Source organism: Streptosporangium sp. NPDC049078 (assembly GCF_040648855.1).
Lineage (GTDB): Bacteria > Actinomycetota > Actinomycetes > Streptosporangiales > Streptosporangiaceae > Streptosporangium.
Map to the genome: position 1 here is coordinate 1 of NZ_JBEZEL010000022.1, position 113,443 is coordinate 113,443.

Here is a 113,443-nt window from a genome sequence, read left to right on the forward strand (position 1 = left end):
ACGACATCGCCCGCGACCTCACCGTCTGGTTGGCCGCCCGCCACTTCCCCGGACGGCCAACCAGGCACATCACCGACTTCTAAAACACGCCCTAGGTGAGCGTGTGCCGTCTGACCACGATTGTGTCCTCAATAATCCTGTTCGTCCCCTCAACGCGACGTGCCGCTCTTGGAAGACTCCCCACCGAAATGCAGTCCGTCATCGAAAGCATGTGACGTAGACAAGTAGTGGCTCGTGGGACGGCATGGCGCAACGACCATGGACAGATGGTCAAGAAGGAAGCAGCACTGCTCCGCCGCGCCTCAGCGGAAACGATCCGACGACTCCTGGCCCGGTTTTGGGGACTGCCGAAACCCCAGGTCAGCTTTACTTTCCTGACTGCTGGGTGATCCACTGCCCGGGTGGACCTTGACCAGTTCTTTGCATTCGGACCCGAGGTACCGTTCACCGCGAATCGGGTGTTCACCGACCGGGAGGAGTACATCCGGGCGTTTCAGCAGCGGATCGCCGCCCATCTGGCCGAGGAATGGCCCGTCGAGAGGCTGATGGATTTCCAGCGGCCCGCCCGGAACGTGATGGGGCTGAGCGGGGAGGGCGGCATCGGGAAGTCCACGCTGATCCGTCACCTCGCCGATCTCGCCCAGAGCGGCGAGTTCGACGGGCTGCCGGATGACCGCTCGGTCGCCGTCATCGACTTCGCGGACCTGTCGAGCCAGAGCTTCGAGACGGTGCTGCTCCGAGTGCGTGCCGCGCTGGGACGTCTGGGCAGGTCGTGGCCCGCCTTCGACATCGCGCTCTCGGCGTACTGGGAGCGCAAGCATCCCGGTGAGTCCCTGGTCCGCTTTCTGGGAAAGTCCTCCTCGGTCGGTGCCGTCTCCGATTCACTGCGCCTTTCCGAGCAGGTCGCGTCAAGCGTCGACGGCCTGTTCGCGGGGCTCGGTGTCGTCACGACCGCCTACCGGGTGCTCGATCTGGTCGGCACATCCGCGCGGCAGTCGATCACCCTGCGGCGGCTCAGGCGTGATCTCCCGGCGTTCGGCCCGATCCTTCAGGAGGAGAACCCGGACCGGATGCTCGGCTACCTGCCGATCCTATTGAGCGCGGACCTGGAGCGGATCCGTCAGAAGAGCCCGGTCCTGGCTCTCTGCGTACTCGACACGTTCGAGAACGTCCAGGTCCTGCCGCCCGAGCGGGGCGGGTTGGAAGATCTGGTCGTCCGGATGGCCTACCTGTTGCCCAACGTGTTCTTCACGGTCGGGAGCAGACGCCCGCTGCGCTGGGATGACCCGGTACGCGGCGTCGGGCTGACCTACGGCGGGGCGCGACGATGGCCGGGGCTGGCCGACCTCACCGACCAGTTCCCGGTCGACGGCTTCGAGTCCTCGGACGCCGACCTGTTCCTCCGGGAGCGGTTGCTCGTCGACGACGAGCCGGCCATGGGTGCCGAAGTACGCGAGCGGATCGTGGCCGGTTCCGGAGGGTCGCCGCTCTATCTGGAGCTGTCGACGGGCCTGTTCGAACAGCACCTGGCCCGAGGAGATACCCCGGACCCGAAGGTGTTCGGCGAGCCCTTTCCCGAGTTGGTCCTGCGGATGATGCGTGACCTGTCGCCCGAGGATCGGGACCTACTCCGGGCCGCGGCGCTGCTGGAGGCGTTCGACGACCGACTGCTGGCCGCGATCCTGCCCGAGGCGCGCGGCAGGCGGATCGAGGATTTCATCGCCCGGCGGTTCGTACGGCACGATCCGACCGTGTGGCCGCCCTGCCGCCTGCACGAGAACCTGCGTCGCGGGATCACCGGCTGCGACGCGCACACTCCGGATGGATGGACCGCCCGAGAGCGGCGAGACCGGGCCTCGCAGGCGTTGGCGTATCTGACGGACTTCACGCTGTCGATCTGGGGTGACGACCCGCCGGACGAGCTGACCCCGGCCGATCACAGCCGCCGTACCGTCGCGGCCTTTCTTCTCGCCCTGTACGGCGCCGCCGAGCATGAGGTCCTGCCACCGGGGCTGGGGCAGATGGCCTACACCATGCGCTATCTGGGGCACTGGCAGGTGCTGACGTCACTGCCCAGGTTCAGCGCGTTTCCGCAGCTGGCCGCGCTCGCAGAGGTGGCCAGGTTGACGGCCCAGGCGGACCAGGAGGCGACGGAGCGCCACACGGCCATGAAAGCGGCAGTCGAGAACGCTGGCGCGAGTCCGTACGCCGACTACTTCCACTTCGAACTCGGCAGCCTGGCCCAGTTCACCGGTGACCTGACCGGCTCCGACCGCCATCTCGGCATGGTCGTCGACCAGCTGTCGCCGCTCGGTGTCGCCGCCCGGTTTGACCTTGCGGGCAACGCCTTTCGGCGCAGTCGTTACCCGGAGGTCGTACGGCAGATCGAGAGAAGGTCGGCCGGGACAAGGCTGGAACGGATCGGCACCGGTGACCTGATGGGTCATGTGTACCTGCACAACGCCAGGTTCCAGGAAGCGGCGGAGCTGTTCGCACAGGTCCTGGCCGAGGCACGGCAGGCGGACGCGCCGCTCTGGGCGGCGCGGGCCGCACGCCACCAGGCTCTCGCCTCCATGTGGTTCGATCCGGAGCTGACCCTCCGGACGGTTCCGGAGGCGCGTGAGCTCAACCAGTCGGTCGGGGAGGTCGTGGGGCTGGCCCAGTGCGACATGGCGGAGTCGATGGCCCACGCCATGCGAGGAGAGTGGGCCGTCGCCACCCGCCTGCTCGGCGAGGCTCACCGGACCTTCGAGGCCGTCGGCGCCTCCGCCGAGTTGCTGCCCATCGACGTGGTCGAGGTCCTGCAGCTCATCGCACGGGGCGAGAATGAGCAGGCCCTGGCCATCACCGTCCGCCTCGCGGAGGCGGCCGGAACCGAGGAGGCTTTCCTGCCCGTGTGGTCGGCGGTCACCGCACTCTGGACCGGGCAGCCGGAGCTGCACGACTTCACCCGTACGAGATGGTTGGATCTTCCTGAGACGACACGGGAGCGGTGGGTACAACCGCTCCATCGGCTGCGAGCGGGAGGCGGGTCATGAAGGTCTGCGGCCCGCTCGATGTCGGTGACAAACGAGGACTCATCCCAACTGGCCACGTTCCGGACGCCGAGATCGCCAAGGCACGTGACGTGGCGCTCAAGAGTGCGGCGTTCGACGGTGTGGCCGAGCCGTACGAGCCGGGGGCCACGGTGGTCTACGGTCGTCGAACGGCCGTCAAGGTCCAGCACCGCCTGCACGAACGCCTTGGCACCGCCCTGCGGATGGAGTCGATGCGTAAGACCGCGGGGATCAGGGTTCCGGCCCTGCTGGACGCGGGCACCGTGCGGACCGCGTCCGGACCACGATGGTGGCTCGTGCTGGAAAGGATCGGCGGCTCACCCGGCGAACATCCGACTCCCGCCCAACAGCGCGGCCTGGGCGAGCAACTTCGCCGCTGGCACGGCGCCACGGACCAGGGCGGCCTGCGCCTGGACGAACCCGGCGCTCTCGGGGTGATGCTCGGCTCCGCACGCCACCTCGCAACCCGCGATTACCCAGCCATCTCAGACCTGTTCGACCAGGCGTGCGCGGGACAGTCAATGACGGCCATCCACGGAGACGCCGCCGTGGGGCACAACGTCCTCTTCGAGGGCGACGATCTGCTCGCCGTCCTCGACCCGGGTGCGGTCGAGATCGGGCCTCCCATGCTCGATCTCGCCTGGTGCCTCGCCGTCGACCTGCCACGTGGCGCTCATCCGCGATGGCTGCTGGAAGGGTACGGCACCGACGCGGTCGAGCAGGAGGCACTTGATGCCCTGCTGCCGCTCATGATCCTGCGCAGGTTGATCGACACCCAGGCGGAGGGAAGCGCCGAGGACTCCCGATGGCTCGCGGCCTGGCTGGCCACGAACGCCCCTGACCTCGCGCCTCTGGCCTCGCCGGAATCATCGCGGTGAAGCAGGTCGGGCCGGCGGCCCGTGCGAGTACGCCATCCTGATCAGGCGCACCGAAGGGATGGCGATATGAGCGAGGCGACCACCGGCATGCTGCACCATGTCGAGCTCTGGGTGCCCGACCTGCCCCGGGCCGTCGCCGGTTGGGGGTGGCTGCTGGGCGAGCTGGGTTACACCCTCTTCCAGGATTGGGCCGACGGGCGCAGCTGGCGGCTCGGCTCCACCTATCTGGTCCTTGAGCGGTCGCCCGCTCTCAGCGCGGACGAACACGACCGGTGCCGTCCCGGCCTGAACCATCTCGCCTTCCACGTCGAGAGCCGGGCCATGGTCGACGTCCTGGCCGAGCGGGCACCGCGGCACGGCTGGACGCTGCTGTTCCCGGACCGCCATCCCCATGCCGGCGGCGAGCAGCACTATGCCGCCTATCTGGAGGACGCCGACGGATTCGAGGTCGAACTCGTCGCCCTCGAAACATCACGCCAGGACTGACATCGCGCAGTCAGCCGAGCTTGAGCAGCAGTTCGGTGAGTTCGACCGGCATGGTGATCATGCAGTCGTGGCCCGTCTCCAGTTCCCACACCTGCGCCGGGCTGCCGTTGGCCTGTATCGCAGGGATGGCCCGCCGCTCTATGCCCTTCGGCACGCCGGCGACGCAGTGGATGTGCGTCCGCGGAATCATGCGCACGGCCGGGTCGTCCAGCCGGACCGGTTGCAGGAGACAGAGCACCGACTGATCCGACAACATCGTCCGCAGCCACGCCACGTCCGCGGGGTCGGTGACCCCGAACAGGCCCAGGGGTGGTGGCCACTCGGGCATCGGCGGGATCCGCCAGCCGGCCTCGGACTCCGCGGCGCGGTCGATGAGGGCCTGGGTCACGGGCTGCACGTCCACCGCGCTCTCGCCGTTCTCCGGGACCATCGCGTCGAGATAGACCAGGTGGGCGATCCGGTCCGGGATTCGGTTGGCGGCGGAGGAGATGACCAGCCCGGCGTAGCTGTGGCCCACCAGGATCACGTCGGTGAGGTCCTCCTCGGTGATCAGTCTGACGATGTCGTCGACGTGCGTGTCCAGCCCTACCTCGGGGCCGAGCAGATGCGCCTTGTCGCCGTGGCCGGTCAGTGACGGCGCGACCACCCGATGCCCGGCCGATGCCAGCAACGGGACCACCCGTTCCCAGCATTGCCCGCTGTGCCAGGCCCCGTGTACCAGCAAATACGTTGACATGGTGTTGCTCCTCGCTCCGGAAAGGGGCCGTCGGCTGATTTCGCCGGTGTTCGTCGTCTTGGAAGCGAGGTTTCCGCTCACCCGCTGACGGAGCCAGAGTCCCCGCGATCCTGGGGGTGACAGGGCCAGGAACGCACGACGGCGCGCGGATTACAGTGGCGGCATGGGCGACGACCTCAATCTCCTCGGCGATTACGTACGCGCTCGCCGAGAGCTCGTCACTCCCGAACAGGCCGGCATCCCCTCCCAGGGGGTACGGCGTGTGCCGGGCCTGCGCCGGGAGGAGGTCGCGATGCTCGCCGGTATCAGCGCCGACTACTACCTGCGCCTGGAGCAGGGCCGCGACCGCAATCCCTCCTCGCAGGTCCTTGAGTCCCTCGCCCGCGTGCTGCTGCTCGACGACAACGCGACGTCCTACCTGCTCCGTCTCGGGGCGGGAAAACCCCGGCGAAGGCGGCGGCCCCGGAAGGAGACCGTCCCTCCGGGCGTCGCCAAGCTCGTCGTCACGCTTCCGCTTCCCGCGTACGTGGAGGGCCGCTATTTCGACGTCCTCGCCGCCAACGCACTGGCGACCACTCTGTCGCCGCGACTCGTGGCGGGGGGCAACCGCCTGCGGGACGTGTTCCTCGACCCCGCCGAACAGGCCCTCTACCCGGACTGGGAGGACACCGCGCAGGGCATGGTCGCCGGCTTTCGCGGGTCCGTCGGCACCGACATCGACGACCCCCGATTCATCGAGCTCGTCGGCGAGCTCTCCCTCGCCAGTCCTCGCTTCAGCAGGCTCTGGGCCCGCCACGATGTGAACACGTGCGAGGGCACCCCCAAGCACATCGACCACCCCCAGGTCGGTGGCCTGTGGCTGAACCGGGAGAGACTGGGTGTCAGCGGCGCGACAGGCCAGACGCTCGTCGTCCTCCACCCGGACCCCGGCACCGACAGTGCCGACAAACTGGCGCTCCTCGCGTCCGTCACGCGGACGTGACCCCGCTCATGCTCAGCCGCCGACGAGGCGGCGATCACTCGTGTCGATACTGTCCGGCCTGATCCGGGAAACAGCGAGTCAACGCGTCCAGCGGGTGATGGCGCTCACGGCGTGCAGCCAGGACCTCGTCACGTGCGTGACAGAACGACCGGCCGTGTCCAGAGCCGGCGAAGGCTTCGGCGTTCGGTGAGCTGATCTCCGACGCCCGGTTGTGGGAACGTGAAAACCCACGTCACAGGACCGGTGAGATCGGTCCTGGGCGGGTTCAGCCGATGGAGATCAAGCCCGGAAACGGTCCGCGTGCTCGTCCACCCACTGCGTGTACGTACGTGCGGGACGGCCACCAGCTCCACCTCGGATGGTCTTAGGTCCAAGGTCCCAGGCCATGCCGGACCGGACGTCCGATGCCGTCGGCCACGGCGAGCGGCATAGTCGTCCCGAAGACAGCGCGGCACACGCGAGGGAGGGGAGGGGCGATGATCGGACCGGACGGGCCGAGCGCGGGGGCCGCCCATCCCAGTGCCCTCAGGGGGTGTGCCAACAAATGTCCGCCGGTCGCGGTGCAGCCATGACAGGCCACCGGACCACATACGGACGAAAGGCACACCCATGTCCACAACCCAGTCCCCGGCGCGCAGTCGACGGCCGGGATGGAGCCTCGCGCTGCTCGCGCTCGGGCACCTGATCATCAGTCTCGACTTCACCATCATCTACGTCGCTCTCCCCGACATCGCCGCCGATGTCGGCTTCACCCCGCACACCCTGCAGTGGGTGGTCACCGCGTATGTCGTCCTGTACGGAGGCTTCCTGCTGCTCGGCGGTCGGCTGTCCGACCTGGTGGGACGCCGGCGGATGTTCGTGCTCGGCATGGCGCTGTACGGGGTGGCCTCCGTGCTGGGCGGCCTGGCCACGGCGCCGGCGGTGCTGCTCACCGCACGCGCTTTGCAGGGTCTCGCCGGTGCGGTGCTCTTCCCGGCGGTGCTCGCCCTGGTCAACACCACCTTCGCCGAGGGCAGGGAGCGCAACCGCGCACTGACGGTCTGGGCGATGGCGGGCGCCGGTGGGCTCACGGCGGGCGCGCTCGCGGGCGGGGTGCTAACCCAGGCCCTGGGCTGGCAGGCCGTGTTCTACGTCAACGTCCCGCTCGCCGCCGCGGGGGCCGTCGCCGCCTTCGCCCTGCTGCCTCCCGACGGCCGCGTCACCTCGGGGAGCGTCGACGTGCTCGGAACGCTCACCGGTACGGCGGGCATCACGCTGCTGATCTTCGCGGTCGCGCACGGCTCGGAGGTCGGCTGGACGCGGGCCGAGGTGGTCGCCTCGGCCGTTCTCGCGGTGGTCCTGCTCGCCGCGTTCCTGCGTGTCCAGGCTCGGGGGCGGACGCCGCTGATGCCGCTGCGGCTGTTTCGCAACCGCGCGTTCAGCGGGGCGGTCGTGGTCATCCTCGTCTTCGGGCTGACGATGCAGGCCGTGCCGTACTTCCTCACCCTGTATTTCCAGGATGTCCTTGGCTTCAGCGCGCTGGAGACCGGGCTCGCGTTCCTCGGGCCGACCCTCTCGATCACGGCGGGAAACTTCCTCAGTGAGCGGCTCGTCCATCGTTTCGGCACCCGGAGCACGCTGATCACCGGCATCGTCGTCAACGCCGTGGGCGCCGCGTTCCTCGCCCCCGGCATGCACACGGACGGATCCTTCCTCACCGTCCTGGCCGGGATCGTCGTCATCGGTCTGGGCATGGGCATCACCTACGAGGCAATGTGGATCGGCGCGGGCACCGGCGTCTCGGCGGACGAGCAGGGGCTCGCCTCCGGGGTGGCCTCCACCGCGCTGCAGGTGGGAACCGCCGCGGGTCTGGCGGTCCTGGTGGCGGTCGCCAACCACGGCATCGAAGGGCTGTCCGGGCAGGCGTTGCGCGTCGCCTCCGCCGAGGGGATGCGCGTCGCCGTCTACGTCCTGGGCGCCGTCATGCTGACGGCCGTCCTCGCCGCCCTCAGGCTCCCCGGTCCGCGTGCCCGGGACGCCGCCGCGTCCCAGTCCGTCACCGACTCGGACACCGCCGACCTGCACCCCACCGGCTGACACCGGCTGAGCCCGGCTGACAGGTCCGCGGTGCGTCCTGGAGGCCGTGACGACTCGAGTCGCCCACCCTCTCTCCAGGAAAACCATCGACCGACCTGGGTGATCGCCCCGGTCGGTCGGTGGCACGCTCGTCGACGGCGCCCCTGCTCGGGTAGGCCTGCCGCCGTGTCCGATTCGTTCAAGACGACATTCCTACCGCTCGGGCATGCTGATCATATGGAACAAAAAGTACATTTCATTACTTTGTCGACACGCGATCTCGATGCCGCCCGCGCGTTCTACCGCGAAGGTCTGGGCTGGACGCCGCTGCTGGACGTACCGGAGGAGATCATCTTCTTTCAGGTGGCCCCCGGGATGGTCTTGGGACTGTTCGACGCGGAGAAGTTCGTCGAGGACATGCAGGGCACGGCGGTCGACGGCAAGCTGGGGGGCTTCACCCTGTCGGTCAACGTGCCGACCCCCGCCGACGTCGACGCCACCGTGCGGCGGGCCGTCGAGGTGGGTGGCACGCTCGTGAAGTCTCCCCAGACCGCGAACTTCGGCGGCTACCACGGCCATGTCGCCGACCCCAACGGAGTGATCTGGGAGATCTGCTACAACCCCGGCTGGCGGCTCGATGAAACCGGCCAGGTTCACCTTGGCCTGGTGGAGACGGGATAACCGCACTGTCCGGGCAGCCGCCCCCCTGCCTCACCTTGTTGTTCACCGCTCCTCAGGGGCACTCCCCCCAGCACGGGCCGGGATCGACGGGTGCGGTGGGGCGGTGGCGCTTCTCCTCGTCGGCATGCGTCCGGTTGACGCCGTGGAGTGCGGCGTCCGGCTTCTCCGGTGTGTTGCAACGTCACGCCGCTGCATCGTCGCCGCTGAGAGGGTGCCAGTAATGATCGCGGTCGGCTGTCGGTAATCACGATTCAGCACTGAGATGGGCCATGATTCATGCCGCCGGTACTGGACGGCGGCGAATATATCGATGTGAGCCGACGCCCCATTCGCTGGTGGAATTCAGCCGCTCTGCTGGCCATCGTCGCGCTGGTCACCACAGTGGTCTCGGTATGGCGAGCGCTGAAACCGGACGACCCGGTCAATCCGGCTGATCTGGCCGCGGTCGCGATCGCCGCATCGGTGGCCACGGCCGCCGTCGTGGCATGGGCCAAGCGCCGCAACACCAGCGCCAACAGACCCGCCGATGTGACGAAAGCCGCCGATGTGCTGGCCGACCTGGTGCGCAGGCAATGGCAGGACGAGGCCCGTAACCGGCTGCTTGATGACCCCGCACCCATTCCGATCCGCTGGCAGCTCACCGCCAACGAGACGGTGATGAGCATCCCTCGGCTGATCAGCACCGCGACCGAGTTCACCTTCGCCGGCCGCAGCGACGACATCGCCGCCCTCGCGAGTGACTTTCGTGCCCTGACCCGGCGGCGGCTGGTCATCACCGGCGGCGCGGGCATGGGCAAGACCACCCTGGCGATCCAGCTGCTGCTGCAACTGCTGTCCACCCGCGCGACCGATCAGGCCTGCGCCGACGAGAGAGAGATCGTGCCGGTGCCGGTGCTGCTGCCGGTCTCCGGCTGGGACCCCGGCGCCCATCCCCGGCTGCAGGACTGGCTCACCGTCCGGCTGGTCCAGGACTACCCGGCACTGGTCGCTCCCGAGCTCGGTGCCGGCGCCGCCGCCGCGCTCGTCTCCGGCGGTCACATCCTGCCCGTCCTGGACGGCCTGGACGAAATCCCCGCACCCGCCCGCGCCCAGGTGATCGCCGCGCTCAACGCCTCGCTGACCACTCGCGACCAGTTAATCCTCACCAGCCGCCGCGCCGAGTTCACCACCGCCATCCACGAGGTCGGCCGCCCGCTCACCGCAGCGGCGATCATCGTCCCTCAATCCCTCCCCTCACACACCGCCGCCGACTACCTGGCCTCCTGCCTCCCCGCCTCCCCGGCCCAGGGCTGGAGACAGACCCTGACCGCACTGCGCTCCCGCACCGTCCCCGGCCTGACCCAGCTCGCCGCCACCCCGCTGGGCCTGTGGCTGATCCGCACCGTCTACGTCACCCCCGGCACCGACCCCGCCCCCCTGACCGGCCCGCTCGGAGCCGACGCCAGCGCGCTACGCACTCACCTGCTGGACCACGTCATCCCCGCTGTCATCGCCGCCCGCCCGCCCAGCACCGACCCCGCCGACCACTTCCGTCCCCGCCACCTGCTCGACCCCGACACCACCCGACGCTTCCTGACCTACCTGGCCCACGTCTTCCCTCCGGCCACCCGCGACATCACCTGGTGGCACATCGCCCGCACCACACCCCACATCCGTTCAACAGTCGGGATCGCGCTCGGCCTCGCACTCGGAATCGGGTTCGGGATCGTGTTCGGGATCATCGGGACCATGTTCGGGATCTCGTACGAGACCGCGTCCCGGATCGCGGCCAGGAGCGTGTTCGGTCTCGTGCTCGGGATCGCGCTCGGAATCACGTTCGGGCTCACGAGCGGGCTTGTGCGCGCCAAGCCCTGGGTCAACGAAAGGCCCGGCTACGCAGACCCGCACCTGCGCGGACGAACCTCTCTTCTCTTCCGCTCCATGAAAGACGCCCTCACGTTCGGGCTCACGATCAGGCTCACGATTGGGATCATGTCCGGGCTGACGCTCTCGTTCGTACCGTCGACGCTCAATGTCGATCTCGATTCCGGGGTCTTTTTACGTCCCGGCCGAGTCAATTTTTTCGATCTCAATTTTGAATTCATATTCGGGTTCGGGTTTCTAGTCTGGCTAGGGATCACGCTGGCATCCGGGCTGATCACATGGGCGGAACAACCCACACTCGCATCGACCAGCACGCCCCGCTCCAGTTGGCGAGCCGACAGAGCGCTTACCCTTCTGCGATTGGTCGTGGCCGTGCTCGCGTGCGGGCTCGTATTCGGGCCCTTGGTCGGGCTCGATATCGCGACCGAGATCAGGACCGGGATCTCGACCGAGCTCTGGGACTGGGTCTGGGAACAGCTCACGACCCTGCTCATGATCTGGCTCGCGTTGGGGCTCACGCTCGGGCTCGGGGCCGGGACCGTGATGGGCAAGCATCATGCGTGGCTGGTCTGCACCATCGCGGTGACCCGGTTAGCCCTCCAACGCCGGCTTCCCTGGCGGATTATGGATTTTCTCGATGACGCTCACCGCCTGGGACTGCTGCGTGCGGTCGGTCCGGTCTATCAGTTTCGCCATGCGGCCCTGCACGACCATCTCGCCACTACCGCCCCTTCTGGTGAAGCCTCGTAATCACTGATTCGTCTCGCCCTCTTCGCGTCCCCTTCGGCCCGGTACCGCTGTCAGAGGGACGGCCAGTTGCGCAGGGCCGCGTCGGCCGCCTTTGGAACACGGCGATGATCCGATGTTGTCCCCCGATCTCGCCTGGCCGACATGAGCCCTGGTCGGCAGCGGGTGCTGGAGCTCCTCGTCGAGGATGGCCGACGAGAGCCGGAGAAGTGGGGGCGGTGACGCTCTGCGTGAGCGGACCGGTCACGTGTCCCAGGTGACCGGGAGGCTCTTCACCCCGTAGATGTCGGCGGTCTCCGGGCGTAGGGCGATCTCCTCGGCCGGTACGGCCAGGCGCAGGGTGGGGAAGCGGGCGAGCAGGGCGGGGAAGGCGACCCGCAGCTCGACGCGGGCGAGTTGCTGGCCCAGGCACTGGTGGATGCCGTGGCCGAAGGCCAGATGCCCGCCGTCCTGCCTGCGCAGGTCGAGCCGGTGAGGGTCGGCGAAGCGCTCGGGGTCACGGTTGGCGGTGTTGTACGACAGGATCATCATCGAGCCGGCCTTGATGGTGTGGCCGTCCAGCTCGACGTCCTCCAGCGCGACCCTGAAGAACTGCTTGGCGACGCTCAGATATCTCAGCAGCTCCTCCACGGCCCGGTCGACGAGCGCGGGGTCGGCGCGCAGGGCGGCGAGCTGCTGCGGGTTCTGCAGCAGCGCGAAGGTGCCCAGCGCGAGCATGTTGGCGGTGGTGTCGAACCCGGCCGAGAGCAGGATCAGGGCCATGCCCTTGAGCTCCTCGTCGGTCAGGTCGCTGTCGAGCAGGTCGCTGAGCACGTCGTCGGTGGGGTTGGCGCGCTTGGCGGCCACCAGCTCGGCGAGATACTCCTGGGTCGCGGTGTAGGCCGCGATGAGTTCCTCGTCGGCGACCTCCCCGCCGAGGAACTTGTCGATGTTCTCCTGGAAGCGGCCGCGGTCCTCGTACGGCACGCCCAGCAGTTCGCAGATGATGACGGAGGGGATGGGCTTGGCGAACGCGGTCACCAGGTCGGCCGTCGGCCCGGCCGCCTCCATCGCGTCCAGGTGCTCGGCGGTGACCTGCTCGACGCGCTCGGTGAGCTGCCGCATCCGCCGGACGGTGAACTTTCCCACCAGCGGTTTGCGATAGCGGCCGTGCTGTGGCTCGTCCATCAGCAGGAACTCGCCGGGCGGTGCCGGAGGGACCTCGATGTCGCCGAAGTCGACCAGCGGGTGGTGGCGCATGAGCTCTCTGCGTGAGCTGAAGCGAGGGTCGGCCAGGACCGCTCTGACCAGGTCGTAGCCGGTGACCAGCCAGCCGGCGTGTCCGTCGGGGAAGGTGTAGCGGCTGATCGGGCCGTGCTCGCGGGCGTCGAGCAGTTCCTTGGGCGGGTCGAAGGGGCAGCCGGGCGTGCGTGTGTTCGGCAGCGTGGTGACGATGTGTTCCATGGTCGTTCCTCTTCTCGGCGTGGGGGTTACTCGCGATGGCGCCGCGTGTTCTTCGCGGCTCGAAGTCGCTGTCGACTTCGGGAGGCGCATGAGCCGAACCGGGTGTCCGCGAGTCGAGGTGCGGCTTGGCGGGTGGACTCGCGGTCGAACGGCTTCTTCGACCAGGCGGGGCTCAGCGGCTCTTCGACCGGACGCGGTTCAGCGGGTGGACTCGCGGTTGAAGAGCCTCTTCGACCAGAGGTAGCCGCCGAGGCCGATGACGAGGCACCAGCCGACCGCGATGGCGGCGCTGTTTCCGATCGGGGTGCCCATCAGCAGGCCGCGCAGGGTCTCGATGAGCGGTGTGAACGGCTGGTACTCGGCGAACCAGCGCAGCACGGTCGGCATCGAGTCGGTCGGGACGAACCCGCTGCCCAGGAACGGGAGCAGCACCAGCGGCAGGCCGACGTTGCTGGAGGACTCGACGGTCTTGCTGGCCAGGCCGAGCGCGACCGCCAGCCAGATGAAGGCGAAGGCCATCATCACCAGGACCCCGGCGAGGGCGAGCCAGTCGCCGGGGCCCGCCGACGGCCGGAAGCCGATGAGCAGCGCGACGCCGAGCACCGCCGCGATGCTGAGCATCGTCTGGATGAGGCTGCCGATGACGTGTCCGGTCAGGACGGACACGCGGGCGATCGCCATGGTGCGGAACCGGTCGACGATGCCCTCGGTCATGTCCATCGCGATCGAGATCGTGGTGCCCTGGATCGCGGCGGTGATCGTCATCAGGATGATCGCGGGGGTGACGTAGTTGACGTATTCGGCGCGTCCGCCGGTGACTCCGCCGATCCCGGCGCCGAGCGTGCCGCCGAAGACGTAGACGAACAGCAGCAGGAAGACGATCGGCATGCCGATGAGCTGCAGTGTCATGGACGGGTAGCGCACCATGCGTCTGAGGTTGCGGCGGAGCATCGTCGCCGAGTCGGTCAGGGCGTGCGACATGGTGCTCATCGGGAGGCCACCTTCTCCTTGTTGCCGGTGAGAGCGAGGAAGACGTCGTCGAGGTCGGGGGTGTGCACGCTCAGCGAGCCGACCTCGACCGCGTCGCGGTCGAGCCGGTCGAGCAGGGCCTTCAGCGATGTGAGGCTGCCGTCGTGCGGTACGCGCAGGACGAGCGTGTCGCTGTCGCGGGACACCTCGCCCACGGCGCGTGCGGCGGATTCGAGGTCGCGTTCGTCGGCGAACCGCAGCAGGACGTGGCCGCCGGGGACGCGCCGCTTGAGCTCGTCCGCGGTGCCCTCGGCGACGATCTTGCCGTGGTCGAGGACCGCGATCCGGTCGGCGAGCTCGTCGGCCTCCTCCAGATACTGGGTGGTGAGGAAGATGGTGACGCCACCGGCCACGAGCTCCCGCACGATCTGCCACATGGCGCGGCGGCTGCGCGGGTCGAGCCCGGTGGTCGGCTCGTCGAGGAAGATCACCTGTGGTGAGCCGACCAGCGTCATCGCGAGGTCGAGCCGTCGCCGCATCCCGCCGGAGTAGGTCGCCGCCGTCTTCTTCGCCGCGTCGGCGAGGTCGAACTGATCGAGCAGCCGCGCGACCCTGCGCCTGCCCGTCTTGCGGTCGAGGTGGTGCAGGTCGGCCATGAGGGCGAGGTTCTCCTCGCCGGTGAGCAGGTTGTCGACCGCGGAGAACTGGCCGGTGACGCCGATCGCGGCGCGCACCGCGTCCGGCTCGGTGGATAAGTCGTGGCCCGCGACGCGCGCGCTGCCTCCGTCCGCCCGGATGAGGGTGGACAAGATCTTGACCGTGGTGGTCTTGCCGGCGCCGTTCGCGCCGAGCAGCGAGAAGACGGTGCCGCGCGGGACGTCCAGGTCGACGCCGTCGAGCACGACGTGGTCGCCGTACGAGCGGCGCAGCCCGGTCGCCGTGATCGCGGAGGGGGACGGCATGTTCATGAGAGACCCTTCTGATGTCTGGTCAGGAGCGACGGACGGTGATGTCGCCGAACGACGTGTGCGCGCGGACCTCGACGGTCTGCTCGGACTCCTCGGGTGCCTCGCCGAGGTCGTCCAGCGAGTTGGACACCCGCCCGTAGGAGGTGTCCAGGTCGAGCCATGCGGCGGTGCCGGAGGCGATGCCGATGTCGAGGTGGCCGGTCGAGGTGTGCAGCGTGACCGTGTCGCGTGCGACCCGGCCGACGCGAATGGCTCCGTTGGAGGTCTTGGCGTCCACCAGCGCGTCGGCCCGGTCGACGGAGATGTCACCGTTGGCCGAGCGCACCCGCAGCTCACCGGTGACGGTGCCGAGGTCGGTGTTGCCGTTGGAGTTCTTGACGACGGCGGCGCCGTCGATCTCGCCGATGCGCACGCGTCCGGTGCCGGTGGAGACCTCGACGTCGCCGGTGACCGCTTCGACGGTGATGTCACCGCCGGAGGTGCTCAGTCGAAGCGGCCCGGTCCGGTCGAGGTGGAAGTGCCCGGCCGACGCCTTGAACCGGCACTCTCCCAGCGTGCCGACGCCGCGCAGGTCTCCCATCGACAGGTCCGCCTGCACGTGTGAGCCGGTGGGGAGCTCGATGAGCAGGTCGACCGATCTGGTCTTCTTGGAGAAGTCGAGCATGCGGGCCTTCGGCCCTCGCACCGTCAAGGTGCCGTTGGCGTATTCGACGCGGGTCTTCTGCGCGGCGTCCACGTCGGACTCGTCGGACGCGTCGCTCGGCCGCACCTCGACGACGGTGTCGGTCCGGTCGCTCGCGATGATCTGGACGTCGCCGATGAAGAGCTCGATCGTGGCGGAGATCGGTTCGGGCGTGGCGAAAATTGGCATGGCTGTCCCCTCGGAGTGAGTCAGAAGAACATTTCCGCTGGTCGGAAGTGTGTGGAGAAAGTGGCTCTGGATGTCGGGGTGGGCCGGTGAGCCCGGCCGGTGAAACGCCGTACGCCGCGTTCGCCGCGTCGGTCGGGTGGGCCGGTGAGCCCGGCCCGTGGGACGCCGCGCGACGCGTCGGTCGGCTGGGTCAGCGAGCCCAGCCGGTGGAACGCTGCGCGCCGCGTTTGCCGCGTCGGTCGGAGTCGTGGTCGCGCTCCGAGGCACGCAGCGCGGTCGAGGCGGCCCGCACCAGCCAGGCGTTGAGCGAACGGCCCTCCTTGGCGGCCGCCTCCTCGATCGCGGCCTTGAGCTGCTCGGGGAGGCGGACGTTGATCCGTGTCACCGGCCCGTCCTCGAAGCTCGCCGCGGCGTCGTCGGCCGACGGCGCGCTCAGAGCCGGGGTGTCGGCGGCGAGATGCTCCATCTGCCGAACCGCCACGACGAAGCTCGGGTCACGCCCCCGCAGGTGAACCTGGACCGAACCGGGAGCCAGATCTCGGGTGATCTCGTCGGCGGCCGCCGACAACGCCTCAAGCAGGGTGAGCCGGATCGCCGACTCCATCGAAACGGTCAACCGCTCGATCAGCACACTGGCGTCGCCTTCACCGGTCTCGGCGGCGGTCAGCAACTCGCGACCGAGCGAGGCCACATACGGGGTCAAGTCCATGGCATCACTATGGCACACGGTGATGCCACACACAAGCCATATTGGCTCAGCTTGGCATCACTCTGGCTCAGGCGCCGTTCGGGTGATGCCGACCTCGCAGGCGACGTGGCGTTCGACGGCATCCTCATCACCGCCGATCGCCGCACGGGGAGGCAGACGCTCGTTTCCGCCGTCGGCGGTCCGGCGCCTAAAGGGAAAGAAGACCCTGGTCAGCGGGCTATGTATGTGATCATCGCCGGGTGGTCGACCGGGACGGTGCCGTTGTAGCAGCTGACGTACCGGATGCTCACATACGTCGAGTACGTCTCCCAGGGGTAGTACAGATTGCAGAACTCCGGGCCGTAGCCGAACGCGGTCACCTGGACGTTGTCCGCATATCCGTTGACCCCGCCGAACATCACCTGTTTCCTGGCGACCCCGAAATTGTTGAGCTGCAGGCCCCCGGACTGCGAGTTGTAGCTGACCGGGTACGGCGTCGGCACATAGGGGCCCTGGGTCGTGGGGGCGTTGTCGAAGGTGTAGGCGAAGCGGTACCCCGAAGGTGTCCAGGTGATGGCCCGTTCGCGGTGGTAGGTCAGGCTCCATCCGGTGTTCAGTGATGTGCCGACGGCGTCGTAGCAGCGCACCACGATGCTCTGCGCGGCCGTCGTCGCGCTCCATCCGCCCAGCTTGCAGTGTGCCGGTACGGTCGGCTCGACCGCGGTGACCTGGATGTTCCCAGCCTGGCCCGCCGAGCCGAGTCCCGGCAGGGTGACCCGCCACGTTCCCGGGGCCGTCAGCGGCACGACGGTGTTCACCGCGGTCGGCCCCGAGGAGTTGAAGCCCGTGGCCACGGCGGAGCCGTCCCAGTGCACGTACCCGAACGCCTGGCGCGCGGGCAGGTACTGTTCGCTGGAGCCGAAGGTGACCGAGAACCGCGAGGCGATCGGCCCGACGCCGTACCGGTGACACCGCACCGCCACGATCTCGTCGGCGCCCGACTGCCACCAGCCTTCGACCTGGCACCAGTCGGCTGAGGAGGAGATCGCCGTGACGTGGGCGACTCCCACCGCGGCCATTCCGATCTGCGGGAACCTCACGAACACCTGACCGGGCTCGCCCTGGGTGGCCTCGACCTTGAGCCCTTGCGGCCACGAGCCCGCCTGGTGCAGGGTCTCCACCACCGCACTGCCTCTGACGACGGCGAATCCCCAGCGGGGAGGCTCGGCCGCGGTGGCGGTCACAGTGGCTGCGGCGGTCGCGACGGTCCCGGTGAGCCCGGTCGCGGCGAGAGCCGCGACGCAGAGCGTTCTTACGATCACTGCCCATAGCCGGCGCATGTCATCCCTCGTCCGCATCGGAGTGGTGGTCATGAGCGGGGATGGCGCGGGCGCCCCCAGACTCTTGATAACCCGCCGACCGGGCGGTCGAGAAGGCCCAATTTGACCGCTGAACTTGACTCCTGTTCGACGGTAAAGGTCGAGAGTGGTTCACCTTCTCAGCGCGGGGGGCACAGACCGATGACCACCGACCGCCGTCCCGCCTTCCGAGCCGCGCCTTCCGGGGTAACCCGGCGAGCTTCTCGCCGGGCCACCCCGGTCGGATTACGGGATGCGGGCCGATCGAGCGAGACGATCAGGCGATCAGGTGAATGGTCGAGAGAGACGGGCGGTGACGCCAGTCAGGTTTTCGGCTTCAGCAGGTGGTGCCGCAGCCGCACGTAGCCGTACCCGTCGGACAGGTTGAGCGTCGCCACCTTCGGCGTGACCCAGGAGAAGGTGCCGTCAGAGTCGTGATCCCGGAAGTCGATCTTCACCCAGGTGTGGGTGTCGCCCACCGCGACCACCGTTCCCTCCTCGAAGTGGAGCCGGCCGTTGATGGCCGGCATGTCCACCACCCACCGCTCCGTCTCAAGATCGGGGACGGCGTAGACGGTCTGCTCCGCGATGGAGGGCCCCAGCGGATAGTCCTCGAACAGCCGGCCGTCGGCGACGACATCGGACCACACGACCACGGTGCCGACCTTCAACCCCGCAACGGCCACCACCGGAGGCCGGGAGACGGCGGCCTTCTTCGCCTGGAGGTACTCCTCGTAGCTCGCGGCGGTGAACACCGGGGAGATCTCCCCGGGAATCACGAACTCCTCGCCGGGATGCCTCGGACCGAAGACGAAACGCACGGTGATGGTCTTCTCGTGCACCGTGAACCGGTATTCGATCGGCGAGTGATGACCTTTGTCGTCGCGTTTGTAGGAGTGAGCGCACAGGGCCTTGTAGACGGCGAGGACGCGGGGACCCCAGTTGGCCAGGTCACCGGGGTCGGCCGGGATCACGTACGCCGCTCCCATCTCGATCAGACGGGTGACCAGTTCCTTGATCGCCCCTTCCGTCGAGTCGGCGGAGCACTTGGGCGCCAGACCGGCGACCAGTCCGAAGGAGCACTCCCAGGCGCGCTGGAAATCCTCGATGTGTTCCCGTTCGGAGATGCGAACCTCGGCGGCGTCCTCGGTGGTTATCTCCGCCACCAGGTTGAAGGCGCCCCCCTTCGGCTCAGCGGGCTTCCACACGCAGGGCTTGCCCGACTGGAGATAGCGGACGATGCCGCCGCCCCACCCCTGGGAGGTGCAGGTCGCCATGTCGAACTGGAACGTGCCAACACCGATCCCGAAGGAGTCGTGCTGGGACGGGTCGTACGGCGGACCGCTGACCAGGACCAGGTCGCCGGGTTTCCCCTGCGTGGCCAGGGTGATCGTCCTCGGCGTCCAGTAGTCGCTTATCCCCAGCGCCTTGGGGAATCCGCGCAGCTGGTCGGGTGCCACGACTCGGTAGTTGTGAGGGGGGTGATAGGAGGTGCTCATGCTGGTCAACCTAACCCGCACGGGACTCGCCGACCAGCGCTATTTTCGCTGATTTCCATTTATGGTGCAGAGTTCAATATAAATCGCTTTTTTGATGGTTTCAGCTGTTTTGTAACTGAATCCTTCTCGCCGACGTACCGGGCGAGCGGGCATGACGAAGCCATGACACCCCCATGGGGTGACCGGGAATCTACAGCACCTTCCGTGGTGCGAATACCACGACACCCGGACCAAAGGCTCACTTCCCACTGGATAGCTTTGAAAGAGCGCCGTCAAGGCCCCCGGTCCGATGCCCCCTGAGCACACCCGACGTACGGCATCCCGGTCGGATCGGAAGTCCCGGAAGCTCAACGCCTCGTCCAGCACCAGGAGGTCACGTGAATTCCTTGGAGCTCGAACGCCGTCTGATCGAAGCGATCAACGCTCATGATCTGCACCGATTACTCGACTGCTACAGCCCGGACGCCGTCCTCGTCTCACCGGCGGGCACGCTGGAGGGACACGAGCAGATCGCCTGGTTCTACGAGCAGTACTTCAAGGGGTTTCCCGACTTCAAGAAGACGGTCTGGCTGGAGGTCCCCTGCGAGGATCCCGTGGTCGCGGAATGGACGCTCACCGGCACCCACACGGGGCCCTTCCTCCTGCCCGACGGGCGCGAGGTGGAGGAGACCGGCCGCCGCATCACCGTCCGCGGCGCGTGCATGGCCTACGTCGCCAACGACAAGATCATTACGCAACGGGACTACTTCGACCAGCTGGAGCTGTACAGCCAACTCGGCTTCGGCCTGACCGACCTCGGCCTCCCCGGCACGTAGGTCCTGACCGAAGGCGGGTAGGTCCTGACCGAACCCGGCCTCCCCGGCACGTAGGTCCTGACCGAACCCGGACACAGGTCCCGACCGAACCCGGCACACAGATCAGGCGCCCGCCCCCGGGCCACCCCACCCCCTGCCACAGCTCCTTAGGTTAGGCTCTGCTAACTTCTACAGCGATGCAGTTGCAAGCGCCATGATCGAAGGAGCACCCCGGTGCCGACGTCCCTCCCCAGAACCATGCTCAAACTGGCCACCACGGGTGCTCTCCTCTTCGGTCTGGCCGCGTGCGGCGGCGAGTCCGCGGACACCGGCGATGCCGCCGGCCAGGCGGCCGAGAAGAAGATCACCGTCTACAGCGGGCGCAACGAGGCCCTGGTCAAGCCCCTGCTGGAGAAGTTCACCGCGCAGAGCGGCATCGCCGTCGAGGCCCGCTACGCCAGTACCTCGGCCATGGCCACCCAGCTCCTGGAAGAGGGGGAGAAGTCACCGGCGGACGTCTTCTTCGCCCAGGACGCCGGCGCGCTCGGCGCCGTCGCCAAGAAGGGGATGTTCGCCCCGCTTCCCGCCACCGTGCTCGACAAGGTGCCCGCCACCTACCGCGCCAAGAGCGGGGAGTGGGTCGGCGTCACCGCCCGCTCGCGGGTGCTGGTCTACAACCCCGACCTGGTCCCCGCCGACCAGCTGCCCACCTCGGTGTTCGACCTCACCGCTCCGGAGTGGAAGGGCAAGGTCGGGGTGGCCCCGACCAACGCGTCCTTCCAGTCGTTCGTCACCGCCGTGACCGTGCAGCACGGAGAGGCCAAGGCGAAGGAGTTCCTCGCCGGGCTCAAGGCCAACGAGCCGCAGATCCGGGAGGGCAACGGCCCGATCCTGGAGGAGGTCGACTCCGGCAAGGTCGCCGTCGGCCTGATCAACCACTACTACCTGGGCGAGCTGGCCAAGGAGCGGGGCAAGACGCCCGACGGGCTCGCCGCCAAGCTGCACTTCTTCCCCGACGGGGACAGCGGCGCCCTGGTCAACGTGGCGGGCGTCGGCGTGCTGAAGAAGGCCGCCGGCAACCCCGACGTGCAGACCTTCGTCGACTACCTGCTCGGCGCCGAGGCGCAGAAGTACTTCGCCGAGGAGACCTTCGAGTACCCGGTCCTCGCCGACGCCGCCCCGCCCGCCGGGGTGCCCGCCCTGGACGAGCTGAAGGTCCCCTCGGTCGACCTGAACGACCTCGACCAGCTTGAGGCGACGATCGCGCTCATCAAGGAATCGGGACTGGTCCCCTGAGAACGTCGCCGCTCTCCGTGAGGCGGCCGGGTCGCGGCGGATCCTCGCCGCGGCCCGGCCGTCCCGGCGTCCCGGCAGGAGGTGCGAGGCGGCCCCGTCCGGCCAGGCCCGTGGTGCTGGCGCTGTCGGTGCTCGCCGTCGCGGTCGCCCTCATCCCGCTCGCCTACCTCGCCGTCCGGACCGCCGAGGCGGGCGGCGCCAGGATCGCCGAGGAACTGCTCACCGCGCGGGTCGCGGCGCTGGCGGCGAGCACGCTCGCGCTCGCGGCCGTGGTGACCTTCGCCTGCCTGGTGCTCGGGGTCGGCTCGGCCTTCCTGCTGGTGCGCACCGACCTGCCGGGCCGCCGCGTCTTCGCCGTCCTCGCCGTCCTGCCCCTCGCGGTGCCGACCTACATCGCCGCCTTCGCCTGGGTGTCGGCGGTGGACGGCTTCGAGGGCTTCTGGGCGGCGGCCCTGGTGCTGACGCTCTGCTCCTACCCCTACGTCCTGCTGCCGACCGCCGCGGCCCTCGCCGGTGCCGACCCGGCGCAGGAGGAGGTGTCGCGGTCACTGGGCCACGACGCCTGGCACACCTTCACCCGGGTGACGCTGCGCCAGATCCGCCCCGCGATCGCCGGTGGCGGGCTGCTGGTGGCGCTGTACGTGCTGTCGGACTTCGGCGCGGTCTCGATCCTGCGCGCCGACACCTTCACCCGCGCCATCTTCCTCGCCTTCGACCTCGGCTTCGACCGTACCGGCGCGCTGGTGCTGTCGACCGTACTCGTGGCGCTGACCGTGCTCATCCTGGCCGGGGAGGGCGCGACCCGACGGCGCGGAGCCCGCTATGCCCGGCTGAGCGGCACCCGCCGCCCGCCCGCCAGGGCCGCCCTGGGCGCGGCACGCCTGCCCGCCGCGACCGCGCTGCTCGCCGTCGCGGTCCTCGCGCTCGGCGTCACCGCGTACAGCCTCGCCCGGCGGATGGCCGAGGGCATCTCCCGTCCGGGAACCTGGCCGGAGGTGCTGGCCGCCGCGGGCAACTCCCTCCTGCTCGCGCTGGCGGGGACGGCGCTGACCATGCTGCTCGCCTTGCCGGTCGGGGTGTTGAACGCCCGGGTGCCGGGGCGCCTGTCCGCGACGCTGGAGCGGCTCAGCTACCTCAGCCACGCCCTGCCGGGGGTGGTGATCGGCCTGTCCCTGGTGTTCTTCGGGATCAACGTCGCCTTCCCGCTCTACCAGACGACCTGGCTGCTCGCGCTCGCCTACGCCGCGCTCTTCCTGCCGCTGGGCGTCGCCGCCGTCGCCACCGCGACGGCCCAGGCGCCGCCCGTACTCGAAGAGGTCGCCCGCTCCCTGGGCAAGGGGCCGCTCGCGGTGCTGGGCACGGTGACCCTGCCGCTCACCCTGCCGGGGATCGGCGCCGGCGCGGCGCTCGTCTTTCTCACCTGCATGAAGGAACTGCCCGCGACGCTGCTGCTCCGCCCGACCGGTGTCGACACCCTCGCCACCGAGCTGTGGTCGAACACAGCGGTCGCCGCCTACGCGGGCGCCGCCCCCTACGCGGTGTTGCTCGTGTTGTTGTCATCGGTGCCCACCTGGCTGCTCGCCGCGCGTACCGGGATTCTCAGCAAGGAGGTTCAGCGGTGAGCCGGTTGGAACTGCGCGGGCTCGCCCGGCGCTACGGGTCCGTCGCCGCCCTCGACGGGGTCGACCTCACCGTGCCGAGCGGCACCCTCACCGCCGTCCTCGGCCCCTCCGGCTGCGGCAAGACGACCCTGCTGCGCTGCGTGGCGGGCTTCGAACGCCTCGACGCGGGAGAGATCACCGTCGACGGGCGGGTCGTCGCCGGTCCCGCCGCGCACACGCCGCCCCAGCGGCGCCAGATCGTGATCGTGCCGCAGGAGGGCGCGCTCTTCCCCCACCTGTCGGTGCGCGAGAACGTGGGGTACGGGCTGAGCCGGGCCGAGCGGCGGGGCGACAGGATCGAGGAGGCGCTGAGCCTGGTCGGCCTGGCCGGGTACGGCGATCGGATGCCGCACCAGATGTCCGGAGGACAGCAGCAACGGGTGGCGGTCGCCCGCGCCATGGCGCCGCGCCCCTCCCTCATCCTGCTCGACGAGCCGTTCAGCGCGCTCGACGCCGGGCTCCGCGCCGAGTTGAGGCACGACGTACGGGCCGCGCTGCGCGCGGACCGCGCCACCGGGATCCTGGTCACCCACGACCAGGGCGAGGCGCTGTCGACGGCCGACCAGATCGCGGTGATGCGCGAGGGCGTCATCGTGCAGAGCGGCTCCCCCACCGACGTCTACCACCGGCCCGCCGACGCCTGGGTGGCCGCCTTCGTCGGCGAGGCGATCCTGCTGTCCGCACAGGACGAGCCGGGTCACCACGGTGATCCCGCGGTGTTGCGCACCGCGCTCGGCCCGGTCGTGGTGGCCGAACTCCCCCCGGGAGGCGGGGCGCTCACCGTGCTGGTCCGTCCGGAACAGGTCCGGATCACCACGCCACCGGCACCGCAGGCCGTGATCGCGACCGTGGTCGGCGACGACTTCCACGGCCACGACGCGCTCGTCACCCTGAGCCTGCCCGACGGCACGCACGTCACCGCGCGGGTGACGGCACCGACCGAGCCGATGACCGTCGGCGACAAGGTCGGTGTCCAGGTGGAGGGGGGCGGCCTGGCCTGGCGCGACCGGCCGGGCACCGGGTGACACGGGAGGACGCTCCTTCCCGCCCGGTCTTCCCACGGGGTGAACACGGTCGCACCGGGTGAACACGGTGGCACCGGCCATGGTCACGGTCCTCGTGCGGTCCCGTGAATGGGCGGCGCGCTCATCGACTCGCCGAGGAGGCCGGCTGGGCCGAGGCCGGCCGGGGGCCGCCGGCCACGGCTGCGCCACCAGGCGATGGCGGCCTTCATCTACCGCGTCGGCGTAGGTGTCGGGCCGATCATGTCCGGGTGGGATCACGCCGACGGCGATCAAGCTCACGTGTTCGCACCCCTATGTCTTTCTCATTATCGATAGTGATAATGTTCTGATCGTGAGTACTTCGACAGGGCGCTGGGCCGAGTTGGCGCTCCATCCCGTGCGCATCCGCATCCTGGGCGCCGTGGCCGGCGGCCGTCGCACGGCATCCGATCTGGCGGGCCTGCTGCCCGACGTGCCACAGGCGACGCTGTACCGGCAGATCGCCACGCTGGCCAAGGCGGGTCTTCTGGAGGTGGTGGACGAACGCAAGGTCGGAGGAGCGACGGAGCGGATTTACGCCGTGGCGCAAGGCGGGGTGACCCCCACCGCCGAAGCGCTGGCTTCGACTTCCACCGAAGATCACGCGCGGTATTTCACCGCGTTCATCAGCAGCCTGCTGTCGGAGTTCTCGCGCTACCTCGCCAGGGAGCACGTCGACCTGGCTGCCGACGGCGCCGGCTACCAGCAGCTGGTGCTGCACCTGGATGACGAGGAGTTCATCCGCTTCGCGCAGGGGTTCGCCGAGTTGGTCCAACCCCTGCTCACCAACGAGCCGGGACGAGGCCGCACGGCCCGGTTGCTGGCGACGATTCTCCTCCCTCTGACGAAAGAAGGCTGACACATGGCGACGGTGATCATCAAAGACGGTTCGATCATTATGGAGTTCGGCCCGTGGGAGCGATTCTTCGTCGGCCGCGCCCGGCACACCATTCCCTTGGCAGCGGTACGACAGGCGATCGCCGCGGATCAGCCGCTGCGTGTCCCGCGCGGCGCAAGAAGGGGACTGACCGTGTCAGGCCACACCAAGATCGGCGTGTGGGGCCTCTACGGTGGTCCACGGCAACTGGTGTCGGTCAACCGCCACCTGCCCGGAGTGCACCTGCTGCTGGATCGCGCGAGCTCCGGCGGCGAATTCGACGAGGTCGTCATCTCGGTCCCCGACACCGACCGGCTCGTCGAGGCGATCCGGGCCGTGGCCTCATGAGCGGCATCGAGGTCCGTAACCTGACGAAGAGGTACGGTGCGCTCACCGCCGTCGACGACCTCAGCTTCACCGTCAGACCGGGAGCGGTCACCGCCTTCCTCGGCCCCAACGGGGCCGGCAAGACCACGACCATGCGCATGATGATCGACCATGTCGTGCCCACGTCCGGCAGCGTGACGATCGGTGGACGACGCTACCGCGACATCCCTCGTCCGACCACCGTGGTAGGCGCGGTCTTCGACGCCGCCTCCTTCCATCCGCACCACTCGGCAAGGGACCACCTGCGAATCTACGCCGCGATGGGCGGATACCCCAGTGGCCGGGTCGAGGACCTGCTCAGCCTTCTGGGCCTGGCCGGGGCCGCCGGGCGCAGGACGGGCGGTTTCTCCACCGGCATGCGGCAGCGGCTCAACCTGGCCACCGCTCTGCTGGGCGACCCCCACGTCTTGCTGCTGGACGAGCCGAGCAACGGCCTGGACCCCGAGGGCATCGCGTGGCTGCGGTCCTTCCTGCGCGATCTGGCCGATGAGGGCCGCACCATCCTGGTCTCCAGCCACGTGCTCAGTGAGGTCCAGCAGGTCGTCGACGACGTGGTGGTCATCAGGCAGGGGCGGTTGCTGGCCGCAGGCTCCCTGCGTGAGCTGTCCGATACGACGCAAGCCGTGCTGGTACGCACGCCCGACGCCGCCGAACTGCGGCCGATCCTGTCACGCCAGGCCCACCAGGTGGACGCGACCGGCCCGCAGAACCTGCGCGTCCACGGTCTCGACCCGGCCCAGATCGCCGATCTGGCCGCCGCTCACGGGTTGCGCGTCCACGGCCTGACCACCGAACACCGCAGCCTGGAGGAGATCTTCCTCGACCTGACCGGCGAACGGACGAACGCATGAAGCCCCTCATCCACGCGGAGCTCCGCAGACTGCTCGCCACCCGGATGTGGCTGGGCACCCTACTCGTGGCCGCCCTCCTCGGCGGCGGCCTGATCGGACTGCTTGCCCTCGTCGGACCGGAGAACTTCGACCCCCCGATGCCAGGGCTGCACACCGAAGCCGGAGTGCGAGCCGTTGTCGGCTTCCTCAGCTTCACCGCCTTCATCCCCGCCGCGATCGGCACCCTGGCCGTGACCTCGGAATACCGGCACCGGACCGTCAACTTCACGTTCCTGTTCGCGCCGGAGCGCTGGCGGGTGCTGGCCGCCAAGCTCATCACCTACGGTCTGGCGGGCATGATCTACGGACTCGTCCTGTCGGGCACCGCTGCTGTGGCGTTGTTCGGCGCCGCCGCGGCCCGCGGCATCAGCCTGGGGCTGCCCGCCGGGACCGTCATCGAGCTGCTGGGCCGCCTGGCGGTCGCGATGGTCGCCTACACAGTGCTCGGCGTGGGCATGGGCGCGCTGATTCGCCACCAGATCGCGGCGTTGTGCGTGGTGATCGGCTACCTGTACGGGGCGGAGCTGCTGCTCATCATGATCCCCGGTGTCCGCAACCTGTACCCCTGGCTACCCGGTGGCGCGACCGCGGCACTGACCGACTTCACCGCCGTGGCCGACGCCATGGCCCGGCAACTGTCCAGCGACCCCGTCCAGTTGGTGTCTCCGACGGCCGGGACGTTGATCCTGCTCGGATACACCGCGCTGGCGAGCACGGCCGCGCTGCTCCAGCCGATGCGCCGCGACCTCGCCTGATCGCTCCCAGCCGGCTCCGTCGCCGCCCCGATCTCCGGGAAGCGCAACCATCTTCTTGTCGGCCAGGCACCGGCGCGGCCTGCTCCGGCCGTCTGTCCTGACCCGCCCTCGCGCGGACCGCGATCAGGTCACGCCGAACGCAGGTCGCCGTCGAAGACCTTGTCCAGGAAGTCCTCCAGGTTGACGGTGGTCCTCGCGATCCGCTCCTCCATGGTGAGCGTCTCCTCGAACCGCACGCCGGCCTCCGACCGTTTGATGCCCCGCATGTAGAGGGAGCAGGCGAGGTCGGCGCAGATGTAGGTGCCGACCGTGTTGCCCTGGCGGCCCGCGGCGCCGACCCTGGGCGCGACGAACAGGGCGACCCCGCTGCCGGAGTGGGGGGTCACGCAGATCGAGCACACGGTGCTCTTGGTGAAACCCCTGCGCACATCCTGCGCGACGCGCAGGGTGACGCCGACGAGCTCGCCCTGCCGCTCGACGACCAGGTAACCCCGGTCGGGAGCCCCAGGATCGCGCCAGCCGAGGAAGTCGAGGTCGGCCCAGGGGAGCTCGGGCAGGCCCCTGGGCAGGTTGATCCTGCTCGCCTCCCCCTTGGAACAGTTGACGAAGGCTCTGCGTATCTCTTTCTCGCCGACCGGATTCATCACTCACCTACCGTTACCACGATCATCGGAAAACCTCCCCGCGCCCCGCCTCCGCCGGCGCCGCGCTCGGCGCCTCCACCGGCCCGCGAGCGGTCAGGTCATGCGCGACCAGGACAGGTTAGGCCAGTCCGCCGACCGATCGGACCAGGTCGGACCCGGATGGGCAGGCCGGGGCAGGGCTCGGCCGGGCCGAGGTGCTCTCGGCTCTTCGGGCAGCGGCCAGTGTCTCAGCACGTCCCGGAGGACGTCGAGGGATTTTTCCACGGCTCGGCGGCCGAAAGGCGACGGGAAAGAGACGGTGGCCGGTCCCCGTGGGGGCCGGCCACCGCTTCAGCGGCCCTGACTCGGACGAGGCGTTCCGTTCCCCGAGGGAATCTCATGCCGTTTTCGGCCCTCGCCGAACAGCGGCCGTCAACGCGCTGAGCCCCGGTAAATCCAGCACGGACGAGAACAGCATTCGGCATAGGCTGAGGACCAGGGAACCTGGAAGCTTCCAGGGTGCTGTTAGGGCGGGTGGATGCGAACGATCCTCTTACAGGCCGAAGGCTCTGGCGCCGAACCGGCCGTCATCGAGCTTGCCCCAGGCCACGAGATCGTTTTTGGTCGCGGGACGGCGAGCGTCCCCGTCGACTTTCCGCTGGATCATCCGGAGATCTCCAGGCGGGCCGGGGTCATCCATGCCATGGAGGATTACTGGCTGCTCACCAACCTCAGCCGTAATTCCACCCTGGTCGTGGAGAATCCCGAAGGCGGAGGAGAGTTCCTCAAGGTGGCTCCTCGGCGGGTCGCGGCGCCCGTGCCGTTCGAGTTCGCCCGCGTGGTGCTTCCGGTGGCGGGCGGCGCCTGTTCCTTCCTGGTGTTCGCCTCGCAGCACAGTTTCATCGACCCCGACACACCCGAGAGTCTGACGGTCGGCGAGCCGACGATCTCCAGCTTCTCCCTGGACGAGACGGCGAAATACTTCCTCGTGCTGGTCGCGCTCTGCGAACCGCGCCTTCGCGACTGCGCCTCCTCGGTCATCCCGACGGTGCCGGAGGTGTTGGAGCTGCTGCGCGAGGTGCCCGGCTGCGAGGGGTTGACCCGCGCGGCGGTCAACTTCCACATCGACTATCTGGCGCGTAAGAAACTGCGCGTCAAACCGTCGGCCGGTTCGCGCAAGGCCGACTGGCAACGCGCCGCGCTGGTCTCCGTCGCGCTGCGCTTCGATCTGGTGCGGGAGGAGCACCTGCAGCGACTGAGCCTGTGATCACGGCTGACGCCCGGCGCCCCCTCCCCGCGATCACGGCCGACGCCCCCTCCGCGCGATCGCGGACGCCCCCTCCGCCCGATCACGGCTGACGTCCGACGCCTTTCCACGCGATCACGGCTGACGCCCGCGGCGCCCCTCCACGCGATCACGGCTGGTATTCGGCCCGGTGCTTCCGCACCCGTTCGACGAACGACCGGAACCGTTCGGGAACCCCGTTCTCCTCCCGGATCACCCCGTCGGAGGAGCGGAAGGCCGCGGCTCCCAGGAGGCCTGGATCTCCGGGCACCCCGGCCAGCAGAGGGAGACGTACGCACAGATAGCGGCCGACGGCGGGGATGGTGTCCTCCGGCGACAGGGGCGGGGTGAGAATGACGCCTCGACGGTCGGCGGGCAGGTAGTACTGCAGCACCGACGGCGTCCAGCGCGCGAGGCCGTACTCGTCTTTCTCCACGTCGTGCAGTCGCGCGTCGAAGCCGCTCTCCGTCTTCAGTATCGCGGCGACCAGCGCCGGGCTCAGGCCCGGCTCGTCGCACATGGTGCCGGCTTCGACGATCAGGGCGCGGTACTCCCGGGGGATGTCGGAATCGGCACGCAACCAGCGCCCGAACGGATCGGCCACGGACGCGTCGACCATCCCGGCCCCCGACGCGCCGGCCAGTACCAGAAAGGCCGCGGCCACCATCCCCGCCGACCGGATGCCCGTGCGCCGCGGCGGGGCCTCGGTGGTACCGGCCAGCACCCGCGCCCGGTAGAGCTGGCGGGCCGCACTGGGCCGGAGCCTCGCGTCAGGGGCGAGGCAGTCACTCACCCAGGAACGCCAGGTCTCGGGAAGCGAGACCGGGAGCGTCAGGGGGCGCTCGCCTGCCGCGTACTCGACGGCGGCGACGTAGCGCGCGCGGGCGGTCGGGGCGCTGAAGGGAAGATGGCCGGTGAGCAGCCGGCACGCCATCACGCCCAGCGCCCAGACGTCGGCCGAGAAGCGCACGGCGTGTCCCCGTTCGGTCACGGACTCGCCCCAGCGTTCGGGAGGCACGTGGTCCACCGAGCCCATCGGGGGAAGATAGCCGTGGGTCCCGTCTATCTCGGTGCTCAGGCCGAAGTCGGCGAGACGTATCGAACCGTCGGCCATCATGAGCACGTTGTTGGGCTTGAGATCTCCATGCACCCATTTCTCGGCGTGCATGTACGCTATTCCCTCGCAGATCTCGGCGATCAGCCTCGGCGCGTCGGGAACGGGTTCCCCCGCTCGGATCAGATCGGCGAGCGACCGTTCCGCCAGGTCCATCACCAGAACACACGCGCCGTCGAGATCGGGATTCTCCTGATCGTCGACGACAAGCGTTTCGTGTAATCGAATAAGCCGGGAATGCTGGAGCCTGCTGTGCAGACGTATTTCCCGCTGCGTCATTTCCATGAGATGTTTCAGCTGCCGTCGGGTGACCGTCCCCGTGGGCAGAAACTTCAACGCCGAGGGCGTCGAGTCCTCCCCGTCCCGAACCCCCACATAGACGCTCCCCCAACTCCCCGTGGCGACGGGCCTGCCGACCCGCCATTCACCGACGCGATATCCTCGGGGAACATCGACCGCCCACCCCGCGTTGTCCATCGGTCTCCGCCCCCCTTGATCATCCTTCGATCGGAATCATCTCAGCACGGTTCCTCGAATCGTTCGCCGGAATCATCGGCGCACAGTCCCTCGAATCGTTCATCGGTTTCACGTCGCGTAAATCGATGTTCTTTGTGAGCATCCTCGCCGGACTTTCCGCGGTGATCATAACAGGCGACTCGGGGTCGTTCCCCGTCCTGGATAACAGGCGCACCGGGATCGCCCCCGCCCCGAATGCCGAGCGGCTCGGAATCACCTCCCGCATCGAACGGCGAGCGAACCGAAAACCCCCTCGCGTCACCGGCGTCGAAAGCCGATGATGAACGGGTGCCCGCCACCTCCCCCTCCGCCCCGCGCACCCCAGGCACGACCGCACCGGCCGCCCCCTTCGCCGGGCGGCCCGTCGGCGCGGTCGCACTCGCCGCGTTCGCCGTGCTGCTGGTCGCGAGCCCACGCTACGGCTACCACCGGGACGAGCTGTACTTCCGGATGCTGGGCGAACACCCCGCCCTCGGATACTTCGACACCCCGCCGCTCACCCCGCTGATCGCGCGGGCCTCGGTCGCCGTGTTCGGCGACACCGTGGTCGCCCTGCGCGTCGTTCCCGCCCTGATCGCGTCGCTCACCGTCGTCCTGGTCGCCCTCCTGGCCCGGGAGCTCGGCGGCGACCGCGGGACGCAGATCGTCGCCGCGGCGGGAATCGCCACCACGAGCCTGCTCCTGATCGGCGGGCACTCCCTGCTCACCCTGGGTGTCGATCTTCCGTTCTGGGTCGCGGCGGCGCTGTTCGCCGTACGGGCGCTGCGTGGCGACGGCCGCTGGTGGCTCGCTGTGGGCGCCGTCGCGGGGGTGGCGACGTACAACCGGCAGCTGATCGTGTTGTTCCTGGTCAGCCTGGGGGTGGGGGTCTTGGTGGCGGGGCCGCGCGACGTGCTGCGGGAGCGTGGGCTCTGGCTCGGCGCGCTGCTCGCGCTCGTGATCGCCGCACCCAACCTGGTCTACCAGGCGACCCACGGCTGGCCGCAGCTGGTGATGGCCGGGGCGCTGGAGGCGGACGAGGGCTCGGGCAACCGTCTCGCCTTCCTGCCGCTGCAGTTCCTGCTGCTCGGCCCGCCGCAGGCGGTCCTCCAGGTGGTCGGCGCCGTACGGCTGTGGCGAGAACCCCGCCTGCGCTGCCTCGCCCTCGCCTATCCACTGGCCTGCGCGCTGACGCTCTACTCCGGCGGGCGCCCCGACTACGTGGCGGGCCTGCTCGTGCTGCTCTTCGCGGCGGGGTGCGGCCCGGCCGTCCGGTGGATGTCCTCGGGTGGGGGGCGACGCGTACTGGTCGTCGGCGCGCTCGCGGTCAACGCGGTCACCTCCGTCGTCATCGCGCTGCCGGTGATCCCTCCCTCTGCCCTGGAGGGCACCCCGGTCGCCGGGATCAACGAGGTGGCGCGCGAGTCGATCGGATGGCCGGAGTTCGCCGCGCGGGTCGCGGCGGTGGTCGACGGGCTCACGCCCGAGGAGCGCGCACGGGCCGTGCTCCTCACCGACAACTACGGCGAGGCCGGGGCGCTGGACCGCTACGCCGACCAGTACGGCCTTCCCGAGGTCCACAGCGGGCACAACGAGCTCTACTGGCGCGGCCCGCCGCCCGCGTCCGCCCGGGTCGCCGTGGTGGTGACCGACTCCCCCGGCGGCTACGCCCGCGCGTTCACCGCCTGCGAGGAGCGCGGCAGGATCGACAACGGCGTCGGCCTGTCCAACGAGGAGCAGAACCTGCCCGTCCTCGTCTGCCGTGACCCGCTGCTGCCCTGGCCGCGGCTCTGGCCCCAGATGCGGCACCACAGCTGACCTCCCCCGATGGCGAACCGGCCGTCTTTCCTGTGGCTCGGGTCCTCCAGGTTTCCCGGGGCTCGGGTCCTCCGGATGGGCTTACCTGGCGGGCAGGGTGAGCCCGCGTTCGGCGAGGGCCTCGCGCAGCAGGCGGATCGCCCTGGGGCCCACGCCGTGCAGCCGCAGGAGATCCTTCTCGGTCGTGGCGGCCACCTGGGCGAGCGTCGTGTAACCGGCCGCGGCGAGAGCCCTGCCCGCGGGACGTCCGATGCCGGCGGGGATGTCGGTGGGAACGTCGCCCTGGCCTGGGGTCGTCATGACGTCTCCTCGGGGGAACGGGCGGCCGGTCGCCCGGCGACGCGGGAGAACACCGCGCCGTGGGGACCCGGCATGCCGGGGACCCCGTGCCGTGGAAACCCGCGGCACGGTGGCGCAAGCTTGGCATGCCCCTACGACAAAACCGGTGAGGCGCGTACCGGGCGTCGAGTGATCACGAGCGTTGAACGATCGCGGACATCGGGCGACCTTGGAGAAACCGTTCCCACGGAAACCGGGCGCGTCGGAGCTCCTCGGGGATCCCGGCGTCGGCGGCGAGGTCCGCGCCGGGATTCCGGGTCAGGCAGTGATCATGAAAGCGAGTCCGAGCAGCACTACGACGGGGATCACCCAGACCACGGCCTCGATCGCGAACTCCTTGTACACGGTGAGCTTCTCCCTCTGGACGCTTGGCCCCTTTTAGGCACTGCCTGACATGAAAACGACGATGCGCAGCATATGCGCATCGGGAGATGTCCTCACATCCGGGCCGACCGACCCCCGCGACAAGGCGCGGCAAACCGGGGCACGCCCGTCACCAGGCGTTGTGACCCGGCGAGGGGGAGCGTCACAAGGCGTTGTGACCCGGCGAGAACGCGAAACACCGGCCAACGACCGGTCCGCGGGAATGCCGGACGCCGGTGGTCGTGCTGTCGTGGTCGAGAGATCCGCGATCACCCTGGGAGCCGTCATGACCGTTCGAGAGCTGCGCCTGGTCGTCACCGCCGACGACTACGACGAGGCGTTGCGCTTCTACCGCGACGTGCTCGGCCTGCCCGAGCGGGCCGCGTACTCCTCGCCCGACGGCCGGGTGACGATCCTGGAGGCGGGGCGGGCCACCCTGGAGATCGCCGACCCGTCGCAGGCGGAGTTCATCGACCGGGTCGAGGTGGGACGGAGGGTGGCCGGGCACATCCGGGTGGCGTTCGAGGTGGACGACTCGCCCGCCGTCACCGCCGAGCTGGCCGGGGCCGGCGCCACGGTGATCGCCGAACCCGTCCGGACCCCGTGGAACTCGCTCAACTCCCGCCTTGAGGGGCCGGCCGGGCTCCAGCTCACGCTCTTCACCGAGCTGGGAGAGGCCCCGGGGCCCCAGGAGATCGCCCCTTGATCTTTTCCGGCTCTCAGGCCCCGGTCGTCAGGCCGGCGGCCCGCGGGAGGAACCCCGGACGTGGTCCGGGGTGGTCTCCCGGCCCTGTCACTCGCTCTTGACCGAGGTCTCCTCCGGCGCCGCGTCACGGAGGGAGGTACGGAGCCAGCGGGTGCCGTACGGCTCCAGGGTGAACTTCACCCGGCCGTCGGCGGGCAGATCGAGGGTGCCGTCCACCAGCAGGTCGACCAGCTTGTCGCGGTCGCCGAGACCTTCGAGCACGAGATCCACCTTCGCCTCGCGGTCGGCGAAGTTGTGGACGGCGACCACGGTGCCGCGCTCGGCGTCGGCCCGGTGGGCCAGCACCGCCGTGTCACCGGCGTCCAGGATCTCGTACTTCCCCCAGGCCAGCTCGGGCGACTCCCGGTAGCGCTCGATCAGCAGCATGATCCACTTCAGCAGCGAGTCCGGGTCGCGGCGCTGGTCCTCGACGTTGACGTTGCGCGGGCCGAACTTGCCGGCGGGCGCGGAGACCTTGGTCTTGGGGTTGGGCGAGAAGCCGCCCTTCGCCGACCACTGCATCGGGACCCGGACCGCCATCCGGCCCTCGGCCTTCAGGTTCTCACCGAGGCCGATCTCCTCGCCGTAGAAGAGCACCGGTGTGCCCGGCAGGGAGAACAGCACGCTGTAGGCCAGTTTGATCCGCCGCATGTCGCCGCCGAGCATCGGCGGAACGCGACGGCGCAGGCCCCGGTCGTACAGCTGCATGTTCTTGTCGGGGCCGAAGGCGTCGAAGACCTCGTGCTTCTGCGCCTCGGTGAGCTTGTCCAGGGTCAGCTCGTCGTGGTTGCGGACGAACATCGCCCACTGGGAGTCGTCGGGCGGGTCCGGCCGGTCGCGCAGCGCGTCGGCGAGGGCTTCGGGGTTCTGGCGGGCCATCGACAGATAGAAGCGCTGCATGGCGATGAAGTCGAAGCACATGGTGACCTCGTCGCCGTTCCCCGAGTCGCCGAAGTACTTCAGCAACTCCGGGTAGGGCAGGTTCACCTCGCCCAGCAGGATCGAGGAGCCGTCGCGGCGGTTCATGAAGGCGCGCAGGTCGGCGAGGAACTCGTGCGGGTCGCCGCTGATCTCCTCGATCAGGAACGGCACCGCGTCCACCCGGAAGCCCGACAGGCCGAGCTCCATCCAGAAGCCCACGATGCGCACGATCTCGTCGCGGACCTGCGGGTTCGCCGTGTTCAGGTCGGGCTGGGTCTTGTAGAAGCTGTGGTAGTAGTACTGGCCGGTCTTCTTGTCCAGCTCCCAGAGGCTGTCCTCCTTGTCGGGGAAGACGATCGCCTTGGGATCGACGGGGTCGGGCTCGTCCTGCCAGATGTACCAGTCGCGTTTGGCGGAGTCGCGGCTGGAGCGGGCCTCCTTGAACCAGGGGTGCTCGTCGGAGGTGTGGTTGACCACCAGGTCGGCGATCACCCGCATCCCCCGGTCCCTGGCGGTGCGCATGAACTCCACGAAGTCGCCAAGGGTGCCCAGCCGGGGATCGATCGCGTAGAAGTCGCTGACGTCGTAACCGTCGTCGCGGCTGGGGGTGGCATAGAACGGCATCAACCAGATGCAGGTCACCCCGAGCCGGTCCAGATGGTCGATCTCCTGGGTCAGGCCCCGGAAATCACCGATGCCGTCACCGTTCCCGTCCTTGTAGGTCTCCACGTCCAGGCAGTAGACGACGGCGTTCTTCCACCACAGATCAGCTGTATAGGTGAGGCGCATGCGTCCGCACTACCCTCCCTTGACCTTTTTATGAGACAACGCCGACACTGGGTCGACGTCGATGGGATCGCGGGGCCTCCGACACGTTACGGTGGACGGATGGCCAGGAGGAGATCATGCGACAGCTGAGGCGCGGCGCGCCCTTCGGCTGGCTGTTCGCCCTCCTGCTGCCGATGCTCGTCTCCGGAGGGCTGAGCGGGGGCGGCGCCGCCGTCCTCCTGCGGCACTCCACCGTCGCCCAGGTCTCCGGCGAGCACCAGCGGCCCTCCCGACCGGTCTCCGACGTCGGGCACAGGAACGCCCTCGTCTCCGGTCTCTCCGTCGCGGGGATCGGCCTGCTGGGGGGCGGGGGCGGCCATCCGCTCGCGACCCCGCCGTCCGACCTCCGGCACCTCTCCCTCGCCACCGGCCGGAGCACCCGTCCGGCCCGCGACGACGACACCCGCCCGCTCGCGGCCCTGCTCGTCAGGCCGGGGCGCGCACCGCCCGCCTCCACCGTCGGCTGAACCGTCCCGGAGCCCCTCCGGGCCTTTCGCCGTACCGGGAGAACGCCTTTCCTTCCCCCAAGGGCCGGAAGGCCGCCTTTTCGAAGGTCGTCCTTCCGAAAGGCCGTCGCGCCTGGAAAGCGCTGCTCCCGTACGCGAGACATGCCGACGTCCACGAAAAGGCACCTCCGGCATTCCCGAGGACAATTTCCCAGCCTGTGGAGGCTTCCATGTCGCGTGCCCCGGTGGTACGCGCGGTGGCGGCGTTCGCCGTCATCGCCACCTCGCTGTTCATCGCTTTGACCATGTCGCCGCGCCTCGGTCTCGACCTGCGCGGCGGCACCCAGCTCGTACTGGAGACCCAGGACTCACCGACCGTCAAGGCCGACGCGGCGGCCACCGACCGCACCCTTGAGGTGCTCCGCCGCCGGGCCGACGGCCTGGGCGTCGCGGACGCGCCGCTGGCCCGCTCCGGCGAGCGGCGCATCATCGTGGAACTGCCGGGCGTGCAGGACCCGACCAAGGCCGCCGAGGTCATCGGCAAGACCGCGCAGCTCACCTTCCACCCCGTCATCGCCGTCCCCAACCCCGCCGACGAGACCAAGCCCAAGGACGGCGAGCTGATCCTGCCCGACGAGGACGGCAGCCCGCTGCACGTGGGACCGGCCGCGCTCACCGGTGACGGCGTCAGCGACGCCCAGGCGGGGATCGACGCACAGCAGGGCAGCGGCTGGTTCGTCACCGTCGACTTCCGCGACAACGGACGGGCGGAGTGGGCCGAGCTGACCGGCCAGGCCGCCTGCAACCAGCCGGGCGACCCCAAGCGCAGGGTCGCCATCGTGCTCGACTCCAAGGTGATCGTCTCACCCCAGGTGAACGAGAGCGTGGGCTGCAACGTCGGCCTGGCCGGAGGTTCCACCCAGATCACCGGCACCTTCACCGCGGAGGAGGCCGCGGACCTCGCTCTGCTGATCAAGGGCGGCTCGCTGCCGGTGCCCGTCGAGATCGTCGAGCAGCGGACCGTCGGCCCGACGCTCGGCGCCGCCGCGATCACCGCGAGCGCCCAGGCCGCGGTCATCGGCATCATCCTCACCGCGCTGTTCATCATCGTGATCTACCGGCTGGTGGGCCTCATCGCCGCCTTCGCCCTCGCCTGCTACGCGCTGATCTCGTACGCGGCGCTCGTGGCGCTCGGCGCCACACTCACCCTGCCGGGACTGGCGGGCTTCGTGCTCGCGATCGGCATGGCGGTCGACGCCAACGTGCTGGTCTTCGAGCGGGCCCGGGAGGAGTACGAGGCGGAGCCGGGGCTGCGGGGCTCGCTGGAGAAGGGCTTCCGCAACGCCTGGAGCGCGGTGGCCGACTCCAACATCACCACGCTGCTCGCCGCCGGACTCCTGTTCTTCCTGGCGTCCGGACCGGTACGCGGTTTCGGCGTCACGCTGAGCATCGGCGTGATCGCCTCGCTGATCACCGCGATGGTCATCACCCGCGTCATCGCCCAGTGGGCGGTGTCCCTCCAGGGCGTGGCCGCACGGCCCAGGATGACCGGCCTGTCCAGCATCGGCCGCGTCCGCACCTGGCTGAACACGCACAAGCCTGACCTGATGGGCCGCCGCGCGCTGTATCTCCTGGTCACGTGCGTGCTGGTGGCCGCCTCCGTGGCGGGAGTGGCGGTGCGCGGGATCAACTTCGGCGTGGAGTTCACCGGGGGCAGGCTCGTGGAGTACTCCTCGAGCACCCCGATGACCGCCGACGCCGCCCGCGCGCTCGTCAGTGAGGCCGGGTTCCCCAACGCGGTGGTGCAGACCTCCGGCGACGACATCTCCGTAAGGACCGGGCAGATCAGCCCCGCCGAGGTGGTGCGGATCGAGAACGCGCTGGAGAGCCAGGGCGCGCAGGTCACCAAGGAGCGTGACGAGCTCATCGGGCCGAGCCTCGGGGACGAGCTGCGCCGCAACGCGCTGATCGCGCTGGGGGTCGCGCTCGCCGCGCAGCTCGCCTATCTCGCCTTCCGGTTCCGCTGGACGTTCGGGCTGGCGGCGGTGCTCGCCCTCGCCGCCGACGCGACGATCGTGATCGGCGCGTTCGCGTGGATGGGCAAGCCGGTGGACGGGGTGTTCCTCGCCTCGATGCTCACCGTGATCGGCTACTCGGTCAACGACAAGGTGGTGGTCTTCGACCGGGTCCGCGAACTGTGGGGAGCGCGGCCGAAGGCCTCGTTCGCCGAGGTGACGAACACCTCGATCCTGCAGACGATCCCCCGTACGGTCAACACCGGCCTGGGCGCATTGTTCATCCTGGCCGCGCTCGCGGTGCTCGGCGGTGACTCGCTCACCGACTTCGCGGTGGCGCTGCTGATCGGAATCGTCGTCGGCACGCTCTCCTCCGCGCTGGTCGCGGGGCCGATCGCCATCGAACTGGAGAAGCGCAGCCCCGGCACTCCGCCCTCGCCCAAGCGGAAGGGGCCGGCCCGGCCTCGCGAGGGTTCGGGCGCGGTGGTCTGACAACGGCGATCCGACCGAGGTGATCTGGCCGAGGCCCGGGGACGGACCCGGGAACGGAGGCCAGGCGGCGGTCCGAGCACGGTGCTCGGGCCGCCGCCCTCCTTTTCCCGTTAATCCTACAAATTAAGGGTGAATTCATACACAAAACTATTTCCATCTGCGACTAAAGGCGGAACTCCCCGGCGAGCAGAGGTATCCGGCAGGGGCACAACCCTGTTGCGACACCTATGGCCGTCAAAACGATGCCGGTCACGAAAACGGGGAGAAAGCATGAGTCACGCGGTGAAGATGAGCCCTCAGATGCAGAAGTGCATCGATGCCTGCATGGAGAGCCACAGCCGTTGCGAGCAGACCATGTCCTACTGCCTGAGGCAGGGGGGTCAGCATGCCGACATGGCGATGATGGCCCCGCTCATGGACTGCTCCGACATAACCCGTATGTGCGCGGACATGATGATGCGCCAGTCGCCGATGGCGATGGAGATGGCCGCGATGTGCGCGAAGGTCGCGAGCAAGTGCGCCGAGGCGTGCATGTCCATGAACGGCGACGCGATGCTGAAGGAGTGCGCCAACGCCTGCCGGGCATGCGCCGAGGCGTGCCAGGCCATGGCCGGCGCACGGGCCTGAACCGTCCCGCCCTGCCCTTACCGGGCCGTCCGACATCGACATCCGCATCACCCGCGCGGCCGATGTCCGTACCGGCGCCCATACCTGCGTCCACGCCGCAGGTATGACGCCGTCGGAACGCGGGACGACGTGAGGGGACGCGGTTTCGAAGGGGGCGCCGCCGATCGAATCGGCGGCGCCCCCTTTCCGCGTGAATACTCCGCTTTCCAGCGGAAGACGCGCCTCGAATCCCGCTAGTGTGCTTGGCGTCTGATTTCCCTGCTGCCGAAGGCGGATGCAATCGTGGCGGACGACTACGCGACAACTTTCAAGATCGTTGATGTTGACGGTGACGGCCTCATCTCGATCCCCGAACTGACGAGACTCATGGAGGTGCTCGGCCAGCCGATCACCCCGGAGGCGGCCGCGGCGGCCGTCGCCAGGATCGACCAGGACGGCGACGGCCTCATCTCCCTGGAGGAGTTCGCCGACTACCTCGCCCAGACCCGGCCGAGCTGACCTTCCCCCGATCCGAACACCTCACCGAATCGACCTGAGCACTCGGGCCCGCCCCGGACGCCTCAGGCCGAGTCGGCCCCGGCGTCCCGGAGCCGATCCGGAGCCGATCCGGGCACCGGACCCCGGATCGGCCGACGAACCGGATCCGATCAAGGCCCCCACCCCCGGGCAGGGGCCCCGATCGGATCCGGTCCCGCCGTTTCCACCCCCGCCCTCCCGTCTCACCCCGGCCCTCCCCCCTCGGCCCCGCGCCGGCCTTACCCCCGCCTTCACCGCCGTTCCCGTCGCCGACCTGGTGGCATGTTGACGCGCCATTGACCTGGCAATAACTTTGGGTAGTCATATGAGCGCAAGGCGTAGCGAAGGCTCGGGTTGACGTGTGAACACCGATGTTCCCGAGTGGTTTTCGCACGCCCATCCCTTTCCAGAAGGTGATCTCGCGTCTCACGCGTGAGGTCGTCCGGTCGCCACGATCCGCGCTTCCGCTTGCTTCCCGTCACATCCCGGCCAAAAGCGATCCGGCGGCTCTCGCCTGACCGCCTCAAGAGCCGGCCCTGCCGGGAAGCCTCACAGAGGAAGAGGGCAGAAGCAGTAATGAGGAGCGCATCCAGCGGCAGCGCGGGGAGTGCGCCGCATGACTCGCGTGGGGCCAGGCATCCGGTGACGATCATGGCCGAGCAGATGACCGATCTCTTCCTCGACCTCGGCTATCACGTCGTCGAGGGGCCCGAGGTCGAGGCCGAGTGGTTCGCCTTCGACGCACTCAACATGGACGACGGCCACCCCGCCCGCGCCCCGGAACGCGCCTTCCACATCGAGAACCCCGCGGGCTCCGGCCGGAGGTCGGGCCTCCTGCTGCGTACGCACACCTCACCGGTGCAGGTGAGGGCGATGCTCGGCACGCCCCCGCCCCTCCGGGTGATCTGCACGGGCCGCGTCTTCCGCCCCGAGGCGGCCGACGTCACCCACAGCCCGGTGTTCAACCAGGTCGAGGGCCTCGCCGTCGACGTGGGCCTCACCATGGTCGACCTGAAGAAGACCCTCGACCACTTCGCCGTCTCCATGTTCGGCAGGGGCACGGCGATCCGGCTCCGCGCCCGCCGGTTCGCCTACGCCGACCCGTCGGCCGAGGTGGACGTGGAGTGCGCGGTCTGCCGTGACCTCCCGAAGGAGGACCCGGCGAGGGCGCTCCGGGAAGGGGCCTCCTCGGATCCGTGCGGGACGTGCGGTGGAGAGGGGTGGATCGGGTGGGGCGGGTGCGGCATGGTCCATCCCCGGGTGCTGGCCGCCTGCGGTGTCGATCCGCACAGATACGGCGCCTTCGCCTTCGGCATGGGCATCGAGCGCACGCTGATGCTCCGGCACGGACTGAAGGACATACGCGACGTCGTCGACGGCGACATCCGATTTCCCCTTCAGATGGACGGGTTCGCCCCCGGCAGGTCGCGGCCCATGCTCCTTCCCCTGGACAGGGTCACGAACACGGCGATGACGCGGGCCGTTCCCGCCGCGCGGGCCGTGCCCGACATGGAGATCATTCCGCTGGCGCGCGGCGGTCACCGCGCAGGGAGCACCCGAAGACGGGAGGCCGGTGGAGGGCTGCCCCCGTCACAGGACCTGCGGCGGCGGATCGGGCACGCGCTGGCGAGAGCGGGATACGTCGAGACGCCCGGTTTCCCCTTCGTCTGCGACGCCGCCTGGGACGCCTTCGGCCTGGCACCCGACGATCCGCGCCGCGCCACGCTCACGCTCACGAACCCGATCAGCCCGCACGAGCCGTCGCTGCGCACCACGCTTCTCCCCGGGCTGCTCACGACGCTCGGCCTGAACCTCAAACGGGGAAACCTCGTCCCCGCGCTCTTCGAGCAGGGAGTGGTCTTCGCCCCCCTCACGAGCGACGCCCCTCCGCCCCGCCCCCGCGCGGACCGCCGCCCCACCGGCGCCCAGCTCGACGCGCTGGCGGCCGCGATCCCCGCCCAGCCCAGGCACCTCGCCGCCGCCCTCACCGGCGAGTCGTCGTGGGCCCGCGCGGTCGACGCCGCGCGTACGGCGGCGCACGTCATGGGGGCCGGGCTGGTCACCCGGCCCACCGAGTACGTGCCCTGGCTGCCGGGACGCTGTCTGGAGCTCCTCGTCGGCGAGGCCGTGCTGGGCCATGCGGGCCAGCTGCGCCCCGGTACGGTTCAGGCGCTGGGCCTGCCCCCCGGGACGAGCGCGATGGAGATCGACCTCACCGCCATGGAGCATCTCGCCGATCTCGGGAGAACGTGACGCGGGAAAGGGCCGCGACGCGTCAGGCGGTCTTGAGATAGATCTGGCCGAAGACCTCGGAGAGCTTCTTGAGGTCGGCGGTCACGTCCGTCTCGGGGTTGGCCGGGTTGTAGACGGCGGCGAGGCGGCGCTGGATCGGGGCGAGCTTCTTCAGCTGGTCCCAGGCGGTCAGCCTCTTCACGGTTCCCTGGGCGTCCTGGACGCTCGTCCACACGTTCACCTGCTGGGCGGCGTTGTCCTTGACGGGCGTCGAGAGCCGGGAGACGACCTTCTCCGCGGTCACCTCGCCGACGATCCCGGTCTCCTCGGCGGCGACCTGGGCGAGAACGTCCCACGACCGGGCGCGGACCTGGATCCACTGGTTGAGGTGGGCCTGCTCGGCGTTGATCTTCCAGGCGTCGTAGCCGCCGTACAGCAGGCCGGTGTCCAGGGAGATCTGGTCGACGCGGCCCGCGATCAGGGGAGACTCGATCTTCTCGGGGGTGAGCAGCGGGTACCGCTTGCGCATCTCGGCCTTGCAGGTGTCGTTCGCGCCGCAGGCGAGCTCGGGCACCACCGTGTGGATGCCCAGCCGCTTGCCGGGCGCGGCCTGGCGGAGGGCGTCGGAGGCCGCGGTGACGAACGCGGCGACCTCCTCGTTCGTCGTGAAGGTGGTGTTGTAGCCCAGCTGGGAGGTGAACCGGATGCCCGCGACCTCGGGGCGCGCGGCCAGCGCGCCGATGCGCTTGACGGCGGCGGTGAAGGTCTCGGTGCCGGCCTTCCAGTCGTCGGCCAGTTCGGTGTCGATCCAGACCCTCAGCTGCAGGGCCTTCGCCGCGGTGATCGCCTGGCCTGCGGGGGTGAGCGCCGCGGCCGCGACCGCGGGGTCCTGGACGTTCTTGGCGGTGGAGGCGCCGGTCTGCTCGGCTCTGGAGGGCGTGCCGTCGCCGCCCTCACCGTGTCCGTCGACCGAGCACGGCTGCCCTTCCTCGCACTCGGGAAGGCCGCCCTCTCCGGCCCCTTCGGGGAAGGGGGAGTTCTCGTCGCCCTCGGCACCGCCACCGGGCGGCTCCGGGCAGACCGAGCCGGCGGCCGAGCAGTCGATGAACTTGCCGTCGCTCGGGGTCGCCTCCTTGAGGTTGGCGTTGTCGTCGGCCCCCCAGAACAGCGCGACCCCGAGGGCCTCTTCTGGCTTGGCCAGCCAGTGGCAGACGACGTAGGCCGGGGTGTCGGGTCCCATCGTGTCGTTACAGCTGCGGGGATCGTCCTGCGAGTACGCGGCCGCGGGGGTCATGACACCGACGAGCGCGAGCGTGGCGCCCGTGGCGAGGGCCCGGCGCAGTGTAAGTCGCATGGTCTGAACTCCCCGGCAAACTGGACAAAACGATCGACCCGCACTTTACCCAGATCATGGTGGACCCGACAGCCCCGGTCAGGGAATCATCAGCATTCCGATATATCCCGTCGAACCCATACCAGCCATCACACCGGCCACCCCCCGTCGCACCTGCGTGGACCGATCCCGGTCTCGCGCGGCGGACCGTCCCCGCGAGAGGACCCGGGCATTACGGCTAGCGGGAATGCCCGGAGCCCGGTGGCATGGGGTGCCGAACGGAGGCTGCCAGCGCAGACGACGGGCGACGGACCAGGTAATGATGATGACGTGGGTAACTGTCCAGAGCGGGAGGACTCCCCAGGCCGTCAGGCCGTGGGTGAGAAACTCCACCGCCGTCGACGAAACAGGACTCCTCAACGCATATCGAAACGGACTCTCATGTCGCCGCGTGCCAAGAATCTGAGCAATGGATTCCACGGCCTTCCAGGGGCAGACGAGATCATGAATCTCGCACTGGCGACCGGCAATCTGTTGAACCGGCTGGAAAGCGCCAGAAGCAGAATCGATCACTCGCTGACCCAGCAGCGCCGCTTCGTGTCCGACGCCTCGCACGAGCTTTTCACGCCGATCGCCGGGCTTCGGACACTCCTGGAAGAAGCACGGCTACACCCCGACGAGACGGAGTTGGACGAGCTTCTGGACGACGCGCTGGAGGGCGTCGGCCGACTCCAGACGATCGTCACCGACCTGCTGGTGCTGGCCAAGGTGGGGGCGAACCCTCCCGACTCGTTCGTCAACGTGGATCTGGCGGAAATGGTCCGCGCCGCGGTCTCGCGGCACGAAAAGGGCGTCCCCGTACGGCTGCGGCTCGTCCCCGGCGTGCGGGCGAACGTCGTCGACGTGGAGATCACCCGCCTCCTCACCAATCTCCTGGACAACGCCCAGCGCCATGCCAGGAACGCGGTGCTGATCGAGGTGCGCAAGAACGGCCGGTACGGCGAGCTCGCGGTCGCCGACGACGGTGACGGCATCGCCGCCGCCGACCGTGAAAGGATCTTCGAGCGGTTCACCCGCCTGGACACGGCACGCTGCCGCACCCGGGGAGGCACCGGACTCGGCCTCACGATCGCCCGTGACATCGCCACGGCCCATCGGGGAACCATCGACGTGGAGGACTCCGCCATGGGCGGCGCGCGTTTCGTCCTCCGCCTTCCGCTCGCCGATCACCAGGTGTCCGAACACCTCTGACGCCGGGCCCGATCTCCCTCCGCCCGTCACCGGCGAGCCGCGATCGCCCTTCGGCACCGTCACGAAGACACCGTCACGAAGACACCGTCACGAAGGCGTCGTCACGAAGGCGTCGTCACCACCGGCACCGTCACCGAGAGCGCTGTCCCCTCCCCCTCCTTGCTCACGACCTTCAGCTTGCCGCCGAGCGTCTCGACGCGGTCCCTGAGCCCGATGAGCCCCGACCCCTTGCCGTAGTCGGCTCCCCCGCTTCCGTTGTCGCGGACCGAGAGCCGGATACCCGATCCGTTCATGCCCAGGGTGACGTACACCACGGAGGCGTTCGCGTGCTTCACCACATTGGTGAGCGCCTCCGCCGCCGTGTAGTAGACGGCCGCTTCGACGCGCTCCGGCAGGCGCGGGACGGAGGCGAGTTCGAGATCGACGGGAACGGCGGAGCGGCGCGCGAGCGTCTTCAGCGCGGGCACGAGCCCGCCCTTCGAGAGGATCGCCGGGTGGATACCGCGGGAGAGCTCCTGCAGATCGTTCACGACCCCGGTCAGCCCGTGAACCGTGTGGGAGATCTGCTTCCTCAGCTCCGTCATCGACGGTGGCACGCCCGTCTCCATGGCGCGCAGTTCGAGCCCGAGCGAGACCAGGCGCTGCTGGGCTCCGTCGTGCAGGTCGCGCTCGATGCGGCGGCGGGTCTCGTCGGACGCGGCGACGATTCGGGCGCGGGAGGCGGCGAGATCGGCGCGGGTCTGGGCTTTCATGATGGCCGTACCGACCAGCTCGGCGAAGTCCGTCAGGCGTTCCTCCATCTCCTCGAACTTCGTTTGCGAGGTGCTGGAGAAGATGAGCAGCCCGCCCCACAGGCTCCCGTCGACGATCACCGGAGCACCCATCCCCGCGACGATCCCTCCTGCCTTCGACCACCTCGCGATCGGCCCGTCGCCTGTCACGTAATCGGTCCTTCGTGCCGGACGCCCCGTCCTCAGCATGATGGCCGTGAGGCTCACCTCGTCGAGCGGCCACTCCGAGCCGACGGGCAGCGTCTTCTCCAGGCAGTCCTGCCGGCTCCACGAGCCCACCACCGTCACGTGGCCGGGGTCGTAGCGAGTGATCGCCGCGTGGTCCGCCTCCATGAGGGAGCCGACCTCGGAGGCGACCGCGCTGAACAGCTCCGTCGAGGAGATGCCCTGCGCCGCGAGTGTCGCGACGCGACGCAGCGCCATCTGCTCCTCCGCGATCCGGCGGAGCTTGTCACGGTTCGCCGCCAGGGCGATCCCGGTGTTCTCGCGATCACGGGCCGCCAGCAGCAGCGCCTCCAGGGAGGGCACCATCCGCTCACGCAGGCGCCTTCGTACGGCCTCGGGAAGGCGGGCGGGCAGGAGCAGCGTGCCGGTCCTGACGTCGTTCTCCATGAGCGGCAGCGCCTCTCCCCCCTCCTCCGCGGGCACCGCCCCGAGCCGGATCTCCGCGTTCGGCGCCTCCATGGCCTCCGCCAGCAGACGCGAGGCCGGTGGCAGCGCCGCCCGCAGATTCTCCGCGCGCAACAGGATGTGGGCCAGCCGGGTGGAGAGGTCCGCCTCGCGACGACGTTGCTCCGCCCGGATCCCCAGCGAGCGTGCCAGTGCCGCGATCGCGCTGGTCGCCAGTCCTACGACGATGAAGATCGGGAGCGGTGCCCAGAGCCAGCGTGTCTCGAGCAAGAAGGTCCCCGGGGGCGGAAGGTTGAAGTAGTCGAAGGCTGCGGCGCTGGCGACCACGGTCACCAGCCCCAGTCCCAGCCCCCACTCAAGCGAGATCAGCAGAATGCCGAGAAGATAGATCCCTCCCAGCGAAATTCCCGGAGCCATGCTCTCCAGGAGAAGAGACAGCAGGACTCCCGCCGCGACACTCAGGACGACACAGATGATCCCCACCGAAAGGGGTGGACGCTTTGTGCGCAGCAACAACGACAGCAGCCGTTCCGGCATAGAGACTAAGATACTCGCATGTCAGAGGGGGGTCGACGGCTCCCGTCCGGCCGTATTCCGGCCTGGCGGCGCATAGACGGCCACTCGGAGTGACAAAGGAATAAATCCTTTTATATCGCATGACCATTTCTGTAACAAGAATGCGGCGGGAAGCAGTGGGAAAGGGGGCGAGAGCGGTGGGCGAGGACCGCATAAGAATAGCGCTGGCGGACGACGACGTGCTTTTCCGCGAGGGGATGGCGAGCCTCATGTCGCGGTCGGGCCTGGAGGTCGTCGGCCAGGCCGGGGACGCGGAGGGGATCCTCGCCCTCGTCCGGCTGCACCAACCCGATCTCGTCATTCTCGACATCCGGATGCCTCCGACCCACACCAACGAGGGCCTTGACGCGGCGCGGGTGATCCACGAGGAGTTTCCCGAGACGGGGATCCTCCTGCTGTCGGCACATGTCGAGGTGGAGGAGGCGATGGAGCTTCTCGCGACGGGACATCGGGTCGGCTACCTGCTCAAGAGCCGGGTCACCGGCGTGGAGGACTTCGTGGAGACGCTTGAGCGCATCGCCCAGGGCGGCTCGGTCGTCGATCCGAGCCTCGTGAAGGAGCTCATCAGGTCCCATCGCAGGGACGACCCGCTGGAACTTCTCACGACGCGTGAGATGGAGGTCCTGTCCCTGATGGCCGAGGGGCGCTCCAATTCCGGCATCGCACACAAGCTCTGGATCACCGAGGGGACGGTCGAGAAGCACGTGCACAGCATCCTGTCCAGGATGCAGATCCCGGGGACGGAGGACGACCACCGCCGCGTTCTCGCCGTGCTCACCTTCCTCGACTCCCGCTGAGAGGTCATCGGCGAGGACGTCGGCCACAAAGCACGACGTCACCTGTGACCATGCCTCCGCGTCTCCGTACCGCAGAGGCCGCAGAGGTCCCCTCCTTAGCGGGCCTCTTGGAGGATCTCCCGGATCGCCGCCCCGGAAAGGGCTGATTTCGAGAGGAACGCGACGGCGGGACTGCCCGCGATCATCTCTTCGAAGTCCCTTTCCTCGTACGTCGAGATCAGGATGACGTGCGGAGGGCGGCGGCGACCGTCCACAAGCTGCTGAGCCACCTCGAAGCCGTTCTCCTCACCGAGATCGATGTCGACGAGCGCGACGTCCGGCCGGGCGTCGTCGACCTGCCGGAGGGCGTCGCCGCTCTCTGCTGCCATGCCGACCACGGCGATCCCCTCCCCTTCGAGCAGCGCGCGGGCGGCACTGCGGAAGTGATCGTTGTCGTCGACGATGAGACAGCGTATGGCCACACATCAAGGATGTCAGGGGGAGGACTCCCTGACATTGCAGCTAGCGGGCAAATCCGGTGCGGGAGTGCTTCTACGGTCGACCGGCTCCCGCCTCCTGCCGGGATGCCCGTCCCGCAAGGAACCTCCGGCCCGCACCGGGGTGGCGGCGATGATCGCAGCGTGGTCCCGTCCAACGGTCATCCCGGATACCGAGCGATAATCGGGACATGCTTCCAGCTCAGTGGGCCTCCTAGATGCCGGCCGAATCCTCGCAGACCCTGGAGCGCGGCCTGCGTCTGCTGCGCCTGCTCGCCGACGGGCGGCGGGGTCACACCCCCACGGAGCTGGCGGCGGAGCTGGAGCTGAGCCGCCCGGCGGTGTACCGGCTGCTCACCAGCCTCCAGAGCGAGGGCTTCGTCCGCAGGGACGGGGGCGGGCGCGTCCATCTGGGCTTCGGGGTCCTCGTCCTGGCCCGTGCCGTGCAACCGCTGCTGCGGGAGGGCGCCCTTCCCGCCTTGCGCGGGCTGGCCGAGGAGGTGGGGGCGACCGCGCACCTCACGGTGGCCGAGGGCGACGACGGCCTCGCCGTGGCGGTGGTCGAACCCTCCTGGACGAACATGCACGTCGCCTATCGCGAGGGCTCCCGCCACCCGCTGAGCCGGGGTGCGGCGGGACTGGCCATCCTCGCCCTGCGCGAGGGCCACACCGGCTATCTGCTCTCCGAGGGCCAGCTCCAGGAGGGGGCGAGAGGCATCGCCGCCCCGGTGGCCGGTCTCCCCTGGCTGGAGGCGTCGGTGGGCGTGGTCGCCTTCACCCGGCTCGATCCGGACACCGTGGGGCCCCGGGTCGTCGCCGCCGCCGAGGAGCTGTCCGCCTCGCTGACCTGAGGGTTCCTCACCGCAGGTCAGCTAAATAATCAAATAAATAGACAAATGCGGACAAGAACGGCACAGAACCGGCAAGATGGCAAAATAGGATCTTCCTTCCCCTGCATCAGAGAAAGAGCAGGCCGTGTCCGACGAGACCTCCCCGCACGATGCCTCCACGATCAACTCCAGCGTGGCCCACTCCGCCCGCATCTGGAACTACTGGCTCGGCGGCAAGGACAACTACGCCATCGACCGCGAAATCGGCGACCAGTTCGTCGGTATTTTTCCTGACATCGTCGATATCGCTCGCTCGTCCAGGGCGTTCCTCTCCCGCGCCGTCGAGTACATGGCCGGTGAGGGCGGTATCCGCCAGTTTCTCGACATCGGCACCGGGTTGCCCACCGTCGACAACACCCACCAGGTCGCCCAGCGGGTCGCCCCGGACGCGCGCATCGTCTACGTCGACAACGACCCCATGGTGCTCACGCACGCCCGCGCCCTGCTGACGGGCACCTCCGAGGGCGCGACCGAGTACATCGACTCCGACCTGCGCGACCCCGACAGGATCCTGGAGGCCGCCGGGAACACCCTGGACTTCGACAGGCCCATCGGGCTGATGCTGATGAACATCCTGGGTCACATCACCGACATCGACGAGGGACGGGCGATCACCCGCCGCCTGCTCGCCGCCCTGCCCTCCGGCAGCTACCTGGCGGTCGCCGACGGCACCAACGTGATCCGGGGCGTGGAGTTCGAGAAGGCCATCGCCATCTGGAACGAGGCCGGCTCGGTCCCGTACACCCTCCGCAGCCCCGAGCAGATCGAGAGCTACTTCGAAGGGCTGGAACTGGTGGAACCCGGCGTGGTCTCGTGCCCGCTCTGGCGTCCGGGACCGCCGATCGTCGGCGGCCTCCGCGAGGTGGACGAGTTCTGCGCCGTGGGACGCAAGCCCTGAGCACGCCCTGCCCTCAGGGCCGCCGGACCACGGGCGGCCCTGACACGTGGCACCTTCCGTGCCCCTCGGGGCCGCCGGACAACGGGCGACGGCGCCACGGGCGGCCGCACCACGGGCGGCCCTGACACGTGGCACCCTCCGTCGGGTTCCGCCGAGCCCACGGGTATGGTGAACGGCGGTGCGCCGGGAAGTCTGGTCGGCAGTGTCCGACCCGACCCCTGAAGCGGAGCTCACATGGGCAACACCTCTCCCGGCACGCCTCGCCTGTTCAGCCGCGGCTCATGGGACGAGGCCCGCCGCATCGCCGACATCCTGCGCGGGGAGACCGTCGGCGGAGCGCTGCTGCTGGTCGGCGCGGTAGTCGCGATGATCTGGGCGAACTCCCCCTGGTCGGGCGCCTACGAGGCGCTGCGCGCCATCAGGATCGGGCCCGCGGCCCTGCACCTGGATCTGACCCTCGCCACCTGGGCCGCCGACGGGCTGTTGGCGATCTTCTTCTTCGTCGCCGGGCTGGAGCTCAAACGCGAGTTCGTCGCCGGTGACCTGCGCCAGGTGCGGCGGGCGGCGGTGCCGGTCGCGGCGGCGTTCGGCGGTGTGATCGTCCCGGCCGGGCTGTATCTGCTCGTCACCCTCTCCAGCGACGCGGCCGACTACGCGGGCAAGGGCTGGGCGATCCCGACGGCCACCGACATCGCCTTCGCTCTGGCCGTGCTCGCGGTCGTCGGCCGGTTCCTGCCCACGGCGCTGCGCACCTTCCTGCTCACCCTGGCCGTGGTCGACGACCTGCTCGCCATCGCCATCATCGCGCTCTTCTACACCGCGCACCTGTCGCTGCTGCCCCTGCTGGGCATGCTGGTGCCGCTGGCGATCTTCGCCCTGCTGGTGCGGCGCCGGGTGCGCGCCTGGTGGCTGCTGCTACCGCTCGCCACCGCGACCTGGGCGCTGATGCACGCCTCGGGTGTGCACGCCACCGTCGCCGGGGTGCTGCTCGCCTTCACCGTGCCGGTCGTCCGCAGCGAGCGGGCCGGTGGTCCCGGCGCCGGACCCGGCCTGGCCGAGCACTTCGAGCACCGCATGCGACCGATCTCGGCCGGGGTGGCCGTGCCGATTTTCGCGTTCATGTCGGCGGGGGTGGCCATCGGCGGCCTGAGCGGCCTCGCCTCCGCCCTCACCGACCCGATCGCGGTGGGCATCGTCATCGGGCTCGTGGTCGGCAAGCCCATCGGGATCATGGCCGCGACCTGGCTGGTGTCCCGCTTCACCCACGCCGACCTGGACGAGAGCCTGAGCTGGGTGGACGTGGCCGGGCTCGCGATACTCGCCGGCATCGGCTTCACCGTCTCCCTCCTCATCGGGGAGCTGGCGTTCGGGGCCGGCAGCGAGAGTGACGCCCACGTCAAGGTGGCGGTCCTCACGGGCTCCCTCGTCGCGGCCCTGCTCGCGACACTCATCCTCCGCATGCGCAATCGCACCTACCGGCGCATCCACGAGGCCGAGACCGTCGACCGTGACGGCGACGGCATCCCCGACGCCTACCAGCAGCCCTGAGAGGACGCCTGCCGATGACACCCCGGCAGGCCGTACTCAAAAACGGCTCCGGGGCGCATCCGGTGGGGCCATCGAGGCGAAACCGAGATCGGCCAGCGCGACCGCGCCACGGGCGGCGTGGCCGCCGCCGACGAGCACCAGGGTCCGCGCCGACTGATAGCGACAGCCGGCGGCGTCAAACGCGTCCGCCGTGGCGAGCAACCGCTCCCGGTCGTCGTCGAGCAGCGCCTGGGCCCGTTCCACGATGGCGGTGGCGACCGGGTTGCCGGCCACGACGGTCCGAGCCTCGGCCAGACGGTCGCGGGCATCGGAGCTCCCGGCGAGTACGGCGGCTTCGGCACGCAGCGCCACATACCAGTGCAGCCAGATCCAGGTGACCCATTGCCATACCTCGCCGGGCTCAGGCGCCAGCCGCTCCAGCGCCCGCGGTGCCCGCCCACGGTGGAGCAGGAGCATCGCGTCGAAGACCGCCCCGTACCCGTGGGTATTGCCCGGTGAGGGGTCGAGCCGATTCAGGACCGCGCTCCATTCGCGCCAGGCGTCCTGGTCGTCGCGTAGGCCGTGGATCATCGCCACCGCGGCCGCCGACGGGCCGAGGACGGACCTGGCGGGGCTGCCGGCCTGCTGCCACGCGTCGAGGAACCGGACGCTGCCGGTGACCACCTCCTCGACGTTGCCCGCCATCGCGTCGGCCACGAGGAGCCAGCTCGTGGCACGATGGCCGACTTCCGCCAGCAGCGGATGATCCGCGAGTCGCCGCGCCCACCGGCGGGCCCCCGGCAGGTCGCCGGTGCCGAGGCCGGCCTCGGTGACCTCACCAAGTGCCTCGATCAGCTCGTGGGTACCGGCCGGGGTGTCCGGTGTGGACGAGAGCAGCATGATCCGGCGCCGGGCCGAGTCGGCGGCGGCGAACGGGTCGCCGGCCCAGCTCCGAGCACAGGTGAGCGTATCGAGCGCGGCGGACTCGGCGAGCGGGTCACCCGTGCGGTGAGCGAGTTCGACCGCTCGTTCGGCGCGTGCGATCGCCATGGGAATCGCGTTGTCGTTCACGCCCGGTGCGGCACCGATCTCGGTGAGCGCCCGTCCGGCCTCGGCCAACGCCACCGCGCCCTGGGCGGCAGGGTCGTCGCCGCCCAGCTCCCGCGCCCGGGTGATGAGCGTGATCGCCTCTTCCGGTGGCAGCTTCCTGACGAACTTTCCGGAGAACCGGTAGGCGTTGGCGGCGGCGGTCGCCAGGTCACGGGCGGCGCCGGCGGTGTCACCGGCCCGGTCGGCGGCCTCCGCGGCCGCACGGTGCAGGCGGTACATGTCATCGCCGTGCATCCGGCAGCCGGCCACGGCCGCGGCGTGCCGGAGCATCGACGCCCCGACGGCGGGGTCGTCGGCGAGCGCGGCGGCCTGCTCGTAGCGCCCCTGGGACTCGCCGATCAGGTGACGGACGAAGGTCAGCTCCGCCATGAACCGAGCGAGGCGGTACGCGTCCGCGCGCTGTTCCGGCCGGTCGGCCGCCCACGCCAGGGCGGCGCGTAGATCGTCCACCACCGCGTCGAACCGGGCCCGCCAGTCGGCTCGCACCACCGCCAGCTCGGCGGCCCTGGTCAGGCACCAGCGAACGTGCCGGGATCGGGCGTCGACCAGCTCACCGGCCTCGGCCAGCCGCTCCACCCCGTACTGACGGATGGTCTCCAACGCCCGGTACTTGGTCCCGCCCGGGGACCCCGTCACCACCAGCAGGCTCTGTTCGGCCAGCCGGGCCAGTCCCTCGGCGACGATGCCTTCCTCGCCCCCGGCCGCCTCCGCCGCCGCGGCAGCGGTGAACGGTGCCACGAACACCGACACCCGGCGCAGCAGCGCCCGGTCGGCCGGTTCCAGCAAAGCATGGCTCCAGTCCAGCGCCCCCCGCACCGAACGGTGTCGCTCGTCGGCACGGGAGCCACCGGTCAGCATCCGCAGCGGATGGGACAGGGCGGCGTTGATGCCGTCCAGCCCGAGCGTGGAACACCGGGCGGCGGCCAGTTCGATCGCCAGCGCCATCCCATCCAGCCGCTCACAGATCGAGGCGATCTGATCGCGCAGCGCGGGATCCAGCGACCGGCCCACCGCCGCCGCCCGTTCCCTGAACAACGCGACCGCGTCGGACTCACCGTCGACGGACAGCGACAGCGGCGGGACCGGATACACCCGTTCGAACGGCACCATCAGCCGTGCCTGGCTGGTCGCCAGCACCGTCATCCGAGGGCACGCCGCCAGCAGCCGCTCGAGAAACAGCGTCACCCCGTCCACCATGTGCTCGCAGTTGTCCAGCACCAGCAGCGCGTGGCGGTCGGCCAGTGCGGCGAGCACGGATTCGGTCATGTCGCGGCCGGGCTGCTCACCGAGGCCGAGCGCCCCGGCGACCGCCGTGGCGATCAGGTCCGGATCGGTGACCGGAACCAGGTCGACGAACCACACCCCGTCGGCGTACTCGCCGGCCGCTTCCGCGGCCACCGCCAACGCCAGCCGCGTCTTGCCCACCCCGCCGGAACCGACCGCGGTCACCTGACGGTGTTCCTTGATCAGCTCGGCCAGCTCGGCCCGCTCGCTCACCCGGCCGACGAACGAGGTCAACGGGGCCGGCAGAACCGGTGCCGGGTGAGACGGGCCGACGCCGATCGGCTCGGACGCGCGGCGGGCGAGCGCCCGCCGATCCGGCACCTCCAGCTTGCGCAGCAGCGAGGAGACGTGGCTCTCCACGGTGCGCACCGAGATGTGCAGCCGTGCCCCGATCTCGGCGTTGCTGAGATGGGCCCCGACCAGCTCCAGCACTTCGGCTTCCCGGGGCGATATGTCCGCTGCTGCAATCACTGTCACATATTGCCGCACCCCCTCCGTGCTCTCATCCGTGGTGGCCACCGGGCGCGATCCGTGCCGTCGGTCCGTGGGCGGTTCCGTGGTCACCACGGATGCCGGCCGGGCAGGCCGGAGGCGAAGCTGTGAACACGCGAACAGCGGGTCGACGAGGCCCACGACCACAGGAGTGACCATGACCGGCTCTTCCGCCCAGGGAATCAAGACCGTGCTGCACCCGGTGTCCGACCTGGCCAAGGCCAAGACGGTTTATGCGGCCCTGCTCGGCGTCCCGCCCCAGGTTGACTCGTCCTACTACGTCGGCTTCGAGGTCGGGGGCCAGCACATCGGGCTGGTGCCGGGCGGTGGACCTCAGGGCATGACCTCGCCGGTGGCCTACTGGCACGTGCCGGACATCGAGGCGAAGCTGGCCGAGGTGATCGCAGCGGGGGCCATCGTCCGGGAGGCCGCGCACGAGGTCGGCGGCGGACGCCTGGTGGCCACCGTCGTCGACCTCGACGGCAACGTCCTGGGGCTTCTGCAGGACCGCTGATCGCCGCCCGCCCCTGCCATGCCCGCCACTTGGCGGCCGCCGCTTGGCGGCCGCCGACAGGACCACGAACCCACCTCGCTCGAAGGATCCGCTGAGGCGGGCGGCGAGACGACCTCGACGACGCCATCACGACCGAGGACCACAAGGTCCCCTCTCGAAATCCAGAAAATCAAGATCCTCCAGGAGGAGATCCGCCATGAGCAGCACCGAAGGCAGCACGTACCAGGGATTCACCGCCGAGGAGCGGGCCGCGATGAAGGACCATGCCCAGGAGCGGAAGACGGCGGCGCGCCGCAGCTCACGCGCGGACAAGGCGGCGCAGGACCAGCGGGACGTGCTCGCGAAGATCGCCGAAATGCAGGAATCGGACCGGATCCTGGCCCAGCGCGTCCATGCCGTCATCACCGCCGACGCCCCGGCCCTCGCGCCGAAGCTCTGGTACGGGATGCCCGCCTACGCGCTGAACGGCAAAATCGTGTGCCACTTCCAGAGCGCGGCCAAGTTCAAGACACGCTACGCGACGCTCGGGTTCAGCGACCAGGCGAACCTGGACGACGGCGCGATGTGGGCCGCCGGTTTCGCCCTGACCGAGGTGACGGCCGAGGTGGAGGCGCGGATCAGCGCGCTGGTGAAGCAGGCGGTGAGCTGAGACTCGCCCGGGAATGTGCGCCCCGAATCGCGCCGGGTCGGGTCCGTACATCACTTCGCTCGAACGGCGTCGGCTCGCGTACGTCACCGGGGCGGCGCCGGCGGAGGTGGGATTCCCACGGGGCGGACACCCTGGGACGACGTTTGACATCTCCCATCCCCCTGACAGATGGTTGTTCGTATAAAGGACGTATGCGTCCTATAAACGGACAGAGCTGGGAGAAGCGGATGCCGTACTACCGGGTCGTAGGGGAGATCCCCCGCAAGCGGCACGTGCAGTTCCGGCGGCCCGACGGCGGGCTGTACGCCGAGGAACTGATGGGCGAGGAGGGGTTCTCCAGCGACTCGTCGCTGCTCTACCACCGTCACCTCCCCACGGCGATCGTCAAGGCCGAGGCCGTCGAGCCCGACGAGTCGCGAAACCTCACCCCCAACGTGCCGCTCTCCCCCCGCCACCTGCGTACCCAGGACCTCAAGCCCCAGGGGGACCTCGTCTCCGGGCGCGGACTGATCGCCGGGAACGCCGACGTCCGCATGTCGTACGCCGCGAGCGAGGAACCCAGCGGGCTCTACCGCAACTCCATGGGCGACGAGTGCGTCTACATCGCGAGCGGGCAGGTCAGGTTCGAGTCGACGTACGGGGCGATCGAGGCCGGGGAGGGTGACTACGTCGTCGTCCCCACCGGGACGATCCACCGGTGGGTGCCGAAGGGCCTTGTCACGGCGTTCACCATCGAGGCGGCCGGTCACATCCGGCCGCCCAAGCGCTACCTGTCCAAATACGGCCAGTTCCTGGAGCACGCCCCCTACTCCGAGCGCGACCTGCGCACCCCGCAGGAGCCCCTGATCGCCGAGGGCGAGGAGGTGCCGGTGCTCGTCCGCACGCGTGGCGGACTCACCCGGCTGGTCTACCGCGACCACCCGTTCGACGTGGTCGGCTGGGACGGCTGCCTCTACCCGTACGCGTTCAACATCAACGACTTCGAGCCGATCGTGAAGCGCACCCACGCCCCGCCGCCGGTGCACCAGACCTTCGAGGGTCCCAACTTCGTGATCTGCTCGTTCTGCCCCCGGCCGCTCGACTTCCACCCCGACGCGATCCCGATCCCGTACAACCACCACAACGTCGACTCCGACGAGCTGATGTTCTACGCGGGCGGCGACTACACGGCGCGCAAGGGATCGGGCATCGACGTCGGCTCGGTCTCCCTGCACCCGGCGGGGTTCACGCACGGCCCGCAGCCGGGCGCCGTCGAAGCCGTCATCGAGGCGGTCCGGCAGGGCCACACGCGGACGAGCGAGCTGGCCGTGATGGTCGACACCTTCCGCCCCCTCGACCTGGGTCCCGCCGGGCTTTCCGTGGAGGACCCCGCGTACGCGTGGACGTGGGCCCGTTGACGAACGCGGCCCCGGACCCGGAGCCGTCTCCGGACACGGCCCGAGGCCGGGACACGAACGCGGGAGCGTCCCCGGACGTGACCACGAACACGGACACGGTCTCCGGCCGGAGCGCGACCTCCGACCCGCCACGGGGTAGGGGCAGAACCATGAGCGTAGACGCGAGCACGGGTACGGGAACGGGCGCCGGCGTGGACGGCACGGACGCGAGCGGCACGGACGTGGACAGCACAGGTGTGAGCGGCGCGGGTGTGAGCGGTGTGGGCATGGGAACGGCGACGCTCTTCCGGGAGCTCGTCGACGACGCGGGGCTGTTCCCGCCGACCGGGCTGCCGATGGCGGAGGCCCTGGAACGCCACAGGAACGACCTGGCGGGCAACGACCCGGTGCTCACCCACCGGTTCCTCTGCCCGGCCGGACGCCTGGGGGAGCTCCGCGACCACGTCACCTTTCCCATCCGGCTCGGTCTGATCCTCGACACCCCCGACCTACCGCCGTTGGAGGACGTCGCCGTCGAGCTGGTCGAGGTGCGGCAGGCGCCGGGCGAGACCCCCGGAGCGGTGTGGGAGCGACTGGCCGGACGGCTGCCCGGCGACGCCCGGCTGTTCGTCGAGGTGTCCGCCGGCGACCATGCCTCCCTCGCCTCCCTCGCCTCCCTGACCTCCCTGCCGCGCGACGGCGAGGGCCCCGGTCTGAAGTTCCGCTGCGGCGGGCTGACCGCGGGCGCTTTTCCCGGCGCCGCGGACCTGGGCGCCCTCATCGCGCACTGCGCGAGGCACGGCGTACCGTTCAAGGCGACCGCGGGGTTGCACAACGCGGTCCGCCACTTCGATCCCGCGCTCGGCGTCGACCGGCACGGATTCCTCAACCTGGTCCTCGCGGTCTGCGCGGCCGTGGAGGACCGCGACCCGGTGCCGGTGCTGAAGCTCACCGACGTCGGCGAGCTGGTACGGCTGGCACAGGCCGTGCCCGACGACACCTCGGCACGCGCCAGGGAGCTGCTGGTGTCGTACGGGTCGTGCGACACGCACACCCCGATCGAGGACCTGGTGGCGCTGGGCCTGATCGCCCGGCGCCCGCCCGCCCCCGCCGGCACGGCGCCCCACGCCACCACCGCCGGCACCACCGGCACCACCGGCACCACCGGCACCACCGGCACCGGAACGACCGTTACCGATACAGCGACCACCGGCAGGGCGGCCCACGGCATGGCCGCCCCCGGCACAACAGAGGAGAACATGTAATGGGTTGGGACCTGGAGAACCTGCCCTACGGAGTCTTCTCCCGTCACGAGGGAGAGACCCCTCGCGTCGGCGTCCGGTACGGAGACCACGTGGTCGACCTGGCCGGGGCGCTGCACGACGAGGTGTTCGCCACCGGATCGCTCAACGCCTTCATGTCCAGGGGCCCGGCCGCGTGGCGGGACACCCGGGCCCTGATCCAGAACAAGCTGAGCACCGACCACGTGGTGGTGAGGCCGCACCTCATCCCCCTCGACCAGGTCACCCTGCACCTGCCGATCGAGGTCGCCGACTACGTCGACTTCTACTGCTCGCTGGAGCACGCCTCCAACCTGGGCCGGATGTTCCGCCCCGACGAGGAGCCGCTCAAGCCGAACTGGCGTCACCTGCCGGTCGGCTACCACGGCAGGGCGGGGACGGTCGTGGTGTCCGGGACCCCGGTCACCCGGCCTTCCGGGCAGCGCGGCGCGGGGGTCTTCGGCCCCTCCGCCAAGCTGGACATCGAGGCGGAGCTGGGATTCGTCGTCGGCGCGCCGACCGCCCTCGGGGAGCGGGCAGGACGGTTCGAGGACCACGTGTTCGGCGTGACCCTGGTCAACGACTGGAGTGCCCGCGACATCCAGGCGTGGGAGTACGTCCCGCTGGGCCCGTTCCTCGGCAAGTCCTTCGCCACCTCGATGTCTCCGTGGATCACCCCGCTCGCGGCCCTGTCGGAGGCGCGTGTCGAGGGCAGGCGGCAGGACCCCGAGCCGCTCGACTACCTGCGCCGCGAGGAGCCGTGGGGGCTCGACCTGCGGATGGAGGTCTCCGTGAACGGCGAGGTCGTCTCCCGTCCCCCGTACCGGGACATGTACTGGACGCCCGACCAGATGCTCGCCCACATGACCGTCAACGGCGCCGCCCTGCGCACCGGCGATCTCTACGCGAGCGGTACGGTCTCCGGCTCCGGGCCGGGCGAGCGCGGCTCGCTGATCGAGCTGACCTGGAACGGGACCGAGCCGCTGAAGCTGCCCGACGGCTCCGCCAGGACCTTCCTGGAGGACGGGGACACCGTCACGATCACCGCGACCGCCCCGGGGCCCGGCGGGACCGTCATCACTCTGGGTGAGGTCTCCGGAAGGATCGAGCCCGCGCGGTAACCCGGCGATTCGAGGAAAGGGATGGCGCGCGGTAACCCGGCGATTCGGGGGAAGGGGTGAGCCGAGGCGCCGGAGCTCGGTGGTCGCACCCGGAGCTCGAAGTCGGCGGCCTGCGGGGAGAACCGGGCCTGTCCGCGATATGACGAAAGGCATACGGTGGGCAAAGGAACCTACCTGACGTCCGGAACGTTGTACAAGTAGGACAGGAGGGTCGGAGCATGGAGTATTGGGTCATCTGGTTGATCTTGGCTGTGGCGCTTGGTGTCGCAGAGATACTCACCCTCACCACCGCTCTCGGCCTGCTCGGGGGCGCCGCCCTCATCACCTCCGTCGCCGCCGCGCTGGGGCTGCCGATCCCGCTCCAACTCGTGGTGTTCGTCGCCTCCATGGCCGCCGGAGTGACCCTGGTCCGTCCCGTCGCCCAGCGCCACATCGCCAAGCTGCAACCCCGGAGCCAGCGCTTCGGGATCCAGGCGATCGTGGGCAGGTCCGCCTACGTCCTGAGCGAGGTGACCGGCAGGGACGGCCGGGTTCGGATCGGCGGCGAGGAGTGGTCCGCCAGGGCCTACGACGAGACTCTGGTGATCCCCGCCGGAGCGACCGTCGACGTCATCGAGATCGAAGGCGCGACCGCACTCGTGTATCCACGGGAGTGAACGCCACGGCCCCTCTGCCCATCCAGCCGGACCGCGGGAGTGCCGCCATAAATAAATCCACGTCGGGAGTGACGCCATGGATCCTCTACTCGTAGCCGGACTGCTCATCGCTTTGTTGGCGGTGTTCACCGTGATCCGCTCGGTGCGCATCGTCCCCCAGGCGCGAGCCCGCAACGTGGAACGACTCGGCCGCTATCACAGCACGCTGAAGCCCGGCCTGAACTTCGTGATCCCCTACATCGACCGGGTCTATCCGATGATCGACCTGCGTGAGCAGGTCGTCTCCTTCCAGCCCCAGCCGGTGATCACCGAGGACAACCTGGTCGTCGAGATCGACACGGTCCTGTACTTCCAGGTCACCGACCCCCGGGCCGCCGCGTACGAGATCGCCAACTACATCCAGGCCGTGGAGCAGCTCACGGTCACCACGCTGCGCAACGTCGTCGGCTCGCTCGACCTGGAGATGACGCTCACCTCGCGCGACACGATCAACAGCCAGCTGCGCGGAGTGCTCGACGAGGCGACCGGCAAGTGGGGCATCCGGGTCAACCGGGTGGAGATCAAGGCCATCGACCCGCCGAAGAGCATCAAGGAGGCGATGGAGAAGCAGATGCGCGCCGAGCGGGACAAGCGCGCCGCGATCCTCAACGCCGAAGGCCAGCGGCAGTCGCAGATCCTGACCGCCGAGGGTGACAAGCAGAGCGCGATCCTGCGGGCCGAGGGTGACCGGAGCGCCGCGATCCTCAAGGCCGAGGGCCAGTCGCAGGCCATCGACGAGGTCTTCCAGGCCGTGCACCGCAACGACCCCGACCCCAAGCTGCTGGCGTACCAGTATCTGCAGGTCCTGCCCGAGCTGGCCAAGGGCCCGAACAACACGTTCTGGGTGATCCCCAGCGAGGTCACCTCCGCCATCCAGGGCGTCTCCAAGGCGTTCACCGAGGCGCTGCCGCAGTCGTCGGCCGTCCGCGAGACCCCCAGGGTAAACGAGGCGGCGGCCGAGGAGCGGAAGCAGGCCGAGCAGGCGGCCGCCGACGCGGTCGCCGAGGCCGCCGAGACCGATCTCGGTCCCCGCCAGCTCAACGCGCCTCCGGCGCCTCTCCCCGGCAACGGCCTCCTCGGAGCGGAGACGGAGTCGCAGCAGGAGCGTCACCTCCAGGAGGAGCACCGCCCCTGACCTTGCAGGAGCATCACCTCCAGGGGGAGCACCGCCCCTGACCTTGCAGGAGCATCACCTCCAGGGGGAGCACCGCCCCTGATCCTGGAGGGTCTCTCTTCCTGGTCCTCCCGCCCGGTGATCCGGGCGGGAGGACTTTTTTCATGGCCGAAACTCGTAGAGCAACGATCATGAACGGTGTTCGTCGGCGCGGGCATCCGCGCCCGGCGCGGGCGTCGCGGGGTCGCGGGGTCGCGGACGGCGTCGCGGACGGCTCGGGCGGCGTCGCGGACGGCTCTGGGGCGGTGACCTGGAAGTACGGGACCGTGTCGATCTCGACGACCAGGTGGTCCTCGGTGATCACCGGCTGGGGCCTGAAGGAGACGACCTGACCGGTGCTCCAGTCGAGATCTCGCGGCCGGACCCGTTTGTTCGGCCGGTTTAGGGAGAAATGTCTGGGTATCCCCCCGGGACCCGGGCGTGAAGCAACGCTGTGGGCGGGGTTAAGAAAACCGCGATGGACACCCCCGAAGGCGACCGGGCACAGTGCGTATGGTCGAAACCGAGGGGGAATCCGCGATGAAGGCACTGGTCAAGGAGAGGGCCGAGCCCGGTCTGTGGCTCGTCGACGTGCCGGAGCCGTCCGTCGGACCCGGCGAGGTGCTGATCAAGGTGTTGCGCACCGGGATCTGCGGCACGGATCTGCACATCCGGAGTTTCGACGCGTGGGCCCGGCAGACGCTGAACACGCCGCTCGTCGTCGGCCACGAGTTCTGCGGCGAGGTCGTCGAGGTGGCGCCCGGCGTGGAGGACATCACCCGCGGCGACCTGGTGAGCGGCGAGGGGCACCTCGTCTGCGGCAAGTGCCGCAACTGCATGGCCGGTCGGCGGCACCTGTGCCGCAGCACGATCGGGCTGGGGGTGAACCGCGACGGCGCCTTCGCCGAATATCTGACGCTCCCCGCCTCCAACGTCTGGGTGCACCGGGTCCCGGTCGACCTCGACGTGGCCGCGATCTTCGACCCGTTCGGCAACGCGGTGCACACCGCCCTCACGTTCCCGATGGTCGGCGAGGACGTGCTGATCTCCGGCGCCGGGCCGATCGGGCTGATGGCCGCCGCGGTCGCCACCCACGTGGGCGCCCGCAACGTGGTCGTCACCGACGTCAGCCCCGAGCGGCTGGAGCTGGCCCGCAAGCTCGGGGTCGCCCTCGCCCTGAACGTCGCGGAGACCTCCATACGAGAGGGCATGGACGGGCTGGGCATGCGCGAGGGCTTCGACGTGGGCCTGGAGATGTCCGGCAACCCGAAGGCGCTCCGCGACATGATCGCCTCCATGTCGCACGGCGGGAAGATCGCCATGCTCGGCCTGCCCGCCGAGGAGTTCGCCGTCGACTTCGCGACGGTCGTGACCTCGATGCTCACCATCAAGGGCGTCTACGGCCGGGAGATGTACGAGACGTGGTACGCCATGTCCGTACTCCTGGAGAAGGGTCTCGACCTCACCCCCGTGATCACCGACCGCTTCTCCTACCGCGACTTCGACGCGGCCTTCGACACCGCCGCCGGAGGCAGGACCGGCAAGGTCATCCTGGATTGGACGACCTGATGCCCGGTCCCCGCCGCGACCTCGGCGCCACCTCGGACCGGACACCCTGATGCCCGGCCCTCACCACGACTTCGGCGCCGCCCGTGGCGGAGCCGGAAAGACCACCCCGGACTGGACGACCTGATGCCCGGCCCTCACCACGACTTCGGCGCCGCCCGTGGCGGAGCTGGAAAGACCACCTCGGATTGGACGGCCTGATGTTCGACAACCTGCGCGACGACTTCCGTACAACCTTGAACGAGATCGCGGAAGCCGGGCTGCTCAAGCCCGAACGGGTCATCACCACCCCGCAGCGCGCCGACATCGCCGTGGCCGGCGGCGGTGAGGTGCTGAACTTCTGCGCCAACAACTACCTGGGCCTGGCCGACCATCCCGAGGTGGTCGCCGCCGCCAAGGAGGCCCTCGACCGCTGGGGCTTCGGCATGGCGTCCGTCCGCTTCATCTGCGGCACCCAGGAGGTGCACAAGGAGCTGGAGGCGCGGCTGTCGGACTTCCTCGGCCAGGAGGACACCGTCCTGTACAGCTCGTGCTTCGACGCCAACGGCGGCGTGTTCGAGACCCTGCTCGACGACCGGGACGCGGTGATCTCCGACGCGCTCAACCACGCGAGCGTCATCGACGGCATCCGCCTGTCCAAGGCCCGGCGCCTGCGCTACGCCAACCGTGACATGACCGAGCTGGAGGCGCGGCTCAAGGAGTCCGCCGACGCCCGGCGCAGGCTGATCGTCACCGACGGTGTCTTCTCCATGGACGGCTACGTCGCTCCGCTGGACGAGATCTGCGACCTGGCGGAACGGTACGGGGCGATGGTGATGGTCGACGACTCGCACGCCGTCGGTTTCGTCGGCGACAACGGCGGGGGCACCCCCGAGCTGCACGGCGTACGGGACAGGGTCGACATCCTCACCGGCACGCTCGGCAAGGCGCTCGGCGGGGCGAGCGGCGGCTACGTGGCGGCGCGCGGGGAGATCTGCGAGCTGCTCCGCCAGCGCTCGCGCCCCTACCTGTTCTCCAACTCCCTCGCCCCGGTGATCGCCGCCGCCTCGCTGCGCGTCCTCGACCTGATCAGCGGCTCGGACGAGGCACGGACGCGGCTGCGTGCCAACACCGAGCGGTTCCGCATCGGCATGATCGAGGCCGGGTTCGACATCCTGCCCGGTGACCACCCCATCGTCCCGGTGATGATCGGCGACGCCGCCGAGGCCGCCGCGATGGCCGAACGCCTGCTGGAGCTGGGCGTCTACGTGATCGGCTTCTCCTACCCCGTCGTCCCGAAGGGCGAGGCCCGCATCCGGGTCCAGCTCTCGGCGGCCCACTCGTCCGAGGACGTCGACCGCGCGCTGGAGGCCTTCGCCACCGCCCGTGGCTGAACACCCGCGGTAGAGCTCACCGGCGAACGCCCGCTGACGGGTGTTCGCCGCGGCCCGCGGGTAAAAACACCGCACCCGGCCCCGGACCTGGGGGGCGCGCCCGGCCCCCTCCGCCATACGTTCGTCCACCGGGGTGCCCGGCGAGTTCCCCGCCGGAAGTCGCCGGGCACCTCGAACGGGAGTCCGGGCACGGTGTGTTCAGGCGAACGGGAGGAGCGCTCATGTGCTCTTCGCTGAAAATCGTCGTCCGCGTGGCGTGTGGCTTTCATGACTGTGACCGGCATCGGCTGAATTAAGGTTATGCGTTGCCCGTGTAGCACGACCTGCCGATGCTATGTGGCGTTCTCCCCTCTTTCTTGGACAGTCAAGGCCGAGGAGAGACCGATGCCCCGCAGACATGCCGCCATCATGGGATGTGTCCTGGCGACCACCGCCCTTACCGCGACGACCGCCCCCGCCGTCGCCCGGCCCCTGACGACCGACGCCTCGGCCACCGTCGCCACGACGAAACCACCACCGGGAATGCTCGCGGCCATACAGCGCGACCTCCATCTCACCGCGGAGCAGGCCCAGGCCCGACTGCTCAACGAAACCCGACTGGCGGAGATCGAGGCGCGACTCCGTAGAAGGCTCGGCGACCGTTTCGCTGGTTCGTGGCTTACCGAACCCGTCGCGCAGACTCTTGTAGTGGCCACCACCGCCCCCGCCGATCTTCCCCATATCCTCGCCGAGGGCGCCAGGGGCAAGGTGGTCGGCCTGTCGCTGGCGCAACTCAACGTGATCAAGAAGCAGACGGACGAGGTCCTGTCCACCCACCCGCTCGCCGGGGGGCATGTACGTTACGTCGACGTGCGGGCCAACCAGGTCGTCGTCCTGTCCGATGTGCCGTCGACGACCAGGGCCGCCATCAAGGCTGCCGGTCTGAATTCGAGCGCGGTGCGGGTGCTGTCGTCCGCTGAGCGGCCCCAGCCCTTTTCCGATCTGGTGGGCGGCGAGGCTTATTACGTCGGTACCACAACCCGTTGCTCGATCGGCTTCTCCGTGGTCCGCGGCCTTCAGAACGGTTTCATCAGTGCCGGTCACTGCGGCACCGTGGGAATGACCACCAGCGCCGGCGTCGACCGGGGCTCTCAGGGGATCTTCCAGGCATCGCTGTTCCCGTCCCGCGACTTCTCCTGGATCGCGGTGAACGACGACTGGACCCCCAGGCCGTGGGTGAGCAGCGGCGCGGGCGAGACGGTGGACGTCGCCGGATCCAGAGCGGCCATCGAGGGGGCGTCGGTCTGCCGGTCCGGCTCCGCCACCGGCTGGCACTGCGGCACCATCCGGCAGCTCAACGCCAGCATCACCTACCCCCAGGGCACCGTCTCCGGACTGGCCAGGACCAACGTCTGCGCCGAGCCCGGTGACTCCGGCGGCTCCTTCATCTCCGTCGACCAGGCCCAGGGCGTCACCTCGGGCGGCTCCGGTGACTGCAACTCCGGCGGCGTCACCTACTTCCAGCCGGTCAACGAGATCCTCACCACCTACGGCCTGACCTTGGTGACCATCAACGGTAATCCTCCGCCTCCGAGTACAGGTACCTGCACCGGCTACCCGCACACCGCCGAAGGCCGGCTGACCGCCGGGGAGTCCCCCTACCAGGCGATCTATCACCGGTCGACCGCCGACGGCCTCCACTTCGCCTGCCTGGCCGGTACCATCGGCACCGACTTCGACCTCTATCTACAGAAGCAGGAGGGCCAGGCCTGGGTCACCGTCGCCACCTCCAATGGGCCGACCTCCAACGAGAAGATCAACTACGCCGGCACGGCCGGTTACTACCGATATCGCGTGGTCTCCTCCAGCGGCTCCGGCGCCTACCTTCTGGGATACAAGGCACCGTGACCCGCCCGGTGGCCTTCGCTGAAAATCGTTGTCCGGCGTGGCGCATGGCTTATGTGGCTGTTACCGGCATCGACTGAATTAAGGTTATGTGTTGCCCACGTAGCACGATGAGCCAGTGGTATGGGGCGCTCTCCCCCTGTCTTGGACAGTCAAGGTCGAGGAGAGACCGATGCCCCGCAGACATGCCGCCATCATGGGATGCGTCCTGGCGACCACCCTTACCGCGGCGGCCGTCCCTGCCACCGCCCAGCCCCTGACGACCGGCGTCGCAGCCACCGCGACCACGATGAAACCACCACCGGGAATGCTCGCGGCCATGCAGCGCGACCTCCATCTCACCGCGGAGCAGGCCCAGGCCCGGCTGCTCAACGAGACCCGCCTGGCACCGGTCGAGGCACAGCTCCGCGAAGAACTCGGCGCCGACTTCGGCGGTTCCTGGTTCACCGGAGATCTCGCACAGAATCTCGTGGTGGCCACCACCAACAAAGAACACACTCCCCAGATCGTCACCAGGGGTGCCCGCGCCGAGATCGTCAGCCGGTCGTTGGCGCAACTCAACGCGACCCTCCAGACGGTCGAGACGGCCCTGTCCGCCCACGCGGGCGGGCCGGTGCGCTATGTCAACGTACGGACCAACCAGGTCGTCGTCCTGTCCGATGTGCCGTCGACGACCCAGGACGTCATCGAGGCCAGCGACGTGGACCCGGTCGCGGTGCGGGTGGTGTCGTCCATCGAACGGCCCCAGCTCCTGTCCGACCTGGTGGGCGGCAACGCTTACTACATCGGCACCTCGGAGCGCTGTTCGATCGGCTTCTCCGTGACCAAGGGGACCCAGAACGCTTTCGTCAGCGCCGGTCACTGCGGTAAGGCGGGCGACACCACCAGTGGCTTCAACCAAGCCGACCAAGGTGTCTTCCAGGCGTCGACCTTCCCGGACAGTGACTACTCCTGGATCGCGGTGAACGACGGCTGGACCCCCAGGCCGTGGGTGAGCAACGGCGCGGGCGAGACGGTGAACGTCGCCGGATCCAGAGCGGCCATCGAGGGGGCGTCGGTCTGCCGGTCCGGCTCCACCACCGGCTGGCACTGCGGCACCATCCAGCAGCTCAACGCCAGCATCACCTACCCCCAGGGCACCGTCTCCGGACTGGCCAGGACCAACGTCTGCGCCGAGCCCGGCGACTCCGGCGGCTCCTTCATCTCCGTCGACCAGGCCCAGGGCGTCACCTCGGGCGGCTCCGGCGACTGCAACTCCGGCGGCGTCACCTACTTCCAGCCGGTCAACGAGATCCTCACCACCTACGGCCTGACCCTGACGACCAGCAGCGGATCCACCCCGCCCCCACCGCCACCGGCGGCCGCCGGCACGTGCAGCGGCTATTCGAGGACCGTCACCGGCACGCTGGCCGATGGTCAGTCCGTCTATCAGCCGAACAACCGCTACTACCAGTCGACCGCCGGAGGCCTTCACTCCGCCTGCCTGGCCGGCAGCGGCGGCGTCGACTTCGACCTCTACCTGCAGAAGTGGAACAATCAGAGCTGGGTCACCGTCGCCACCTCGGAAAGCCCGACCGCCAACGAGAAGATCACTTACACCGGCACGGCCGGCTACTACCGATACCGCGTGGTCTCCTTCAGCGGCTCCGGCGCCTACACCCTGGGATACAACGCGCCATAACCCGCGCCCCGGTCTACATTCGCAGATCTTGAGGCAGGGGATCGCCCCGGCTGCGGTAGTGGCTGATCAGTGCCCGGGTCTGATGGACAACGGGCCGAACCCGTGTCGCGTTCGCGGGCGACCTCGGTGAGAATACGGAGGTGATAGACACGCGGCGGCTCAGGACCCTGCGTGCGGTGGCCGACCACCGCACGGTCACCGCGGCCGCCGCCGCGCTGCACCTCACCCCCTCGGCGGTCTCCCAGCAGCTCGCCGCCCTGGAGCACGAGGTCGGTCACCGGCTGTTCGACCGCGACGGCCGGGGCGTGCGGCTCACCGCCGTCGGACGCATCCTCCTCGACCACGCCAACGAGATCCTCGCCCAGCTGGAACGGACGGAAGCCGACATCGCCGCCTACACGGCCGGTACGGCGGGCGAGGTGAAGGTGGCCTCCTTCGCCACCGCGATCGGGCTCGTCGTGGCTCCCGCGATCGGCACCCTGCGGGGCAAGGAGCCGGGCATCCGGGTGCGCGTCCTGGACGCCGAGGGCGACCAGAGCCTCACCATGGTCCTGGACGGCGCGGTGGACGCGGCCGTGGCCGTGGAGTATCGCGGAGCCCCCGCCGAGGACGACCGGCGGCTGTCGCGCATCCCGCTCTACTCCGAGCCGTTCGACCTGGTGCTCCCCCGGGGCCACCGCCTCTCCGGGAGCGAGGTGACGGTCGCGGGCCTGTCGGGCGAGACGTGGATCGGCCCCTACCCCGGCAATCCCTGCCACGACGTGATCGCGCTGGCCTGCGAGCACGCGGGTTTCACCCCCGAGTTCGCCCACTCCTCCGACGACTTCAGCGCGGTGGTCGCGCTCGCCGCCGCCGGGGCCGGGGTGGCGATGGTGCCACGGCTGGCCCTGCGCGGCACCGACCCGTCCGGCGTGGTGATCCGCCCGGTGCCCGGCCCGGAACGCCGCGTCTTCACCGCCGTACGCCGAGGCGCGGAACGGCACCCCCTGCTCGTCCCGCTGCTGAACGCCCTCCAGGACGCCGCGACCACCCTGGACCGGCCCTCGCCGTCCTGACGACCGGTCCATCGGCCGGGACGGGCGCCCGGTGGCGGCGACTCTGGGGCTCAGGACTCCCGGCGAGTGCCCGAAACGGCGCGTCATCCGGTTGAACGGATCCTCCGGAGCAGGAGTCTGCGCAGGTCACCGGCGATCACCTTCCACCGGCCACGGGTTTCGGACAGGCTACCGAGGCACAAACGGTGAGACCTGAAGTTTTCATGCGAACCATTGACGGCGGATGAACACCACACCTACATTGAACCATCGGATCGCTCAGTGATCCGGTGGTTCATTGCAGGCGATGAACACCGCACCGTGACATGTCTCTCCCCACGACTCGGAGAGTGGACCGGCATGACGGCCATGAAAACCCCCTCCACAGCACCCACCACCCCGGAGCCCCCTCCGAAGCGGGAGGTCGCGATCACGAGTACAGCCCTGGCGAGAACAACGGCCCTGAGATCCCGGCTCACAGGCGGGGTGGTCGGCCTTGCCGTCCTGGCCTTCCTCGCCGCCCTCTGGGAGGGCTACAAGGCGCTGGGCCAGGCGACGGGCGACCGCCTGCTCGGCATACCGTTCCCGGTCGCCACCGACGATCTGTCCATGCCACACCTCGGCACGATCCTGGGCGCGCTGGTGGAACCCGCCCGCCGTGGGAACCCGACCAGCCTGGGCGTGTACCTGCTCGGGGAAACCTCCGTGACGCTGCGCGAGGCCGCCTACGGCCTGGTGGCCGGATCGCTCCTCGGACTGGCGCTCGCCATCGTCTTCCTCCACATCCCGCCGGTCTCGCGTGGCCTCATGCCGTGGCTGGTCGCCTCGCAGACCATTCCGCTGGTCGCCATCGCCCCGATGATCGTCATCTGGGGCGGCAAGGCAGGGCTGCCTCCGTGGGTCGCGGTCACCGGCATCGCGGCGTACCTGGCTTTCTTTCCCGTGACGATCAACGCGTTGCGAGGGCTCAAGTCACCGCCGAAGGTGCAGACGGAGTTCATGCGCAGCGTGGGTGCCGGGAGGCTCCAGTTCCTGTTCTGGCTCCGCATGCCCGCGGCGCTGCCGTACCTCTTCGCGGGGCTACGACTCGCCGCCACCGCCAGTGTCGTCGGCGCCATCGTGGGTGAGTTGTCGGCGGGCACGGGACGAGGAATCGGCCGAGCCATCCTCACCTTCGCCTACTACTACTCGAACGGCCCCGAGAAGCTGTACGCCGCCGTCCTTGTCGCGGCCGTCGCGGGGATCGTGTTCGTCCAGCTCCTCAGCTGGATCGAGCGATTCGCCCTCCGCAACCGGCACAGCCGATGACCGCCATCTCTCTTCCGATCCCTGGAGAGCCCACGATGCCCGAATCCGCAATCATCAGTGTCAGCGGTGTCACGAAGGAGTTCAACAGCGGGACGGACCGTTCCGTGACGGCGCTGACGGACATCGACCTGTCCATCGCCGAAGGCGAGTTCGTGTCGCTGCTGGGTCCGAGCGGCTGCGGGAAGAGCACGCTCCTGCGGATCATGGCGGACCTCACCCAGCCCACCGGCGGTTCGGTGAGTCTGAACGGCAAAGCACCCGGCGCCGCACGGCGAGACCGTGACTACGGGATGGTCTTCCAGCAGGCCGGCCTGTTCGACTGGCGAAACGTCCAGCGCAACGTGGAGTTGCCGCTCCAGGTCGCCGGCGTGGCCAAGGAGACCCGGCGGGCCAAGGCCACGTCCATGCTCGAACTCGTCCGCCTGTCCGAGTTCGCCCATCACTTCCCGTGGCAGCTCTCCGGCGGCATGCAGCAGCGAGTGGCGATCGCCAGGGCACTGTCCGCGGACCCGAAGATCCTTTTCATGGACGAACCGCTCGGCGCACTCGACGAGATGAACCGGGAGCGCCTTCAGGGTGAGCTTCTGCGGATCTGGTCCGACACGAGGACGACCGTCGTCTTCGTGACGCACAGCATCTCGGAGGCCGTGTTCCTGTCGTCGCGGATCGTGGTGATGTCCTCTCGTCCCGGGCGGATCGCCACCAGCATCGACGTCGATCTGCCGTACCCGCGTTCCGCCGCCACCCGGACGACACCCGAGTACTTCAAGAAGGTCACCGAGGTCAGGTCCGCTCTGCACGGCACGTCGGCCGCCCAGGACGCGCCGTGAGCGTCCGTACCGAAAGCCGTACCGAAAGCAGGCGTTCGATGCCGATCACCGCCGGACGGGCCGGGACGGCTTCCAGGCGAGGACTGCCGGTCCTGGTCGCCGCGGTCGTCATCCTGGGCACCTGGCAGCTCGCGGTGCGGCTGTTCCAGGTCCCGTCGTTCATCCTGCCCGCGCCGAGTGAAATCGCCTCGGCACTGGCATCGGAGTTCCCGACGATCCTCTCCGCCTCCAACGTCACCGTCAGGGCGGTCCTGCTCGGCCTCGTTCTCGGGTCCGTCGCCGGCATCCTCGTGGCGCTGGTGGTCAGCCGCTTCCACAAGGTGGCGGGCCCGGTCCTGGCGATGGCCGTGATCGTCAACTGCGCTCCCATCGTCGCGCTGGCGCCGATCTTCAACAACTGGTTCGGCGTGACCAACCTCGCCTCCAAGGCCGGCGTCGCAGCGGTCATGGTGTTCTTTCCGGTCCTGGTCAACACGGCCAGGGGCCTGCTCCAGATCTCACCGCTGCACCTGGAGCTCATGGAGTCGCTGGCGGCACAACCGCGACAGATCTCCCTGATGTTGCGACTCCCCAACGCGTTGCCCTACCTCTTCAACGCGCTCAAGCTCGGGTCCACCCTGGCCGTCATCGGCGTCATCGTGACCGAGTACTTCGGTGGTCCGAGCAATGCGCTCGGGGTGTACATCGCCTATCAGGCGGCCCTGCCGCGCTTCGCCGAAGCATGGGCAGGCATCTTCGTAGCCAGCCTGCTCGGGCTCACGACGTTCGGGCTGATCTCGCTGCTGGAGCGGCTTCTGATGCCCTGGCACGAGTCGATTCACAGCGACGAGACGTGATCTCCGGTCATTTCCCCCCACGATTACTTCCTTGAAGGAGCCACAATGTTCCGCTCCCTTCGGCGCCTCCCGCGCCCACGGGTCAATCGCCGCGCCGTCGGCGCCGTGGTGGTCGCCGCCACGCTCTCCCTGTCCGCCTGTGGCATGTCGGAGGACACCACGGCCTCCGGATCCGGCGCGGAGGACACCACCTCGTGTCAGACGCGAACCCCGGTCAGGCTCGTCCTCCAGTGGGTGGCGCAGTCGCAGTTCGCCGGCTACTACGCCGCCAAGGAGAAGGGCTACTACGACGCCGAGTGCCTCGATGTGACCATCCAGGAGGGTGGCGTCAACATCGTGCCGCAGCAGGTGCTGTCGGCGGGCAACGCGGAGTTCGCGGTCAGCCACGTCACCAAGACGATGGCCACCCGGGAGCAGGGAGCCGACCTCGTCAACATCGGCCAGGTGTTCCAGCGCGGCGCGTACCTGCAGGTCGCCTGGGCGGACTCGGGCATCAAGCAGCTCGCGGACCTCAAGGGCAAGAAGGTCGGCAGCTGGGGGTTCGGCAACGAGCTGGTGCTGTTCGCGGCGATGAAGGGCGCCGGCGTCGACCCGGCCAAGGACGTCACCGTCGTACAGCAGCCGTTCGACATGTCACTGCTGCTGAAGCGTGAGGTCGACGCGGCCCAGGCCAAGATCTACAACGAGTACGCCCAGCTTCTGGAGACCGTCAATCCCGAGACCGGCGCGCTGTACAAGCCGGAGGACTTCTCGGCCATCAGCCTTCAGGACGCGGGATACACGAGCCTTGAGGACGGTATCTACGCGCGTGGCGACTGGCTGGCCGAGGACGCCAACAAGGACGTCGCCGTGAAGTTCCTCAAGGCGACGTACAAGGGCTGGGGCTTCTGCCGGGACGACCTGACCGGCTGTGTCGAGATCGTCCTCAACAACGGCAGCGCGCTCGGCCAGGGCCACCAGACGTGGATGCTGAACGAGGTCAACAAGCTCGTGTGGCCTTCACCCGACGGCATCGGGACCGTCGACCAGAAGGCGTGGGACCAGACGATCAAGATCGCGATCGACGCCAAGGTGCTCAAGGCCGACCCCGGTGAGGGCGCCTTCCGCAGGGACCTCACCGAGAAGGCGGACCAGGAGCTCAAGGCGGAGGGATTCGACATCACCGGCGAGGGCTACAAGCCGGAGACCGTGGAACTCACCGCCGGGGGCAAGTAGCAGATGATGTTCGTGCGTTATGCGGCATAAGTCGGTGTAAGGCACGGACAACACCCGGCGAGCCTGCCACGATGATGGCCGCAACCGTCGATCACATCACCTCAACGGAGGAGACAATGGCACCCAGCGAAGCGGGACTCGTCCGCCGGACTATCTGGCTGCTTCGTGCCGTGGCCGCCCACCCGGAGGGTGTCGGGCTCAGCGAGGTCGCCAGGGAGGCCGGCATCCCCAAGGCGACGTGCTACCGCGTGCTCACCGTCCTCGAACGGGAGAGCTGGCTGACACTCGATCCGGACACCCGCCGTTATCGGGTCTCACTCGGCCTCCTCTCGATCGTCGGAGGACTGCTGGACCGCGACGGCGCTTACGGCCACATGCGCGGCGTCCTGCGGCAACTCGCCGAGGAGACCAAGGAGACCTCCGGGTTCGACGTGCTCCTGCCACCCAACGTCATGGTCGTCGCACAGGTCGCCGGGCCCTCGCTGATCGGGCAGACGCTCAAACCCGTCCCGCGGACCCAGCCCGTGTGGGCGACCTCGACCGGCAAGGTTCTGCTCGCCGCCCTCGATCCGGAGGCGGTGCGGACGGATTTCGCGGCCGAGTTCTCGGAGAAGGCCCCCGAGGAGCTGGGCGGTCTGGACGCGTTCATCGAGTCGCTGGACTCGGTCCGCCGCAACGGCTTCGCCCTCGCCTACGACGAGCTCGAAGTCGGCGCGGCGTCCGTGGCCGCGCCGGTACGGGTCAGGGACTCGACGCCCTACGCGGTGTGGATCGGCGGCCCCACCTATCGCATCACGCGTGACCGCATCGATTCGGTGGCGGAATCGGTGATCGAGGCCGCTCGAAGGCTGAGTGAACTGCTGAGCGTCACGGACATCGTCCTGCCGAGTTCCCTGACCGGGGGCCAGGCCACCAACTGATCGGCGCCAAGGAGGCGCGACGAGGAGTTCGCCCATGACATCTCTTACCGACACGATCGCCGCTGCCGAAAGCATCGCCGACAGCGTGCAGAAAGGCGGGTTCGTCGGCGGGGTCAAGCAGTCCGGTCCAGGGCGTGAGAGCGGCCGGGCCGGGATGGACGAGTATCCCGAGGTCGAGTACATGTCCGTCAGGGCACCGTGGTGACCGGGTTCATCCTGGCGGGCGTGCAGTTACGCCCGCGCATCGGTGACGTCGCCGGCAACATCGAGCGATCGTCGAAGTGGATCACGAAGGCGGCCGAGGCCGGTGCGCGGCTCGTCGTCCTTCCCGAGGCGTCCTCCGCGGGGTACGTCTTCGCGGACCGCGCCGAGGCCCTTCGGTACGCCGAGGAGGTCCCCGAAGGGCCGGCCTGCTCGGCCTGGGCCGCACTCGCCAGGAGACACGGTCTCTGGATCGTCGCCGGTGTCACCGAACGCGAGGGCGACCGGGCGTACAACTCGGCCGTGCTGATAGGCCCTGACGGGCACGTCGGAACGTTCCGCAAGGCCCATCTCTGGAACGACGAGAAGGCCATCTACCACCGCAACGAAGCGGGGTTTCCGGTCTTCGACACGCCTCTGGGGCGGATCGGGGTGGGGATCTGCTACGACGCGTGGTTCCCGGAGACCTTCCGCAGCGCGGCTCTCCAGGGCGCCGACCTGATCGTTCTTCCGTCGAACTGGGTCCCCGTGCCGGGCCAGCCGGCCGATGTGCCGGCCATGGCCACCCTCATGTGCATGACCGGCGCGCACAGCAACCAGTCCTACGTCGCGGGCGTGAGCCGGGTGGGTGTCGAGCGCGGTCAGGAGTTCGTCGGGAGATCGGTGGTCGTCGGCCCCGACGGCTGGATCGTCGCGGGTCCCGCGAGCGACGACGGCGAAGAGCTGTTGCTCGCCGAGATCGACCTCATCGGGTCGCGAGAGGCCCGGCGCGGCAACCCGTTCAACCAGCCGCTGGCGGACCGCCGCCCCGATCTCTACGTCACCCGCGACGCCCGGGACGCCCAGGACGGCCGACGGGACTGATCCCGGCGCCGCGGCCACGAACGGGCGCCCGGTTTCCATCCTCGAATCCCTTGACACAATCCCGGCCGTCCTCAAAAATTGAACCAACGGTTCATCAGATGAACCATAGAAGGAGACGAAGTGAGCATCCAGGTCCGCAAGATCATCAAGCATCTCGAGGAGACCGTGCTCGAGAACGGGCGGCCGGTCGAGCGCTCGCACCGGGTCGCGTTCGTCGGCGCGGTGATCACCAACCCGTACCCGAGCGAGTACGTCCAGGACCTGGTGACGCTCGCCGACGAGCTGGGCGAGGAGATCGGGCAGCTCGTCGGCCCGGCCTGCGTGGAACTGCTCGGTGACGAGGTGGAGGCGTTCGGCAAGGCCGCGCTCGTCGGCATCGACGGCGAGGTCGAGCACGGCTCGGCGCTGATCCACAACCTCCGGTTCGGCAACGTCTTCCGCAAGGCGGCCGGCGGCACCGAACTCCTGCCCGCCGCCGAGAAGGTCGGCCTCCCCGGCAGCCCGATCGACATCCCGCTCAAGCACAAGCTCGACGCGAAGACCCGCTCGCACCACCAGACGGTGACCTTCCAGGTGGCCGACGTCCCCCGTCCCCGCGAGATCCTCGTGATCTGCGCGGCCGCCAACGCCGGTCGCCCGCTGGCCCGCCTGGCCGCGTTCGGCGCCGAGACGAAGACCCAGTGACACCCGCGGGACGAAGGAAGGCGATCCGATGACCGTCACCGACGCGCAGACATGGACCGGCCGACGGGTGAAGGAGGCCGACAAGGAGTACGTCATCCACTCCTGGTCGGTCCAGGGTGCGCTCGACCCCATCCCGGTCGCCGGAGGCTCGGGCTCCTGGTTCTGGGACTACGAAGGCCGCAAGTACCTCGACTTCCAGTCGCAGCTGGTCAACCTCAACCTCGGACACCAGCACCCGAAGCTGGTCGAGGCCATTCGCAGCCAGGCCGAGCAGCTGTGCTACATCGGCCCCGGTTTCGCCGAGCGGTCCCGGGCGGAGCTGGCCGAGATGCTGGCCGGGCTGACGCCCGGTGACCTGAAGATGAGCTTCTTCACCACCGGTGGTGCGGCGGCCAACGAGAACGCCGTGCGCCTCGCCCGTCACGTGACCGGCCGCCAGAAGATCGTGGCCCGGTACCGCTCCTATCACGGGGCGACCGCGGGGGCGATGGCGCTGACCGGGGATCCACGTCGCTGGGCGGCGGAGCCGGGCATGACCGGCGTGGTGCGGATGCTCGATCCGTACACCTACCGCTGCCCCGCGGGCCACCCCGACCCGTGCCCCGTCTGCTCGGGGGGACCGCACCTGGAGGAGATCCTCCAGTACGAGAACCCCGACACCGTGGCCGCCGTGATCGTCGAGCCGGTGACCGGCACGAACGGGCTTCTGTACCCGCCTGACGGATACCTCCGCTCCCTGAGGGAGGTCTGCGACAAGTACGGCATCCTGCTCATCTTCGACGAGGTCATGGCGGGGTTCGGCCGGACGGGCGAATGGTTCGCCTGCGACCACTGGGATGTCGTCCCGGACATCCTCACCACCGCGAAGGGGCTCAACTCCGGTTACGTCCCGCTGGGCGCGATGACCGTGTCGGAGAAGATCTCCGACTGGTTGCGGGACAACATGTTCTGGGGCGGTCTCACCTACGCGGGACACCCGCTCGCCTGCGCCTCCGGGGTCGCCTCTCTGCGCATCATGCAGGACGAGGGTGTCGTCGAGAACTCCCGGCTCATGGGCCGGCGGCTCGGCGAAGGGCTCGCGACCCTGGCCGGCAGGCACCCGAGCATCGGTGACATTCGTGGCCGTGGCCTCTTCTACGGAGTGGAACTCGTCAAGGACCGGGCCACGCGCGAACCGCTCGTCCCGTTCAACGCCAAGGGTCCCGCGGCCGCACCCGTGAGCCGCGTGCTCAAGGCGGCGATGAAGCGTGGCGTGTACCTCACGGCGAACTTCAACGTGCTGCGCCTGACCCCGCCGCTCATCATCCGCGAGCCGGAGATCGACCTGGCCCTCGACGTGCTGGACGAGGTGCTCACACTGGCCGACGAGCACTACGTCGGCTGATCAGACCGACCGTCCAGCTGGTGTGACCGGCCGTTCAGGAGGGGAAACGATGGGATCGACACTCATCAAAGGCGGTACCGTCGTCAACGCCGACGCCGCGATCCGAGCCGATGTCCTGGTGCGTGACGGTCTCGTCGTCGCACTCGGGCTCGGCGACGACTGGTCGGCCGACGAGGTCGTCGACGCGACCGGGAAGCTCGTTCTCCCCGGCGGTATCGACGTGCACACGCATCTGGAATATCCGATCGACGGCTTCACGACCCGAACGGCGGACGACTTCCACAGCGGCACGATCGCGGCCGCGCACGGCGGGACGACGACGGTCATCGACTTCGTGAAGAAGGAGCCCGACAAGTCCCTCTTCGACTCATACATGCGTCGCCGGGATGTGGCCGCCGACAAGGCCGTCGTCGACTTCGGGCTGCACGCCATCGTGCCACCGCGCGACCAGCAGGAGAACGTGCTGGACGACCTGCGCCGCCTGGCCGGGGAAGGCGCGTCGAGCTGGAAGTTCTTCATGGCCTACCCCGGCACGCAGATGGTCGACGACGGCCAGCTGCTCGAAGGCCTCGAACTCGCGGTCGAGTACGGCGTGCTGCCGATGGTGCATGCCGAGAACGGCCACATGGTGGCCCGAGAGACCCGATTGCTGATCGAGAGTGGACGCACCGCCGAGAACTACCACGCCACGGCGCACGGCCACGAGTCCGAAGCCGAAGCGGTGCATCGGGCGATCGTCCTGGCGGACTCCGTCGGCAGTCCCGTCTACGTGGTGCACGTCTCCAGCGCGGCGGCCGCGGCGGAGATCGGCCAGGCGCGGAGCCGGGGCTCGCTGGTGTGGGGGGAGACGTGCCCGCAGTATCTCGCGGTCGCGTACGAGGACTACGCCGAACTCGGTGAGAAGGCCGCCGCGTACATCTGCTCGCCGCCGATCCGGGAGCGCGGCAACCAGGAGGGCCTGTGGCAGGCGCTCACCACGGGGGCGCTGTCGACGGTGGCCACCGACCACGCGGGTTTCTGCCTGGAGCAGCCCAACGACCTCCCTCCGCAGAAACTGCGCAGCCCCGGCTACTTCCCGAAGGTTCCCAACGGGGTTCCGGGAGTCGAGGACCGGCTCATGGTCGTCTGGGAGACGGGAGTCACGACGGGCCGGATCGACATGTGCAGGTTCGTCGACCTCATGGCGACGCGTCCGGCCAAGTTGTTCGGGCTCTTCCCGCACAAGGGTCTGGTGGCCGTGGGCGCGGACGCCGACCTCCTCGTGTGGGACCCCGCGGCGGACCACGTCATCACCACGGCCGGTTCGCACATGCGCACGGACTACAACCTCTACGACGGCATGCGGGTGACCGGACGACCGGTCCACGTGTTCTCCCGCGGCCATCACCTCGTCAACGACGGAGCCTTCGACGGGAAACCCGGTCGCGGATCCTTCCTGACCCGGGGCAAGCCCCACCTCTTCTGACCCCGACTGATCGGAGTTCTCCGGATATGAAACTTCCCCTCGGCATCCACGTCGGTGAGAGGCTGAGCCTCGAACAGACCTACTGGCAGGCCGAATTCGCGGATCGGAACGGATTCGAGTCGGTCTGGGTGGCCGAAGGCCGCCTGGCCAGGGACGGAATCGTGCCCGCGGCCATCATCGCGAGCAGGACCTCCAACCTGAAGATCGGCACAGGCGTCGTCAACAACAAGAGCCGCAACGCGGCGCTGATGGCGGTGACCTTCAAGACCCTGGACGAGGTGGCTCCGGGTCGCGCGATCCTCGGCATCGGCGCCTGGTGGGAGCCGCTCGCCACGAAGGTCGGCCAGCCGCTCGTGAAGCCGCTCGCCTCGATGCGCGAGTACATCGCCGTCTGCCAGGCGTTCTTCCGCAACGAACTCGTCTCCTTCGAAGGCGAGTTCGTGCAGATGCGCGACGTGCGATTCGACAGCATGTACCGCGAGAACAAGCCGGTCGACATCCCCATCTACATCGGCGCGGTCGGGCCGAAGATGCTGGAGCTCGCCGGAGAGATCAGCGACGGCGTCCACATGGACTTCCTCCTGCCGCCGTCCTATCTGACCGGCGCCAAGGAGGCGATCGGCCGGGGCGTCGCCAAGCGCACCGACGGTCGCGCGGGGATCGACCTGACCCAGATCGTGGCATGCAGCGTCAACGACGACGACCCGCAGGAGGCCATCGACGCGTGCAAGGCGTTCCTCACCCTCTACCTCATGCAGCAGCCGCACATCGCCGAGCACTGTGGCGTGGAGCGCGAACTGGTCGACCGGCTGCAGGAGGTGGCGGGATGGCCCGCGACCCCCGAGGACATCAAGCGCGCGATGCCTCTCGTCTCGAACTCGCTGGTGCAGAGCGTCACCGCGTGCGGGTCCACGTCGCAGGCATTCGACAAGCTCATGTCGTACCACGAGGCCGGCGTCAGGTGCCCGATCATCTCCACGCTCGGCGACAAGGAGCGGACGCTCACCAGCCTTGCCATGGCCGCGAAGGACTGAACATGGATCACCACTCTCCCCGGACGACCATCGCCATCGTGGGCGGGACGGGACCTCAGGGTCGCGGCCTCGGATACCGGCTGGCCCGTGCCGGACACCAGGTCATCCTGGGATCACGTGACGGAGACCGGGCCGCGCGGGCGGCCGCCGACCTGTCGGAGCTTCCCGCCGTGGAAACGACCGTCCGCGGAGACACCAACGCGTCGGCGGTCGCCGACGCGGAGGTCGTCATCCTCGCCGTGCCGTACACGGGGCACGCGGACCTGGTCGGCGGTCTGGCCGCCGGCCTCGACGGCAAGCTGCTGATCAGCTGCGTGAATCCCCTCGGCTTCGACCGGCACGGCCCGTACGGACTGGACGTACCGGACGGCAGCGCCGCGGAGGAGGCGGCGCGGATCGTACCCGGCACCACGGTCGTCGGCGCGTTCCACCATCTCTCGGCGCCGCTCCTCCTCGATCCCGGCGCGGACCTGTCCCACGAGGACGTGCTGGTGTGCGGTGACGACGCGGAGGCCAAAACGCGCGTGATGGCACTGGCCGTCGAGGTGACCGGCGGCCGGGGAGTCGACGCCGGTCGTCTGCGAACGGCACGCCAACTGGAGCCGCTCACCGCCGTGCTCATCTCCGTGAACAAGCGCTATCGCACGCGGTCCGGCATAGCGGTGACCGGAATGCCGCAGCCCACTCCCGAGAAGGTGATCGTATGAAGCTCGCCGCGGTTCAGCTCCGCGCCACGGACGACCGGACGGAGACCATCGGCAGGGCCGGCGATCTCGTGGACGCCGCCGCCGACCAGGGCGCCGGCATCGTTCTTCTTCCCGAGCTGTTCGCCGTCCCGTTCGTGCAGCCCGAACCGGACCCGGATTACTTCGAGCTGGCGGAGCGTCTCGACGGCCCGTCGAACACGATGGCGGCCGACCGATCCCGTCGGCACGGGATCACGGTGGTCTCCTCGATATTCGAGGCCGGTGATGTTCCCGGCGTGTATTTCAACGCCGCCTGCACGTATGTCGCGGGCGAGCTGAAGTCGGTCTATCGAAAGTCCCACCTGCCGTTCTCCAACGGATTCCCGGAGAAGTTCTACTTCCGGCCGGGGGGCACCGAGCCCGAGGTCGTGCAGACAGGCGAGACCGGGGTCGGCACGATCATCTGTTACGAGAGGCACTTCCCCGAGCTGAGCAGGATCGTCGCCCTTCGAGGCGGTTCGGTGCTGTGCGTGCCGGTCGCGTCCGCGAGCGCGCCCATGCGTGAGGTCTTCCAGCTCGAACTGAGGGCACACGCCGTGTTCAACGGGCTCTTCGTGATCTGCGCCAACCGGGTGGGCAGCGAAGGCGTCAAGGACTACTTCGGGATGAGCGCCGTCTACGGCCCCGACGGCGACATCCTCGCCCAGGCGAGTGACGACGGCGACGACGTCGCGGTCGCCGAGGTCGACCTGGAGCTGATCGCGAGTTCGCGCCGTCGCCGCCCGTTCCTCAGGGACCGGCGCCCGGAGCTGTACGACCGGCTGACGGCGATGTGACACCACCCGGAAAAACCCGCCCGGAAAAACCCGCACGCCACGTGCCCGCATGAGATCCCCGTCGTTTCCCTCCGAACCGGGTCCCGGCACCGGGACAAAGCCCCCGGCGGGGTGCTCCAACCGGACCCCGCCGCCCTGACGACGGCTCCGCCGGCCGCCGCGATGATTGATATTCGGTATAACCGAAGATACATTCGGTTTATGCGAAGCGTCGCAGCGCCCGTCGTTCCCATCTTCAAGTCTCGGAGCCAGGCGGAGATCCTCGCCGCCATCTATCTACGGCCCCGGCAAGACTGGACTCTCGCCTCTCTGGCCCGAGACCTGGGCACGGCACCCTCCACCCTGCACGCCGAGGTCCATCGCCTCATCGACGCACAGCTGATCACCACTACCGAGATCGGACGCTCTCACGTCCTGCGCGCCAATCCCGACCATCCCCTCTTCCGGCCCGTGACCGAGATCCTGAACTACATGTACGGACCTCGTACGATCATCAGCGAGGAGTTCGCCGGCATCCCAGGCACCGAGCGCCTGCTCATCTTCGGCTCATGGGCCGCCCGGCATGCGGGAAACCCAGGACCTGTCCCCCACGACATCGACATACTTGTCGTCGGCGAGGTCGACCGGGCCGCCGTCTATGCCGCCGCCGACCGTGCTCAGGAACGCATCGGCATGCCGGTGAATCCCGTCCTCGCTTCCACCCACCGCTGGAACGCGGAGGCCGACGCGCTCATCAGACAGATCAAGTCGGCCCCCGTGATCGACCTGACTGCCGAAATCCTTACCTGATCGGAGAAACCCGACCTATGACACGGTGGACACGTGGCGAGGCCGACGTCGAGCGGATGTTGACCTCCGGCGAACTCCAGCGCGTCCGAGGCGAGGCCACTGACGGCAGCAGATGGTTAGGGAAGGCGGCCACCACTCTCGCAAGCGCCGAAGGGCTCAAAACAACCGACCCGAACTCCGCCTACACACTCGCCTACGACGCGGCGCGTTTCGCCTGCGCCGGCCTACTGGCACAACAGGGGTTACGAGCCACAACCTCCGGCGGCCACTATGCCGTTCAGCAAGCCGTGATTCGACAGTTCGGCCCCACGTTCGAGCCGTATGGCACCATGCGCCGCAGACGCAACGAACTCGAATACCCGGAGTTCCCCGACGAAACTGTGGAACCGGCGGAAGCAGAGCGCGCGATAACGGCCGCACGCGCGCTGATCGACGCTACCGGCAAACTTCTCGACCACCTCGGACTGTTCTGATTTCGGGGACCGAGAGCGTCTTCGGTATGTACGAGGTGGCGACGTGGCCGTTGTCCTCGCCGTCGGGTTTCCGAGGTGGGGGGAGCTCCTCGTTGTCGTCCGGCCACGTTTTCGACAAGAGGGGCAACCGGTGTCGGCGACGGTGCCAGTGATAACCCATCGCCCCCACCATCAGGGCGGCCGTGGCGATCAGCCCGGCGATCATCGCCTGAAGCACCGAGTACATATCACCCACCCCATCCTTAGATTTCTCTATGCGACTTTTCGCGAGAAGGGGGTTTCATGGACGCATCATGGCTTGCTTTCCTTAAAAGCGATTTACCTCACCATGTCATCCCGATTCCCCCTCCCGACCCACATAGCTCGCACACCCCATGCGCCCCGGATGGGCACATCGGGAGGGTTCGGCTGTTCGACGCTTCCGATGGGTCGCCCCGCTCGTTCCCGCGGGACATCGAGGTGCGTCCGCGTCTTCGCGGCGCGGGTCGGCTGGCTATCATCGCGAAGTGACGGACGACGCTCTTCATGATCACGCCATCGACGCCTTCATCGCGGCGGCCAACACCGCCGACCACGCCCAGCGGGCCACGCTGCTGAGCCGCGCCCTCGCCGCCGACGTCGTCTTCTGGGGGCCGTTGGGCCGAGGTGCCGGACGCAAGGCGGTCGAGGACTTCATCACCGAGGTGGTGCAGGGACACCCGTCCGGCCCCTGCCGGATGGTCCGTACGACCCGGGTGGACGCACCGGACGAGTGGGCGCGTTTCGGGTGGCGTTACGAGGACGCCTCGGGCCGGAGCCTGCTGACCGGAATGGACGTGGTGCACGTCACCGCCGAGGGCGACATCGACGAAATAGTGATCTTCGCCGACTCCCCGGAATGACCTCCGGCTCACCCGAGTGCCGGACGCGCTCCGGCACACCGCGCCGGATGCCCGCCGTCTTCGCGAGCTCGATATTCGGTATGACCGAAGATTCATTCGGTCATACCGAAACGTCACGGCGTCCCTCGCCCTGCGGCGATACCCGCCGATCATCCGCTGATCGCCGCGAGGCCCCCGGCGGAGGCTCCAACGGGGGAGGTGGAGCCGGGGCGGCACAGGTCGCGGGTTCCTGGGGACGGACCCGTGTGCCACTACCCGCCGGGGGCGGTTCAGGGTCCCGGCCGCTGCCGGGCCTCCGCTCAGGCGGAGGCGGGCGGTCCGGGAAGGAGATCATCCGGAGCGGACGGGGCTGCCGGGACCGACGGGCCTGACGGCTCGGGAAGGTCCTCATCGGGGAGCGGATCCAAGGGAAGCTCGCACCAGACGGTCCGGCCGGGCCGTCGGCCGTGGGAGCGACAGCCCCAGTTTCCGCCCGAGAGCATGCCGACGATGGCCAACCCCCGGCCGTTCTCCATCAGCAGGCACACCGGGTCCGCCCGAAGGCGGGGTTCCTCGACGCCGAGACCCGCGTCCACGACCTCGACGCGCAGCAGGCCACCGTACGCCAGCAGCCGCAGGATCAGCGGGTCGTCGTCACCGGCCCCGGCCTGCCCGCTCACCACGTGCCGAGCGTGCCGGACGGCGTTGGTCACCAGCTCGGACACGGCCAGCCGCGCGTTCTCGTAGGCCGGATGACCCTCCCCCAGCCATTTACGAACCTCCTCCCGTGCCCTCGAAGCGGCTTCGACATTACCGAGCAGAAGTATTTCGCTAAACGTCTCCGGTTCCATGGGATTGCGCCTTCCGACCGAATTGAACCGACCCGTTCTCACGTGAGCCATCGGCTGACATCCCGCGACAGCGTCGGCCCGACGGGAAAACGGTCCCAAACACCGAGGCGCGGAGGAAGCAGATCCCCGCTTATCAGGGGTTCACAGTTCGAGAAGTAGGTTCACAAAACTGTGAACCCAAGAAAATCCCGTATCCATTCCCTCGGCAATGGAAATGCAGGAGAATCCCCAAGAGGCAGCGAGAGGAGAGCGAGATGAGCGTCATCCCAGAACCGGATCCAGAGCTGGAGCCCACACCCGAGACAGAGTCGGAGCCGGAGTTCGATACGGATTACCATGAATCCACGCGCGTTCAATTCGGTAGAGAGCTACGGAAATACCGGACTTTGTCGGGATTTACCCAGAGGCGACTCTGCCTCGCGGTCCCCCTCGCCATAAGCCACCTGAGCATGTTGGAGAACGGCCACAGGGCGCCCACCAGGAAGCTGGCCCATCAGATCGACGAGGCCCTCAACCTGGGCACGGCGCTCGTCGATCTCCTGGACCGCCTGGACCGCATGACCACCCAGGTCCCCCGCTGGTTCCGCTCCTGGCTGGAGTTCGAACCCAGAGCAGAGGCGCTTCACATGTGGGAACTATCGATGATCCCCGGACTCATGCAGGTAGAGGGATACGCGCGAGCCCTGATCGGCAACGAACCAGACAGCACCCCAGAACAGACGGACAAGCGTGTAGCGGCTCGCCTGGAGCGACAGGAAATCCTCAGACGGCCCAAGCCTCCCAAGATCTGGGCGGTGCTGGACGAAAGCATCTTGCATAGACCCGTAGGCAGTCCGGAAGTGATGAAGTTCCAGCTTCAGCATCTCCTGGAACTCGGGAAAAGTTCCCACATCTCACTTCACCTGCTTCCGTATACGGCTTACAGCACCGTGGGCCTACTTGGAAGCTTCGTCATCGCGGACATGCCCGAAGGGCAGCCTTCCGTTGCCTACATCGATTCCCAGAGCACAGGAGATCGAGTAACCGAGCGGGTTGCGGAGGTGAAAGAGCTAGCATTAAGACACAACGAGATCCGAGCCGACGCCCTATCCCGCCGCGAATCACTCAAAATGATCAAGGAGGCGATCCCGAGATGGACGACCTGAACCAGGAACTCCACAGCGTCCACTGGCGTAAATCCACCCTCTCGGGTGGGGACGGAAGCAACTGCGTCGAGATCGCCGACCTCCCCCACGGCCACCGAGGCATCCGCGACAGCAAAAACCCCACCGCCCCCGCCCTCATCCTCACCCCCACCGCATGGAACACCTTCATCACCAGCGTGAAGAACGGCCACTTCGACTGACCACCCAAGGAAACGCCACAGCAATGGACATCCCTGCCCAGGAGCTCCACAGCGTCCACTGGCGCAAATCCACCCTCTCCGGTGACGACGCGAGCAACTGCGTGGAAATCGCCGACCTCCCCCACGGCCACCGAGGCATCCGCGACAGCAAAAACCCCACCGCCCCCGCCCTCATCCTCACCCCCACCGCATGGAACACCTTCATCACCAGCGTGAAGAACGGCCACTTCGACTGACCACCCAAGGAAACGCCACAGCGACGAACCCTTTTCGTCCCGCTGAGGACCGCTCCCCGTTCACAGCATGATCGAGAGCCCGGCGTTCGCCTGATGAAGCAAGAGAGCTCCTGGTAGACGGGTCCATCACCGTCACGACCGGGAGCTCTGGGGTGCTGCCCTACCGTGCCACGGTCGTTTCGTCGCCCATTCACAGGAGGTTTCGTGAAGGTCAGCGTCGTCATTCCCGCCTTCAACGTGCGGAGCAAGTTGCGCCTGTTGCTGTACACCCTCGCGCACAGCGTGCTCGATCCGGAGGACTCCTTCGAGATCGTCGTCGCCGACGACGGCTCCACCGACGGTACCGGCGAGATGGTCGCCGAGCTGGCAGGCCGTGACAACCTGACCTACCTCTACCTTCCGCGCACCGATCGGTCGAGCCGGGCGGCCGCCCGTAACGCGGCCATCGCCAAGGCCGGCGGGGAACTCATCGTCATGGTCGACGCCGACACGGTGGTCGGGCCGACCTACCTCGCCGAACACGTCCGTTATCACCGGCTCAGGAATGATCTCGTGGTGATCGGCCCCCGCCCGGACCTCGGAGACGGAGACTTCGACGAGGAGCGCCTCGGCCGCGAATTCACCTTCGACGCCATGCCCGCCGTCGCCTGGGGTGATCCGCGCGAGCGGGTGCTGGCCGAATTCTCGGGCAACATGAACCGGCTCGCCATCTGCTGGCATCTCCTGTTCACCTGCAACGCCTCGGTGCGCGTCGAGCACCTACGCCGGCTCGGTGGTTTCGACGAGGCGTTTCTCGGCTGGGGACTTGAGGACACCGACCTGGGATATCGGCTGCGGCAGGCGGGACTGGCCTTCGCCTTCAACGTCTCGGCCGTGGCCTACCACCAGCGGCGCCGGGAGATAGACGCCGCGATGTACGACGACTGGGTCCGCAATCTCGCCTACATGATGGCCAAGCATCAGGCGCCGGAAGTGGCGATCCAGTCGATCGTCGGCCCGGCGATGAACCCCACTGACCGGCGGATCGGCTGGGTTGAGGCGATGCGCTGCTTCGAGTTCGCCGCGCGGGCCCTCGACGGCCGGCTACCGGTGTCCACCACCTACCGGCTCGTGGTGGTCGAGGAGGACACGGTCGACGCCGCGACGGCGGAGTTGACGGCCCACGGCGCGACGAGCGATCTTCTCGTCATCGACGAGACCCCCGGCGCCGAACTGGCCGGCCCGGTCCAGTGCGTGGACACCTCCGGTGAGCTGCTCTACTTCCACCGGCCGTCGGCGACCCAGCGAGCCGAGATCCTCAGCCGCTACCCGGTGGCCGACGGATGAGCTGAACGTATTTCACCCCGTTTCGCGGGCCTGAAGAACGACGACCTCGACTGATTTCATATGCACCTTCACCAAGAAACCCCCCGATCACATGGCGAATTCGGGGGGTTTCTCTGTTTGGCGAGAGAACTCAGTCACTCCGATCGACTGGATCGTCGGCGCCCAGCACAATCAGCTCCAGTTTTCGGGCGGACCGTCCTGTAGGTCTTCGACGCTCACTCCCGGCAGGTCGTTGAGCAACCGCCCCCACACCTGCTTTCCTGCGAGCGTCAGTACAGTACGGTCAGTCCGATTACCCCAGTAGGCGGCCTCTGCCACGTCGATCGGCACCACATCGACCCCAAGGTCCGCCCAGGTGCCGGAGATCCCTCGCTGGGCATCACCGTCAAGATCGATTTTGACAGGGTCGTATCCAACGCCGAGTTTCACGACAATCTCATCGAGACCCAGTCGGGGATTACGGGCCAGAAGTTCCGCGTCCAGATATTCTCGCTGGTCCACGGTGAGGTGTGCTCGTGCGGTGATCACTGATATGGCAGGCAGAAGAAGACCGTCAGGGACACGACGTTTGATCGCATGCACCACGCCGACCGCTTGGTCGTGTCCTTGGGCATAAGCGGTGATGAGCGAGGTGTCGAGAATGAACTTGGCGCTCACGCCGTGGCCCGGCCGGCGTACTTGGCGATCAGTTCTTCGGCTCGACGCTCACCGGCGGCGAACCCCTCAGGGTTGGAGGTGCGGATCGCCTCGATGCGACGCGCTTCTCGCTCCTTGGCAGCCCGGTAATCCTGCTGCATCTGTCGGTGAACGGCCTGAGCGATGTACTCGGCAGGCGTGATGTCCTGGCCGGTCTCGGCAATCCACTGCCTGGCCTCGGCAAGCAGATCGGCGGGAAGTTCGTTGCTCATGTCCCGAGCGTAGTGCAGGCACCTCGCACAGGCGGGGAATCAATGGAGAGCTTCGCGGTATGGAACATCGATAACACCCACAGAGGTTCACAATGGCCCCGTCTGGAGGCATGGCCTCGCTGAAGGCTGAGGACTGTGCCACGGATCAGGGCCGGGGCGGCGCGGTGAGTTTCGCGACGTCGGAGGCGTAGACGGTCATCCAGTGCGGATGCAGCCGGTAGTAGACCACCTCGTTGGTCCAGTCGAAGGCGTCGTCGCCGTAGAAGTCCTTGAAGTACGCGAGCAGGTCCGGCCAGTCCGCGGCCGGCTCGCCGTCCTGGGGGTTGAGGATCTCCACGGTGCCGTGGGTGAACACGCCCAGTTCCTCACCGCGCATGTACGCGGCGCTGACGGCGGGTCGGGCGGCGAGGTGGCGGGCCTTGGCCGCGTTGAGCGCCGTACCGAAGTGCCACTTTCCGTGCAGGAAGTGCCCGTCCACCCCGCTGATCCGCGGCTCCCCCTTCGCCGTCACGGTGGACAGCGCGAGGGGGCACATACCGGCGAGGACCTGGGTGAGCTGCTCTGCGCCCAGGGTGCGCTCGCCACCGATGATCGAGCGGAGGTACGAGTTGGAGCGGAAGAGAGAGGCGTCGAGAAGAGCCTGGAGCTCCTTGAGCTCTTCCGGTGTTTCGCGCATCGAAGTCCTTGTCTATCCGTTGGGTCCGGTCCACGCCCACCATCGACGCCGACCGGGGAACCCATACTCACCCCAAAACCCGACACCTTGTGTCATGTTTCTTCACCCACCTTGCAGCCCGCACTTCGCATGATGGTTCCCACCGTCCTTGGTCCACGAAGACCTGCGGAATCCCCAAGAAGGACCACCGAAGGTAACGATTGACTGCGGCGACGTTGGAGAGCCTCGTCCTTGACCAGCCAACGTGCGATTATCGCACCATGAGAGAGGTCGGAGAGTGGGCTGACGTGGGCGATCGCGTCCGCGAATGCCGCGTTGCGACTGGCATGTCTCAGGAGCAACTCGCATCGGCCATGCACCTGGACCGTACGATGATCGCCAAGATCGAAGCGGGCACCCGCAGAGTGGACGCTCTCGAACTGGCGCGGCTGTCATCGGTCCTCGGAGTGCCGCTGACGCATTTCCTGCGCCGGCCTCCAGCGGTCGTATCGCGTCGGACCGAGCTCATCGACGACCCGGCAACGGATGCCGCCCGCCAGTCATATCGGCTTGAAGCGGCTCTGGCGACGTGGCTGGACGATGTCCGGCAACTCGTCGAGCTGCGAGAGTTGACTCCTCCCGTGCCCGAGAAATTCCACGGCGTCGTGGAGAACGTCGAGACCGCTCGCGACGCGGCCAGGTGGGCCAGGCGGAGACTCGGCCTTGGAACCGATCCGATCAGTTCGCTGATAAGCGTCTGCGAGGAGCTCGGCCAGCTGGTCGCGGTGGTCGACGCGCCGGGAGACGGGGCCTCCCTGATCGAAGACGGAATCGCCGTGGCGGTCGTCAGCAGCCAGGGGGATCCCGGAAGACGTCGAGCGACCGCCGCTCACGAGCTGGGTCACATGATCATCGGTGATGAGTACTCGGCGGACCTGGGCCTCCACACCTCTCGCGCCGACAGAGAACTGGTGATCGACGCTTTCGCCGCAGAGCTCCTGCTGCCCATCGAGTCGGTGCTGAGGGGCTGTGCGGAAAACAGGGATTCCCTGCGAGACCCCCTCGTCACCCTCGCCGCCAAATACCGAACATCCTGGTCACTGGCCATCCGCCAAGCGGTCGCGGCCGGAATCCTGGCCAAGGAGGACGCGAAGGACCTGCGTCGGAAGAACCCAACACGTGCCGAACTCATGGAGGCCCTGGGCTGGGTGCCACAGCCTGATCTCCAGACGGTGCGCGTGCCGCCGAGTTACGCTCATGCCGTGCTGCAGGCGTGGGGGAAGAACCGGATGACCACATCTCGCGCCGTGGAACTCATGCGCGGCCAGATCGTGGAGTCGGACCTCCCCACCCGCGAGGAGCCGGATCTCGAACCTTGATCCCTCCCGAACCGGATCTCCCCCTGGTGTTCGACGCGATGTGCCTCAACCACTTCGCACGTGCCGAGCGCCTGGACGTCCTACGAGACCTTCTCGTCGGCAGAAACTGCCTGACGACCCATGTCGTACGGGAGGAGCTACGCGCGGGCGTCACCGAACATTCCGCTCTTCTGAAGGTGCTGGACGCGGACTGGCTTGGTGTCGCACGCCTCGACTCCCTCGGGGAGATCAGAAGTTTCGCGAAATGGTCGCAGCGGATCGGCTCCTCTGAGCGGAACCTTGGTGAGGCCAGTGTGTTCTCGGCCGCCGAACTCTGCGACGGAATCGCGATCACCGATGATCGAGAGGCCGTGGCGGTAGGCAGAAGCTTTGGCCTGAGGGTTCATGGCACCGTGTGGCTACTCGCGAACGCCTGCCGCGACGGCAAACTCAGCGAGGTTGGAGCGGGCAACATCGTTGACACGCTCAAAGCTACGGGCATGCGTCTGCCATGCTCAGGTGCGACCTTCGGCCCCTATGCCCGTCGCCATGGGCTCTGCTGATCTCTCGCGAGCAAGGACACTTTGATAGCCGGGCTTCCCTTAAGACGATGAACGGTCTTGACCTGTCCGTTCAGCTCGGGGTCGGCCTTCGCCTTCTGCTCGCTCTCACGCCCGTAATCAATGACGAGTGTACTTATAATAAACGTCTTCATCATCGCTAGAGGCGATCATGAACAGCCGACAGAAGTGTTCGATCATGACTACGAGTGGTCGAAACTGTCGCATTTTATCCGCTATTCAAAGGCGACACCTGGCGTAGTGTCCAGACGCCACCGCCAGGGCAAGACTTCCCTGCTGGATGCGACTCGCCAGGCTACCGGAGCGTTCTACCAGAGTTCCTGAGCAGCCGGTGCCCTGTCCCGCGATGCTGAGGGGCAGGGCAACGGATCTCGTGCGTCAGACGGTGAAGTCGCGGAGCAGGCCGGTGTACCTCTTGGGGCGGGGAGGGGCGAACTCGCCTCGGGTGCTCGTCCGCAGGCCGAGGGAGACGAGCGACTCGACGAGCTTGGTCGCCACGGTGACGCCGTCGATCACCGGGACGCCGACCGCGCGGGAGACGTCCGCGCAGAAGGAGGCCATGCCCGCGCAGCCGAGCACGATCGAGTCGCATCCGTCCCGTTCCACGGCCTCCGCGCACAGGGCGGTCACCACTTTGCGCGCGTCCGAGGAGGGGTCGTCCAGTTCGAGTACGGGGATGTCGCAGGCGTGCACCCCCCGGCACGCGCCCGCGAAGCCGTACCGGGTGGCGAGGTCCCACGCCCGGCCCGTGGTCCTGGCGAGGGTCGTCACGACGCTGAAGCTCCGGCCGACCAGGGTGGCGGCGTGCATGGCCGCCTCGGCGATCCCGACCACCGGCCCCGAGGCGAGCTCGCGGGCGGCGTCGAGGCCGGGGTCTCCGAAGCAGGCGATGACGTATCCGTCCGCCCCCGCCGCCTCGCCCGCCGCGATCTCCGCCAGCAGGCCGGGCACGGCGAGGGCCTCGTCGTAGTGACTCTCGATCGACTCCGGGCCCATCGCCGGGTTCACGGCCGTGACGACGGTGGACGGCGCCGCGACCGCCCGGGCGCATCGGCCGATGTTCTCGGTCATGGCCCGGGCGGTGTTGGGGTTGATCACCCGGAGGTCGACGCGGGTCATCAACCGACCAGGGTCGTGCCGTCCGACACCCGGTCGGTGTCACGGTCGAGACCGCCGATCCTCGGCGACATCCGCTCCAGCACGGTGAACGCCACGAACCCGAGCCCGCAGCCGACGAACCAGCTGTAGTCGGCGATCCAGGTCACGTCGATCGTGGTGAGCTCCAGGTCGAGCAGCATCTTCGGCACGAGCACCGACACGATCGCGGGGACCCCGCTGAGCACCGTCGCCCAGACCGCGTTCGGGTTGTAGCCGCCCTGGAAGAAGTAGCGGCCGGCCGGTTCGAGGGTGAACATGTCGTCCACCCAGATCCGCTGGCGGCTCACGATGTAGTAGCCGGAGATCAGGATCCCGAACAGCGGCCCGATCAGGGCGCCGAGGATGCCGAGCGTGTAGTGGATGGCGTCGGGGTTGCTGTACCAGTTCCACGGCGTGAGCAGCACGGAGCCGACCGCCGCGATCATGCCGCCGGTCCGCCAGCTGATCTTCTGCGGGTTCACGTTGGAGAAGTCGAACGCCGGGGAGATGAAGTTCGCGACGATGTTGATGCCGATCGTCGCGATGACGAAGGTGAGCCCGCCCAGCAGGATCGCGAACGGCGTGTCGATGCGCTCGACCGTGTGGATGGGGTCGGTGATGAGCTCGCCGAACACGGGCACGGTCGCCGACGCGGTGATCACCGTGAGCAGCGAGAAGAACAGGAAGTTGATCGGCAGCCCGAGGAAGTTGCCCTTCTTCACCGCCGCGAACGACTTCCCGTACCGGGAGAAGTCACCGAAGTTCAGCATCGGCCCCGAGAAGTACGAGACGACGAGGGCGATCGCGCTGAGCATGACCGGGATGGACGCGCCGAAGTCGAGGTTCTCGCCCTCGGAGAGGTCGAGGCTGATGTTCTCCCAGCCCGCCTGGCTGACCAGGTAGACGGCGAGCACGACCATGACGACGTAGACGGCGGGTCCCGCCCAGTCGATGAACCGCCTGATCGCCTCCATGCCCTTCCAGAACACGGCCGCCTGTGCCACCCAGAGGATGGCGTAGCAGATGTAGCCGAGCGCGGACAGGCCGAGGAAGCCGCCCTCGTTCAGCGACGCCGACGCGGGCCAGAACTTGAGGAAGATGATGATGAGCGACTGGGAGGCGAGGTAGGTCTGCACCCCGTACCAGGCGATCGCGATGAGTCCGCGGATGATGGCGGGGATGTTCGCGCCGCGCACCCCGAAGATCGCCCGGTTGATGACCGGGTACGGCACACCGGTGACCTGGCTCGGCTTGGCGACCAGGTTGCAGAACACGTTCACGATGACGATGCCCACGATCAGGGCGAGGAGGACCTGCCAGCTCGCCAGCCCGAGGGCGAACAGGCTGCCCGCGGTGACGTAGCCGCCGACGCTGTGCACGTCGGACATCCAGAAGGCGAAGATGTTGTACGAGGACCATCTCTGCTCGCGGAGCGGGGCGAGGTCCTCGTTCGCGAGCCGGGGGTCGTAGTCGGGTTTGACGAGGCCGTCGCCGACGGGCATGCCCGCGGCCTCGACGACGTCGTGTAGTTTCGGCTGGGACGGTGCGCTGTGTTCGGTCATGTCGGCTTCCGTGGGGGGTACGGTGCGGGAGACCGGTGTGTCCCGCGCGCGGGTGTGCCAGGGCGGAAGGTGCTCGGGATTGACGCAGTTGCCCCCGCAGGGGCTGTGGCGTGGGCTGTTAAGTGGTCACTTAACAGCTGCCGTCAATGTATGCCTTGACACCCGACCCCTAATTTCGGCCGCGTAAAGGCCTTGTGACAATTGGCGTGGAGGCCGTGACAGCCATGACCCCGGAACCCGGCGCGGAGATCGAGGCGATCACGAACGAGCACCTCGGCCGCAGGCTCCGCGAGCTGCGGCTCCGGTCGGGGATGTCGCTGCGTGCCCTGGCGCGCGAGCTCGGCATCTCGCCCAGCGCCGTCTCCCAGATCGAGCTCGGCACGATGCGGCCGTCCGTCAGCAGGCTCATCGCCTTCGTCTCCGCGATCGGCGTGCCCCTCGCGGCCGTGTTCGACACCGCGGAGGCGGCCGACGCCGACCCGGCGGGGCCGAGCGCGCCTCCCGGGTTCGCCATCCGGCGCTCGTGGGAGGTCGCCCCCATCCGGCTCAGCGGCGGCATCACCTTCCGCAGGCTCTCGCCCGCCCCCTCACCCGACGTCGAGTTCTTCGAGTCGACCTATCCGCCGAACTCGATCTCCAACGCGCACGGCCACTTCCTCAAGCACGAGGGCTACGAGGTCGGGACCGTGACCAGGGGCGAGCTCACCATCGACTTCGAGTCCGAGGTCGTCACCCTCGCCGAGGGCGACTCCATCACCTTCCCGTGCAGCCGCCCCCACATCATCGGCAACCGCTCGGAGACCGTCACCGCCGTCGCGACCTGGCTCATCGTCCACCACTGACGGAGACGACGCGACCGTGTGAACGCCCGTGGCCCACCGGACCTTCGGCGAAGGGTCCGGTGGGCCACGGTTCGCGGGCGGCGGCTCGGTTGGGCGTCTCCTCGATCGTCGCGGCCGGATGAGCAGCCGAACGGCTCAGGCGTAGACGGACGCGAGCCACTCACCCCAGGTCCGCTCGGCGTCGGCCTGGTCGACCTCGGTGAAGAGGTGGTGGCCGGTCATGATGACGCCGTCGCCCCCGACGAACCGCAGCAGCGCGTCGTCGGTGCGCACGCCCAGGAAGCTGGGGGCGAGCACCGTGTCGACCACGCCGTCGACGCCCTGGCCCGCGACCGTGAGGTGCACCTTGTCACCCTCCCCGACCTGCTCGGACAGGCCGACGGCGCGGGTGAGACCGGCCCAGGCCAGGTCCTGGTCGGGCTGCTGCGGGGCGAACGCGGTGACCGGCACGGCGGTGCGGCCGCGGAAGTGCTCCAGATACTGGGCGAGGGTCCGCAGGTAGAGCGGGTTGCCCTTGCGGAGCGCGTCGTACTCCGCCTCCCAGTCGCCGGCCAGGACCCCGCTGTGCACGAACCGCAGCACGGTGCCACCGTTGTCACGGCCCTCGACGAGATATTCGAACGCCATGAACCCGCCGTCCTCGTCGGGCTCCGAGGCGTAGGCGAACCGGTGCGGCGGCTCCCAGGCGGTGACCGTGGAGTCACCGTTCACCCCGGGCATCGTCATCGACGCCCTGCCACCTTCGCGGGGCTCGATCTCGTTCTTGCCCATGAACCACGCGTCGACGCCGGGGCCGGTCGCGATCGCCTCCCAGACCTGCTCGGGGGTCGCCTGGAGGTCGACATCGTGGGTGAGGCGGAATTCGTGCGACATATCAGGACTCCTTGATGTCGTTGGTGTCGTTGCCCCGCCTCGCTCCTCGACGAACTTCACGAGGCCGTGGCACTGGAGGGTCTTCAGCTCTGCCGGGACGACCCGGTGACCGCCGCGCGACCGGTCGCCGGGTGCCGCTCGACCAGCGCCTCCGGCGGCCGCACCCGGATCGAATCGAGCGCCGCCTCGGCGACGCCGACCTCTTCGGCCGCCCCGCCTTCGAACATGTTCTCTACAATATCGACCGACGACTCACACCGTCAATACAAAAAAATTTGTCGGTATCGGGCGACCGCCCGAAAATGAAAACGATTCTTTACATGACCTTGAAAGTGACTGTATGTTGTCGAGCAATCACTCTACGAACTCAACGAATGTAGGTGAGCACCATGCCGGAAAACGGCACAGAGCGCCCCCCCGACCCCCGGGTGGCGTTCGTGGACGCGGAGTCGGCCCAGACGGGCGAGACGAGCGAGCGCCCCGGGACGGCCGACCGCGCCGCCGTCGCCGCGAAGACCGATGACCATCTGCCTCCCATCGCCGATCAGCCGATCGACGACAAACCTCTCGCCGCGCGATTCACCGAACCGGAAGAGGAGGAGTAGAGATGCAGCTGCACTTCCGCAACCGCTACACCTCCAAGGTGTGGGTCGCGATCATGTTCTACAGCCCCGTCGGCTGCCGCGACCACGGCCAGTGGGGCACCCGGGGCTGGTGGGCCATCGACCCGGGCGGTGAGGCGTTCGTCCTCAACACCGACAACCGGTACGCCGCCTTCTACGCCGAAGCCGCCAACGGAGCCGTCTGGACCGGTCCCTACGGCCCGATGTACGTCTACCAGAACGCCTTCGACTCCTGCATCAACATCGGCAGCACCGCCGCGAGGCGCGTCGGCACCCGACTCGTCGACATGAACGGTTATGCGCGCTACTACGTGAATCTCACCGCCTGACGCGCTCCCCTCACCTGACGCGCCGCCCGGCCCCGACCGGCCCCGCGCCACAGTGAGAGCGGACGCGGGTGAGCGCCTCCTGAGAGACGGATACCAAAATTCCCTTCTCAGGGTCCGTCCCCCCTACGCACAGGAGGCGCTCGATCCCAGCCGGGCGACCCGCGTCAAGATCAGGGCTCAGGTGTCGAGCATCCCGGCCCCGAGGATTCAGCGACGCGGGGTGAGCAGGAAACGATCCTTCGCATTGAGTTCCACGGCGGCGCGGCTGTAGAGCAGCGGGAAATACTCCCCCCTCTGCCAGGGTTCCGCCAGGTCGCGATAGTGCGGGCTCCGGGGGTCACCCGACTGACCGGGAGCGTTGATCGCCTGCGACCTGTCCCAGTCGCCGACGTCGAGCACCATCTTGAACGTGGGGCCCGACAGGGGAGCGTAACTGCCCGGCAGATAGTTCGACGCCTCCACGGTGTTCCAGGAGCCACCGCGCGGGAATGGGCCCACGTCCTTGCCCGTCGGATGCCCGAACGTGAGCCGCTGGATGTCGCCCCACTTCCAGGTGGCGGGATCGGGTCCGAGCCGACCGACCAGTTCGTCGTAGGCCGCCGCGAGCGAGGTCTTGAGAATGCGGTCCCGCACCGCCGTTCCCCCGGCGCCGAACCACCGGTCAGGGTTGTCCATCGCGTCGAAGAGCAGCAGCGGGTCGTGGATGAAGATCTGCCTCGCCACGTTCTCCGGCAGGACCTCGCGGGCGAACGCCGGTTCCAGGTGGCCGCTGAACCACGTCTCGAACAGGGCGGCCCGCCCCGAGTCCGCGCTCGTGACCGCGTCGTAGGTACGCAGCAGTTCGAGCGCCCGCGCCGTCGACGGCTGGTCGCTCGTGATGCCCGCGAGCAGCCGCACCAGCCTGCGGGCCGGGATGGAGACCTTGTCGCTCTGCAGCGCCGCCGAGTCGGCGGGCGAGGTGCGCGACCGGGAGGAGAGCACCTCGACGATGCGCTCGTGCCGGTACGGGGAGGCCCACGAGTCGAACCCGACCTTCAACGGGTGGTCCTTGGGCATGTTGAACTCGTTGGCGGAGGCGACGATCCCCTTGGCCGGGTTGTAGGAACGCGGCAGGCGGGCGCCGTCGTGGAAACCGGCCCAGTCGTAGCGGCCGTCCCCCGGCACGGGCAGCAGGCCGTCGTACCCGACCCTGTTGGGTGCCAGACCGCCCGGAACCCACCCGATGTTGCCCGCGACGTCGGCGTAGATCTGGTTCTCCGGCGGCCCGCCCCAGGTGCGCATCGCCGTCGTGAACTCGTTCCAGTTACGCGCCCGCATGTACTTCATGCTGCCGAAGTAGGGCGTCGTGCCCGGTTGCAGCCAGGTCGTACGCAGGGCGTAGGCGAGATTCCGCTCCCGATCCACCTTGATCACCGGACCGTGGCGGGTGAACGAGAGCTCGGTGCGCTGTGCCCGCTCACCCGCCACCGGCACGTTCTCCGTGACGGTCCTGAAGCGTTCCCACCCCTTGCCGTACCGGTAGCGTCCCGGGTCACCGGGGTCGAGCCGATAGACGTAGAGATCCTCCTGGTCGACGCCGAAGATGGTGAGCCCGAACGCCACGGTCCCGTTGTGCCCGATGGAGATGCCGGGCAGGGCGGGCTCCCCTGCCCCGATCACGTCGAGGCCGGGTGCCGACAGGTGGGTGATGTAGCGCAGCGCGGGCGCCTTCATCACCCGGTGCGGGTCGCTGGCCAGGATCGGACGACCCGTCGTGCTACGCGCGGGCGCGACGGCCCAGGCGTTGCTGCCCTCGGAGAGGGCGGGCCCCGGCGGCTCGGGGACCGCGCGGACCTGGCCGTTCTGGAAGACGACGCTCTGGGTGGCGAGCTGGTAGGTGCCGAGCACGTCCGGAGGAATCGCACACGGGTCGAGCCCGTCGGGCACCACGGTCTTCCACTCGGGCTCAAGCCTGCGCATGAGCGGGTCGACACCGATGCCGCCCGCGCAGACCGCGCGGGCGCGGTCGACCTCGGAGGTCAGATTGATCGCCAGGCTGTGGCTGCGGATCCGCACGACGTCCTCGGGAGACCATCGCGCGGGCGCGTACCCCAGCTCGCGAAACTCCTGCGGCATCGCCTCCGGGGTGCGCTTCAGCCAGTCGACGTAGGCGTTGATCCCCTCGGCGAACCGGGTGGCCGCCTTCTTCGCGTCGGGCCCGTAGCTCTGCCACTCCTTCTCCATGTCCCCGCGGTAGAGGAACAGCCTGGCCGCCTGGTCCTGCCTGAGGTAGGCGGGGCCGAGCACCTCGGACAGAAGCCCGAGGCCGCGACGGCGCCACAGGTCGATCTGGAACAGGCGGTCGCGGGCCGCGTTGAACCCCTGCGCGAGATACAGGTCGGCGGTGTTCTCCGCGTAGATGTGCGGCACACCCCACCGGTCCACCAGCATCCGCACCGGCCGCTCCAGCCCGGCGACCGAGAAGACCGAGTCCGCGCCCGTCCCCCCTTTCGCGCCCGCCGGTCCCGCCCGGCCCGCCGGACTCTCCGCCCCCGTCGGCCCCTCCGCGCCCGCCGCCTGCGGTAACAGGCCGGCGCCGAGGGCACCGCAGACGGCCAGCAACGAGGCCGTCCTCCTCCATCGCCGCATGTCGCTCCTCTCGTCGGCCGGCAGCACGAGGCATGCCGGCGATGTGGGGCTCGCCCAGGCCGCACATCGAGCGCGGACGCGCGTTCCCGCGTCCCATCGCCCCCGCGAAGGATCACGACGCCGTCATCACAGCCGCGGCTCCCCAGCCCCCGTCACCGCAACTGTGGCGCGCCCTCAGTGCCCCGTCAGCCCTTGTTCGCCCCCTTAGAGCCCCTTCAAGGGAGCTCTTTCACGAGAAAGCGCCATCCACGAGGAAGCCTCCGCGCAAGAGCGCACCGGATCACGACAAGCGTCATGAGAGCCGCCGTACGTCGACAGCCGAGGACCGTCCGCCACCCGTGGGCCCTGTCGGGACCGCCCGCCTACCCGCGGGCTCCGTCCCCGGCCACTGTGACCGCCTCGGTGAAGTGCCGATACCTGGTCAGCTCCTCTTCCACCGGCTCCAGCACCAGCTCGCGGCCGACCCGGTCGACGCTCGACCGCAGTGCCTTCGCCGCCTTGCGTGCCCTGCGCCGTCCGCCGAACCAGGCGGCCACCCGGGAGAGCAGCGCGATCAGCAGGCCGAGCAGCACGCCCCCGACCAGCAGCGTGGTGGGCCAGGGCAGTTCCCCTGCGGTCGGCAGGTAGAGCTGCGGGAGCCGGAGATAGTCGACGGCGACCAGGGCGAGCAGCCAGATCCCTCCGGCGACCACCGTCGCGAGCGCCAGCCACTGCGCCGCCCCGGCCAGCCGCCACCACAGGGGCCGCTTGGAGACCCCGAGCGAGGTGGTGGCCACCGCCCGGTCCAGGCAGTCCTCCAGCTCGTCCCCATGGGACCTCGCCGCCTGCCGCACGGCGGCGGCCCACGGCGCGGGAAGCCCGGCGGAGGCGGCCCCCGCGGCCTCGCGAATCGCGGTGTCCATCCGGGAACGCTGGACGACGGTCGCGACGGGGATGGACGTCCTCCCGACGACGCCCTGCGGCTCTCCCGGCTCCCCCATACCCCCGGCGGACCTGCTCGCGGTGTCCAGGCGGAGGCGGCGAAGCGGATCGGGCCGCAGGCGGCGGACCCATCGGGTGGGCGGCCATCCGGTGGCGGCGACCGAACGGTGCCGGTGGGACTTGGCCACCGCCTCGACGACGGCCGGCACCCCCGCGGCCTGCGACAGCGCGTCCCTCAACGGCCTCGCCAGGCCGTCAGGCCCGCCCGCGACGCCCGGAGGGGTCTCGCCGGGGGCGACGCCGGACGCCCGGAGGAGCGCGTCGGCCGCCATGCCCGCGTCGGCGGCGAGGCGGGCGGACCAGGACCGCCGGTCGGCGACCCGGGAGGTGAGCAGCGAGCGCAGCTCGGGGATGCCCGCCCCGGTGCGGGTGGACACCCCGACCACCGGGACACCGGTCAGGCCGTCCTCGTCGAGGAGCCGCCGGAGGTCCTTCAGGCAGCGCTCGGCGGCGGCCGGTGAGAGCCGGTCGATCTGGTTCAGGACGACGACCATCACCCCCCGGTGCCTGGCCAGCGGCCGGAGGTAGCGGTCGTGGACGGCCGCGTCGGCGTACTTCTGCGGGTCGAGCACCCACACCAGCAGGTCGACCAGCTCGACGAGCCTGTCGACCTCCAGCCGGTGCGACGGCTCGATCGAGTCGTGGTCGGGCAGGTCGAGCAGGATCAGCCCGGCGGCAGCCTCGTCCATCCTCGCCACCTGCCCCGAGCCGTCCGACGGCCGGTCGGCGGAGGGCGAGGAAGCACCGGATGCGTCGAGGAGCTCGTGGCGGCGGGGGATCTCCAGCCAGTCGAGCAGCGGCCCCGCCCCGGCGCCCTCCCAGAGGGCGGCCTGGGCGGTCGAGGTGGTCGGGCGGGTGACGCCGACCGTGGCGAGCGAGGTGCCGGACAGCAGGTTGAACAGCGAGGACTTGCCGCTGCCGGTGGCACCGGCCAGCGCGACCGCGGTGTGGTCGACCGACAGGCTCGCCCGTACCCCGGCACGGGAGATCACCGAACGGGCCGCGCTCACCGCCTCCGCGTCCAGCCTCCCGTCGGCCAGGTCGGCGGCGCGCGCCAGCGCCGTCAACCGGTCGTCCAACGAGACGGCCTTCTCCCTTCGCAGCAGCTTCACGTCTGGCCCGCCTCTCCCTTACCGGTGGTTCGCGGAACACCGCCGGGCGCGCGAGGGGCCTCGCCGTGCGCACGGGGGACATCGCCGGGCCTGCCGGACGCGTTCGGGGCATCGTCAGGCGCGCGCGGGACGTCGCCGTGGACGCGGGGGACCTCGCCGGGCGCGCGGGGAAGACCGCCGGGCGCGTGCGGGAGTGCGTCGGACGGCCTGCGTGATTCCTCCACGGTCCTCGGGACGGAGCCGGCGGGCAGGGCGGCACGGCGGTCCGCGACGGGGAGCTCGCGCAGGTGCTCGCGTACGGCGTCGGAGGCGGCACGCAGGGCGGGGGCGGTGCCTTCGGGAGGCTGGGCGGCGTCCAGCAGGTCGGTGAAGCGGTCGGCGTCCTCGCTGAGGAGGATCGCGACGCGGGCACGCAGGTCGGTGCGGGCCTTGACGGTGAGGTCACGGACGGCCTGGTCGCCGAAGACGGCCTCCAGGACCTTCTGGCTGAGCACGCCGGTGCCTCCGGCGATGCCGACCTCGATGCCGGTCAGGCCGCCGGTCGAGGCGAACACCGCGATCATCAGCAGCAGTCCGGCCCCGTTGAGCCCGAAGGAGGTGATGCGGGCGGTCGTGCGCTTGTCCGCCCCCTCCTCGCGGACCAGGTCGAGCACGTACGACTGCCAGCCCCGCACGGCCTCCTCCGCCTTCGCGGGCAGGTCGGCGGCGGCCCGGCCGAGACGTCCGGCCACGGCGACCCCCTCGCGTTCGAGGAGTGCCCGCCCCGAGGGGTGCGACGACCAGGACTCCAGGAGGCGCTCGGCGGCGCCGTCGGCCGAGGCCCTGATCAGTGCCTCCACGCCGCTCTCCAGCGCGGTCCGCAGCTCGCTCTCCGGCGCGGGCCGCCCGGTGACGAAGGCGACCACCCGGTCTCTGAACCTGCCGACCCGGCTCTCCAGGGAGCGCATCAGGTCGCCGGTACCGACGAAGTCCTGCCAGCGGGCCAGAACCTCGCCGCGCAGCAGCGACCCGTCCCGCATGCCCTCGTCGAAGGAGGCGAGGCCCACCGCGTAGGCGGCGTCCGCCATCGAGCGGAGCTCCTCGGCCTCGGTGTGCTGACGGTCGACCGCGGCCGCGAGCGCGGGCACCCGGGTGGAGAGGCTCTCCAGCGCGCCGGACAGGGTCTGGCGTACGACCTCGGCGCGGGAACGGGAGTCGGCGGCGATGGTGGTGAGCCAGTCGGCGATCGGCTGGACCGCCTGGCGCGGCAGGCGGGCGTTCTCGTCGGGCAGTGTCAGCTCGGGCACCTCGAAAAGGCGCGTTCCGCCCAGGCCGTTCGCCTCGAGCAGCCGGTTCAGGTCCTTGCGCACCACGCCCATCGCCTCGGGGGGAACCCTGGACAGGACGACGGCGAGGGCCGTGCTGCGCTCCCTGGCCGAGCGCAGGAAGCCCCAGGGAACCTCGTCCGCGTACCGGGCGGCGGTCGTGGTGAACAGCCACAGGTCGGCGGCGGCGAGCAGTTGGGCGGCCAGTTCGCGGTTCGCGGCGACGATCGAGTCGATGTCGGGGGCGTCGAGCAGGGCGAGGCCGGGCGGGACGGTGGCGGCGGTGACGATCCGGAGCGTGCCGGGCTCGCCCCTGCCGCTCCCGGTGACGCGCGGCAGGCCGGGCAGGACGTTCTGGGCGGTGAACCACTCGCGGTCGACGGGGCTGGTGACGAGGGTGGGTGCCATCGTCGTGGGCCGCAGCACCCCCGGCTCGGAGACGTCCTCGGCGACCAGGGAGTTCACCAGCGTGGACTTCCCCGCCCCGGTGGATCCGCCGACGACGGCGAGCAGCGGAGCGTCGATCGCGCTCAGCCGGGGGATCAGGTAGTCGTCGAGCTGGCCGGTCAGCTCGCGCAGCGCCCGGCGGTCGGCCTCCACGTCGCCGATCGCGAGGGGGAACAGCTCGCGGTCGAGGTGCCGCCGCAGCTCCCGCAGCGTCTCCAGAAGACCGTCGTTGTCACCCATACGGTCGATCCTGCCCTGCCGAGGCCCCTCTAGACGTGTTTGGCCCCACCGCTGGACCGGGTTACGGGGGCGAACTCGGTAAAGCGGTGGGGCCCAGCCCTCGGATCTCACCCGGGGGTCATGCCGAGCTCGTCTCCCCCGCAGCTGGAGGCGAGCTCGAACCCGTTCGGATGCTTCCGAGGTGATCGGGGGTCGTGCAATGCCTATTTGAACACACAAACCTCAGAAACGGGTCATGTAGAGCTGAATATCAGCTGAAAATTCAATCACTGTGGGGCGGTCGCAGCACATAGCCGACCCCGCGAAGGGTGTGGATGAGCCGGGGCTCGGCTGTGTCGACCTTCCGGCGCAGGTAGGAGACGTAGGACTCGACGACCCCCGCGTCACCGCCGAAGTCGTAGTTCCAGACGTGGTCGAGGATCTGCGCCTTGGACAGCACCCTGCCGGTGTTGACCATGAAGTAGTGCAGGAGCTTGAACTCGGTCGGCGACAGCCGCACCGGGACGCCGGAGCGCCAGACCTGGTGCGCCTCCTCGTCCAGCTCCAGGTCGCCGACCTGGAGGCGTACCGGCAGGTCGAGATCCCCCCTGGTACGGCGGAGCACGGCCCGGATACGGGCCAGGACCTCCTCCAGGCTGAAAGGCTTGGTCACGTAGTCGTCGGCCAGCCGCAGCCCCGCCACCTTGTCGTCGGTGCCGTCCCGCGCGGTCAGGAAGAGCACCGGCATCTGCCCGCTCATCTCCCGCAGCCGTCCCGCCACGGCGAAACCATCCATGTCGGGCAGCATCACGTCCAGCACGACCAGGTCGGGACGGATGCGCTCGGCGAAGTGCACGGCCTCCCTGCCGTCCACCGCGGTCACCACCTCGAACCCCGACAGGCGCAGGCTGGCCGAGAGCAACTCCCTGATGTTCGGTTCGTCGTCCACGACCAGCAATCGGGCTTCCACTCTGTCCAGCACACTCCGAGACTCGCCCACCTCTCTGGAACGCAGCTCAGCCGGGGCTGAACGTTTCCTGAGAGACCTCTCAGTACCTTTCCCGGAGAAACGCGGCCGTCACGACCGGGTTCACCGACGCCCGGCGCCCTCCACGACCGGGCTCACCTACGCCCGGCGCCCTCGTTGATGTCGGTCGCGGTCACCGAGCCGTCATCGGCCGGCGTCCCCCGCACGACGACCGTGCCTCCGGGCTTGAGGTCGGCGACCTTCCCTTCCTTCGTGACGCGTACGGACGTCTCGTCGGTGGTGTTCACGGTCACGACCGAGCCGTCGACCGTCTGGACGTAGACCTTGCCACCCTCGACCCGCTGCACCGTACCGACGGTCATGCCGCCCCGGCCACCGCCCTGACCCCCTTGGCCGCCCTGCCCCCCTTGGCGACCCTGGCCCTCTTGGCGCCCCTGGCCGCCACCGAAGCCACCGGGGCCGCCGGGGCCGCCTGGGCCCGCCTGCCGCATCACCGCCTCGGCGATACCGGACGGGCCGCCCATCGCCTTCTGCGCCTGGATGCCCACGATCACCCCCGCCACGAGCATCACCCCGGCGCCCAGCACGAGGGTGAGCGTCGACAGGCGGCGCCGCGGCCGGGCCGCCAGTTCACCGTCCAGGTCTCCCCGGAACGGGGAACTCTCCAGACCCCTGCCCGCCGGGACCGTCTCGTCGGCGTTGCCGCCCATGTGTCTCTCCTTCCTAAGTCGCGTGAGCCGTGCGGGTCATTCGTGACGCAGGGCCTCGATGGGCCGGAGCTTGGCGGCCCGGTTCGCCGGGTAGCCGCCGAAGAACAGTCCGATGCCCACGGAGACGCCGAGGGCGAGCGCGATCGAGGACGGTACGAGCACCGGTGAGATCCCCGCGATCGTGAAACGGGTGCCGACGAACGCGACCGCGACGCCCGACAGACCGCCCACCAGGCTCAACACCGTCGCCTCCACCAGGAACTGGCCGAGAATGGCACTCCTGGGCGCGCCGATGGCCTTCCTGATGCCGATCTCCCTCGTCCGTTCCGTCACGGTGACGAGCATGATGTTGGTGATGCCGATGCCGCCCACCAGCAGGGAGATGGCGGCGACCGCGCCGAGCAGGGCGGTGAAGATCCCGATGGTCGAACCGATCGTCTCCTGCAGGGTGGCCTGGTTGAGGATCCGGTAGTCCGCGACGCCCGCCGGGGTGATGCCGTGCCGCTGGTCGAGTACGGCGGTCACCTCGGCCTGCGCGGAGTCGGTCGTGTCGGCACCGGTCGCCTGCACGATGATCGAGCCGAGCGCGCCGAAGCCGGTCAGGCTCTGCTGCATGGCGGGCAGCGGCACGACGGCCACGTCGTCGGCGTCCTGCATGCCCGACGAGCCCGACTCCTTGAGCACCCCGACCACCGTGAACGGCACCCCGGAGACGCCGACCTGCCTGCCGACCGGGTCGGCGGCGCCGAACAACTCCTCGGCCACGGTCCGCCCGATGACCATGATCTTCCTCGCGGCGAGCACGTCGTCGTTGACGAAGTAGGTGCCGCTTTCCACCGGCCTGTTCGTGGCCTCGAAGTAACTGGGGTAGGTGCCCACGAGCTGCGCGATCGTGTGACTCGCGCCCTCGTGGACGGCGGTGGCCGCGTTCGCGGTCACCACGGGCGACACGCTCCGCACCGAGGGAGCCCGCTCGCGGTCGGTGAGCGCCCTCGCGTCCTCCAGGGTGAGCGGCCTGGCCTGGGTACGCGGTCCGTCGTTCTGGCCCCCGGCCACCCGGTTCCCACCGCCTCCTCCTCCCCCGAAGGCACCGCCGCCGCCACCGCCACCGGCGAAGGACGCCGAGACGGTGAGGGTGTTGGCGCCGAGCCGCTGGATGGACTGCTGGATGCTCTGCGAGGCCCCCTCCCCGAAGGCGACCAGCAGGATCACGGCCGCCACCCCGATGAGGATGCCGAGGGTGGTGAGGAAGCTGCGCAGTTTGTTGGCGGCCAGTCCCCGGAGCGCGAACCTCAGGATTTCGAGCCGGCTCACGCGGTGACCTCCGGCACGCGGGGCGGAGGGCCGTCGACGGGGGCCTGACGGCGGTCCTCGACGACGCGACCGTCCACCAGGCGGATGACCCGCTTGGCGTGGGCGGCCACGTCGTCCTCGTGGGTGATGATCACGATCGTCCTGCCCGCCACGCTCAGGCGGTCGAAGATGCCCAGTACGTCCCCGGTGGAGGCGGTGTCGAGGTTGCCCGTCGGTTCGTCGGCGAGCAGGAGGGCGGGCGCGGTGACCAGCGCCCTCGCCACGGCCACCCGCTGCTGCTGGCCGCCGGAGAGCTCGTTCGGCTCGTGGCCGACCCTGTCGGACAGGCCCACCTGCTCCAGGGCCGCCAGGGCGCGGGCCCGCCGGTCGGCGGCGCCGACCCCGCCGTACGCCATGGGCAGCTCGACGTTGGCGAGCGCGCTCATCCGGGGGATGAGGTTGAACGACTGGAAGACGAATCCGATCTTCCGGTTGCGGAGTACCGCGAGCCTGCGCTCGTCCAGCGAGCCGACGTCGGTGCCGTCGATGCGGTAGTCACCGGAGGTGGGCACGTCCAGGCAGCCCAGGATGTTCATGAGCGTCGACTTGCCGGAGCCCGAGGCGCCCATGATCGCCACGTAGTCGCCCCGGTCGACGCCGAGCGACACCCCGCGCAACGCCCGGACCTCGGCGTCTCCCCTGCCGTACACCTTGGTGATGTCCGTGAGGGACAGGACGGGAACGGTCATCGGCCGATACCTCCCCCACCGTTACGAACGCCACCGCCGCCACCGCCACCGAAGCCGGGGAAACCGCCGCCCTGCCGGGTCTCCGTGGCCGTCGGGCGGACCACCTGCTCGCCTTCCGCGAGCCCCGATCTGATCTCGGTGAGCGTGTCGCCCTTGATCCCGGTCTCCACCTGGACGGGCACCTGCCGGCCGTCCCGCAGTACGGTCACCGTGCTTCGCCCGCCCGTCGTGGAGATCACCGTGGAGGAGACGGCGAGCACGTCCTCCGCGCGCTCGACGACGATCTCGACCGTGGCCGTCTGGCCGAGCCTCACCTCCTTCGGCACCTCGGTGAAGGAGATCGTCACCGGGTATCTGACCACGTTGTTGCCGATGGTCGCGGTCGGCTGGATCTGGGTGACCTTCCCCGAGGCGGTGACGCCGCTGAGCGCGTCGAACCCGATGGAGGCCGCCTGGCCGACCTTCAGCCTGGTGACGTCGGTCTCGGTGAAGGTGCCGACGAGTTCGAGTCTGCGGGTGTCGGCGAGGTCGATGAACCCGCCCGAGGCGTTCGCCGCCCCGTCCGCGTTCGCGGAGGCCCCGGAACCGGCCGCGGTGGTCGCGGTCGTCCCGGTGGTCCCGGCCCTGGAGGCGCCGCCCGAGGATCCGCCGACCGTGCCGTTGACGGCGGTGACCGTACCGGCGAACGGCGCCTTGATGACGGTGCCGTCCACCGCGCGCTTCGCGGCCCGGTAGGTGTTCCTCGCCGTGACGTACTGGGCGTAGGTTTCGGCGGTCGAGGTGTCGTCGTCCGCGGTGTCGAGGGCGGCGGCGGCCGCGTCCAGGCTCTCCTGCGCCGACTCGTCGTCCAGCCTGGCGAGGATCTGTCCGGCGGTGACCTTGTCCCCGGCCTTGACGTAGATCTTCTCGACGGTGCCGTTCGTCCCGAAGGACAGCGATCGCGCACGGGCACTGGACACGGTCCCCGACGCGGATACGGAGGCGGAGACCGTGGCCCGGGTCACCGGAACGGTCCGCACCGCGACGTCCGCGGACGAGGTCTCACCGCCGAGAGAGGAGTAGGCGATCACCACTCCGCCCAGCAACAGGACCCCCAGGGTCCCGTTCACGATCAGCGCTCCGCGCTTGGTCGACAGCTTCACAGCGCCTGACCCTGGCGCACCAGGCTTGGACCCAGCCCGGCGAAGGCTGAAGGTTTCCTGCGGACTTCGTCGTACCGCCGGTGATGCACAGCAAACCTTCAGGGACCTGTGAGCATGCTGTGAATCAGACGGTCCAGGATGTCGGCCATGAGACCGACCCATCTCCCGAAGCGCCTGCGCGCGGGAGGACTCGCCCTGGCCGCCCTCGTCCTCGTGGGTGCGGGAGCGCTCGTCGCACTGGACGGCGGCTCCGACGAGGCCCCCCGGACAGAGCCGGTGTCCGCCAGGCGCGGGACGGTGACCGCCGCGGTGTCGGCCGCGGGCAACACCGTGGACGACGGCACCCGCGAGCTGGCGTTCGGCGGATCGGGGACGGTCACGAAGGTCTACGTCAAGGCCGGGGACAGGGTCGGCAAAGGGGACGTACTCGCCAGGATCGGTCCCGAACCCGCGCGCGAGCGACACGCCGCCGCGAAGGCGCGGCTCGCGGCGGCCGAGGAGGCACTGGACACGGCGGAAAGCACGCCGGAGAGCACGGGCACGACCGGGACCGGGACCGGGCAGCAGAGCGGAGGGCAGGACGGGGAGCGGACCGGAGGCCGGGCAGGGGCCGAGCAGCCGGGTGATCAGACGAGCGATCAGGCAGGGGCCGACCGCTCGGGCGGTCAGACGGGAACCGACCGCTCGGGGGATCGAACCGGTTCCGACCGGTCGGGGCCCGCCACGCGGACCGGCTGCGAACCCACGGCGACGCGCCCCCCTGGAGCGGGCGCCACCGCCACCCCTTCCGCCCCCGCCGAGGCCCCGGAGCCCGTACGCACGCTCTCGCCACCCCCGGCACCCCCGGCACCCGCGCCGACCGAATCGGCGCGGACCGTACAGATCGCTCCCGCGGGCGGGATCGTCCCCGCCGGGTACCGCCTCACGACGGCACCCACTCCCACCCCCGTTCCCGTACAGGACTCCATGTCCGTACCGGCGCGATCCTCGGCCGCGACGCCCGCGCCCACCTCGGCACCGACGGCGACGGCGACCGCGCGTCCGGATGACGGCTCTCCCTGGCCCGCCCCGACGGTCACCGTCACCGTGACGGCCGCCCCGACGGTGACCGTGACGGCCACCGCCACGGTCACCGTGACCGCGAGGCCCGAAGGGAACGGACCGCCCACGATCCCCACCGGCCCCTCAGCCGGTCCCGGCGAGCACCCCGGGCCGACGGCGAGCCCCACCCGCCCCACCGGTACGGCCGTACCGACCGCCAGGCCCACCGCCACCGCGTGCCCCACCCCGAGGCCGAGCGCGAGCACGGGAACGGGAACCGACCGGGGCACGTCCCCGAACAGGAACACCGGACAGGACACCCGGCAGGGTCCTCAGCAGAGCGGCGGAACCGGGCGGGGGGCGCTCACCGTGGAGCAGGCAGAGGCTCGTGTGAAGGAGGCGCGGGCGGAGCTGACCGACGCCACGAAGGAACTCGCGGGCGTGCGGATCGTCGCCCCCGTCGACGGCACCGTCATGTCCGTCGCCGGAGCGGTCGGTGACCGCGTGGGCACCGGCACCTTCCTCACCCTCGGGAACCTGGACGAACTCCAGGTGGAGGCGCTGTTCACCGAGTCGGACATCGGCAGCCTGAAGCCGGGACAGCAGGCGGCGATCACCCTCGCCACGCGACAGGGCGAGAAGTACACGGGCACCGTGACAGGCATCGCCCCCACCCCGACCACGAGCGACCGGCTGGTGCGGTACGGCGTCACGATCGCGTTCGACGCCCCTCCGCCGAACCTCCTCGTGGGCCAGACCGCCTCGGTCACCGTGACCGTCGCCGAGTCCGCGGAGACGCTCTACGTCCCCGCACAGGCCGTACGGACCAGAGACGGAGTCTCCAGGGTCACTGTGCGGGGCGGCGCCGAGCGGGTCGTGGAGACGGGGGTCCGCAGCGACCGCTACGTCGAGATCACCTCCGGGCTGTCCGAGAACGACCAGGTGATACTGCCCGGCGCGGCCGAGGGGGAGTTCCCCGACAGCGGCTGGCCGGAGGCCGACGTCCCCCGGTAGGGGCTGACCGGAGCCGTCACGCATCGGCAAGGCTCCGGGCACTCCTCGGCCACCGGCCGGATCTCAGGACTGATCAGAGCCGTCAGGCGTCGACAAGGAGGTCATTCGGCGGGGCAGGTCGTGCCCGGCTTGGGAAGCCTCAGATCGGTCAGGTACGTGGTGGCGTGTCGGATCGGGCACTTCTTGCCCATCAGGTACAGGGCATGGCCGGGTCCCTCGTAGGCGACGGTGACCGATCCCGGGATCATCCTGGTGAAGCTCTCCGTCCACACGTGGTCGCCCCACGTGCTGCCGACCCCCAGGAACGGCGGCAGTCCGCGAGTCGGCAGCGGGCGGGGCGGGTTGGCGATCCGGAGCGGCCAGCCGGCGCACCCCAGGGCGTCGAACGAGGCTCCCCCGCCGAAGTTCGGCGAGATCTTCCGCGTCTGTCGGCGGAACTCCTGGAGCTGGGCATAGCTGCTGTAACCACGGTCGTCCGCGCAGGTCATCGCGAGCATCCCGGGCATGGCCCACACCCGCGTGTTGCCGAGGGCGGAATCGGCGAAACCGGACCCGTCGCCGCCCCGGGCCTTGTCGACCGCTTCGGCGAAGGCCAGCCAGCGAGAGTGTCCTTCTCCCGGGTCTCCGATGAACCCGAAGCTTCTCAAATGCCATCCGGTCAGCTCCTTGCCGAACTCGGACGTGACCGGGATCGGCCGGCGATCGGCGTCCCGGGTGAGCTCGCGCCAGACCGCCCCGGCGTCCTCTCCGTGCAGCGCGCAGGCGGGGGTGTCCGCGCACCAGGTGGTGAACCTGGTGAACGCCTGCTCTTGGAGGGGCAGGAGTCGCATCAACTGGTCGGGCCAGCCGTCGACCTGATTGATCACTCCGTCGAGGTACATCGCTCGGATGCGCTGCGGGAACAGCCGGGCGTAGGCGGCGGCGGGCACTCCTCCGTAGGAGTTGGCCATGAAGCTCAGTCGTTCCTCGCCCAGGCTCTTGCGGACCGCCTCCATGTCCCTGGCCACCGACAGGGAGTCCATCCGGGAGAACAGTCCGCTTTTATCCGCTTTCTGGCACGCGGTGAACGCCTTGGTCATCGCCACGGTCAGCGCCTTGTACGCCTTCTCGTCGCGGGGGTCGGACAGGGACGCCGCCGGCTGCATGCATGACTGCGGCAACCGGTCGCGCCACACGGCGTTGCGGGGGTTGTAGGCGACGAGGTCGAACCTGCGTCCCAACTCGGTGAGATCGGCCGCGGCCCGCTGCAGGTCCTCGATCCCCCTGGTCCCGGGGCCGCCGGGGATACCGAGCACGCTGCCGATCCTGCGCGCGGGCTCGGTGGCCGGCAGCCGGGCCAGGTCCAACGTGATCTTCGATCCGTTCGGCCTGGCCCAGTCCACCGGCACCTCGATCGCGGCGCACCGCATGCCCGCCGGCATGTCCTGCCCCGCGCAGTCCCGCCACACCGGCTTCCCGTCTTCGGCCTGCCTGCCCTGGACCTGCCCGCCTTGGGCGGCGGACGCCGCCGGGATCATTCCTGCCAGCGCCGCCACGGTCATACCGGCGACCAGCCATGTGGTCCTGCCGCGCAGACTCCGTTTCTTCGTCGTCATCATGCTGATCACCCTGACGAAAGCGGATGACACACCACCACCGGGACATCCTCCACGTTGGCCCGGGATATCCCCCACGAACTTTTCTGCTGTCCTCGCCGGCGAACGTCCCTCAAGCTGTATGGCGGACCACCGGCAGGCTGTCCGTCAGGGGGAAGGGCGTGGGCAAGCAAGTAGGGGGAGGTTCCGGCCTGCGGCGTGCGCCGATGAATGCTCCGGCGCGAGGGCGGACCTGGCGCGAGCTCGTTCACGCGCCGATGACCACGGCGCGGACGTGGCGCGAGCTCGTTCACGCGCTGATCACCGCTCCGGTGCGGGGACGGACATGGCGCGAGCTCGTTTACGCGCTGATGATGCCGTTGATGGCGGGAATCGGCCTCGTCCATCTCGTTCTCGTACTGCTCAGCGTCGCCATGACGGTCAACCTCGTCGGAATACCGATGCTGGCCCTGAGCGTGTTCGCGGCCAGAGGGCTCGGCACGGCCAATCGAGGGCTGGCCCGGGTGCTGGCCGGAGTGCGGGTGACCGCCCCTGCCCCGTTCCGTACCGGGCCCGGCCTGTTGAACCGGCTCGGAGCGGCGCTCGGTGACGTGACGGGATGGCGTGCCGTCATCCACGGGCTGGTCCGGCTGCCGGCGGCCGTCGTCGCCTTCGCCGTCACCGCCGGATTGTGGGGAGGTGGCCTGCTTCTGCTCTGCTGTCCCCTGTGGTGGCGATCCCCCGCCTTCGCGCACCTGTCTCCCAGCGGTTGGCCGGGAGCGGTGCTGATGAGCGCGGCCGGGCTGGCGCTGCTGCTTCTCGCCCCCTGGGGCGTCCACCACGCGCTGGCCCCCGAGCGGACGCTCGCCAGGACGCTGCTCGGGCCGGATCCCGGCGCCGCGCGAATCCGCAGGCTGGAGCAGGCTCGCGCGATGGCCGTGGACGACGCGGCCGCGAGACTTCGTCAGGTCGAGCGCGACCTGCACGACGGGACGGCCGCGCAGTTGGTGACGCTCGCCCTGAACCTGGGCATGGTCCAGGAAGATCTTGAGCACGCCCATCGTCCCGAACGGCTGGAGCGCGCCCGCGCCCTCGTCGACAGCGCGCACCGCGGTGCCAAGGAGGCGGTGGCCGAACTTCGTGACCTGATCCGCGGCCTCCACCCGCCCGCGCTCGACAAAGGGCTGGAGACGGCGCTGGCCACGCTCGCCGCACGGAGCCCGGTCCCCGTCAGGCTCGAAACCGATCTGCCGGAGCGGCCCGCTCCGGCCATCGAGGCCATCTCCTACTTCTGCACGGCGGAACTCCTCGCCAACGTGGCCAAGCACAGCGGCGCCGGACACGCCTCGGTCGACGTACGGGCGGGTGACGGCCTGCTGACGCTGATCGTGCGGGACGACGGCGTCGGCGGCGCGGCGACGAACACCGGAACCGGGTTGCGCGGCCTGGCCGCGCGGACCGGGATGGTGGACGGCACGATCGACGTCCGCAGTCCAGCGGGAGGACCTACGGTGATCACCGTCGAACTTCCCCTGCACATCTGAACGGAGAAGCGCATGCGCATCGTGATCGCCGAAGACGCCGTGATGCTCAGGGACGGCCTCCACATGCTGCTCACCTCGCGCGGCCGGCAGGTGGTGGCCGCGGTGGGCGACGGCGACGCGCTCAGGGCGGCGGTGGCGGAACACCACCCCGACATCGCCGTGGTCGACGTGCGCATGCCGCCCTCGCACACGGACGAGGGCCTGCGGGCCGCGATCGAGATCCGCCGTGATCATCCGGGTGTGGGCGTGCTGGTGTTCTCCCAGTACGTCGAGACGCGTTACGCCGCCCAGTTGCTCGCCGACGGCGCCCACGGGGTGGGATACCTGCTGAAGGAGCGGGTGGCCGACGTCAGGGACTTCCTGACCGCGCTCGACCGGATCGCGGCCGGGGAGACCGTCCTCGACCCCGAGGTCGTCACCCAGATCATGGGCGCGAGCAGACGCATCGAGACCCTGGGCACGCTCACGCCCAGGGAGCGCGAGGTGCTGGCCATGATGGCGGAGGGGCGCTCCAACAACGCCATCGCCAACGCGCTGTTCCTCTCCTACGGCTCGGTGGAGAAGAACGTGACGCAGATCTTCACCAAACTCGGCCTGTCTCCGTCGGAGAACGACCACCGCCGGGTTCTCGCCGTACTGCGCTACCTACAGGCCTGACCCCGAGACACCGTCCGCGGCCCGGCCCCGGCAGGACACCGGCCGCCCCCACCCCGAACAGGGGGACATCCGCGAACCGGAACCCGGCAGGACACCGATCACCCCACCCCCGACAGGGGGCACTCGCGAACCGGAACCCGGCAGGTGGCCCTCCGTACAACCGGGCCAGAAGCCGACGGCGTCGTACCGGAGGGAGATCAGTCGGATTCCGAGGCGAGGGGGAGGACCACCCGGAACGTCGCCCCCTTGCCCGGGTCGGACTCCACGGCGACGCGGCCGCCGTGGGCCTCGACCATCGCGGCCACGATGGCGAGGCCGAGACCGCTTCCGCCGTCCTCGGGAGCGCGCCGCCCCCGGGCGGAGTCGGCGCGGTAGAACCGTTCGAAGACGCGCTCGCGCTGCTCGGTGGTGAGGCCCGGCCCCTCGTCCGCGACCTCGATGACGGCCATGTCGCCGTCGCCGGAGCCGTCGCTGGAGAGGAGCACCCGTACGGGGGTGCCCTCGGGGGTGTGGGTGAGCGCGTTGGTCATGAGGTTGCCCACGACCTGGCGGAGCCGTACCTCGTCGCCGGAGACGATGAGCGCGGAGCCGTCCACCGAGAGCGTGACATCGCGCTCCGGAGCGAGGATACGGGCGTCGTGGACGGCGTCGGCGGCGATGGCGAGCAGGTCGACCGGGCGCATGACCATCGGGCGCTGCTGGTCGAGCCTGGCCAGCATGAGCAGGTCGTCGACGAGCAGGCCCATCCTGACCGCCTCGGACTCGACCCTGCGCATCAGCGGCGCGGCGTCGATGCCGGGCGCCTG

General features: G+C 69.2%; 103 protein-coding genes (1 of these 103 cut by a window edge). 69 read left to right on the plus strand and 34 right to left on the minus strand.

Annotated elements, in window-relative coordinates; all coding sequences use genetic code 11:
• The first annotated feature begins 458 nt into the window (after positions 1-458).
• The 3 genes from AB0B90_RS32110 to AB0B90_RS32120 all read left to right on the plus strand — a co-directional run bounded on the left by AB0B90_RS32110 (position 459) and on the right by AB0B90_RS32120 (position 4,420).
• Positions 459-3,038: a hypothetical protein gene (locus AB0B90_RS32110; RefSeq protein ID WP_362926175.1), complete on the plus strand. Its 2,580-nt coding sequence runs from the start codon at positions 459-461 to the stop codon at positions 3,036-3,038.
• Entirely contained in the window at positions 3,035-3,934 is a 900-nt protein-coding gene (locus AB0B90_RS32115; RefSeq protein ID WP_362926176.1) for a phosphotransferase, read from the plus strand. The genes AB0B90_RS32110 and AB0B90_RS32115 overlap by 4 nt, the downstream gene beginning before the upstream one ends.
• Before the next feature lie 66 nt (positions 3,935-4,000).
• Positions 4,001-4,420: a VOC family protein gene (locus tag AB0B90_RS32120; protein WP_362926177.1), complete on the plus strand. Its 420-nt coding sequence runs from the start codon at positions 4,001-4,003 to the stop codon at positions 4,418-4,420.
• Positions 4,421-4,430: 10 nt separating this feature from the next.
• Here AB0B90_RS32120 and AB0B90_RS32125 read toward each other — a convergent pair whose 3' ends face one another.
• Positions 4,431-5,156: an alpha/beta hydrolase family protein gene (locus tag AB0B90_RS32125; protein WP_362926178.1), complete on the minus strand. Its 726-nt coding sequence runs from the start codon at positions 5,154-5,156 to the stop codon at positions 4,431-4,433.
• 163 nt (positions 5,157-5,319) lie between these two features.
• Between AB0B90_RS32125 and AB0B90_RS32130 the strand changes: the two genes are divergently transcribed.
• From AB0B90_RS32130 to AB0B90_RS32145, 4 genes are all read left to right on the plus strand, one after another.
• Positions 5,320-6,138 (plus strand): helix-turn-helix transcriptional regulator, encoded by an 819-nt coding sequence (locus tag AB0B90_RS32130; protein WP_362926179.1) that lies wholly within the window; start codon positions 5,320-5,322, stop codon positions 6,136-6,138.
• A gap of 609 nt (positions 6,139-6,747) precedes the next feature.
• Entirely contained in the window at positions 6,748-8,214 is a 1,467-nt protein-coding gene (locus tag AB0B90_RS32135; RefSeq protein ID WP_362926180.1) for an MFS transporter, read from the plus strand.
• 216 nt (positions 8,215-8,430) lie between these two features.
• Complete coding sequence (locus AB0B90_RS32140; protein WP_350945801.1) at positions 8,431-8,874, plus strand: VOC family protein; 444 nt, start codon at positions 8,431-8,433, stop codon at positions 8,872-8,874.
• 276 nt (positions 8,875-9,150) lie between these two features.
• Positions 9,151-11,487, plus strand: coding sequence for a hypothetical protein (locus AB0B90_RS32145; RefSeq protein ID WP_362926181.1), 2,337 nt, complete (start codon positions 9,151-9,153; stop codon positions 11,485-11,487).
• 240 nt (positions 11,488-11,727) lie between these two features.
• Here the strand turns inward: AB0B90_RS32145 and AB0B90_RS32150 are convergent, their stop codons facing one another.
• From AB0B90_RS32150 to AB0B90_RS32180, 7 genes are all read right to left on the minus strand, one after another.
• A complete protein-coding gene (locus tag AB0B90_RS32150; RefSeq protein WP_362926182.1) occupies positions 11,728-12,927 on the minus strand; it encodes a cytochrome P450 in 1,200 nt (399 codons plus the stop codon).
• Positions 12,928-13,125: 198 nt separating this feature from the next.
• Positions 13,126-13,917, minus strand: coding sequence for an ABC transporter permease (locus AB0B90_RS32155; RefSeq protein WP_350945681.1), 792 nt, complete (start codon positions 13,915-13,917; stop codon positions 13,126-13,128).
• Positions 13,914-14,864, minus strand: a complete 951-nt coding sequence (locus AB0B90_RS32160; RefSeq protein WP_362926183.1) for an ATP-binding cassette domain-containing protein — start codon at positions 14,862-14,864, stop codon at positions 13,914-13,916. Before AB0B90_RS32160 ends, AB0B90_RS32155 begins: the two co-directional genes overlap by 4 nt.
• A gap of 22 nt (positions 14,865-14,886) precedes the next feature.
• Positions 14,887-15,735: a DUF4097 family beta strand repeat-containing protein gene (locus AB0B90_RS32165; RefSeq protein WP_350945683.1), complete on the minus strand. Its 849-nt coding sequence runs from the start codon at positions 15,733-15,735 to the stop codon at positions 14,887-14,889.
• Positions 15,736-15,925: 190 nt separating this feature from the next.
• Positions 15,926-16,444: a YlcI/YnfO family protein gene (locus AB0B90_RS32170; protein WP_362926184.1), complete on the minus strand. Its 519-nt coding sequence runs from the start codon at positions 16,442-16,444 to the stop codon at positions 15,926-15,928.
• A 209-nt stretch (positions 16,445-16,653) separates the two neighbouring features.
• A complete protein-coding gene (locus AB0B90_RS32175) occupies positions 16,654-17,745 on the minus strand; it encodes a hypothetical protein (protein ID WP_362926185.1) in 1,092 nt (363 codons plus the stop codon).
• A gap of 359 nt (positions 17,746-18,104) precedes the next feature.
• Positions 18,105-19,280 (minus strand): hypothetical protein, encoded by a 1,176-nt coding sequence (locus tag AB0B90_RS32180; protein ID WP_350945686.1) that lies wholly within the window; start codon positions 19,278-19,280, stop codon positions 18,105-18,107.
• Between the two features lie 377 nt (positions 19,281-19,657).
• On the opposite strand from AB0B90_RS32180, the gene AB0B90_RS32185 reads away from it, so the two are divergent.
• The 8 genes from AB0B90_RS32185 to AB0B90_RS32220 all read left to right on the plus strand — a co-directional run bounded on the left by AB0B90_RS32185 (position 19,658) and on the right by AB0B90_RS32220 (position 26,983).
• Positions 19,658-20,095, plus strand: a complete 438-nt coding sequence (locus tag AB0B90_RS32185) for an ester cyclase (RefSeq protein WP_362926186.1) — start codon at positions 19,658-19,660, stop codon at positions 20,093-20,095.
• Positions 20,096-20,308: 213 nt separating this feature from the next.
• Complete coding sequence (locus AB0B90_RS32190) at positions 20,309-21,370, plus strand: iron ABC transporter substrate-binding protein (RefSeq protein WP_350945688.1); 1,062 nt, start codon at positions 20,309-20,311, stop codon at positions 21,368-21,370.
• A 110-nt stretch (positions 21,371-21,480) separates the two neighbouring features.
• A complete protein-coding gene (locus tag AB0B90_RS32195) occupies positions 21,481-22,992 on the plus strand; it encodes an iron ABC transporter permease (RefSeq protein WP_362926187.1) in 1,512 nt (503 codons plus the stop codon).
• Positions 22,989-24,056 (plus strand): ABC transporter ATP-binding protein, encoded by a 1,068-nt coding sequence (locus tag AB0B90_RS32200; RefSeq protein ID WP_362926188.1) that lies wholly within the window; start codon positions 22,989-22,991, stop codon positions 24,054-24,056. The genes AB0B90_RS32195 and AB0B90_RS32200 overlap by 4 nt, the downstream gene beginning before the upstream one ends.
• 331 nt (positions 24,057-24,387) lie before the next feature.
• The gene (locus AB0B90_RS32205; RefSeq protein ID WP_362926189.1) at positions 24,388-24,933 is read left to right on the plus strand and encodes a helix-turn-helix domain-containing protein; all 546 of its coding nucleotides are present in this window, start codon (positions 24,388-24,390) and stop codon (positions 24,931-24,933) included.
• Positions 24,934-24,936: 3 nt separating this feature from the next.
• Complete coding sequence (locus AB0B90_RS32210) at positions 24,937-25,299, plus strand: hypothetical protein (protein WP_350945692.1); 363 nt, start codon at positions 24,937-24,939, stop codon at positions 25,297-25,299.
• Positions 25,296-26,189 (plus strand): ATP-binding cassette domain-containing protein, encoded by an 894-nt coding sequence (locus AB0B90_RS32215; RefSeq protein WP_362926190.1) that lies wholly within the window; start codon positions 25,296-25,298, stop codon positions 26,187-26,189. The genes AB0B90_RS32210 and AB0B90_RS32215 overlap by 4 nt, the downstream gene beginning before the upstream one ends.
• Positions 26,186-26,983, plus strand: a complete 798-nt coding sequence (locus AB0B90_RS32220) for an ABC transporter permease (RefSeq protein WP_362926191.1) — start codon at positions 26,186-26,188, stop codon at positions 26,981-26,983. The genes AB0B90_RS32215 and AB0B90_RS32220 overlap by 4 nt, the downstream gene beginning before the upstream one ends.
• Positions 26,984-27,111: 128 nt before the next feature.
• Here the strand turns inward: AB0B90_RS32220 and AB0B90_RS32225 are convergent, their stop codons facing one another.
• Entirely contained in the window at positions 27,112-27,627 is a 516-nt protein-coding gene (locus AB0B90_RS32225) for an FBP domain-containing protein (RefSeq protein ID WP_350945695.1), read from the minus strand.
• A gap of 517 nt (positions 27,628-28,144) precedes the next feature.
• Here AB0B90_RS32225 and AB0B90_RS32230 point away from each other — a divergent pair.
• Positions 28,145-28,873 (plus strand): hypothetical protein, encoded by a 729-nt coding sequence (locus AB0B90_RS32230; protein WP_350945696.1) that lies wholly within the window; start codon positions 28,145-28,147, stop codon positions 28,871-28,873.
• Between the two features lie 148 nt (positions 28,874-29,021).
• Here the strand turns inward: AB0B90_RS32230 and AB0B90_RS32235 are convergent, their stop codons facing one another.
• Positions 29,022-30,482 (minus strand): serine/threonine-protein kinase, encoded by a 1,461-nt coding sequence (locus tag AB0B90_RS32235; protein ID WP_350945697.1) that lies wholly within the window; start codon positions 30,480-30,482, stop codon positions 29,022-29,024.
• A 327-nt stretch (positions 30,483-30,809) separates the two neighbouring features.
• Between AB0B90_RS32235 and AB0B90_RS32240 the strand changes: the two genes are divergently transcribed.
• Positions 30,810-32,318, plus strand: coding sequence for a glycosyltransferase family 39 protein (locus tag AB0B90_RS32240; RefSeq protein WP_362926192.1), 1,509 nt, complete (start codon positions 30,810-30,812; stop codon positions 32,316-32,318).
• Positions 32,319-32,399: 81 nt separating this feature from the next.
• Here the strand turns inward: AB0B90_RS32240 and AB0B90_RS32245 are convergent, their stop codons facing one another.
• On the minus strand, positions 32,400-32,618 hold the full coding sequence (locus AB0B90_RS32245) for a helix-hairpin-helix domain-containing protein (protein WP_350945699.1): 219 nt from the start codon (positions 32,616-32,618) through the stop codon (positions 32,400-32,402).
• A gap of 688 nt (positions 32,619-33,306) precedes the next feature.
• On the opposite strand from AB0B90_RS32245, the gene AB0B90_RS32250 reads away from it, so the two are divergent.
• Positions 33,307-33,726, plus strand: a complete 420-nt coding sequence (locus tag AB0B90_RS32250) for a VOC family protein (RefSeq protein WP_350945700.1) — start codon at positions 33,307-33,309, stop codon at positions 33,724-33,726.
• A gap of 87 nt (positions 33,727-33,813) precedes the next feature.
• On the opposite strand, the gene AB0B90_RS32255 is transcribed toward AB0B90_RS32250, so the two are convergent.
• Positions 33,814-35,475 (minus strand): alpha-amylase family protein, encoded by a 1,662-nt coding sequence (locus AB0B90_RS32255; RefSeq protein ID WP_350945701.1) that lies wholly within the window; start codon positions 35,473-35,475, stop codon positions 33,814-33,816.
• Between the two features lie 116 nt (positions 35,476-35,591).
• Between AB0B90_RS32255 and AB0B90_RS32260 the strand changes: the two genes are divergently transcribed.
• The 5 genes from AB0B90_RS32260 to AB0B90_RS32280 all read left to right on the plus strand — a co-directional run bounded on the left by AB0B90_RS32260 (position 35,592) and on the right by AB0B90_RS32280 (position 41,863).
• Positions 35,592-35,981 (plus strand): hypothetical protein, encoded by a 390-nt coding sequence (locus AB0B90_RS32260; RefSeq protein ID WP_362926193.1) that lies wholly within the window; start codon positions 35,592-35,594, stop codon positions 35,979-35,981.
• Positions 35,982-36,190: 209 nt separating this feature from the next.
• A complete protein-coding gene (secD, locus tag AB0B90_RS32265; RefSeq protein WP_350945703.1) occupies positions 36,191-38,467 on the plus strand; it encodes a protein translocase subunit SecD in 2,277 nt (758 codons plus the stop codon).
• Positions 38,468-38,737: 270 nt separating this feature from the next.
• Positions 38,738-39,094: a four-helix bundle copper-binding protein gene (locus AB0B90_RS32270; RefSeq protein WP_350945704.1), complete on the plus strand. Its 357-nt coding sequence runs from the start codon at positions 38,738-38,740 to the stop codon at positions 39,092-39,094.
• A 282-nt stretch (positions 39,095-39,376) separates the two neighbouring features.
• Positions 39,377-39,592, plus strand: coding sequence for an EF-hand domain-containing protein (locus AB0B90_RS32275; protein ID WP_350945705.1), 216 nt, complete (start codon positions 39,377-39,379; stop codon positions 39,590-39,592).
• Positions 39,593-40,186: 594 nt separating this feature from the next.
• Positions 40,187-41,863 carry a hypothetical protein gene (locus AB0B90_RS32280; protein ID WP_350945706.1) on the plus strand — a complete coding sequence of 559 codons (1,677 nt, stop codon included), beginning with the start codon at positions 40,187-40,189 and terminating at the stop codon, positions 41,861-41,863.
• A 22-nt stretch (positions 41,864-41,885) separates the two neighbouring features.
• On the opposite strand, the gene AB0B90_RS32285 is transcribed toward AB0B90_RS32280, so the two are convergent.
• The gene (locus AB0B90_RS32285; RefSeq protein ID WP_350945707.1) at positions 41,886-43,196 is read right to left on the minus strand and encodes a hypothetical protein; all 1,311 of its coding nucleotides are present in this window, start codon (positions 43,194-43,196) and stop codon (positions 41,886-41,888) included.
• A 483-nt stretch (positions 43,197-43,679) separates the two neighbouring features.
• On the opposite strand from AB0B90_RS32285, the gene AB0B90_RS32290 reads away from it, so the two are divergent.
• Complete coding sequence (locus AB0B90_RS32290) at positions 43,680-44,426, plus strand: HAMP domain-containing sensor histidine kinase (RefSeq protein ID WP_350945708.1); 747 nt, start codon at positions 43,680-43,682, stop codon at positions 44,424-44,426.
• A 101-nt stretch (positions 44,427-44,527) separates the two neighbouring features.
• Here AB0B90_RS32290 and AB0B90_RS32295 read toward each other — a convergent pair whose 3' ends face one another.
• Positions 44,528-46,384, minus strand: a complete 1,857-nt coding sequence (locus tag AB0B90_RS32295) for a DUF4118 domain-containing protein (protein ID WP_362926194.1) — start codon at positions 46,382-46,384, stop codon at positions 44,528-44,530.
• A gap of 140 nt (positions 46,385-46,524) precedes the next feature.
• Here AB0B90_RS32295 and AB0B90_RS32300 point away from each other — a divergent pair, with 140 nt between their 5' ends.
• Positions 46,525-47,220, plus strand: a complete 696-nt coding sequence (locus AB0B90_RS32300) for a response regulator transcription factor (RefSeq protein ID WP_350945710.1) — start codon at positions 46,525-46,527, stop codon at positions 47,218-47,220.
• 95 nt (positions 47,221-47,315) lie between these two features.
• Here the strand turns inward: AB0B90_RS32300 and AB0B90_RS32305 are convergent, their stop codons facing one another.
• On the minus strand, positions 47,316-47,681 hold the full coding sequence (locus tag AB0B90_RS32305) for a response regulator (protein ID WP_350945711.1): 366 nt from the start codon (positions 47,679-47,681) through the stop codon (positions 47,316-47,318).
• A gap of 233 nt (positions 47,682-47,914) precedes the next feature.
• Here AB0B90_RS32305 and AB0B90_RS32310 point away from each other — a divergent pair, with 233 nt between their 5' ends.
• The 3 genes from AB0B90_RS32310 (at position 47,915) to nhaA (ending at position 51,032) form a co-directional block, all read left to right on the plus strand.
• Positions 47,915-48,547 (plus strand): helix-turn-helix domain-containing protein, encoded by a 633-nt coding sequence (locus AB0B90_RS32310; protein ID WP_362926195.1) that lies wholly within the window; start codon positions 47,915-47,917, stop codon positions 48,545-48,547.
• A 124-nt stretch (positions 48,548-48,671) separates the two neighbouring features.
• The gene (locus AB0B90_RS32315) at positions 48,672-49,484 is read left to right on the plus strand and encodes an SAM-dependent methyltransferase (protein WP_362926196.1); all 813 of its coding nucleotides are present in this window, start codon (positions 48,672-48,674) and stop codon (positions 49,482-49,484) included.
• A 234-nt stretch (positions 49,485-49,718) separates the two neighbouring features.
• The gene (gene nhaA / locus AB0B90_RS32320) at positions 49,719-51,032 is read left to right on the plus strand and encodes a Na+/H+ antiporter NhaA (RefSeq protein WP_350945714.1); all 1,314 of its coding nucleotides are present in this window, start codon (positions 49,719-49,721) and stop codon (positions 51,030-51,032) included.
• A 36-nt stretch (positions 51,033-51,068) separates the two neighbouring features.
• Here nhaA and AB0B90_RS32325 read toward each other — a convergent pair whose 3' ends face one another.
• Positions 51,069-53,876: a LuxR C-terminal-related transcriptional regulator gene (locus AB0B90_RS32325; RefSeq protein ID WP_362926197.1), complete on the minus strand. Its 2,808-nt coding sequence runs from the start codon at positions 53,874-53,876 to the stop codon at positions 51,069-51,071.
• Between the two features lie 178 nt (positions 53,877-54,054).
• Between AB0B90_RS32325 and AB0B90_RS32330 the strand changes: the two genes are divergently transcribed.
• The 29 genes from AB0B90_RS32330 (at position 54,055) to AB0B90_RS32470 (ending at position 82,629) form a co-directional block, all read left to right on the plus strand.
• A complete protein-coding gene (locus AB0B90_RS32330) occupies positions 54,055-54,411 on the plus strand; it encodes a VOC family protein (protein WP_350945716.1) in 357 nt (118 codons plus the stop codon).
• 196 nt (positions 54,412-54,607) lie between these two features.
• A complete protein-coding gene (locus tag AB0B90_RS32335) occupies positions 54,608-55,060 on the plus strand; it encodes a DUF1801 domain-containing protein (RefSeq protein ID WP_362926198.1) in 453 nt (150 codons plus the stop codon).
• 227 nt (positions 55,061-55,287) lie between these two features.
• Positions 55,288-56,457, plus strand: coding sequence for a homogentisate 1,2-dioxygenase domain-containing protein (locus tag AB0B90_RS32340; protein ID WP_362926251.1), 1,170 nt, complete (start codon positions 55,288-55,290; stop codon positions 56,455-56,457).
• Positions 56,458-56,606: 149 nt separating this feature from the next.
• Positions 56,607-57,701: a hypothetical protein gene (locus tag AB0B90_RS32345; RefSeq protein ID WP_362926199.1), complete on the plus strand. Its 1,095-nt coding sequence runs from the start codon at positions 56,607-56,609 to the stop codon at positions 57,699-57,701.
• Positions 57,701-58,837: a fumarylacetoacetase gene (fahA, locus tag AB0B90_RS32350; protein ID WP_362926200.1), complete on the plus strand. Its 1,137-nt coding sequence runs from the start codon at positions 57,701-57,703 to the stop codon at positions 58,835-58,837. Before AB0B90_RS32345 ends, fahA begins: the two co-directional genes overlap by 1 nt.
• 218 nt (positions 58,838-59,055) lie before the next feature.
• The gene (locus tag AB0B90_RS32355) at positions 59,056-59,493 is read left to right on the plus strand and encodes an NfeD family protein (RefSeq protein WP_350945720.1); all 438 of its coding nucleotides are present in this window, start codon (positions 59,056-59,058) and stop codon (positions 59,491-59,493) included.
• A gap of 76 nt (positions 59,494-59,569) precedes the next feature.
• Complete coding sequence (locus AB0B90_RS32360) at positions 59,570-60,667, plus strand: SPFH domain-containing protein (protein WP_362926201.1); 1,098 nt, start codon at positions 59,570-59,572, stop codon at positions 60,665-60,667.
• Between the two features lie 170 nt (positions 60,668-60,837).
• Positions 60,838-61,038 carry a hypothetical protein gene (locus AB0B90_RS32365; protein ID WP_362926252.1) on the plus strand — a complete coding sequence of 67 codons (201 nt, stop codon included), beginning with the start codon at positions 60,838-60,840 and terminating at the stop codon, positions 61,036-61,038.
• A gap of 187 nt (positions 61,039-61,225) precedes the next feature.
• Positions 61,226-62,254, plus strand: a complete 1,029-nt coding sequence (gene tdh / locus AB0B90_RS32370; RefSeq protein ID WP_362926202.1) for an L-threonine 3-dehydrogenase — start codon at positions 61,226-61,228, stop codon at positions 62,252-62,254.
• Between the two features lie 197 nt (positions 62,255-62,451).
• Positions 62,452-63,624, plus strand: a complete 1,173-nt coding sequence (locus tag AB0B90_RS32375) for a glycine C-acetyltransferase (RefSeq protein ID WP_362926203.1) — start codon at positions 62,452-62,454, stop codon at positions 63,622-63,624.
• A gap of 384 nt (positions 63,625-64,008) precedes the next feature.
• A complete protein-coding gene (locus tag AB0B90_RS32380) occupies positions 64,009-65,511 on the plus strand; it encodes a S1 family peptidase (protein WP_362926204.1) in 1,503 nt (500 codons plus the stop codon).
• Positions 65,512-65,680: 169 nt separating this feature from the next.
• Positions 65,681-67,189: a S1 family peptidase gene (locus AB0B90_RS32385; protein WP_362926205.1), complete on the plus strand. Its 1,509-nt coding sequence runs from the start codon at positions 65,681-65,683 to the stop codon at positions 67,187-67,189.
• A 140-nt stretch (positions 67,190-67,329) separates the two neighbouring features.
• Positions 67,330-68,244 (plus strand): LysR family transcriptional regulator, encoded by a 915-nt coding sequence (locus AB0B90_RS32390; protein ID WP_362926206.1) that lies wholly within the window; start codon positions 67,330-67,332, stop codon positions 68,242-68,244.
• 339 nt (positions 68,245-68,583) lie between these two features.
• Positions 68,584-69,531 (plus strand): ABC transporter permease subunit, encoded by a 948-nt coding sequence (locus AB0B90_RS32395; protein ID WP_362926207.1) that lies wholly within the window; start codon positions 68,584-68,586, stop codon positions 69,529-69,531.
• 35 nt (positions 69,532-69,566) lie between these two features.
• Positions 69,567-70,361 (plus strand): ABC transporter ATP-binding protein, encoded by a 795-nt coding sequence (locus AB0B90_RS32400; protein WP_362907510.1) that lies wholly within the window; start codon positions 69,567-69,569, stop codon positions 70,359-70,361.
• Between the two features lie 38 nt (positions 70,362-70,399).
• Complete coding sequence (locus AB0B90_RS32405; RefSeq protein ID WP_362926208.1) at positions 70,400-71,197, plus strand: ABC transporter permease; 798 nt, start codon at positions 70,400-70,402, stop codon at positions 71,195-71,197.
• 45 nt (positions 71,198-71,242) lie between these two features.
• Complete coding sequence (locus AB0B90_RS32410) at positions 71,243-72,412, plus strand: ABC transporter substrate-binding protein (RefSeq protein ID WP_350945732.1); 1,170 nt, start codon at positions 71,243-71,245, stop codon at positions 72,410-72,412.
• Positions 72,413-72,528: 116 nt separating this feature from the next.
• Complete coding sequence (locus AB0B90_RS32415) at positions 72,529-73,332, plus strand: IclR family transcriptional regulator (RefSeq protein ID WP_362907504.1); 804 nt, start codon at positions 72,529-72,531, stop codon at positions 73,330-73,332.
• 34 nt (positions 73,333-73,366) lie between these two features.
• A complete protein-coding gene (locus AB0B90_RS32420; RefSeq protein ID WP_350945734.1) occupies positions 73,367-73,537 on the plus strand; it encodes a hypothetical protein in 171 nt (56 codons plus the stop codon).
• A 20-nt stretch (positions 73,538-73,557) separates the two neighbouring features.
• Positions 73,558-74,397, plus strand: coding sequence for a nitrilase family protein (locus AB0B90_RS32425; protein WP_350945735.1), 840 nt, complete (start codon positions 73,558-73,560; stop codon positions 74,395-74,397).
• A 120-nt stretch (positions 74,398-74,517) separates the two neighbouring features.
• Positions 74,518-75,081, plus strand: coding sequence for an amino acid synthesis family protein (locus AB0B90_RS32430; RefSeq protein ID WP_350945736.1), 564 nt, complete (start codon positions 74,518-74,520; stop codon positions 75,079-75,081).
• A 28-nt stretch (positions 75,082-75,109) separates the two neighbouring features.
• On the plus strand, positions 75,110-76,465 hold the full coding sequence (locus AB0B90_RS32435; protein WP_362926209.1) for an aminotransferase class III-fold pyridoxal phosphate-dependent enzyme: 1,356 nt from the start codon (positions 75,110-75,112) through the stop codon (positions 76,463-76,465).
• A 49-nt stretch (positions 76,466-76,514) separates the two neighbouring features.
• Positions 76,515-77,930: a dihydropyrimidinase gene (gene hydA, locus AB0B90_RS32440; protein ID WP_350945738.1), complete on the plus strand. Its 1,416-nt coding sequence runs from the start codon at positions 76,515-76,517 to the stop codon at positions 77,928-77,930.
• Positions 77,931-77,956: 26 nt separating this feature from the next.
• Positions 77,957-78,964: an LLM class flavin-dependent oxidoreductase gene (locus AB0B90_RS32445; protein WP_350945739.1), complete on the plus strand. Its 1,008-nt coding sequence runs from the start codon at positions 77,957-77,959 to the stop codon at positions 78,962-78,964.
• Between the two features lie 2 nt (positions 78,965-78,966).
• Positions 78,967-79,671: an NADPH-dependent F420 reductase gene (gene npdG, locus AB0B90_RS32450; protein WP_350945740.1), complete on the plus strand. Its 705-nt coding sequence runs from the start codon at positions 78,967-78,969 to the stop codon at positions 79,669-79,671.
• Entirely contained in the window at positions 79,668-80,486 is an 819-nt protein-coding gene (locus AB0B90_RS32455) for a nitrilase-related carbon-nitrogen hydrolase (RefSeq protein WP_362926210.1), read from the plus strand. Before npdG ends, AB0B90_RS32455 begins: the two co-directional genes overlap by 4 nt.
• A gap of 201 nt (positions 80,487-80,687) precedes the next feature.
• Positions 80,688-81,275: a hypothetical protein gene (locus tag AB0B90_RS32460; RefSeq protein ID WP_362926211.1), complete on the plus strand. Its 588-nt coding sequence runs from the start codon at positions 80,688-80,690 to the stop codon at positions 81,273-81,275.
• 17 nt (positions 81,276-81,292) lie between these two features.
• On the plus strand, positions 81,293-81,748 hold the full coding sequence (locus tag AB0B90_RS32465) for a hypothetical protein (protein WP_362926212.1): 456 nt from the start codon (positions 81,293-81,295) through the stop codon (positions 81,746-81,748).
• 506 nt (positions 81,749-82,254) lie between these two features.
• The gene (locus AB0B90_RS32470) at positions 82,255-82,629 is read left to right on the plus strand and encodes a nuclear transport factor 2 family protein (protein WP_362926213.1); all 375 of its coding nucleotides are present in this window, start codon (positions 82,255-82,257) and stop codon (positions 82,627-82,629) included.
• A gap of 299 nt (positions 82,630-82,928) precedes the next feature.
• Here the strand turns inward: AB0B90_RS32470 and AB0B90_RS32475 are convergent, their stop codons facing one another.
• Positions 82,929-83,459 carry an ATP-binding protein gene (locus tag AB0B90_RS32475; RefSeq protein ID WP_362926214.1) on the minus strand — a complete coding sequence of 177 codons (531 nt, stop codon included), beginning with the start codon at positions 83,457-83,459 and terminating at the stop codon, positions 82,929-82,931.
• Positions 83,460-83,713: 254 nt separating this feature from the next.
• Between AB0B90_RS32475 and AB0B90_RS32480 the strand changes: the two genes are divergently transcribed.
• The 4 genes from AB0B90_RS32480 to AB0B90_RS32495 all read left to right on the plus strand — a co-directional run bounded on the left by AB0B90_RS32480 (position 83,714) and on the right by AB0B90_RS32495 (position 86,366).
• Complete coding sequence (locus AB0B90_RS32480; protein WP_362926215.1) at positions 83,714-84,604, plus strand: helix-turn-helix transcriptional regulator; 891 nt, start codon at positions 83,714-83,716, stop codon at positions 84,602-84,604.
• A complete protein-coding gene (locus tag AB0B90_RS32485; protein WP_362926216.1) occupies positions 84,592-84,804 on the plus strand; it encodes a DUF397 domain-containing protein in 213 nt (70 codons plus the stop codon). The genes AB0B90_RS32480 and AB0B90_RS32485 overlap by 13 nt, the downstream gene beginning before the upstream one ends.
• Positions 84,805-84,827: 23 nt before the next feature.
• On the plus strand, positions 84,828-85,040 hold the full coding sequence (locus tag AB0B90_RS32490; protein ID WP_362926217.1) for a DUF397 domain-containing protein: 213 nt from the start codon (positions 84,828-84,830) through the stop codon (positions 85,038-85,040).
• A 204-nt stretch (positions 85,041-85,244) separates the two neighbouring features.
• The gene (locus tag AB0B90_RS32495; RefSeq protein WP_362926218.1) at positions 85,245-86,366 is read left to right on the plus strand and encodes a glycosyltransferase; all 1,122 of its coding nucleotides are present in this window, start codon (positions 85,245-85,247) and stop codon (positions 86,364-86,366) included.
• Between the two features lie 171 nt (positions 86,367-86,537).
• Here AB0B90_RS32495 and AB0B90_RS32500 read toward each other — a convergent pair whose 3' ends face one another.
• The 3 genes from AB0B90_RS32500 to AB0B90_RS32510 all read right to left on the minus strand — a co-directional run bounded on the left by AB0B90_RS32500 (position 86,538) and on the right by AB0B90_RS32510 (position 87,950).
• A complete protein-coding gene (locus tag AB0B90_RS32500) occupies positions 86,538-87,023 on the minus strand; it encodes a hypothetical protein (RefSeq protein WP_350945749.1) in 486 nt (161 codons plus the stop codon).
• The gene (locus tag AB0B90_RS32505; RefSeq protein ID WP_343974952.1) at positions 87,020-87,274 is read right to left on the minus strand and encodes a hypothetical protein; all 255 of its coding nucleotides are present in this window, start codon (positions 87,272-87,274) and stop codon (positions 87,020-87,022) included. Before AB0B90_RS32505 ends, AB0B90_RS32500 begins: the two co-directional genes overlap by 4 nt.
• 145 nt (positions 87,275-87,419) lie before the next feature.
• On the minus strand, positions 87,420-87,950 hold the full coding sequence (locus AB0B90_RS32510) for a pyridoxamine 5'-phosphate oxidase family protein (RefSeq protein WP_362926219.1): 531 nt from the start codon (positions 87,948-87,950) through the stop codon (positions 87,420-87,422).
• Positions 87,951-88,150: 200 nt separating this feature from the next.
• On the opposite strand from AB0B90_RS32510, the gene AB0B90_RS32515 reads away from it, so the two are divergent.
• Positions 88,151-89,308: an XRE family transcriptional regulator gene (locus AB0B90_RS32515; RefSeq protein WP_362926220.1), complete on the plus strand. Its 1,158-nt coding sequence runs from the start codon at positions 88,151-88,153 to the stop codon at positions 89,306-89,308.
• Positions 89,305-89,850 (plus strand): hypothetical protein, encoded by a 546-nt coding sequence (locus tag AB0B90_RS32520; RefSeq protein ID WP_362926221.1) that lies wholly within the window; start codon positions 89,305-89,307, stop codon positions 89,848-89,850. Before AB0B90_RS32515 ends, AB0B90_RS32520 begins: the two co-directional genes overlap by 4 nt.
• Positions 89,851-90,246: 396 nt before the next feature.
• On the opposite strand, the gene AB0B90_RS32525 is transcribed toward AB0B90_RS32520, so the two are convergent.
• Positions 90,247-90,987: an aspartate/glutamate racemase family protein gene (locus tag AB0B90_RS32525; protein ID WP_362926222.1), complete on the minus strand. Its 741-nt coding sequence runs from the start codon at positions 90,985-90,987 to the stop codon at positions 90,247-90,249.
• Complete coding sequence (locus AB0B90_RS32530; protein ID WP_362926223.1) at positions 90,987-92,567, minus strand: NCS1 family nucleobase:cation symporter-1; 1,581 nt, start codon at positions 92,565-92,567, stop codon at positions 90,987-90,989. The genes AB0B90_RS32525 and AB0B90_RS32530 overlap by 1 nt, the downstream gene beginning before the upstream one ends.
• Before the next feature lie 224 nt (positions 92,568-92,791).
• Here AB0B90_RS32530 and AB0B90_RS32535 point away from each other — a divergent pair, with 224 nt between their 5' ends.
• Entirely contained in the window at positions 92,792-93,409 is a 618-nt protein-coding gene (locus tag AB0B90_RS32535) for an XRE family transcriptional regulator (RefSeq protein WP_350945803.1), read from the plus strand.
• A gap of 135 nt (positions 93,410-93,544) precedes the next feature.
• On the opposite strand, the gene AB0B90_RS32540 is transcribed toward AB0B90_RS32535, so the two are convergent.
• Complete coding sequence (locus tag AB0B90_RS32540) at positions 93,545-94,282, minus strand: SRPBCC domain-containing protein (protein WP_362926224.1); 738 nt, start codon at positions 94,280-94,282, stop codon at positions 93,545-93,547.
• An 83-nt stretch (positions 94,283-94,365) separates the two neighbouring features.
• Positions 94,366-94,509 carry a hypothetical protein gene (locus AB0B90_RS32545; RefSeq protein WP_350945755.1) on the minus strand — a complete coding sequence of 48 codons (144 nt, stop codon included), beginning with the start codon at positions 94,507-94,509 and terminating at the stop codon, positions 94,366-94,368.
• Positions 94,510-94,662: 153 nt separating this feature from the next.
• On the opposite strand from AB0B90_RS32545, the gene AB0B90_RS32550 reads away from it, so the two are divergent.
• Positions 94,663-94,887, plus strand: coding sequence for a hypothetical protein (locus AB0B90_RS32550; RefSeq protein ID WP_350945756.1), 225 nt, complete (start codon positions 94,663-94,665; stop codon positions 94,885-94,887).
• Between the two features lie 2 nt (positions 94,888-94,889).
• Entirely contained in the window at positions 94,890-95,234 is a 345-nt protein-coding gene (locus AB0B90_RS32555) for a DUF1036 domain-containing protein (protein WP_350945757.1), read from the plus strand.
• A gap of 207 nt (positions 95,235-95,441) precedes the next feature.
• On the opposite strand, the gene AB0B90_RS32560 is transcribed toward AB0B90_RS32555, so the two are convergent.
• The 8 genes from AB0B90_RS32560 to AB0B90_RS32595 form a co-directional block, all read right to left on the minus strand.
• Positions 95,442-97,862: a penicillin acylase family protein gene (locus AB0B90_RS32560; RefSeq protein ID WP_362926225.1), complete on the minus strand. Its 2,421-nt coding sequence runs from the start codon at positions 97,860-97,862 to the stop codon at positions 95,442-95,444.
• Between the two features lie 362 nt (positions 97,863-98,224).
• Entirely contained in the window at positions 98,225-99,955 is a 1,731-nt protein-coding gene (locus AB0B90_RS32565) for a GTPase (RefSeq protein WP_362926226.1), read from the minus strand.
• Positions 99,952-101,946 (minus strand): ABC transporter, encoded by a 1,995-nt coding sequence (locus tag AB0B90_RS32570; protein WP_362926227.1) that lies wholly within the window; start codon positions 101,944-101,946, stop codon positions 99,952-99,954. The genes AB0B90_RS32565 and AB0B90_RS32570 overlap by 4 nt, the downstream gene beginning before the upstream one ends.
• A 262-nt stretch (positions 101,947-102,208) precedes the next feature.
• Entirely contained in the window at positions 102,209-102,904 is a 696-nt protein-coding gene (locus AB0B90_RS32575) for a response regulator transcription factor (RefSeq protein ID WP_344922103.1), read from the minus strand.
• 143 nt (positions 102,905-103,047) lie between these two features.
• Positions 103,048-103,623, minus strand: a complete 576-nt coding sequence (locus AB0B90_RS32580; RefSeq protein WP_362926228.1) for a hypothetical protein — start codon at positions 103,621-103,623, stop codon at positions 103,048-103,050.
• Positions 103,624-103,659: 36 nt separating this feature from the next.
• Complete coding sequence (locus tag AB0B90_RS32585; protein WP_362926229.1) at positions 103,660-104,937, minus strand: ABC transporter permease; 1,278 nt, start codon at positions 104,935-104,937, stop codon at positions 103,660-103,662.
• Positions 104,934-105,665, minus strand: coding sequence for an ABC transporter ATP-binding protein (locus AB0B90_RS32590; RefSeq protein WP_350945763.1), 732 nt, complete (start codon positions 105,663-105,665; stop codon positions 104,934-104,936). Before AB0B90_RS32590 ends, AB0B90_RS32585 begins: the two co-directional genes overlap by 4 nt.
• Positions 105,662-106,807, minus strand: coding sequence for an efflux RND transporter periplasmic adaptor subunit (locus AB0B90_RS32595; protein ID WP_350945764.1), 1,146 nt, complete (start codon positions 106,805-106,807; stop codon positions 105,662-105,664). Before AB0B90_RS32595 ends, AB0B90_RS32590 begins: the two co-directional genes overlap by 4 nt.
• A gap of 147 nt (positions 106,808-106,954) precedes the next feature.
• Between AB0B90_RS32595 and AB0B90_RS32600 the strand changes: the two genes are divergently transcribed.
• Positions 106,955-108,862 carry an efflux RND transporter periplasmic adaptor subunit gene (locus tag AB0B90_RS32600; protein ID WP_362926230.1) on the plus strand — a complete coding sequence of 636 codons (1,908 nt, stop codon included), beginning with the start codon at positions 106,955-106,957 and terminating at the stop codon, positions 108,860-108,862.
• Positions 108,863-108,963: 101 nt separating this feature from the next.
• On the opposite strand, the gene AB0B90_RS32605 is transcribed toward AB0B90_RS32600, so the two are convergent.
• Positions 108,964-110,460, minus strand: a complete 1,497-nt coding sequence (locus AB0B90_RS32605; RefSeq protein WP_362926231.1) for an alpha/beta fold hydrolase — start codon at positions 110,458-110,460, stop codon at positions 108,964-108,966.
• Between the two features lie 158 nt (positions 110,461-110,618).
• Between AB0B90_RS32605 and AB0B90_RS32610 the strand changes: the two genes are divergently transcribed.
• The gene (locus tag AB0B90_RS32610; RefSeq protein WP_350945767.1) at positions 110,619-111,980 is read left to right on the plus strand and encodes a sensor domain-containing protein; all 1,362 of its coding nucleotides are present in this window, start codon (positions 110,619-110,621) and stop codon (positions 111,978-111,980) included.
• Positions 111,981-111,992: 12 nt separating this feature from the next.
• The gene (locus tag AB0B90_RS32615) at positions 111,993-112,637 is read left to right on the plus strand and encodes a response regulator transcription factor (RefSeq protein ID WP_350945768.1); all 645 of its coding nucleotides are present in this window, start codon (positions 111,993-111,995) and stop codon (positions 112,635-112,637) included.
• Between the two features lie 197 nt (positions 112,638-112,834).
• Here AB0B90_RS32615 and AB0B90_RS32620 read toward each other — a convergent pair whose 3' ends face one another.
• Positions 112,835-113,443 carry the final stretch of an ATP-binding protein gene (locus tag AB0B90_RS32620; RefSeq protein WP_350945769.1) on the minus strand. The gene runs 792 nt beyond the window's last position, so 609 of the gene's 1,401 nt are visible here — the last part of the coding sequence; its start codon lies beyond the right edge, outside the window; it ends in the stop codon at positions 112,835-112,837.

What these genes read in the sequence shown, in the direction of transcription:
- AB0B90_RS32400 (WP_362907510.1), top strand. Translation starts at nt 69,567, where the DNA reads ATGCCCGAATCCGCAATCATCAGTGTCAGCGGTGTCACGAAGGAGTTC.
- AB0B90_RS32255 (WP_350945701.1), bottom strand. Translation starts at nt 35,475, where the DNA reads ATGCGCCTCACCTATACAGCTGATCTGTGGTGGAAGAACGCCGTCGTC.
- AB0B90_RS32220 (WP_362926191.1), top strand. Translation starts at nt 26,186, where the DNA reads ATGAAGCCCCTCATCCACGCGGAGCTCCGCAGACTGCTCGCCACCCGG.
- AB0B90_RS32165 (WP_350945683.1), bottom strand. Translation starts at nt 15,735, where the DNA reads ATGCCAATTTTCGCCACGCCCGAACCGATCTCCGCCACGATCGAGCTC.
- AB0B90_RS32570 (WP_362926227.1), bottom strand. Translation starts at nt 101,946, where the DNA reads ATGGGTGACAACGACGGTCTTCTGGAGACGCTGCGGGAGCTGCGGCGG.
- AB0B90_RS32150 (WP_362926182.1), bottom strand. Translation starts at nt 12,927, where the DNA reads ATGGAACACATCGTCACCACGCTGCCGAACACACGCACGCCCGGCTGC.
- AB0B90_RS32615 (WP_350945768.1), top strand. Translation starts at nt 111,993, where the DNA reads ATGCGCATCGTGATCGCCGAAGACGCCGTGATGCTCAGGGACGGCCTC.
- AB0B90_RS32405 (WP_362926208.1), top strand. Translation starts at nt 70,400, where the DNA reads ATGCCGATCACCGCCGGACGGGCCGGGACGGCTTCCAGGCGAGGACTG.
- AB0B90_RS32295 (WP_362926194.1), bottom strand. Translation starts at nt 46,384, where the DNA reads ATGCCGGAACGGCTGCTGTCGTTGTTGCTGCGCACAAAGCGTCCACCC.
- AB0B90_RS32145 (WP_362926181.1), top strand. Translation starts at nt 9,151, where the DNA reads ATGCCGCCGGTACTGGACGGCGGCGAATATATCGATGTGAGCCGACGC.
- AB0B90_RS32375 (WP_362926203.1), top strand. Translation starts at nt 62,452, where the DNA reads ATGTTCGACAACCTGCGCGACGACTTCCGTACAACCTTGAACGAGATC.
- AB0B90_RS32180 (WP_350945686.1), bottom strand. Translation starts at nt 19,280, where the DNA reads ATGAGCACCTCCTATCACCCCCCTCACAACTACCGAGTCGTGGCACCC.
- AB0B90_RS32360 (WP_362926201.1), top strand. Translation starts at nt 59,570, where the DNA reads ATGGATCCTCTACTCGTAGCCGGACTGCTCATCGCTTTGTTGGCGGTG.
- AB0B90_RS32420 (WP_350945734.1), top strand. Translation starts at nt 73,367, where the DNA reads ATGACATCTCTTACCGACACGATCGCCGCTGCCGAAAGCATCGCCGAC.
- hydA (WP_350945738.1), top strand. Translation starts at nt 76,515, where the DNA reads ATGGGATCGACACTCATCAAAGGCGGTACCGTCGTCAACGCCGACGCC.
- AB0B90_RS32485 (WP_362926216.1), top strand. Translation starts at nt 84,592, where the DNA reads ATGGACGACCTGAACCAGGAACTCCACAGCGTCCACTGGCGTAAATCC.
- AB0B90_RS32445 (WP_350945739.1), top strand. Translation starts at nt 77,957, where the DNA reads ATGAAACTTCCCCTCGGCATCCACGTCGGTGAGAGGCTGAGCCTCGAA.
- AB0B90_RS32260 (WP_362926193.1), top strand. Translation starts at nt 35,592, where the DNA reads ATGCGACAGCTGAGGCGCGGCGCGCCCTTCGGCTGGCTGTTCGCCCTC.
- AB0B90_RS32385 (WP_362926205.1), top strand. Translation starts at nt 65,681, where the DNA reads ATGCCCCGCAGACATGCCGCCATCATGGGATGCGTCCTGGCGACCACC.
- AB0B90_RS32335 (WP_362926198.1), top strand. Translation starts at nt 54,608, where the DNA reads ATGAGCAGCACCGAAGGCAGCACGTACCAGGGATTCACCGCCGAGGAG.
- AB0B90_RS32490 (WP_362926217.1), top strand. Translation starts at nt 84,828, where the DNA reads ATGGACATCCCTGCCCAGGAGCTCCACAGCGTCCACTGGCGCAAATCC.
- AB0B90_RS32580 (WP_362926228.1), bottom strand. Translation starts at nt 103,623, where the DNA reads ATGGGCGGCAACGCCGACGAGACGGTCCCGGCGGGCAGGGGTCTGGAG.
- AB0B90_RS32250 (WP_350945700.1), top strand. Translation starts at nt 33,307, where the DNA reads ATGACCGTTCGAGAGCTGCGCCTGGTCGTCACCGCCGACGACTACGAC.
- AB0B90_RS32355 (WP_350945720.1), top strand. Translation starts at nt 59,056, where the DNA reads ATGGAGTATTGGGTCATCTGGTTGATCTTGGCTGTGGCGCTTGGTGTC.
- AB0B90_RS32455 (WP_362926210.1), top strand. Translation starts at nt 79,668, where the DNA reads ATGAAGCTCGCCGCGGTTCAGCTCCGCGCCACGGACGACCGGACGGAG.
- AB0B90_RS32115 (WP_362926176.1), top strand. Translation starts at nt 3,035, where the DNA reads ATGAAGGTCTGCGGCCCGCTCGATGTCGGTGACAAACGAGGACTCATC.
- AB0B90_RS32415 (WP_362907504.1), top strand. Translation starts at nt 72,529, where the DNA reads ATGGCACCCAGCGAAGCGGGACTCGTCCGCCGGACTATCTGGCTGCTT.
- AB0B90_RS32560 (WP_362926225.1), bottom strand. Translation starts at nt 97,862, where the DNA reads ATGCGGCGATGGAGGAGGACGGCCTCGTTGCTGGCCGTCTGCGGTGCC.
- fahA (WP_362926200.1), top strand. Translation starts at nt 57,701, where the DNA reads ATGGGTTGGGACCTGGAGAACCTGCCCTACGGAGTCTTCTCCCGTCAC.
- AB0B90_RS32225 (WP_350945695.1), bottom strand. Translation starts at nt 27,627, where the DNA reads ATGAATCCGGTCGGCGAGAAAGAGATACGCAGAGCCTTCGTCAACTGT.
- nhaA (WP_350945714.1), top strand. Translation starts at nt 49,719, where the DNA reads ATGGGCAACACCTCTCCCGGCACGCCTCGCCTGTTCAGCCGCGGCTCA.
- AB0B90_RS32535 (WP_350945803.1), top strand. Translation starts at nt 92,792, where the DNA reads ATGACCCCGGAACCCGGCGCGGAGATCGAGGCGATCACGAACGAGCAC.
- AB0B90_RS32310 (WP_362926195.1), top strand. Translation starts at nt 47,915, where the DNA reads ATGCCGGCCGAATCCTCGCAGACCCTGGAGCGCGGCCTGCGTCTGCTG.
- AB0B90_RS32460 (WP_362926211.1), top strand. Translation starts at nt 80,688, where the DNA reads ATGCGAAGCGTCGCAGCGCCCGTCGTTCCCATCTTCAAGTCTCGGAGC.
- secD (WP_350945703.1), top strand. Translation starts at nt 36,191, where the DNA reads ATGTCGCGTGCCCCGGTGGTACGCGCGGTGGCGGCGTTCGCCGTCATC.
- AB0B90_RS32600 (WP_362926230.1), top strand. Translation starts at nt 106,955, where the DNA reads ATGAGACCGACCCATCTCCCGAAGCGCCTGCGCGCGGGAGGACTCGCC.
- AB0B90_RS32435 (WP_362926209.1), top strand. Translation starts at nt 75,110, where the DNA reads ATGACCGTCACCGACGCGCAGACATGGACCGGCCGACGGGTGAAGGAG.
- AB0B90_RS32245 (WP_350945699.1), bottom strand. Translation starts at nt 32,618, where the DNA reads ATGACGACCCCAGGCCAGGGCGACGTTCCCACCGACATCCCCGCCGGC.
- AB0B90_RS32555 (WP_350945757.1), top strand. Translation starts at nt 94,890, where the DNA reads ATGCAGCTGCACTTCCGCAACCGCTACACCTCCAAGGTGTGGGTCGCG.
- AB0B90_RS32330 (WP_350945716.1), top strand. Translation starts at nt 54,055, where the DNA reads ATGACCGGCTCTTCCGCCCAGGGAATCAAGACCGTGCTGCACCCGGTG.
- AB0B90_RS32480 (WP_362926215.1), top strand. Translation starts at nt 83,714, where the DNA reads ATGAGCGTCATCCCAGAACCGGATCCAGAGCTGGAGCCCACACCCGAG.
- AB0B90_RS32155 (WP_350945681.1), bottom strand. Translation starts at nt 13,917, where the DNA reads ATGAGCACCATGTCGCACGCCCTGACCGACTCGGCGACGATGCTCCGC.
- AB0B90_RS32525 (WP_362926222.1), bottom strand. Translation starts at nt 90,987, where the DNA reads ATGACCCGCGTCGACCTCCGGGTGATCAACCCCAACACCGCCCGGGCC.
- AB0B90_RS32270 (WP_350945704.1), top strand. Translation starts at nt 38,738, where the DNA reads ATGAGTCACGCGGTGAAGATGAGCCCTCAGATGCAGAAGTGCATCGAT.
- AB0B90_RS32230 (WP_350945696.1), top strand. Translation starts at nt 28,145, where the DNA reads ATGCGAACGATCCTCTTACAGGCCGAAGGCTCTGGCGCCGAACCGGCC.
- AB0B90_RS32160 (WP_362926183.1), bottom strand. Translation starts at nt 14,864, where the DNA reads ATGAACATGCCGTCCCCCTCCGCGATCACGGCGACCGGGCTGCGCCGC.
- AB0B90_RS32345 (WP_362926199.1), top strand. Translation starts at nt 56,607, where the DNA reads ATGAGCGTAGACGCGAGCACGGGTACGGGAACGGGCGCCGGCGTGGAC.
- AB0B90_RS32605 (WP_362926231.1), bottom strand. Translation starts at nt 110,460, where the DNA reads ATGATGACGACGAAGAAACGGAGTCTGCGCGGCAGGACCACATGGCTG.
- AB0B90_RS32210 (WP_350945692.1), top strand. Translation starts at nt 24,937, where the DNA reads ATGGCGACGGTGATCATCAAAGACGGTTCGATCATTATGGAGTTCGGC.
- AB0B90_RS32465 (WP_362926212.1), top strand. Translation starts at nt 81,293, where the DNA reads ATGACACGGTGGACACGTGGCGAGGCCGACGTCGAGCGGATGTTGACC.
- AB0B90_RS32290 (WP_350945708.1), top strand. Translation starts at nt 43,680, where the DNA reads ATGAATCTCGCACTGGCGACCGGCAATCTGTTGAACCGGCTGGAAAGC.
- AB0B90_RS32170 (WP_362926184.1), bottom strand. Translation starts at nt 16,444, where the DNA reads ATGGACTTGACCCCGTATGTGGCCTCGCTCGGTCGCGAGTTGCTGACC.
- tdh (WP_362926202.1), top strand. Translation starts at nt 61,226, where the DNA reads ATGAAGGCACTGGTCAAGGAGAGGGCCGAGCCCGGTCTGTGGCTCGTC.
- AB0B90_RS32530 (WP_362926223.1), bottom strand. Translation starts at nt 92,567, where the DNA reads ATGACCGAACACAGCGCACCGTCCCAGCCGAAACTACACGACGTCGTC.
- AB0B90_RS32505 (WP_343974952.1), bottom strand. Translation starts at nt 87,274, where the DNA reads ATGAGCAACGAACTTCCCGCCGATCTGCTTGCCGAGGCCAGGCAGTGG.
- AB0B90_RS32130 (WP_362926179.1), top strand. Translation starts at nt 5,320, where the DNA reads ATGGGCGACGACCTCAATCTCCTCGGCGATTACGTACGCGCTCGCCGA.
- AB0B90_RS32120 (WP_362926177.1), top strand. Translation starts at nt 4,001, where the DNA reads ATGAGCGAGGCGACCACCGGCATGCTGCACCATGTCGAGCTCTGGGTG.
- AB0B90_RS32380 (WP_362926204.1), top strand. Translation starts at nt 64,009, where the DNA reads ATGCCCCGCAGACATGCCGCCATCATGGGATGTGTCCTGGCGACCACC.
- AB0B90_RS32395 (WP_362926207.1), top strand. Translation starts at nt 68,584, where the DNA reads ATGACGGCCATGAAAACCCCCTCCACAGCACCCACCACCCCGGAGCCC.
- AB0B90_RS32125 (WP_362926178.1), bottom strand. Translation starts at nt 5,156, where the DNA reads ATGTCAACGTATTTGCTGGTACACGGGGCCTGGCACAGCGGGCAATGC.
- AB0B90_RS32215 (WP_362926190.1), top strand. Translation starts at nt 25,296, where the DNA reads ATGAGCGGCATCGAGGTCCGTAACCTGACGAAGAGGTACGGTGCGCTC.
- AB0B90_RS32475 (WP_362926214.1), bottom strand. Translation starts at nt 83,459, where the DNA reads ATGGAACCGGAGACGTTTAGCGAAATACTTCTGCTCGGTAATGTCGAA.
- AB0B90_RS32590 (WP_350945763.1), bottom strand. Translation starts at nt 105,665, where the DNA reads ATGACCGTTCCCGTCCTGTCCCTCACGGACATCACCAAGGTGTACGGC.
- AB0B90_RS32540 (WP_362926224.1), bottom strand. Translation starts at nt 94,282, where the DNA reads ATGTCGCACGAATTCCGCCTCACCCACGATGTCGACCTCCAGGCGACC.
- AB0B90_RS32340 (WP_362926251.1), top strand. Translation starts at nt 55,288, where the DNA reads ATGCCGTACTACCGGGTCGTAGGGGAGATCCCCCGCAAGCGGCACGTG.
- AB0B90_RS32365 (WP_362926252.1), top strand. Translation starts at nt 60,838, where the DNA reads ATGAACGGTGTTCGTCGGCGCGGGCATCCGCGCCCGGCGCGGGCGTCG.
- AB0B90_RS32280 (WP_350945706.1), top strand. Translation starts at nt 40,187, where the DNA reads ATGAGGAGCGCATCCAGCGGCAGCGCGGGGAGTGCGCCGCATGACTCG.
- AB0B90_RS32285 (WP_350945707.1), bottom strand. Translation starts at nt 43,196, where the DNA reads ATGCGACTTACACTGCGCCGGGCCCTCGCCACGGGCGCCACGCTCGCG.
- AB0B90_RS32300 (WP_350945710.1), top strand. Translation starts at nt 46,525, where the DNA reads ATGCGGCGGGAAGCAGTGGGAAAGGGGGCGAGAGCGGTGGGCGAGGAC.
- npdG (WP_350945740.1), top strand. Translation starts at nt 78,967, where the DNA reads ATGGATCACCACTCTCCCCGGACGACCATCGCCATCGTGGGCGGGACG.
- AB0B90_RS32140 (WP_350945801.1), top strand. Translation starts at nt 8,431, where the DNA reads ATGGAACAAAAAGTACATTTCATTACTTTGTCGACACGCGATCTCGAT.
- AB0B90_RS32135 (WP_362926180.1), top strand. Translation starts at nt 6,748, where the DNA reads ATGTCCACAACCCAGTCCCCGGCGCGCAGTCGACGGCCGGGATGGAGC.
- AB0B90_RS32410 (WP_350945732.1), top strand. Translation starts at nt 71,243, where the DNA reads ATGTTCCGCTCCCTTCGGCGCCTCCCGCGCCCACGGGTCAATCGCCGC.
- AB0B90_RS32510 (WP_362926219.1), bottom strand. Translation starts at nt 87,950, where the DNA reads ATGCGCGAAACACCGGAAGAGCTCAAGGAGCTCCAGGCTCTTCTCGAC.
- AB0B90_RS32545 (WP_350945755.1), bottom strand. Translation starts at nt 94,509, where the DNA reads ATGTTCGAAGGCGGGGCGGCCGAAGAGGTCGGCGTCGCCGAGGCGGCG.
- AB0B90_RS32235 (WP_350945697.1), bottom strand. Translation starts at nt 30,482, where the DNA reads ATGGACAACGCGGGGTGGGCGGTCGATGTTCCCCGAGGATATCGCGTC.